Annotated in this window: 93 protein-coding genes and 3 pseudogenes (2 of these 96 running past the window's edge); 39 read left to right on the forward strand and 57 right to left on the reverse strand. The window is 64.8% G+C overall.

The genetic code is table 11. The features are described 5' to 3' along the window. From L0976_RS16155 to L0976_RS16175, 5 genes are all read right to left on the reverse strand, one after another. Positions 1–1,153, reverse strand: partial view of a GMC family oxidoreductase gene (locus tag L0976_RS16155; protein WP_234188300.1) — the 5' portion only. Its footprint begins 521 nt before the window's first position; 1,153 of the gene's 1,674 nt are visible here — the first part of the coding sequence; its start codon is at positions 1,151–1,153; the stop codon falls past the left edge of the window. Between the two features lie 30 nt (positions 1,154–1,183). Further along, a complete protein-coding gene (locus tag L0976_RS16160; RefSeq protein ID WP_234188301.1) occupies positions 1,184–2,155 on the reverse strand; it encodes an ABC transporter permease in 972 nt (323 codons plus the stop codon). 1 nt (position 2,156) lies between these two features. Further along, positions 2,157–3,107 carry an ABC transporter permease gene (locus L0976_RS16165; RefSeq protein ID WP_234188302.1) on the reverse strand — a complete coding sequence of 317 codons (951 nt, stop codon included), beginning with the start codon at positions 3,105–3,107 and terminating at the stop codon, positions 2,157–2,159. After that, positions 3,104–4,639: a sugar ABC transporter ATP-binding protein gene (locus L0976_RS16170; protein ID WP_234188303.1), complete on the reverse strand. Its 1,536-nt coding sequence runs from the start codon at positions 4,637–4,639 to the stop codon at positions 3,104–3,106. Before L0976_RS16170 ends, L0976_RS16165 begins: the two co-directional genes overlap by 4 nt. A gap of 72 nt (positions 4,640–4,711) precedes the next feature. Next, entirely contained in the window at positions 4,712–5,923 is a 1,212-nt protein-coding gene (locus L0976_RS16175) for a substrate-binding domain-containing protein (RefSeq protein WP_203316357.1), read from the reverse strand. 320 nt (positions 5,924–6,243) lie between these two features. Between L0976_RS16175 and L0976_RS16180 the strand changes: the two genes are divergently transcribed. The 5 genes and pseudogenes from L0976_RS16180 (at position 6,244) to L0976_RS16200 (ending at position 11,724) form a co-directional block, all read left to right on the forward strand. Next, the gene (locus L0976_RS16180) at positions 6,244–7,008 is read left to right on the forward strand and encodes a hypothetical protein (RefSeq protein ID WP_234188304.1); all 765 of its coding nucleotides are present in this window, start codon (positions 6,244–6,246) and stop codon (positions 7,006–7,008) included. A 3-nt stretch (positions 7,009–7,011) separates the two neighbouring features. Next, complete coding sequence (locus tag L0976_RS16185; protein ID WP_234188305.1) at positions 7,012–7,977, forward strand: electron transfer flavoprotein subunit alpha/FixB family protein; 966 nt, start codon at positions 7,012–7,014, stop codon at positions 7,975–7,977. A gap of 1 nt (position 7,978) precedes the next feature. Further along, positions 7,979–9,922 (forward strand): (Fe-S)-binding protein, encoded by a 1,944-nt coding sequence (locus L0976_RS16190; RefSeq protein WP_234188306.1) that lies wholly within the window; start codon positions 7,979–7,981, stop codon positions 9,920–9,922. 32 nt (positions 9,923–9,954) lie between these two features. Then, positions 9,955–10,932, forward strand: a pseudogene (locus tag L0976_RS16195) (NAD(P)-dependent oxidoreductase). Between the two features lie 3 nt (positions 10,933–10,935). Then, entirely contained in the window at positions 10,936–11,724 is a 789-nt protein-coding gene (locus tag L0976_RS16200) for an N-acyl homoserine lactonase family protein (RefSeq protein ID WP_234188307.1), read from the forward strand. A 138-nt stretch (positions 11,725–11,862) separates the two neighbouring features. On the opposite strand, the gene L0976_RS16205 is transcribed toward L0976_RS16200, so the two are convergent. The 6 genes from L0976_RS16205 to L0976_RS16230 all read right to left on the reverse strand — a co-directional run bounded on the left by L0976_RS16205 (position 11,863) and on the right by L0976_RS16230 (position 18,572). Further along, positions 11,863–12,633, reverse strand: coding sequence for an amino acid ABC transporter ATP-binding protein (locus L0976_RS16205; RefSeq protein ID WP_203319830.1), 771 nt, complete (start codon positions 12,631–12,633; stop codon positions 11,863–11,865). Between the two features lie 41 nt (positions 12,634–12,674). After that, the gene (locus tag L0976_RS16210) at positions 12,675–13,562 is read right to left on the reverse strand and encodes an amino acid ABC transporter permease (RefSeq protein ID WP_234188308.1); all 888 of its coding nucleotides are present in this window, start codon (positions 13,560–13,562) and stop codon (positions 12,675–12,677) included. Positions 13,563–13,586: 24 nt separating this feature from the next. Continuing rightward, positions 13,587–14,843 (reverse strand): aspartate aminotransferase family protein, encoded by a 1,257-nt coding sequence (locus tag L0976_RS16215; protein ID WP_234188309.1) that lies wholly within the window; start codon positions 14,841–14,843, stop codon positions 13,587–13,589. A gap of 70 nt (positions 14,844–14,913) precedes the next feature. Next, entirely contained in the window at positions 14,914–15,774 is an 861-nt protein-coding gene (locus L0976_RS16220) for an ABC transporter substrate-binding protein (protein WP_234188310.1), read from the reverse strand. Between the two features lie 170 nt (positions 15,775–15,944). Continuing rightward, a complete protein-coding gene (locus L0976_RS16225) occupies positions 15,945–17,411 on the reverse strand; it encodes an aldehyde dehydrogenase (protein WP_234188311.1) in 1,467 nt (488 codons plus the stop codon). A 9-nt stretch (positions 17,412–17,420) separates the two neighbouring features. Continuing rightward, positions 17,421–18,572 (reverse strand): FAD-binding oxidoreductase, encoded by a 1,152-nt coding sequence (locus tag L0976_RS16230; RefSeq protein ID WP_234188312.1) that lies wholly within the window; start codon positions 18,570–18,572, stop codon positions 17,421–17,423. 216 nt (positions 18,573–18,788) lie between these two features. Between L0976_RS16230 and L0976_RS16235 the strand changes: the two genes are divergently transcribed. The 4 genes from L0976_RS16235 to L0976_RS16250 are packed head-to-tail and all read left to right on the forward strand — an operon-like array spanning position 18,789 to position 24,555. Beyond that, positions 18,789–20,873: a hydantoinase/oxoprolinase family protein gene (locus tag L0976_RS16235; RefSeq protein ID WP_234188313.1), complete on the forward strand. Its 2,085-nt coding sequence runs from the start codon at positions 18,789–18,791 to the stop codon at positions 20,871–20,873. A 6-nt stretch (positions 20,874–20,879) separates the two neighbouring features. Then, positions 20,880–22,871 carry a hydantoinase B/oxoprolinase family protein gene (locus L0976_RS16240; protein ID WP_234188314.1) on the forward strand — a complete coding sequence of 664 codons (1,992 nt, stop codon included), beginning with the start codon at positions 20,880–20,882 and terminating at the stop codon, positions 22,869–22,871. Then, positions 22,868–23,194 carry a (2Fe-2S)-binding protein gene (locus L0976_RS16245; protein WP_234188315.1) on the forward strand — a complete coding sequence of 109 codons (327 nt, stop codon included), beginning with the start codon at positions 22,868–22,870 and terminating at the stop codon, positions 23,192–23,194. The genes L0976_RS16240 and L0976_RS16245 overlap by 4 nt, the downstream gene beginning before the upstream one ends. Continuing rightward, positions 23,182–24,555, forward strand: coding sequence for an FAD/NAD(P)-binding oxidoreductase (locus L0976_RS16250; protein ID WP_234188316.1), 1,374 nt, complete (start codon positions 23,182–23,184; stop codon positions 24,553–24,555). Before L0976_RS16245 ends, L0976_RS16250 begins: the two co-directional genes overlap by 13 nt. A 27-nt stretch (positions 24,556–24,582) precedes the next feature. Here L0976_RS16250 and L0976_RS16255 read toward each other — a convergent pair whose 3' ends face one another. The 3 genes from L0976_RS16255 to L0976_RS16265 form a co-directional block, all read right to left on the reverse strand. Continuing rightward, positions 24,583–25,488 carry a LysR family transcriptional regulator gene (locus tag L0976_RS16255; protein ID WP_234188317.1) on the reverse strand — a complete coding sequence of 302 codons (906 nt, stop codon included), beginning with the start codon at positions 25,486–25,488 and terminating at the stop codon, positions 24,583–24,585. A 364-nt stretch (positions 25,489–25,852) separates the two neighbouring features. Further along, complete coding sequence (locus tag L0976_RS16260) at positions 25,853–27,283, reverse strand: gamma-aminobutyraldehyde dehydrogenase (protein WP_234188318.1); 1,431 nt, start codon at positions 27,281–27,283, stop codon at positions 25,853–25,855. 68 nt (positions 27,284–27,351) lie between these two features. Then, on the reverse strand, positions 27,352–28,806 hold the full coding sequence (locus tag L0976_RS16265) for an APC family permease (RefSeq protein ID WP_234188319.1): 1,455 nt from the start codon (positions 28,804–28,806) through the stop codon (positions 27,352–27,354). 324 nt (positions 28,807–29,130) lie between these two features. Here L0976_RS16265 and L0976_RS16270 point away from each other — a divergent pair, with 324 nt between their 5' ends. From L0976_RS16270 to L0976_RS16290, 5 genes are all read left to right on the forward strand, one after another. Beyond that, the gene (locus L0976_RS16270) at positions 29,131–30,270 is read left to right on the forward strand and encodes a hypothetical protein (protein WP_234188320.1); all 1,140 of its coding nucleotides are present in this window, start codon (positions 29,131–29,133) and stop codon (positions 30,268–30,270) included. Then, complete coding sequence (locus L0976_RS16275) at positions 30,267–31,673, forward strand: sigma 54-interacting transcriptional regulator (protein WP_234188321.1); 1,407 nt, start codon at positions 30,267–30,269, stop codon at positions 31,671–31,673. The genes L0976_RS16270 and L0976_RS16275 overlap by 4 nt, the downstream gene beginning before the upstream one ends. Positions 31,674–31,897: 224 nt before the next feature. After that, positions 31,898–34,102, forward strand: a complete 2,205-nt coding sequence (locus tag L0976_RS16280) for an FAD-dependent oxidoreductase (RefSeq protein WP_203316376.1) — start codon at positions 31,898–31,900, stop codon at positions 34,100–34,102. 55 nt (positions 34,103–34,157) lie between these two features. Next, a complete protein-coding gene (locus L0976_RS16285; RefSeq protein ID WP_234188322.1) occupies positions 34,158–37,232 on the forward strand; it encodes a heterodisulfide reductase-related iron-sulfur binding cluster in 3,075 nt (1,024 codons plus the stop codon). 1 nt (position 37,233) lies between these two features. After that, positions 37,234–38,196, forward strand: coding sequence for an electron transfer flavoprotein subunit alpha/FixB family protein (locus L0976_RS16290; RefSeq protein ID WP_234188323.1), 963 nt, complete (start codon positions 37,234–37,236; stop codon positions 38,194–38,196). 200 nt (positions 38,197–38,396) lie between these two features. Here the strand turns inward: L0976_RS16290 and L0976_RS16295 are convergent, their stop codons facing one another. After that, entirely contained in the window at positions 38,397–38,930 is a 534-nt protein-coding gene (locus tag L0976_RS16295) for a MucR family transcriptional regulator (RefSeq protein ID WP_304951721.1), read from the reverse strand. Positions 38,931–39,093: 163 nt separating this feature from the next. On the opposite strand from L0976_RS16295, the pseudogene L0976_RS16300 reads away from it, so the two are divergent. Beyond that, positions 39,094–40,652, forward strand: a pseudogene (locus L0976_RS16300) (ISL3 family transposase). Between the two features lie 149 nt (positions 40,653–40,801). On the opposite strand, the gene L0976_RS16305 reads toward L0976_RS16300, so the two are convergent. Together L0976_RS16305 and L0976_RS16310 are read right to left on the reverse strand one after the other, a co-directional pair. Next, positions 40,802–41,068, reverse strand: a complete 267-nt coding sequence (locus tag L0976_RS16305; protein WP_234188324.1) for a hypothetical protein — start codon at positions 41,066–41,068, stop codon at positions 40,802–40,804. Next, positions 41,052–42,053: an AraC family transcriptional regulator gene (locus L0976_RS16310; protein WP_203316381.1), complete on the reverse strand. Its 1,002-nt coding sequence runs from the start codon at positions 42,051–42,053 to the stop codon at positions 41,052–41,054. Before L0976_RS16310 ends, L0976_RS16305 begins: the two co-directional genes overlap by 17 nt. Before the next feature lie 106 nt (positions 42,054–42,159). Between L0976_RS16310 and L0976_RS16315 the strand changes: the two genes are divergently transcribed. Genes L0976_RS16315 through L0976_RS16325 form a run of 3 tightly spaced genes read left to right on the forward strand, consistent with a single transcriptional unit; the run spans position 42,160 to position 46,574 of the window. Further along, positions 42,160–43,416 carry an MFS transporter gene (locus tag L0976_RS16315; protein ID WP_234188325.1) on the forward strand — a complete coding sequence of 419 codons (1,257 nt, stop codon included), beginning with the start codon at positions 42,160–42,162 and terminating at the stop codon, positions 43,414–43,416. Further along, a complete protein-coding gene (locus L0976_RS16320; protein WP_234188326.1) occupies positions 43,413–45,410 on the forward strand; it encodes a TonB-dependent receptor in 1,998 nt (665 codons plus the stop codon). Before L0976_RS16315 ends, L0976_RS16320 begins: the two co-directional genes overlap by 4 nt. Positions 45,411–45,419: 9 nt before the next feature. Continuing rightward, on the forward strand, positions 45,420–46,574 hold the full coding sequence (locus tag L0976_RS16325; RefSeq protein ID WP_234188327.1) for an FAD-dependent monooxygenase: 1,155 nt from the start codon (positions 45,420–45,422) through the stop codon (positions 46,572–46,574). A gap of 103 nt (positions 46,575–46,677) precedes the next feature. On the opposite strand, the gene L0976_RS16330 is transcribed toward L0976_RS16325, so the two are convergent. The 5 genes from L0976_RS16330 to L0976_RS16350 all read right to left on the reverse strand — a co-directional run bounded on the left by L0976_RS16330 (position 46,678) and on the right by L0976_RS16350 (position 55,199). Then, entirely contained in the window at positions 46,678–48,405 is a 1,728-nt protein-coding gene (locus L0976_RS16330; RefSeq protein WP_234188328.1) for an ABC transporter ATP-binding protein, read from the reverse strand. Continuing rightward, positions 48,405–50,195, reverse strand: coding sequence for an ABC transporter ATP-binding protein (locus L0976_RS16335; protein WP_234188329.1), 1,791 nt, complete (start codon positions 50,193–50,195; stop codon positions 48,405–48,407). The genes L0976_RS16330 and L0976_RS16335 overlap by 1 nt, the downstream gene beginning before the upstream one ends. A gap of 7 nt (positions 50,196–50,202) precedes the next feature. Further along, positions 50,203–52,377, reverse strand: coding sequence for a TonB-dependent receptor (locus L0976_RS16340; protein WP_234188330.1), 2,175 nt, complete (start codon positions 52,375–52,377; stop codon positions 50,203–50,205). Between the two features lie 118 nt (positions 52,378–52,495). Beyond that, positions 52,496–53,353 carry an AraC family transcriptional regulator gene (locus L0976_RS16345; RefSeq protein WP_234188331.1) on the reverse strand — a complete coding sequence of 286 codons (858 nt, stop codon included), beginning with the start codon at positions 53,351–53,353 and terminating at the stop codon, positions 52,496–52,498. Between the two features lie 514 nt (positions 53,354–53,867). After that, entirely contained in the window at positions 53,868–55,199 is a 1,332-nt protein-coding gene (locus L0976_RS16350; RefSeq protein ID WP_234188332.1) for an NAD(P)/FAD-dependent oxidoreductase, read from the reverse strand. Positions 55,200–55,334: 135 nt separating this feature from the next. On the opposite strand from L0976_RS16350, the gene L0976_RS16355 reads away from it, so the two are divergent. The 5 genes from L0976_RS16355 to L0976_RS16375 are packed head-to-tail and all read left to right on the forward strand — an operon-like array spanning position 55,335 to position 59,075. Next, positions 55,335–55,973: a sigma-70 family RNA polymerase sigma factor gene (locus L0976_RS16355; RefSeq protein ID WP_234188333.1), complete on the forward strand. Its 639-nt coding sequence runs from the start codon at positions 55,335–55,337 to the stop codon at positions 55,971–55,973. Continuing rightward, on the forward strand, positions 55,970–56,626 hold the full coding sequence (locus tag L0976_RS16360) for a ChrR family anti-sigma-E factor (protein ID WP_234188334.1): 657 nt from the start codon (positions 55,970–55,972) through the stop codon (positions 56,624–56,626). The genes L0976_RS16355 and L0976_RS16360 overlap by 4 nt, the downstream gene beginning before the upstream one ends. Positions 56,627–56,629: 3 nt before the next feature. Continuing rightward, positions 56,630–57,445, forward strand: coding sequence for a DUF1295 domain-containing protein (locus tag L0976_RS16365; RefSeq protein ID WP_234188335.1), 816 nt, complete (start codon positions 56,630–56,632; stop codon positions 57,443–57,445). Next, the gene (locus L0976_RS16370; RefSeq protein ID WP_234188336.1) at positions 57,442–58,479 is read left to right on the forward strand and encodes a cyclopropane-fatty-acyl-phospholipid synthase family protein; all 1,038 of its coding nucleotides are present in this window, start codon (positions 57,442–57,444) and stop codon (positions 58,477–58,479) included. The genes L0976_RS16365 and L0976_RS16370 overlap by 4 nt, the downstream gene beginning before the upstream one ends. After that, entirely contained in the window at positions 58,476–59,075 is a 600-nt protein-coding gene (locus L0976_RS16375) for a hypothetical protein (protein WP_234188337.1), read from the forward strand. The genes L0976_RS16370 and L0976_RS16375 overlap by 4 nt, the downstream gene beginning before the upstream one ends. Here the strand turns inward: L0976_RS16375 and L0976_RS16380 are convergent. Continuing rightward, positions 59,040–59,441: a DUF2177 family protein gene (locus L0976_RS16380; protein WP_234188338.1), complete on the reverse strand. Its 402-nt coding sequence runs from the start codon at positions 59,439–59,441 to the stop codon at positions 59,040–59,042. The two genes, L0976_RS16375 and L0976_RS16380, sit on opposite strands and share 36 nt — an antisense overlap. A 120-nt stretch (positions 59,442–59,561) precedes the next feature. Here L0976_RS16380 and L0976_RS16385 point away from each other — a divergent pair, with 120 nt between their 5' ends. The 3 genes from L0976_RS16385 to L0976_RS16395 all read left to right on the forward strand — a co-directional run bounded on the left by L0976_RS16385 (position 59,562) and on the right by L0976_RS16395 (position 62,168). Then, positions 59,562–59,942, forward strand: coding sequence for a DUF2147 domain-containing protein (locus L0976_RS16385; RefSeq protein WP_234188339.1), 381 nt, complete (start codon positions 59,562–59,564; stop codon positions 59,940–59,942). Positions 59,943–59,962: 20 nt separating this feature from the next. Further along, positions 59,963–60,787, forward strand: coding sequence for a DUF1365 domain-containing protein (locus L0976_RS16390; RefSeq protein WP_234188340.1), 825 nt, complete (start codon positions 59,963–59,965; stop codon positions 60,785–60,787). Positions 60,788–60,917: 130 nt separating this feature from the next. Continuing rightward, complete coding sequence (locus L0976_RS16395) at positions 60,918–62,168, forward strand: cyclopropane-fatty-acyl-phospholipid synthase family protein (protein WP_234188341.1); 1,251 nt, start codon at positions 60,918–60,920, stop codon at positions 62,166–62,168. A gap of 489 nt (positions 62,169–62,657) precedes the next feature. Here the strand turns inward: L0976_RS16395 and L0976_RS16400 are convergent, their stop codons facing one another. From L0976_RS16400 to L0976_RS16410, 3 genes are read right to left on the reverse strand one after another with little or no spacing between them, the layout of a single operon-like run. Next, positions 62,658–63,194: a gamma carbonic anhydrase family protein gene (locus L0976_RS16400; protein WP_234188342.1), complete on the reverse strand. Its 537-nt coding sequence runs from the start codon at positions 63,192–63,194 to the stop codon at positions 62,658–62,660. 15 nt (positions 63,195–63,209) lie between these two features. Beyond that, the gene (locus tag L0976_RS16405; protein WP_234188343.1) at positions 63,210–64,289 is read right to left on the reverse strand and encodes a Gfo/Idh/MocA family protein; all 1,080 of its coding nucleotides are present in this window, start codon (positions 64,287–64,289) and stop codon (positions 63,210–63,212) included. 5 nt (positions 64,290–64,294) lie between these two features. After that, positions 64,295–65,185 carry a 3-keto-5-aminohexanoate cleavage protein gene (locus tag L0976_RS16410; protein WP_234188344.1) on the reverse strand — a complete coding sequence of 297 codons (891 nt, stop codon included), beginning with the start codon at positions 65,183–65,185 and terminating at the stop codon, positions 64,295–64,297. 138 nt (positions 65,186–65,323) lie between these two features. On the opposite strand from L0976_RS16410, the gene L0976_RS16415 reads away from it, so the two are divergent. Then, complete coding sequence (locus tag L0976_RS16415) at positions 65,324–66,061, forward strand: GntR family transcriptional regulator (protein ID WP_203316399.1); 738 nt, start codon at positions 65,324–65,326, stop codon at positions 66,059–66,061. A gap of 30 nt (positions 66,062–66,091) precedes the next feature. Here L0976_RS16415 and L0976_RS16420 read toward each other — a convergent pair whose 3' ends face one another. The 8 genes from L0976_RS16420 to L0976_RS16455 form a co-directional block, all read right to left on the reverse strand. Next, positions 66,092–66,904 (reverse strand): ABC transporter permease, encoded by an 813-nt coding sequence (locus tag L0976_RS16420; protein WP_233290630.1) that lies wholly within the window; start codon positions 66,902–66,904, stop codon positions 66,092–66,094. After that, the gene (locus tag L0976_RS16425; RefSeq protein ID WP_234188345.1) at positions 66,901–68,100 is read right to left on the reverse strand and encodes an ABC transporter permease; all 1,200 of its coding nucleotides are present in this window, start codon (positions 68,098–68,100) and stop codon (positions 66,901–66,903) included. Before L0976_RS16425 ends, L0976_RS16420 begins: the two co-directional genes overlap by 4 nt. Before the next feature lie 92 nt (positions 68,101–68,192). Further along, entirely contained in the window at positions 68,193–69,230 is a 1,038-nt protein-coding gene (locus L0976_RS16430) for an ABC transporter substrate-binding protein (RefSeq protein WP_234188346.1), read from the reverse strand. A 132-nt stretch (positions 69,231–69,362) separates the two neighbouring features. Next, complete coding sequence (locus tag L0976_RS16435) at positions 69,363–70,508, reverse strand: ABC transporter ATP-binding protein (protein WP_234188347.1); 1,146 nt, start codon at positions 70,506–70,508, stop codon at positions 69,363–69,365. Then, positions 70,505–71,275 carry an SDR family oxidoreductase gene (locus tag L0976_RS16440; protein WP_234188348.1) on the reverse strand — a complete coding sequence of 257 codons (771 nt, stop codon included), beginning with the start codon at positions 71,273–71,275 and terminating at the stop codon, positions 70,505–70,507. Before L0976_RS16440 ends, L0976_RS16435 begins: the two co-directional genes overlap by 4 nt. Positions 71,276–71,368: 93 nt before the next feature. Next, a complete protein-coding gene (locus L0976_RS16445) occupies positions 71,369–72,586 on the reverse strand; it encodes an FAD-dependent monooxygenase (protein ID WP_234188349.1) in 1,218 nt (405 codons plus the stop codon). A 49-nt stretch (positions 72,587–72,635) separates the two neighbouring features. Beyond that, positions 72,636–73,094 carry a MarR family winged helix-turn-helix transcriptional regulator gene (locus L0976_RS16450; protein WP_234188350.1) on the reverse strand — a complete coding sequence of 153 codons (459 nt, stop codon included), beginning with the start codon at positions 73,092–73,094 and terminating at the stop codon, positions 72,636–72,638. Between the two features lie 341 nt (positions 73,095–73,435). Further along, entirely contained in the window at positions 73,436–73,825 is a 390-nt protein-coding gene (locus tag L0976_RS16455; RefSeq protein WP_234188351.1) for a helix-turn-helix domain-containing protein, read from the reverse strand. 310 nt (positions 73,826–74,135) lie between these two features. On the opposite strand from L0976_RS16455, the pseudogene L0976_RS16460 reads away from it, so the two are divergent. After that, positions 74,136–74,324 (forward strand): annotated as a pseudogene (locus tag L0976_RS16460) (transposase); the annotation flags it as partial. A 374-nt stretch (positions 74,325–74,698) separates the two neighbouring features. Here the strand turns inward: L0976_RS16460 and L0976_RS16465 are convergent. Then, positions 74,699–75,328, reverse strand: a complete 630-nt coding sequence (locus tag L0976_RS16465; RefSeq protein WP_234188352.1) for a TetR/AcrR family transcriptional regulator — start codon at positions 75,326–75,328, stop codon at positions 74,699–74,701. A gap of 134 nt (positions 75,329–75,462) precedes the next feature. On the opposite strand from L0976_RS16465, the gene L0976_RS16470 reads away from it, so the two are divergent. Then, positions 75,463–76,983 (forward strand): MFS transporter, encoded by a 1,521-nt coding sequence (locus L0976_RS16470; RefSeq protein ID WP_234188353.1) that lies wholly within the window; start codon positions 75,463–75,465, stop codon positions 76,981–76,983. 119 nt (positions 76,984–77,102) lie between these two features. On the opposite strand, the gene L0976_RS16475 is transcribed toward L0976_RS16470, so the two are convergent. From L0976_RS16475 to L0976_RS16525, 11 genes are all read right to left on the reverse strand, one after another. Further along, positions 77,103–78,755, reverse strand: coding sequence for an OFA family MFS transporter (locus L0976_RS16475; RefSeq protein ID WP_234188354.1), 1,653 nt, complete (start codon positions 78,753–78,755; stop codon positions 77,103–77,105). Between the two features lie 220 nt (positions 78,756–78,975). Beyond that, positions 78,976–80,985, reverse strand: coding sequence for a cache domain-containing protein (locus tag L0976_RS16480; protein ID WP_234188355.1), 2,010 nt, complete (start codon positions 80,983–80,985; stop codon positions 78,976–78,978). Further along, positions 80,978–82,369: a sigma-54 dependent transcriptional regulator gene (locus L0976_RS16485; protein WP_234188356.1), complete on the reverse strand. Its 1,392-nt coding sequence runs from the start codon at positions 82,367–82,369 to the stop codon at positions 80,978–80,980. Before L0976_RS16485 ends, L0976_RS16480 begins: the two co-directional genes overlap by 8 nt. Before the next feature lie 245 nt (positions 82,370–82,614). Further along, the gene (gene betB, locus L0976_RS16490; RefSeq protein WP_234188357.1) at positions 82,615–84,078 is read right to left on the reverse strand and encodes a betaine-aldehyde dehydrogenase; all 1,464 of its coding nucleotides are present in this window, start codon (positions 84,076–84,078) and stop codon (positions 82,615–82,617) included. 1 nt (position 84,079) lies between these two features. Continuing rightward, complete coding sequence (locus tag L0976_RS16495) at positions 84,080–85,273, reverse strand: alpha-hydroxy acid oxidase (protein WP_234188358.1); 1,194 nt, start codon at positions 85,271–85,273, stop codon at positions 84,080–84,082. Positions 85,274–85,333: 60 nt separating this feature from the next. Next, positions 85,334–86,707: an FAD-binding oxidoreductase gene (locus L0976_RS16500; protein ID WP_234188359.1), complete on the reverse strand. Its 1,374-nt coding sequence runs from the start codon at positions 86,705–86,707 to the stop codon at positions 85,334–85,336. 4 nt (positions 86,708–86,711) lie between these two features. Further along, entirely contained in the window at positions 86,712–87,491 is a 780-nt protein-coding gene (locus L0976_RS16505; RefSeq protein ID WP_234188360.1) for an HpcH/HpaI aldolase/citrate lyase family protein, read from the reverse strand. 18 nt (positions 87,492–87,509) lie between these two features. Then, positions 87,510–88,340, reverse strand: coding sequence for an ABC transporter permease (locus L0976_RS16510; RefSeq protein ID WP_234188361.1), 831 nt, complete (start codon positions 88,338–88,340; stop codon positions 87,510–87,512). Further along, a complete protein-coding gene (locus tag L0976_RS16515) occupies positions 88,333–89,052 on the reverse strand; it encodes an ABC transporter permease (RefSeq protein ID WP_234188362.1) in 720 nt (239 codons plus the stop codon). The genes L0976_RS16510 and L0976_RS16515 overlap by 8 nt, the downstream gene beginning before the upstream one ends. Before the next feature lie 66 nt (positions 89,053–89,118). Beyond that, positions 89,119–89,895, reverse strand: coding sequence for a transporter substrate-binding domain-containing protein (locus L0976_RS16520; RefSeq protein WP_203316435.1), 777 nt, complete (start codon positions 89,893–89,895; stop codon positions 89,119–89,121). A gap of 24 nt (positions 89,896–89,919) precedes the next feature. Then, positions 89,920–90,681 carry an ABC transporter ATP-binding protein gene (locus tag L0976_RS16525; RefSeq protein WP_304945033.1) on the reverse strand — a complete coding sequence of 254 codons (762 nt, stop codon included), beginning with the start codon at positions 90,679–90,681 and terminating at the stop codon, positions 89,920–89,922. Between the two features lie 122 nt (positions 90,682–90,803). Here L0976_RS16525 and L0976_RS16530 point away from each other — a divergent pair, with 122 nt between their 5' ends. Next, positions 90,804–91,733: a LysR substrate-binding domain-containing protein gene (locus L0976_RS16530; protein ID WP_203316436.1), complete on the forward strand. Its 930-nt coding sequence runs from the start codon at positions 90,804–90,806 to the stop codon at positions 91,731–91,733. A gap of 15 nt (positions 91,734–91,748) precedes the next feature. Here L0976_RS16530 and L0976_RS16535 read toward each other — a convergent pair whose 3' ends face one another. The 6 genes from L0976_RS16535 to L0976_RS16560 all read right to left on the reverse strand — a co-directional run bounded on the left by L0976_RS16535 (position 91,749) and on the right by L0976_RS16560 (position 99,973). Further along, a complete protein-coding gene (locus L0976_RS16535; RefSeq protein ID WP_234188363.1) occupies positions 91,749–93,179 on the reverse strand; it encodes an aldehyde dehydrogenase family protein in 1,431 nt (476 codons plus the stop codon). Positions 93,180–93,201: 22 nt separating this feature from the next. Then, complete coding sequence (locus tag L0976_RS16540; protein WP_234188364.1) at positions 93,202–94,161, reverse strand: ornithine cyclodeaminase family protein; 960 nt, start codon at positions 94,159–94,161, stop codon at positions 93,202–93,204. Further along, the gene (locus L0976_RS16545) at positions 94,152–95,687 is read right to left on the reverse strand and encodes an FAD-dependent oxidoreductase (RefSeq protein WP_234188365.1); all 1,536 of its coding nucleotides are present in this window, start codon (positions 95,685–95,687) and stop codon (positions 94,152–94,154) included. The genes L0976_RS16540 and L0976_RS16545 overlap by 10 nt, the downstream gene beginning before the upstream one ends. A 17-nt stretch (positions 95,688–95,704) precedes the next feature. Next, positions 95,705–97,765, reverse strand: a complete 2,061-nt coding sequence (locus L0976_RS16550; protein WP_234188366.1) for an NADH:flavin oxidoreductase — start codon at positions 97,763–97,765, stop codon at positions 95,705–95,707. Between the two features lie 68 nt (positions 97,766–97,833). After that, complete coding sequence (locus tag L0976_RS16555; protein WP_234188367.1) at positions 97,834–99,234, reverse strand: aminotransferase; 1,401 nt, start codon at positions 99,232–99,234, stop codon at positions 97,834–97,836. Positions 99,235–99,325: 91 nt separating this feature from the next. Beyond that, positions 99,326–99,973 carry a TetR family transcriptional regulator C-terminal domain-containing protein gene (locus L0976_RS16560; RefSeq protein WP_234188368.1) on the reverse strand — a complete coding sequence of 216 codons (648 nt, stop codon included), beginning with the start codon at positions 99,971–99,973 and terminating at the stop codon, positions 99,326–99,328. Positions 99,974–100,251: 278 nt separating this feature from the next. On the opposite strand from L0976_RS16560, the gene L0976_RS16565 reads away from it, so the two are divergent. The 8 genes from L0976_RS16565 to L0976_RS16600 all read left to right on the forward strand — a co-directional run bounded on the left by L0976_RS16565 (position 100,252) and on the right by L0976_RS16600 (position 108,246). Further along, a complete protein-coding gene (locus L0976_RS16565) occupies positions 100,252–101,841 on the forward strand; it encodes an ABC transporter substrate-binding protein (protein WP_234188369.1) in 1,590 nt (529 codons plus the stop codon). 96 nt (positions 101,842–101,937) lie between these two features. After that, entirely contained in the window at positions 101,938–102,909 is a 972-nt protein-coding gene (locus L0976_RS16570) for an ABC transporter permease (RefSeq protein WP_255696025.1), read from the forward strand. An 8-nt stretch (positions 102,910–102,917) separates the two neighbouring features. Next, the gene (locus L0976_RS16575) at positions 102,918–103,811 is read left to right on the forward strand and encodes an ABC transporter permease (protein ID WP_234188371.1); all 894 of its coding nucleotides are present in this window, start codon (positions 102,918–102,920) and stop codon (positions 103,809–103,811) included. Next, positions 103,801–105,444 carry an ABC transporter ATP-binding protein gene (locus L0976_RS16580; RefSeq protein WP_234188372.1) on the forward strand — a complete coding sequence of 548 codons (1,644 nt, stop codon included), beginning with the start codon at positions 103,801–103,803 and terminating at the stop codon, positions 105,442–105,444. Before L0976_RS16575 ends, L0976_RS16580 begins: the two co-directional genes overlap by 11 nt. 59 nt (positions 105,445–105,503) lie before the next feature. Further along, complete coding sequence (locus tag L0976_RS16585; RefSeq protein WP_370643695.1) at positions 105,504–106,289, forward strand: transporter substrate-binding domain-containing protein; 786 nt, start codon at positions 105,504–105,506, stop codon at positions 106,287–106,289. A gap of 553 nt (positions 106,290–106,842) precedes the next feature. Further along, positions 106,843–107,514 (forward strand): GntR family transcriptional regulator, encoded by a 672-nt coding sequence (locus L0976_RS16590; RefSeq protein WP_234188374.1) that lies wholly within the window; start codon positions 106,843–106,845, stop codon positions 107,512–107,514. 13 nt (positions 107,515–107,527) lie between these two features. Next, positions 107,528–107,950, forward strand: a complete 423-nt coding sequence (locus L0976_RS16595) for an ABC transporter substrate-binding protein (protein ID WP_234188375.1) — start codon at positions 107,528–107,530, stop codon at positions 107,948–107,950. Beyond that, entirely contained in the window at positions 107,929–108,246 is a 318-nt protein-coding gene (locus L0976_RS16600; protein WP_203316449.1) for an IclR family transcriptional regulator C-terminal domain-containing protein, read from the forward strand. Before L0976_RS16595 ends, L0976_RS16600 begins: the two co-directional genes overlap by 22 nt. Before the next feature lie 224 nt (positions 108,247–108,470). On the opposite strand, the gene L0976_RS16605 is transcribed toward L0976_RS16600, so the two are convergent. The 5 genes from L0976_RS16605 to L0976_RS16625 form a co-directional block, all read right to left on the reverse strand. Then, positions 108,471–109,277: an SDR family oxidoreductase gene (locus L0976_RS16605; protein ID WP_234188376.1), complete on the reverse strand. Its 807-nt coding sequence runs from the start codon at positions 109,275–109,277 to the stop codon at positions 108,471–108,473. 57 nt (positions 109,278–109,334) lie between these two features. Further along, on the reverse strand, positions 109,335–110,468 hold the full coding sequence (locus L0976_RS16610) for a Gfo/Idh/MocA family protein (RefSeq protein WP_370643701.1): 1,134 nt from the start codon (positions 110,466–110,468) through the stop codon (positions 109,335–109,337). 53 nt (positions 110,469–110,521) lie between these two features. Further along, positions 110,522–111,574, reverse strand: a complete 1,053-nt coding sequence (locus L0976_RS16615; protein ID WP_234188378.1) for a sugar phosphate isomerase/epimerase — start codon at positions 111,572–111,574, stop codon at positions 110,522–110,524. A gap of 45 nt (positions 111,575–111,619) precedes the next feature. Next, the gene (gene iolD, locus L0976_RS16620; RefSeq protein WP_234188379.1) at positions 111,620–113,461 is read right to left on the reverse strand and encodes a 3D-(3,5/4)-trihydroxycyclohexane-1,2-dione acylhydrolase (decyclizing); all 1,842 of its coding nucleotides are present in this window, start codon (positions 113,459–113,461) and stop codon (positions 111,620–111,622) included. Positions 113,462–113,552: 91 nt separating this feature from the next. Beyond that, positions 113,553–114,746 carry a Gfo/Idh/MocA family protein gene (locus tag L0976_RS16625; protein WP_234188380.1) on the reverse strand — a complete coding sequence of 398 codons (1,194 nt, stop codon included), beginning with the start codon at positions 114,744–114,746 and terminating at the stop codon, positions 113,553–113,555. Between the two features lie 108 nt (positions 114,747–114,854). Here L0976_RS16625 and iolG point away from each other — a divergent pair, with 108 nt between their 5' ends. Beyond that, a protein-coding gene (iolG, locus tag L0976_RS16630; RefSeq protein ID WP_234188381.1) for an inositol 2-dehydrogenase crosses the window boundary here: on the forward strand, positions 114,855–115,343 show its start. 513 nt of this gene lie beyond the right edge of the window; only the first 489 of its 1,002 coding nucleotides appear in the window; the start codon lies at positions 114,855–114,857; its stop codon lies off the right edge, out of view.

Here is a 115,343-nt window from a genome sequence, read left to right on the forward strand (position 1 = left end):
AGACCTTCGAGCCGATGGCGCCGGACACACCGACAGGCCCGCCCGACGGCATGCAGTTCCACTTGGAGCCGCGCACGAAACCCCGGCTCTCGTCGGTCTCGTAGAATTCGAGCGAATAGACCTGCTGGCCGAAAGGACCGCGCCAGGAATCGAGTGGATCCTCGTAGGAGGCAAGAACGCTCGCGAAGGGGTGCATCATGAGGCGCTTGCCGACGAGGCCGGAAGAATTGGCAAGACCGTCCGGATTGCGGCTGCCGCCGGACATCAGCAGCAGGCGCGGCGTGCCGACGCCGTTTGCGCACACGATGACCACCTTGGCGCGCTGCCGGCGATCCCGGCCATTGGCATCGACATAGACGACGCCGGTGGCAAGCCCCTGGTCGTTGGTCTCGATCTCCTTGACGCGCGCGCGGGTCACGAGACGCGCGCCGGCCTTGAGGGCGAGCGGCCAGTGCGAGCGGTCCGTCGTCGACTTCGCCCCCTCGGGACAGCCGGTCAGGCAGGTGCCGCGCCGAACGCAGGCGTTGAGCTCGCCGAATTTCTCGGACGGGATGGCGTTGCTGCCCGGCCACCAGTGCCAGCCCATATTCTCCATGCCGAGCGCGCCCCGGCGGCCGACGGAGCCCATCGGCAGGGCGGCGAAGGGATAGGCCGGGCGCGGCGGGAAGGCGGGATCGCCGGCAAGCCCGGACACGCCGACCTCCCGCTCGATCTCCAGCTGGTAGGGCAGAAGGTCCTCGTAGCTGAACGGCCAGTCCTCCGCGACGCCGTCCATCGAGCGCACCCGGAAATCCGACGGCAGGAAATGCATCCACTGCGCGCCGTAGAGCGTGGCGCTGCCGCCGACCCCGGCGAACATCAGCGGGTTGATGTCCGTCGTGGACGTGTCGACAGGATAGTCGTTCGGATTGTCGCGGACATTGGGATTGGGATGCCAGAGCTTGGTGCTGACCAGCTCATGCTCGGGCCGGGCGCCGGTATAGTCGTTGTATTCCGGCCAGTCGCCCTGCTCCAGCACGACGACGGAAACGCCGGCGCGCGCCAGGTGCAAGGCCGCCACGGAGCCGGACGGGCCGGCCCCGACGATGACGACATCCACCTCCTCGTCGCGCCGCGGACGCGCGCCCCTGTCGGCAAGGTTCTCGATTGCCATATGTTCCTCCATTCCCGGCGCCTTGGCGCCTCAAACTAGCCGCGTGCGATAGAAGGCCGCCGCGCCGATGATGATGATGCCCTTGATGATGAGCTGCATTTCGATCGGAAACCCGAGCAGCAGCACGAGATTGTTGATGACGACGAGGACGGCGACACCCAGTAGCGCCCCCAGGATGGTGCCGCGCCCGCCCGACAGCGCGACGCCCCCCATGACCGCCGCGACGATGGAATCGAGCTCGTAGCCCTGGCCGACCCAGTTGGACACGGTGCCGACATAGCCGAGCAGGAACAGCCCGCCGATGCCCGCGCAGACGGAACAGATGACGTAGCAGGCGATGGTGACCCGGTCGGGCGCGATGCCGTTGAGGAACGCCGCCTTCGGATTGCTGCCGACCATGAAGATCTCGCGCCCGAGCCGCGAGCGGTGCAGCACGATGGACAGCACCACCGCCATGACGGCAAGCGTCGTCAGGTTGACCGGAATGCCCCAGATGCGGCCGGACGCCAGGAACGACATGCCCGGCGGCAGCGTGCTGATCGGCGCGCCGCCGGTATAGGCGAAGCGCACGCCCTGCAGGATGATCATCATCGCCAGCGTCGCCAGGAACGGGCTGACATTCCGTTTCGCGACCAGCCAGCCGTTGACGAAGCCGACAAGGGCCGAGAGGACGATGGCGGCGAGGAAGATCACCGGGATCGCGTCGTTGCTCGTCGCCTTGAAGGCCGTGGCGAGCACGGCAACGGTCGCCATCAGCGAGGCGACGGACAGGTCCAGCCCGCGCACCATGATGACGAAGGCCTGGCCGACGACCACCATGCCGAGCGGCGCGGCGATGGTCAGGACGTTGACGAGGTTGGCGGGCCGCAGGAATGTCGGCGACAGCAGCGCGGCGGCGACGAGCAGCACGCCGAGGAAGATGGCGAGCCCGAACCGCTCGAACAGCGCGGCCATCGAGAAGCTCCTTCTGGATTTCGGCAAGGTGGCTTCTAGGGGCGCCATGTCACTTCCTCCGCACGGTATGGAAACCGACTGCAACGATGATGATCACGCCCTGGATGATCCACTGGTAGTAGGACGAGACACCGACGAAGTTCAGCAGGCTGTTGAGCATCGTCACGAGAAGCACCCCGAGGAAGGTGCCGAACACGCCGCCGCGCCCGCCGGCAAGGATGGTCCCGCCGACCACGACGGGCGTGATCGACTGCAATGTCAGCGCGGCGCCGATGCGCGGATCGCCAACACCGGTGCGGGCCGTGAGGAAGAGCCCCGCAATGCCGGCGCAAAGGCCGGAAAGCGCATAGGCCATGACCGTGATGCGCCCGACGGCCAGGCCGTTGAGCCGTGCCGCTTCCGCATCGCCTCCGACGAAATAGATGTTCCGCCCGGCGCGCGTGCGCTGAAGCCAGAGCCCGGCAATGGCGAAGACGACGACGAGGACGATGGCACTGACGGGAATGCCGCCGACATTTCGGTAGGCGATGTCTTCGAGGGCACGCGGGATCGAACCGCCGGGTTCCTTGCGGTACATCAGCGTTCCGCCGAAGATCACCGACGACATGCCGAGCGTCACGATCAGCGGATGGACGCGCAGGACCACCGTCAGGATGCCGTTCACCGCACCGACGGCCGCGGCGGCGGCGAGCGCCAGCGGAACGGCCAGCCAGACCAGGTCCGGCCGCCAGTCGAGGAAATTGGCGAGAAAGACGGTGACGGCGCTGACCAGCGAGCCTATGGCAAGGTCAATGCCGCCCATCAGCACGACGAAGGTCTGCCCGAGGCTGACGAGGCCCAGCACGATCAGTTGCTGGAGCACGTTCGTGACGTTGCGCCAGGTGAGGAACCGGTCCGACAGCACGCCGCCCGCCACGAGAATGAGCAGGATGAGCCCGCCGACGATGAGATAGGACATCATCAGGCGGTTGCGCCGCAGGTCCATCAACAGGGCGCTCATGCCACCTCTCCCAGCCGTGCCGCGGCATTGCGCCGGTCGACGGTCTTCACGGCGAGCGCCATGATCGCCTCTTCGGAGAGCGCCTCGCCCGGCACCTCGCCGACGACATGGCCCTGCGCCATGACGACCACGCGGTCCGACAGGCCGACCACCTCAGGCAGTTCGGAACTGATCATCAGGACGCCGACCCCCGAATCCGCCAGCTTGCGGATGAGCCGGTAGATCTCGACCTTCGCGCCGATATCGACGCCGCGCGTCGGCTCGTCGAGGATCAGCAACCGGTCCGAGATGCGGGACCAGCGGCTGAACAGCACCTTCTGCTGGTTGCCGCCCGACAGGCTCCCGACCTTGACTTCGGGCGATGGCGTCGCGACGGCGAAATCGGCGATCTGGCGTCTGGCGATCTCCCGCTCGCGCGAGCGGTCGACCAGTCCGCGACGCGTGACGCGGCCAAGGTCCGGCGCCACGATGTTGCTTGAAATGGGCAGGTTGAGAAAAAGGCCTTCGTCCTTGCGGTTCTCCGTCAGGAAGCCGACGCCGCGATCGATGGCAGCCCGCGGGCGATGGTCCCCGAGCGGCTTGCCGTCCAGCTCGATCGTGCCGCTGTCGATGCCGCGCATGCCGAACACGGCCTCGGCGACCTCCGTGCGGCCCGAGCCCACCATGCCCGCGACGCCGACGATTTCGCCGGGCCGGACGTCGAGCGAGACGTCGCGCACGCGCGGCCCCGCCGCCAGGCCGCGAATGGAAAGCACCGTGTCGCCGGAAGGCGCGACCGTCCGGCGGGCGGGATAGATCTGCTCGAGCTGGCGGCCGACCATGCCGGTGATCATCTCGGTGCGCGTCATCGCGCCGACGGGCCTGGAATCGACCACCTGACCGTCCTTGAGGATGGTGACGTGGTCGGCGATCTCGAAGATCTCCTCGAGCCGGTGCGAGATATAGACGATCCCGACGCCCTGGCCGCGCAGACGGCGCATGTTGGCGAAGAGCAGATCGACCTCCTTGCCGGAGATGACCGCCGTCGGCTCGTCGAGGATGAGCAGCTTCAGGTCGCCGACCAGGGCCTTGGCGATCTCGACCATCTGCTGGTCGGCGAGCGGAAGCTCGTCGATATGGGCCCGCGTCGGAATATCGACACCGAGCTGCGCCAGGATTTCGGCGGCACGCGCGTGGCGGGCCTTGTCGGAGATGAAACCGAGGACGCCGCGCGGCTGCGCATCGACGAGGATGTTCTCCGCCACGCAGAGCTCCGGGAAGAGGGCGAGTTCCTGATGGATGATATGGATGCCGGCTTCGCGGGCTTGCCGCGGGTTCTTCCAGGCGACGGTCCTGCCGAGATAGGTGATCGTGCCCGCGTCCGGCCGCACGGCACCGCCGATGACCCGCGTGAGCGTTGATTTGCCCGCGCCGTTTTCCCCGAGAAGCGCGTGGACCTCGCCGGGGCGAACCGTGAAGTCCACCCGGTCGAGCGGCTTGACGCCCGGATATGACTTCTCGATCTGACGCAGCTCGATAACCGTTGATGACATGTCCCGCACTCGATCCCGCTCCTGTGAAAAGCCGGCGCGCATTCCTGCGCGCCGGAAAACGCCTGGGAGGGCTTATTTCGGATAGTCGGGATTGAACGTGCTCGGATTGTACCCGTCCGGCAGGCCGTGGCTCGGCGACAGGTCACCCGGATCGTCCATGCTGACATGGTCGAGGATATGCCGGTCGCCCCTGACGGAAACGGTATCGCCGTCCGGCGACGTCACGACCTGGAAGCTCACCTCCACCTTGTCCGGAACCGGGATGCCCTTGAGCACGTCGAGCGCGGTCTCGATGCCGGTGATGCCCATCGACGTCGGATAGTCGATGCCGCACATCTTGATGTCGTGCTGGTTGGCGAGCTGGTACATGCGCGCCACGTCGCCGCCGGTCATCGGCGGAATCTCGCCCGCCTTGTAGCCGGCATCGAGATAGGCCTCGATCGCGCCGTAGCCCTGCAGAGCGCTGTCGGCGAGCACGCCGTCGATGTCCTTGCCGTATTTCTGGATGAGCGCGGCCATCACCGATTTGCCGGTCGCCGGGTTCCAGTCGCAATACTGCTTTTCCAGCACCTTGATATCGGGGAACTTGGAGAAGACCTCCTCGTTCGCCTTGATGCGGATTTCCGCGACGCTGGAGCCCGCAATGCCCGGCAGCATGACGATGTTGCCCTTGCCGCCGAGCGTCTCACAGAGCCACTGCGCCTCCAGGCGGCCGAGCGCCCAGTCGGATGCCGTCACATAGGTGATGTAGTTCTCGGGCGTCTTGACCTTCCGGTCCACCATAACGACCGGGATTCCCTGTTCGGTCGCACGACCGACGACGGAATCGAGCGCATCCTCCGTCGCCGCGGCAATCAGCAGCAGGTCCACGCCCTGGCTGATGAGGTCCTGGATGTCCGCGATCTGCTTGGACGGATCGTCATTGGCGTCCGTCACGAGAAGACGGGAAATGTCGTCGCGGTGCTCGCCTGCCGCCCACAGCACGCCATGCTGGAAGGCGACGCGCCAGGCATTGGAGATCGAGGCGTTGGAAAAGCCGATGACATAGGGACCGTCCTTCTTCCACTTGGACGTGTCGATCATGGTGTTGGGGTTCGGGTTCCACATCCAGGTGCGCGGCGCACCGTAGTAGCCGGCCTTCTTGCCCGTCGTGGTTTCGGCGGCGGCGCGCGTCGCGCTAGCAAGCTGCATACCCGGCAGGGCCGCCATGGCCGCGGCACCGGGCACGCCCCGCAGAAACGACTTTCGGGAAATCTTCGTGTCGAGAATATTCTTCAAGGACATTGGCTCCTCCTCCTGAACCCCTGATTATTCTTTCATGCCTTGCCGGAAATCCCATATTGTCAAACACAACTCGAATATAACTCCGGCTGAATTCCTCCATCTGCCGATTATCCAGATTTATATAGTGCATTTTGCAATGCACAAAGATCAGGTGGATGCTTTCGGCGTGACATAACTATGTTTTGCCGCAGCCTTCGGGTCAATTGTCTGGGATGTAATAGCTGATATTACCCATTTAAACTTGGGCGAACGGCAAAAATCAATCTATCGTCTTCAGCGTGTGAGGGGGCTCAGCAGGGCATCTCGCCGGAGGAGGATCTGTGAACATACTTGTTATCTTGCGCATGGTGCCGGATGCGGCCGGTGAATTGCTGCTGACCGGCGACGGGCTCGGTATCGATCGCGAATGGCTTGATTTCCAGCTCAACGACTTCGACGACCACGCCCTCGAAGACGCGATCCTCCTGAAGGAAGCCACCGGCGCGAAGGTCACGGTTATCGCCATCGGCGAAGGCACGAACCGCATCCTCCAGATGGCGGCCGCCCGCGGGGCGGACGAGGTGATCGCGCTGCCTTGCGAGGAGGACGAACTCCTCTCCTCGCGCGACCTTGCGGCGACGGTCGTCGATCTCGCGCGCGCCAGGTCGGCGGACCTCGTGGTCTGCGGCGTGCAGTCGAGCGAGGATCTGTTCGGCCAACTCGCCCCCTATGTCGGCGCCATGCTGGACTGGCCGCATATTTCCGGCACCAACCGCATCGAGGCAAGCGGCGGCGGGCTCCATGTCACCCAGGAGCGGGGGGCTGGCGTCTCCGTGACCTACGAAGTCGTGCTGCCGGCCGTGCTCGGCGTCCAGACGGCGACGAAGGCGCCGCGCTATGTCTCCGGCAGCAAGCTGCGGGAAGCCTCGAAGACACCGATCGGCAGGGGCGAGCGGCAGGCGTCGTCCTTCACCTTGTCGGCCTCCATCGAGGGCCTGCGCATCCCCGAAGAGACCGGTTCGGCGCAGCAGCTCGGCGATGACGCCGAGACTGTCGCCGAGCGCATCGTCGCAATCCTCGAAAGCAACGGCATCGGGAGACGCTGAACCATGAAGATCTATGCCTGCACCGAGGGCCGATCCGGCCAGGTCGATGCCGTTTCTCTCGAAATGATCGCGGCGGCCCACAGCCTGGCAAGGGATGGCGACGACGTGATCGCCTTCTTCGCCGGAAGCGCCACCGCAGACGCCGCCGGCAAGGTCGGTGCGGCCGACCGCCTCGTCGCCGCGATCGCCCCCGAGGGCGATATCGTCGTGGCCGGCACCTATGCGCGCCAACTTTGCGACGTTATCGCGGCCGAGGGCGCCGGCATCGTCGTTGTGCCCTATTCCGCCAACGGGCTCGACGTCGCCTCGTCCGTCGCCGCCCGGCTCGACTGGCCGCTCGTCAGCTATGTCGAGAAGATCGCGCGCGACGGCCAATCGCTCTCCGTTGTCGCGCAGTTGTACGGCGGCAAGGTGCTGGCCGACTGCAGCGTCCCGCTTCCGGCGGTGCTGATGGTCAATCCCGGCGCCTTCGCCGAGGCGACGGCCACACCGCTTTCGCCGGACCGCATCGACACAATCGACATCGCGGAACTCGTCGCCGCAAGCCGGGTACGACCGATTTCCATCGACCTGCCGGATTTCAGCGATGTCGATCTCAAGGCCGCCGAACGGATCGTCTGCGTCGGCCGCGGCATCGGCGACGAGGCCAGCATCGACCTTGCCCGCGACCTCGCGGCGCTGCTCGGCGCGGAGATCGCCGGCAGTCGGCCCGTCGTGGACAATGGCTGGCTGCCCAAGCTGCGCCAGGTCGGCAAATCGGGCCAGAAGGTCAAGCCGAAGCTCTACATGGCGCTCGGCGTCTCCGGCGCCCCGGAACATCTCGAAGGCATGGGGCAGTCGGACATGATCATCGCGGTCAACACGGATCCGAAGGCGCCGATCTTCAATGTCGCCCATTACGGGGCGACCTGCGACCTGTTCGAGCTCATGTCGAGCCTTTCCGAACGGCTGCACCCGTCGGACACCTGAAATGTCGGCCACGTACACCCTCTGGGCCGTGACGCTCGCGGCGGCGCTATTGACCGCATGGCGGTGCAGGCATTACGTCCGCGCGCTCGCCGCCGCACCGGCCGCCGCCCGGTTCGACAGGCCGGTCGAACGGCTGAAGGGTGTCGCGGTCGCGGTCGGCCTGCACCGGCGGCTCCTGCGCCGGCCCCTCTCCGGCGTCCTGCACGCCCTTATCCTCGTGTGCTTCTTCGTTCTGTTCACCGTCACCGTGGAGGCCTTCGGCTCCCGGCTCTTCCCGGGCTTCTCGCTGGCGCCGGTCGGCGGCGAGACATGGATCGCGCTGCTTCAGGACTGGGCCGCCGTCGTCATGCTCGTCGGCGTGGGGCTTGCGATGTACCAGCGCTACGTGCTGAAGCCCGCACGCTTCGAGGGATCGAGCGGACGTGATGCGGCCGTCATCTACGGCCTCATCCTCGCCATCGTCGGTTCGCTCCTGCTGGAATCCGCTTTCCGCATCCTCGCCGGCGGCGCGGCGGGCTGGCGGCCGGTGAGCGTGGCGCTCGCGGCGCTGCTCTCCCCGGCCGCCCCTGTCTCAGAGGCGGCGGAAACCGTGTTCTACTGGGTCCACGTCGCGGCGATCCTCGGCTTCCTCGTCTACATTCCCGGCTCGAAGCACCGGCACATGTTCCTCGCCGCACCGAACGTGTATTTCCGCAGCCTCGATCCGCGCGGGACGGTCCCTGCGGTGCCGGAGGCACGCAGCACGACGGGCGTCAGCGATCTTGCCGCCTTCGACTGGAAGCAGCAGCTCGACCTCCTCACCTGCACCGAGTGCGGCCGCTGCCAGGCCGTCTGTCCCGCCTATGCCGCCGGCCTGCCGCTCAGCCCCAAGATGCTGATCACCGACATGCGCGACGCGCTGGTGGCCGGACCTGCGGCCGGCCCGCTCGTCGGCGGCGTCATCAGCGAGGAGACGCTGTGGGCCTGCACGACCTGCCGGGCCTGCATGGAGGAATGCCCCGTCGAGATCGAGCACCTGCCGAAGATCATCGACATGCGCCGCCATCTCGTCGACGAGGGTAATGTCAGCGGCGGACTGCAGGATACGCTGTCGAATATCGGCCGTGTCGGCAACTCGATGGGCAAACCCTCGAAGATGCGCGCCCGCTGGACGCGCGAGCTCGGCTTTCCCGTCAAGGACGCGCGCAGCGAGCCGGTCGACATCCTGTGGTTCGTCGGCGACTATGCCTCCTATGATCCGCGCGTGCAGGAGATAACCCGCAAGGTCGCAGAATTGCTGACGGTCGCCGGCGTCGATTTCGGCATCCTGTTCGACGCCGAGCGCAACAGCGGCAACGACGTCCGCCGCGCCGGAGAGGAAGGCCTCTTCGAAACCCTGGCGCAGTCCAACATCGACGCCATCAATGGATGCAGCTTCAGCCGCATCATGACGAGCGATCCGCACAGCCTCAACGCGCTGAAGAACGACTACCGGCATTTCGGCACGGGCTTCGAGGTGCTGCACCACACGGCATTCCTTGCCGAACTGCTGAACGACGGCCGGCTGAAGCTCGCGCCGCCGGCCGCCGGCGGCCGCGTGACCTATCACGACCCCTGCTATCTCGGGCGCTACAACGGCGGCTTCGACGCCCCGCGCGATCTCATCGCCGCCGCCGGATACAGCCTGCACGAAATGCCGCGATGTCGCGAAAAATCCTTCTGCTGCGGCGCCGGCGGCGGACGCATCTGGCAGGGCGACGACGGCGTCACGGAACGCCCCAGCGAAAACCGTATCCGCGAGGCACTGGGCCTCGGCGACGTGGAACTCTTCGTCGTCGCCTGCCCGAAGGACAAGGTCATGTACACGGCCGCGATCGACGCCCTCGGCGCTTCGGATCGGCTGAAGGTCATGGATGTCGCCGAACTGCTCATTCCGGCCGAAGCGCCCGCGGGCGTCCGGCCATAAGAACGACCGGCCCGCCAGGGCCGGCCTGCAACATGCGGCGGGTGCCGCGGTTAAAAACGGGGCGGCGCCCCGCATTTGGGAGCAAGCACATGTCTTATTCTAGAATCGGATTTGTCGGTATCGGCAAGATGGGCGCGCCGATGGCGGGCCGCCTGATCGCGGCCGGATACGACGTCACCGTCCATGACCTCGACGCGCGGGCGATGGCCGAACTGGTCGCCGCGGGGGCAAAGGCCGCAACGAGCGCACGGGAGGTGGCCGATGCCGCCGACGTCGTCTTCGCCAGCCTGCCGAGCCCGCAGATCCTGGAAGCCGTCGCCCTCGGCGACAACGGCATCGCCGCCGGAAGCACCGTCAAGGTCTTCATCGACATCTCCACCACCGGCCCGCGCACCGCCGCGAAGATCGCCGACGGATTGAAGCCGCGCGGCATCGCCATGATCGACGCGCCGGTCAGCGGCGGCCTGAAGGGCGCGCGCAACGGCACGCTCGCGGTCATGACATCAGGCCCCGCGGCCGTCTTCGAGACCGTCCGCCCGATCCTCGAGAATTTCGGCAAGCTGTTCTTCATGGGCGAGGTGCAGGGCGCGGCCCAGACGATGAAGCTCGCCAACAATCTCCTGGCCGCCGCCGCGCTGGCCGTTTCCTCCGAGGCGGTCGTCATGGGCGTCAAGGCGGGCCTCGACCCTAAGGTGATGCTCGACGTCATCAACGCCAGCAGCGGCCGCAACAGTGCGACGGAGGACAAGTTCCCGAAATCCGTGCTCCCGCGTACCTTCGATTTCGGCTTTGCCACCGGCCTGTCGTTCAAGGACGTGCGCCTGTGCCTGGAGGAGGCCGAGGCCATGGGCGTTCCGATGGTGGTCGGCAGCGCCGTCCGCCAGATGCTGAGCGTGACCAACTAGCTCTATGGACCGGACTCCGACTTCACCTCGATGGTGCGGGTCGTCGAAGGCTGGGCACATGTCGAGGTCGGTTCACGCCGCGATCCCGTCGCGGAGGCGAGCTGATCCATGAAGGACCCGCACCAGTACAAGGTCTATGCCATCCGCTACGGGCATTTCGAGCGGCGCTCGCCGGAGAACTTTCTCGGCGGCGACACCCACGACGTACCGATGCCGCTCGACTATTTCGTCTGGGCGATCGTCGGTCAGGAGCGCACCTTCATCGTCGATACGGGTTTCGACAAGCCGACGGGCGACAGGCGCGGCCGCTCGGTCGTGCGCCCGGTCGACGAGGGGCTGGCAATGCTCGGCATCGATCATGCGACGGTCTCCGACGTCATCATATCGCACATGCACTACGATCATTGCGGAAACCACCACCTCTTCCCGAACGCGACCTTCCATCTCCAGGACGCGGAGATGGAGTTCGCCACGGGACGCTGCATGTGCCACCACGCGATGCGCCATCCCTTCGAGGCGGAAGACGTGACGAAAATGGTCCGCCGCGTCTTCGACGGCAAGGTCTGCTTCCACGATCCGGAATCCGAGGTCGCGCCGGGCATCACCCTTCACAAGGTCGGCGGCCATTCCCGCGGCCTTCAGGTCGTACGCGTCGAGACGGAAAACGGCGCGCTGGTCCTGGCGTCCGATGCGGCGCATTTCTATGCGAACATGGAGAAGGAAAAGCCGTTCCCCGTTTTCGACCGCCTGAGCGACGTGATCATGGGCGTCGAGCGCATGAGGAGGCTCGCAAGCGCTCCCCGGCTCATCGTCCCCGGGCATGACCCCCTGATCCTGCAGCGGTTTGCCGGCGACAAGGAGAGACCCGGGATCGTCGATCTGACCCGGCCTCTGTGAAGCAGGCCGTGCAACCGGGCTTCGTGATCTGACTTTTCGCCCTCGACCCGGGGGGCTCCGGCATCAAGCCCGCCGACCTGGCGCGCCATGCGCGGACGCCGGCAGGCCGCGGTTCTCACCGCAGGCGGCACCCCTCCGTCATGCCCTTTCCCGATTGCGATTGACGCGGGCGATGAAGGCGCGTGTGCGCTCCTGCAGCGGATTGGAAAGCACCACGTCGGGCGCGCCGGCCTCGACGATCTGGCCGCGGTCCATGAAGACCACGGTATCGGCGACGTCGCGCGCGAATTCCATTTCATGGGTCACGACGACCATTGTCTGGCCCTCGCTTGCAAGTGAGATCATGACCTCGAGCACCTCGTCGACGAGCTCCGGGTCGAGTGCGGACGTCGGCTCGTCGAAAAGCAGAAGGCGCGGACGGACGGCGAGTGCGCGGGCAATCGCCACGCGCTGCTTCTGCCCGCCGGAGAGCTGCTGCGGATAGGCTCCTTCCTTGCCGGAAAGGCCGACGCGTTCGAGCAGTTCGCGCGCATGGGCCTCGGCCTTCGCGCGCGGCTCCTTCTTCACATGGATCGGCGCTTCCGTGATGTTCTCCAGGACGGACATGTGCGGAAAGAGATTGAAATGCTGGAAAACCATCGCGGTATCGGCGCGCGTGGCCGAGGCCTGGCGGTCGTGCAGCTCATACAGCCTGCCGTTATGCTCGCGGTAGCCGACCAGTTGCCCGTTCACGTAGATGCGGCCCTTCTGGACCTTTTCCAGATAGTTGATGCACCGGATCAGCGTGCTCTTGCCCGCGCCCGACGGGCCGATCAGGCAGCAGACCTTTCCGGGATCGACGACGAGGTTTATGCCGCTCAGCACCTCCAGGGTGCCGTAACGCTTGTGGACGTTCTCGATGCGGACCATCGGCTCGGTGCCGGAGACCGCTTTGCCTGGATCGAGTGCTGTCACGTCGTCTCCTTTCTTCTGGCGCGCAGGAGGCCGAACAGCGCATCCGGCTGGTTGGAGCGGTGGCCACGACCGTAGTGCTTCTCGATCAGCCTCTGGATGGAGGTCAGGATCGTCGCCGCCGCGAGATACCAGATCGATGCGACGATCAGCAGCGGAATGGTCTGCAGCGTCCGGCCATAGATGCCCTGCACGGAATAGAGCAGGTCCGAGATCGACAGCACGCTGACCAGCGAGGTCGCCTTCAGCATGCCGATGACCTCGTTCCCGGTCGGCGGAACGATGACGCGCAGCGCCTGGGGAATGATGATACGGCGCAGCGTGTGGGCGGGCGACATTCCAAGCGATTGTGCCGCCTCGCGCTGCCCCGGATCGACCGAAATAAGACCGCCGCGCACGATTTCCGCCATATAGGCCCCTTCGTTGAGCCCGAGGCCCAGCAGCGCGGCGGCCAGCGGCGTGATGATGTCGTTCGTCGGAATGCTGAGAATCGACCCGAAGAACGGCAGGCCGATGTCGATGGTGGGGTAGAGCGCGGCGAGATTGTACCAGAAGATCAACTGGACCAGCAGCGGAACGCCCCGGAAGAGCCAGATGTAGAGCGCGGCCACGGTCGCCAGCACCGGGTTCGCGGACTGGCGCATCAAGGCGGCGATGATCCCGAGCACGATGCCGATCGTCATCGCGGCGGCCGTCAGGCCGATGGTCCAGGCAAACCCTTTCAGGATCGTCGCGGCCGTCATGTATTTCAGCACGACAGGCCACTGATAACCCGGGTTCTGCAGCATGGAGGCGACGATGAAGCCTGCGATGGCGATGCAGATCAGCGCCGCGATCCAGCGGCCGGGATACCGGGCCGGGACAATGTCATCCTGATGGTCTGTCATTCGCTTCTGCGGCCTTTCGATCGTTCAGTTCAACACGTCGGCGAGACATTCGTCCCATATCCGGATGGCCCGGTCGATCTCGCCCTCGGTAATGACGAGCGGCGGGATCATTCGGATGATGTGGCCATACGGGCCACAGGTCAGAAGGATCATGTTCCGCTTGAGCGCGGCGGCCCGGACCGCCTGGGCCAGTTCGGGCGCGGGCGCGCGGTCTCGTCCGGAGAACTCCGTCGCCTGCATCAGGCCTAGGCCGCGGACTTCGCCGATCGCCTGGTAACGCTGGCCCGCGGCTTCCAGCCCCGTCCGCAGACGGCGCCCCATCTCGGCGGCACGCGTGACGAGACCCTCCTCCTCGATGACGTCGAGCGTGGCGATCGCCGCGGCACAGGCGACGACATTCGCGGAATAGGTTCCGCCCTGCGAGCCCGGCAGGGCGGACGCCATGATCTCGCTGCGCGCGGCGATGCCCGACAGCGGCAGGCCGCTTGCGATCCCCTTGGCGAAGACGAGGATGTCCGGCTCCAGGCCGAAATGCTCGCAGGCCCAGAACGTGCCGGTGCGGGCCACGCCGCACTGCACCTCGTCCGCGATGAGCACGATGCCGTGGCGGCTGGCGCGCTCCCTGAGACCGGAGAAGAATGCCGTCGATCCGGGCATGTAGCCGGCCTCGCCCTGGACGGGTTCGACGAGAATGGCCGCCGTATCCTCCGGCGAGGTCACAGTCGCGAGGATATGGTCGAGCTCGCTGAGGCAGAAGGCGTCCGCCGTCTCCTGATCCCAGCCGTACCGGTAGGGATGCGGGAACGGCGCGATGACGACGCCGGGCGGAAGCGCGCCAGAGCGGGCCGAGCGGAACCGTGCGCCCGATGTCGTCAGCGCGGCCGAACCGAGCGTGCGGCCGTGGAATCCGTTCTGGAAGACGATGACATTCTGCCGGTTCGTATGGTTGCGCGCGAGACGGACGGCTGATTCAACGGCTTCCGCGCCGGAATTGGCGAAGAAGAAGGCGTCCAGGCCCCGCGGCATCGTCCTGCCGAGCCTGTCCATGAGGGGTTGGAGCTTGTCATGGCGGAAGATGCCGTACTGGCCGTGCATCATCTGGCCGAGCTGCGCCTGCGCCGCGGCGACCACCCTGGGATGGCAGTGTCCCGTCGCGGTGACGCCGATGCCGGACGTCATGTCGAGATAGGCATCCCCGTTCCGGTCGAAAACCTCGCACCCCTTCGCGCGTGACACCTCGAGCGGCGTGGCCTGCTGAAGAGCCGGGGAAAGATGAAACATGGGACGATCCTCGATGCTGGACGAAAGATGGTGTCCCGGCGAAACGCCGGGACGGGCTGTATGGATGACGTCAGGAGGCCTGGTTTTTCAGCGGCTTGTCGATCCCGCCGTCGACGATGCCCCACTTCTCGAGGATTTCCTTGTATTTTCCGCTTTCCATGAGGACGGCCATCGCGTCGAAAAGCGGCTGGTAGAGCGGCGAGTTCTTCGGCACGGCGATGCCGTAGTAGGGCCGGTCGTTATAGACCGTGAAGCCGACATTGCTGAGCTGCCCGCCGAGCTGCTGCGCCGAGTAGCCATTGGTCGCGCCGTCGCCCGAAACGGAATCGACGCGGCCGGAAGTCAGCGCCAGAACGGCATCGTTCTGCGTCGGGTAGGCGCTGACCTGGATTGCCGGCTTGCCCATGTCGACGCAGGCCTTGCTGCTCTCTTCGGCCTGGCTTTCCGATGCCGTGCCCTTCAGCGCGCCGACCTTCGTGCCGCAGATGTCTTCCAGCTTTTCCGGAGCCTTGCCGCCTGCCTTGATGAGGAAGGACGTGCCGCCGCGGTAGTAGTCGATGAAATCGACCGTTTCCTGGCGCTTGGCGTAGTCGCCGATCGACGAGACGCCGATGTCGTAGCGCTTCGACTGCAGGCCCGGCATGATGTTCGAGAACTCGGTGGCATTGTTGACGATCTTCACGCCCAGGATCGTCCCGAGCGCGGCGGAGATTTCGATGTCCGCCCCGACCAGCGCGTTGTTCTCGTCGAGGAATTCGAACGGCGGGTAGTCCGTCGCCGTCGCGGCATTGATGACGCCGGCCTGCTTGAAATTGTCCGGAAGTGCTTCGTGGATCTTGTCCGAACGGGTGAGGTCGGCTGCAAGCACAAAGCCTGCCGATACGAGAAGAAGCGCTGCGCTGAGCGACGTGACCCTGATTTTCCTGGTCATTTTGTTCCCCTTGTGTGGTGTGCCGAGAAATTCGGCATGGGTAATTTGTGACGTGTACTGTGCCGGGCGGGCCAATAGTAATTTGGTGCAAACCTATAGCTTGGACTTATGACCTGCGGACGCTGCCGGAAATGCGAGGCCCGCCATGGCGTTTCCGGCACTGCGATCTTCTATTGGAGAGCGATGAGAACGCTCTTGCTTTTCCGGTTGGCGAGGTAGGCATCGCGGCCGAGATCCTTGCCGAACCCCGACTTCTTGTAGCCTCCGGTCGGCAGAATATGGTCGCGCGAGCGATTGTAGCGGTTGATCCAGACGGTGCCGGCCTGCAGCGACCGGCTCAGCCGCAGCGCCCGCGACAGGTCCTTCGTATAGAGGCCCGCCGCAAGGCCATATTGCGGATGATCGGCGAGGGCCACCGCCTCTTCCTCCGTGTCGAAGGTCTGCATCGTCAGCACGGGGCCGAAGATTTCCTCGACGATCGCCGGTGACGAGGAACCGATGCTGGAGAGCAGGGTCGGCGCATAGAAATAGCCGGCTTGCTCCAGCCTGCCGCCGCCGAGCATGCACTCGCCGCCGCCGGCAATGGCTGCCTTGACGATACGGTCGATCCGCTCGATCTGTCGCTGCGAGATTATGGGGGAGTACTTCGATGCCGCGTCCCATGTGGGGCCGGGCATCACCGCCCGCATATGCGAGGCGATCGCATCGCCGAGGCGCTCCGCGATCGTCCGTTCCACGATCAGGCGCGAGCCGGCGACGCAGGCCTGCCCGGCATTGCTGAGAATGCCGTTGGCGATCGCGGATGCGGCCCCTTCGAGATCGGCGTCGGCAAACACGATCTGCGGGCTCTTTCCGCCAAGCTCCAGCGTCATCGGCTTGACGCCGGTTCGGGCGATATTGGCCATGATCGCCGATCCGGCTGCGGTGGATCCCGTGAAGCTCACTTTCGCGATGTCGGGATGCGCGGTGATGGCGTTGCCCGTCGTCTCGCCGTCCCCGAGCACGATGTTGAGGAGGCCGTCGGGCAGGCCGGCCCGTGTGGCGAGTTCCGCCATGTAGAGCGTGGAGAACGGCGTCATTTCCGACGGCTTCAGCACGACGGCATTGCCGGCCGCCAGAGCCGGGCCGATCTTCCACCCCGCCATGTTGATCGGAAAATTCCAGGGCGTGATGGCACCGACGACGCCATAGGGTTCCGTGAGGATCATGCCGAAGCTGGCATCGTCGGTCGGCACGACCGTACCGTCTTCCTTGTCGGCGAACTCCGCGAAGAAACGGATCTGCTCCGCGGTGATCGCAATGTCCCCCTGCCCGAGCTGCCCCACCGGGCGCGTCGAATAGGCCGCTTCCAGCATGGCCAGCGTCCCGGCCTCCGCCTCGATCAGGTCGGCCCAGCGCTGCAGGACCTTCGATCGCTCGCGCGGCCGGATGCCGCCCCAGTTGGAGGTCTTGAGCGCCGCCTTCGCCGTCTGGACGGCCCTGTCGACCATGCCGGCATCCGCGACCGGACAGGCGGCGGCCACCTTGCCGTCGGAGGGCCGCGTGACGTCGATGACCCCGTCGGCGGGCGCATAGGCGCCTCCGATATAATGCCCGATTGTCGGCGACACGTCGTCCGGATTGAAACTCTTGCTCATCACCCTGTCCTATCGTTCCATTCCCTGCGCGCCATCGCAAGCCCCATCCCGGCGGCCGGCAAATCGTCCGACCCTGAACTCGTCCAGCGACAGATCGGTCCTGCCGGTATCGATCATCTCCGCCATGACGTCTCCCACGCCCGGCCCGAGCTGGAAACCGTGGCCGCAGAATCCGAAGGCATGGAAAAGTCCCGGCGTCGTGGCCGATCGGCCCATGACCGGAAGCCCGTCGCCGATATAGCCTTCGCAGCCCGACCAGGTGCGGATGACGCAGACGTTTTCAAGCGCCGGCAGGATCGGAAGCAGGGAGCGCAACTGCCCGGGCAATCGGGCGGGATCGGCCCTGGCGTAGCCCGTCTCGATGCAGGCCTCTGTGCGCCCCGCGCCCCCGCCGAAGACGATGTTGCCGCGCTCCACCTGCCGGAGGTAGCCTCCGCCATGGTCATGGGCCCAGACACCGACGACGGGGACGACGCGATAGGGCAACGGCTCGGTCACGCCCATCTGCGGGCCCCTGGCGACGATGGGCACGCTTTCGCCGAACTGCTCGGCGATCCGCGCGCCCCAGGCGCCGGCCGCGTTCAGCAGGACCTGCGCTGAGTAACGCCCCTTCGACGTGACGACCTCGAAGCCCGAGCCGGTCCTGTTTATCGCGCCGACGCCGACCTCTTCGACGATCTTAGCTCCGAGGCGGCATGCCGCATCGGCGAAGGCCGGAGCAATGAGACGTGGATTGGCGCTGCCGTCCCGCGGGGAGAAGGATGCAGCGACCGCGTCCGTTCCAAGGCCCGGAAACCGCCTCCTGAAGTCCCTCGGCTCCAGTTCTTCCAGATCGAGCCCCCACGGCCTGGCGGCTTTTGCAAACGCGCGCATCTCGTCGACGGCCTTCTGCGTGAAGGCGAAACGGAGGTGGCCCGTCGCACGAAACTCGACGTCGCGGCCGAGCAGCTTGGCCGCCTGTCCCCACAATTGCAGGGAACGGGCGGCGAGCGGAAGCTGGGGCAGGTAGCGGCCGCTGCGCCGGATGTTGCCGAAGGAGGCGACGGTCGCGCCCGTGCCGACACGGTTGCGCTCGATCAGCGTGACCCGGACCCCGCGCCGGGCGAGGAAAAAGGTCGACGCGGCTCCCATCAGCCCGCCGCCCAGAACGATTGCATCCATCCTACATATCCAGTCCTGCGCTCTGTCGCTCGCACAGCCTCCCCGATTTCGAAGGCGGGTGTCAAAGTCGGGTTTCGTCCACCCCCATAAGTCCGACCTATGGAAAAGCGGCGGCGCGGGGACATAAGCGAACCTTATGGGGGACGGGTTTTTCGCTCTTGGACGTTGCAACCGCACTCGTGCCAGCCTTGCCGCAATCGAATGAAAGGATGCGACATGGCATGTGCGGCGGCGCTTGAGGAGCAGGGGCGCGAACGGCAGGACTGGAAGATCGGCGTCGATATAGGTGGCACGTTCATCGACTTCTGCGCGCTGGAAACGATCACCGGGCGCGTTGCCTCGCTCAAGGTCCTGACGACGCCGGACGATCCGGGCGCCGAGCTGATGACGGGGCTCTCCCTCCTCGCCGAGCGCGAGGGGCTCGATCCAGCATTGGTAAGCCGGTTCGTGCACGGCACCACCGTCGGCATCAACACGGTGATCCAGCGGCGCGGCGCATCGCTCGCCCTCATGACGAATGCCGGCTTCGAGGACGTCCTGGAGCTCGCGCGGCTGCGCATGCCCGACGTCTACTCGCTCTTCTGCTCCCGCCCCGACCATCTGATCGCGCGCGACATGATCTTCGGCATCCCGGCCCGCATGAGGGCGGACGGAAGCGAGGCATTGGCGCCCGATCTTGCGGCCGTCGCCCGCGCCGCCGCGAATGCCAGGGCCAAGGGCGCGGCCGGGATCATCGTCTCCTTCCTCCACTCCTGGCGCAACGGCGCGCAGGAGGCGGCCGTGCGGGCGGAGATCGAGAGAGCGGCGCCCGAACTCTTCGTCTTCACCTCCTCGGAGGTCTGGCCGGTCATCCGCGAATACGAACGGACCACGACGGCCATCCTGAACGGTTATGTCCATCCGCGGGTTGCCGGATACCTGACCGCCCTCGAGGACCGGCTGGCCTCGCGCGGCATGAAGGCGCCGGCGCTGCTGACCCGATCGAACGGCGGCGTCATGAACGCGGCCGAGGGCAAGCGTTCCTGTGTCCATATGCTGCTGTCGGGAACCGCTTCAGGCGTGATCGGCGCTGCCTGGCTTGCCCGCCGCGCCGGTGAAAAACATGTCCTGACGCTCGATATCGGCGGCACGTCCGCCGACTTCGCGCTCATCATCGACGGCGAGCCGCAGTTCGGCACGGGCGAGCTGATCGGCGAGTTCCCGCTGCACATCCCTTCGGTGGCGGTCAGTTCCATGGGGATCGGCGGCGGCTCGATCGCCAGCATCGATTCCCATGGCGTGCTGCGCGTCGGCCCCGAATCGGCAGGCTCCTCGCCGGGACCCGCCTGCTACGGAAGGGGCGGCACGGACGCGACCGTCACCGACGCCATGGCTGTCTGCGGCTGGCTCGGCCACAGCCAGATGGCCTACGGGCAGCTACAGATCGACGTCTCGCTCGCCCGTGCCGCGATCGCAAGGCTCGCCGAGCGGATCGGCAGGACGCCCGAACAGGCGGCCCAGAACATCCTCGACGTGGCCATCTCCGAAATGTTCGTCGAAGTGGAAAAGCTCGCCTCCCGGGCCGGCGTCGATCTTCGCGAATTCACCCTGATGCCCTTCGGCGGCGGCGGCCCGATGCTCGGCGCCTTCCTTGCCCGTGAATTCCGGATGGCGAAGGTGATCGGCCCGCCGCGGCCGGGGGTCGTCTCCGCGCTCGGCGGCCTCGTGGCGGACCTGCGCGGCGACTTCATCCGCACCGTCTTTACCGAGCTGACGCCCGCGGCCCTGCCCTCGCTGCAAAGCGCCCTCGATTCGCTGACGACCGAGGGTGGCGGCTGGCTCGCCGAGCAGGGGCATGGGGGACCTGCCACGCTCAACCTGTCCGCCGACATGCGCTATGTCGGCCAGAGCTTCGAGATCGAGGTTCCCCTCCTGGCCAAATGGCTTTCCGAAACGGATCTCGAAGCGATCGAGCAGGCTTTCCATGCCATGCATGCAAGGTTGTACGATTTTCACGATCCGGACGGCGAGATCGAGATCGTCAACCTGCGCCTTGCCGCGATCGGCGAAGGGCCTGCCGTGGAGCTCGCGGTCGAGGCCTCTGAAGAGGGGGCGAGGATGCGGCCTGAACGCTACATACCCGTCTTCATCGGAACCGCCACCGAGGAGATCGGGCTCTACCGGCGCGACCTGCTGCGCCCGGGCGGGCGCTTTTCAGGACCTGCCATCGTGGCCCAGGAAGACACGACCTTCGCGATACCGCCAGGCACGGAAGTGGCGGTCGACCGGCACCTCAATCTGCAACTGACTTTTCCGGAGTGACAGTCCATGTTCGATCCCGTGAACCTTCAGGTGTTCGCCAACCACACCCGTGCGGCCGCCGAGAACATGGCCTATACCCTGCAGAGGACGGCGCATTCGGCCTTCGTCAAGGAGACGGAGGATTTCACGGTCATGCTGGTCAACCGTCGGGGCGATACGTTCGGGGTGCCGATGGGGCTGGGGGCGACCTGGTATCCGGGCCTCACCTATACCCGGGCCATCGAGATGATCGATGGCTACAAGCCGGGTGACGTCGCCTTCACGAACGATCCCTATTCCTGCTTCGTCGCGACGCATGCCCCCGACACCCATCTCTGGAAGCCCGTTTTTTACGACGGCGAGATCATCGCCTGGACGGCCGGGCACATCCACAACACGGACATGGGGGGCGCCGTGCCGGCATCGCTGTCGCGGGCCCTCACCGAGATCCATCAGGAAGGCATCCGCTTCCCGCCGATGAAGCTCGTCAACGAAGGCGTCTTCGACGAGGCCATCCTCAAGGTCATCACGACCAATGTCCGCAAGCCCGACCTGAACATCGGCGACATGAAGGCGCTCGTCGGCGCGCTGAACACCGGCGAGCGCAAGATCCTCGCCATGGTGGAGAAGTTCGGCAAGGGCGCCTTCCTCGCCGGAACCGAGATGCTGCTGGACCATGCGGAGGCCCAGGCCCGCACCCTGCTTCGCGCCATGCCGGACGGCACATGGGAATTCGTGGACTATGCCGACGAGGACTCCGTCGAGGCCAATCCATGCCGGCTGAAGCTGACGCTGACGATCCGGGGCGACGAGGCGATCCTCGATTTCACCGGCTCCGACCCGCAGCTCGGCTCGTCGCTCAACGTGCCGTCCGGCGGCGATCCCCGCCACACGATGCTGCTCGTCGGCGTCTACTATGTGCTCTACACGCTCAACCCCCGGATTCTCCTCAACACCGGCCTGACACGGCCGTTCACCTGCATCACGCCGAAAGGCAGCGTCCTCAACCCGGTCTCGCCCGCCGCCGTCGGCATGCGCTCGCTGACCTGCGCACGCCTGCGCTCCGTTGTCTTCGGCGCTTTCTGCCAGGCCGTGCCCGACAGGCTGCCGGCGGCCCCGGCCGGCAACAATTGCATCGTCAACGTCATGACGACGGACGAGCGGACGGGACGCACGGTCATCGCCGCCGTCAATCCGGTGGTCGGCGGCGGCGGCGGGATGCCGCATCGCGACGGCACCAATGGTTCCGGCGCCGATGCCGCGTATCTCAAGAACACGCCGATCGAGATCACCGAGACCGAAGTGCCGATCGAGTTCGTCAAATACGGCCTTGCCAGGGATAGCGGCGGGGCGGGGCGCTGGCGCGGCGGCCTTGCGACGGAAATGGCGTTCCGCGTCTTCACTCCCGACAGCCGCATCACCGCGCGCAATCGCGATCGCAGCTTCTTCCGCCCCTGGGGCTTCCTCGGCGGCCGTGCCGCCGGGCTCTCCGACATGGTCCTCAATCCCGGGCGTGACGACTATCGCCGGCTCGGCAATATCGATACGGCGACCCTGCAGCCGGGCGACGTGCTCGAGATCCGCTCCGCCGGAGGCGGAGGCCGCGGCGATCCGCTGGAGCGCGAAGTCTGGCGCGTCGCCCGGGACGTGGCGCGCGGTTACGTCTCGCCGGCGGCCGCCGCGAACGACTATGGCGTCGTGATCCGCGATGGCGCGGCCGACGACGCCGCGACAGAGGTGCTGAGGGCGAAGATGCGGAAGCCGGCCACCGGACAGTTCCACTACGGCCCGGAGCGAGAGGGCTACGAGGCACAGTGGACCCGCGCCGCCTACGACCTGCTCACCGATATTCTTGCAGGCCTTCCCATCCACTGGCGCTTCTTCGCCAAGACGGAGATCTTCCGTCGCATGGAGGGGCGCTCCGGGCCCGAGGGCGTGGCGGCGGCCTTCGACGATGTCAGGACGCGCTTCAGGGAAATGCCGGAAACGAAGGCCACGGCGAAGGGGGCCGCGGAGTGACGCAGGCGCGGCGACATGGCCAGGGTGTCGGCAGGCTCGTCCGCCTGTCGGAGCTCGAAAGACCGCATGTCGGCTTCCGCCTCGACGGAACCGACTGCGAGGCTCTTGCCGGCGATACCGTGCTGACCGCGGTCCTCTCCGTCAGGACGAGCGTCAGGCGGTCGGAGTTCGGGCCGGAGAACCGGGCGGGCTTCTGCCTCATGGGTGCCTGCCAGGACTGCTGGATCTGGCAGGAAGACGGCACGCGGCTGCGCGCTTGCTCCACCCATCTGGTCGAAGGCATGCGGCTCACGACGACGGAGCCGGAAGGATGGTTGCGGTGAGGCCGAATGCCGTGCGCGTCGTGATCGTCGGTGCCGGCCCCGCCGGCATCCGCGCGGCGCAGACGCTGGTTGCAGCCGGAGTGAAGCCGGTGGTGATCGACGAGGGCGCCCGGGCGGGCGGCCAGAGCTATCGCCGCCCCCCGCCGGCATTCAAGCGCCGGGCCGAAGCTCTCTACGGCTCCGAAGCAAGCAAAGCGGTCGACCTTCATGCGGTTTTCGACGGCATGGTCGCGTCCGGCACTATCGATTATCTCCCGGCGACATCCGTGCTCTCCCACGCCGAAAACGTGCTTCACGCGCTGACACCGGCAGGACGCCGCGAAATTGGCTATGACCGGCTGATCATCGCGACCGGCGCCACGGATCGCGTGGCGCCCGTGCCCGGCTGGCAGGCGCCCGGCGTCTACAGCCTCGGTGCCGCGCAGATCGCACTGAAGGCGCAGGGCGTCGCGCTCGGCAGGTCGATCGTGCTCGCAGGATCCGGCCCGCTTCTGACGCTCGTCGCCTACCAGCTTCTCGAAGCCGGCGCGGGCGTCGTCGCCGTCCTCGATACGTCCGGCCTGCGAAACCAGCTTGCCGGCCTGTTCGGGATGCTGAGCCGGCCGCGGCTCGTCCTGCGCGGCCTGGCGATGCGCGCACGGCTCGGGAAGCTTTACCATGCCGGGGTGACCATCACCGGCATCGACACCGACAGCACCGGGCCGGTCGCCATCCGATGGTGCGACGCGGGCGGCAAGGCCCGCGAAACGGCCTGCGACATGGTTGCCCTCGGATGGCACCTGCGGGCCGAGACGCAACTGGCCGCCCTTGCGGGCTGCCGGTTCGATTACGATGCCGACTGGTTGCAATGGCTGCCGCGCGCCGACCGCATGGGCCGTGCGGGCGGCAACCTCTACCTTGCCGGCGACGGCCTGCGCATCCTGGGCGCTGACGGGGCGGAGATCGCCGGCCGTCTTGCGGCATGCGCCTGCCTTTCGGATATGGACTTGCCCGCCCCGGACAGCGCTGGCGATCTTCGCCGGCTTGCCCGCTGCGAACGCTTCGCGCGGGCAATGGCCCGGGCCTTTCCCTGGCCCGCGCAGATGGTCCGGCAGCTTCCGGACGAAACGGTCGTCTGCCGGTGTGAGGGGGTGACTGCTGCCGGGCTCCGGGAGGGCGCCGCACTGGGCGGGACTGAGGTCAACCGGGTGAAATCGCTCGCCCGGGTGGGCATGGGCCGCTGCCAGGGGCGGTTCTGCCAACTCGCGGCTGCGGAAATCATCGCCGCCGACGCGGCGATCGATCCCGCCGAGGCAGGGCGCCTGCGGGACCAGGCGCCCGTTCGCCCCCTGCCGATCGGGGCGTGGATACGGGACGCGTGAAACGGCTGCCGATCGCGGCGGCTGCCTTCAGGATTCGCGTCCCTTTGCACGCAACACGGCGGCGCAGGCCTCCCGGAGATTGTCCCGCATATCGCTGTGACTGCCCGTCAGTGGGCGATCCTTGCTCGTCAGCAGCGCGATCGGCACGGTGGTGCGCTGCTTCAAGGGCCGGCGCACGAGGCCGGGGAACTGCTCCCATGGCAGCAGCCCGTCGACGATCGCGACGCCGAAGCCGTCCCGGACGAAGGGAAGAGCGGTGATGGATATGTCGATCTCGATCACCGGATTGAACATCTGCTTTTCGGTAGCGGCAGCGCTCAGCAGAAGGCGCCCGGGAAGCGTGCTGGCCCGATAGGAGATCAGCGTCTCGTCCTGAAGCTCGGCAAAGCCGATCTCCTCCCTCTCCGCCAGCCGATGGTTCTCCGGCATGATGCAGACCAGCTCGGCATGGCCGAGCGTCTCCACCTCGATGCCCGGCCGCGCCATGTTGTTCATGACCACGCCGAGCGGCGCGTCGCCGTTCTGGATCATGTCGACGATGTTGATGAGGGGGGCGATGAGAGAGCGCACCACGACATCGGGATGGGTGGCGCGAAACGCCAGCAGGGCTTTCGGAACGACCGACATGGCCGGCGGCGCGGAGGCCGCGACCCGGATCAGGCCCGTCCGCCCGAACCGCATGTCCGTCGTGCGCCGCCGCAATGCGCCGAGCTCGGCGAAGATACGCTCGCATTCTGGATAGAGCTCCTCGGCCTCCCGGGTCGGCACGAGTTTTCCGCGCACGCGGTTGAACAGCTTGAAGCCGAGTTGGTCTTCCGCATGGAGCAGGATCTGGCTGAGCGCGGGCTGCGAGATGTTCAGCATCGAGGCCGCTCCCGTCACGGTGCCGCATCGCATGAGCATACAGAAGACTTCAAGCTGCCGAGCCTGCATGGGTTTTTCACTCTTGTTGAACGCGGCCTTGCCGCCATCGCCTCTGGAGATCATGCGCAAAGGACCGTGTGTGATCAATTGCCAAAAAGCCCGAGACCGATGAAGGCTGTGCCGCTGCATCGACGAAGTGAACCGGCAGGCCGCCGCAAGGATCGAAATATGCGACGACGACGGCCTTACGCGCCAATGCCCGAATCTCCGGTATCGGCGGGACGGAAGGTTCCTCGTGCGTACCCATGGTGCGCACGGCCCGCAGCAGGCGCGTAGCCGCTTGAATCGTAAGGCAAGCTGTGGGGACAGCCGGCGAACCGAGTCCGGCCTGCCGCCCGACATGGCAAGGCAGGCCGGATCTTTTTCCTGCCTGTCAGTCGGCGAACGAGATCATCACATGCCGGGGCACCGTGTAATCCTCCAGCGCATAGATCGACATGTCCTTGCCATATCCGGACTGCTTCATGCCTCCGTGCGGCATCTCGCTGCAAAGCATGAAATGCGTGTTGATCCATGTGCAGCCGTACCGAAGCCGTGCGGCAAGGCGCATGGCCTTGCCGATATCCTTCGTCCAGATCGACGAGGCAAGGCCATAGTCGCTGTCGTTCGCCCATTGCATCGCCTGCTCGGCATCGGAAAAGCGCGTCACGGTAACCACCGGACCGAAAACCTCGCGACGCACGATCTCGTCGTCCTGCAATGCGCCGGCGACGACGGTCGGCCGGAAGAAGAAGCCGCGTTCGCCCGCAACGCCGCCGCCGGTCACGATCTCGATATGCCTTTGTTCGGCCGCGCGCGTCACGAAGCTCTCCACCCGGTCACGCTGCCGTCTCGAGATCAGGGGACCGAGTTCGTTCTCCGTGTCGTCGGGCCTGTCAAAAGCCAGCGTGGAAACGGCGCCGGCAAGATCGGCTACGAGCTTCTCGTAGATACCGTCCTGCGCATAGATACGGCAGGCAGCGGTACAGTCCTGTCCGGCATTGTAATAGCCGAACGTCCGGACCCCACGGACGACGGCGTCCATATCGGCATCGTTGAAGACAACGACCGGCGCTTTGCCGCCAAGTTCGAGATGGGTCCGCTTCACGGTGCCAGCCGCTGCGCTGAGCACCTTCTTTCCGGTCGCGACATCCCCCGTGATCGAAACCATGTCGACCCCGGGATGATGTATGATCGCATTGCCGATCGTCTCGCCGCGGCCGAACACGATGTTGACGACACCCTCCGGCAGGATGGCCGAGAGAAGATGCGCCATCTTGAGGGCCGTCAGCGGCGTCAGTTCAGAAGGCTTGAAGACGACGGTGTTGCCGCCGGCAAGCGCAGGAGCAAGCTTCCACGTCATCATCATCAGCGGATAATTCCATGGCGCGATGGAGCCCACGATGCCGAGAGCATCGCGGCGGATCATGGAGGTGTGGTTCGGCAGATACTCCGCCGCCACGGGAGCCTGCATGGACCGGACGGCGCCGGCGAAGAAGCGCCAGCAATCGACGATCGCCGGCATTTCATCGTTGCGGACGGCGTTGATGGGCTTGCCGCAATTGAGCGCTTCCAGTGAGGCAAAGGCCTCCGCCTCCTTCTCGATGGCGTCGGCGATCTTGAGAAGGCAGGACGAACGTTCCGCCGGCGTCGTCGCCGACCATGCGGGAAAGACCCGTGCGGCCGCCGCCACCGCCTTCTCCACCTGCGCTGTACCGGCCTCGGCGAGGCGCGTGATGACCGCGCCTGTTTTCGGGTTGACGATTTCCTGTTCGGCGCCTTCTCCATCGAGAAAGTCACCGCCGATGAGCATCTGGCTATCCATTGCATAACTCCTGGGAATTATCGGCCTTGGGGCGGGCGCCTCCCGCGCCCGCCACCCCGGTCCGCTTCTTACTCGCCGGCGACGGCCGGGCCTCCGGCAGCGCGCCGCATGAACGGCAGAACGAACAGCCCGGCCGCCACGACGACCGCACTGGTCAGCAGCACGGCATAGTTCTCGTACCAGTTGGCATCGGGCATGCGTGGCCATGCGAGGTTTATGATCGCCGAAACCCCATAGGCGAAGGAGAGCAGCGTGACGGGAACGCCCCATCCCCGAAGGTTGAACGGACCCGATGGCTTCCAGCCGCGCAGCCGCGCCGATATCGCCGCAAACACCACCATCTGGAAGGCAATGTAGATCCCGACGGCCGCGAAGCTGACCACCACGGCAACGGCGTTGCTGAGGAAATAGCCGCCCACGGTGATGATTGCCGGAACGATCCCGCAGATCACCAGGGCGACATTCGGGACATGCGTGGACGACAGCCTTGCCAGCGCCCTGGAGGCGGGCAGCATGCCGTCCCGGGCGAAGGAGAACATGAGGCGGCTGGCGGCGGCCTGCAAGCTCAGCACGCAGGACAGGAACGACACCAGGACGACAAGCAGCACGACCCGCGCACCGGTTTCGCCGAAATTGGTGGTCAGCACCGTCCAGACCGGATCGGTATCCTGCCCGGCGATCACGGCGCCGATGTCCTTGACGGCCAGGATCAGGGCAAGACAGACGAACATGGCCGCGGCACCCCCGACATAGATCGTCAGGCGCATGGCGCGCGGGATTGCCCGGCTGGGGTTCGGAACCTCCTCGGCGACGTCCCCGCACGCCTCGAAGCCGTAGTATTGGAATATCCCCGCGAGCCCCGCCGCCAGGAACGCGGGCAGATAGCTGCCCTCGCCCGTGACGGAAAAGGTATCGAACAGCACGGAGAAGGGCTGTTCGCGGCCGAATGCCAGCAACCACGCGCCAACGATCAGCGCCCCGCCGAGTTCACACAGGAAACCCATCATCGCGACGCGGGCGAGCACCTTCGTGCCGGCGAGGTTGAAGAGTGTCGAGACCGCGATGATCAGGATCGCCGTCACGGTATTGACGAAGGGCGAGGGTTCGAAACCCGCCAGTGCGGCAAGATAGGGACCGGCGCCCATGGCGACGGCTGCGACGGTGGTGGCGAGCGCCCAGAGGTATACCCAACCTGTCATCCATCCCCAGCGGTCGCCGATCAGGCGGCGTGCCCAGGGATAGACGCCTCCCGCTATCGGATATTGCGAAACGATCTCCGCAAAGACCAGACAGACGAGGAACTGGCCGATGCCGACGAGGAGATAGCTCCAGAACATCGGCGCGCCGCCCGTCGCCAGTGCGAAGGCGAAGAGAGTGTAGACGCCGACGACCGGCGACAGGTAGGTGAAGCCGAGGGCGAAGTTTCCCCACAACGACATCTTTCGATCGAACGAGGCCGTATAGCCCAGTGCTTCCAACTGGGCGTCATCCGCCCGGTCGTTCATTTGTTTGGCTGCGGTCATATGCTCCTCCATTATGTATCCGCATGATCGTGAACTCACGGCACCGTCCGCACCGGATCGCCCTCCGCCGATCCAGGGAAGATGGTGTCGAGATCCTGCAAGCAGGGCATGCTGTCCAGCATGGACGGATCCACATGCAGTGGCCGTCGTCTTCCCTCATCCCCGTCACGTCCTCCAAAAAGCATGAACCGTGCCACTCTCAAAAACGTCTATGTTTCAAACCGTTAGAAAAGGGGCCGCTTCGGCCCGGTGAAGGCATGTTGCGTTGTTGCAGCGTTTCTGGTGAGATTGTGCAGCAGTTGGATAGCGCTGGGGGGACGCTAAATGAACATGCGGAAGGCGGCGGTCGGGCCCTACGGCTTCGCCGAAACTCTTCTTTGCGATCGTCTCGATTCCCGTGCCGTGCTCATTTCGGTCAGCCCTGCTGAAGCCGGGCTTCTGGGCCATTCCGACGGCGTGCTGACCGGGCTCGCAGCCGACCGGCTCTACGACGCGGCCTCGCTGCGCCGCTTGCTGGCAATGCTCTCCGAAGAGGGGTCGGGCGGTCCCTCTGCCTTTCCGGTGACGATGCTGCGCGCCGACGGCGTGCGAATCGAGCTGATGGCCATCGCCGTCAGGGGCGGCACGCAGGAGCAGCCGGTTCTGGACGTGTTCAAGGCGCCAGGCCTCGACACGGAGACCGCCTTCAGGGGGCTGGTGGAGAGCAACGAGATTCTCTGGTCGATCATCCAGAAAGCCCGGGAGGCAATCTGGTGCATCCGTTTCGACCGGCCGGTCAACGTCAAGCTGGGCGTCGACGAGATCGTCGACCAGATCTTCGAGCATCCGGCTGTCTGGTGCATGTGCAACACCGCCATGGCGCGCGCTTACGGCCTGCGCGATGAAAGAAGCCTCAACGACCACGATGTCCGGTTCCATTGGCCTCGCAACACCGTGAACGAGGCTTTCATCCGTGAGGTGATCGCCAACGGTTTCCAGGTCGAAGGCGCGATTTCGGAGGATATCCGGCACGACGGCACGCCGGTCCTGATGGAAAACGACGTGCGTGCCGATATCGCGGACGGGAAACTGCACCGCCTCTGGGGCACGCTGCGCGAGGTCAAGTCGGGCGGCTTCGGCGCCCAGGCCGAACGTGCCGACTACGCGGCGCTCGCCTTCGAGCTGCTGCCGATGCCGGCCTGTCTTATCCGTTCCGACGGAACGGTGATCACGGAAAACATCGCCTGGCGGCTCGCCTTCGGGCCGCTCGCCCACGTCGCGGCGCGCATGGCCTTCCGGTCCGCCGGAACCGGCGAGCCCCGGGAGATCGTGCTGCCACTTCCGCTTGCGTCCGGTCATACGCAGCATCACCTCGTCGCCTGCCGCTGGCAGTCCGTCACCGAACAGGGAGCCTTTGCCGCCGGCACCGCCTACCTCACCGTCACCGCCCGGCAGTTGGAAACCGAGACCGGAGCCGGGACATGAAGCGCAGCAAGATCGCCCCGTTTCGCCTCGATCCCAACCCGAACAGCATCGATCCCGACGCGTTGCTCAAGCTTTGCAGCGAGGACGGGTTCCAGCAATTCATCGATGTCCTGGACAGGGCCGTGATCGTCCTGGACGAGGAACACCGTATCCTTGCGCTCAACAAGGCCGCCGAAGCGACGACCGGCATCCACCGATCCGTTGCCTGCGGCGTTTCGGTGGAGGTCATGTCGGCCAGGAGCCGGGTCGACCTGAAGCCGCTGGCGAGCGGACATACCATCGGCCATCGCAGCCTCATGCTGCGATTGCGCGACGAGTCCGGCGAGGTTCCGGCATCGCTTCATGTTCTGGCCAGGGCCGGTATGCCCTGCATCAGCCTTGCGCTGCTCCATCTGCCCGCAACGGGCACCGCCCGGCCGAAGACGGCCGAGACGCGGCCGCTCCTGCGCAGCGATACGCTGCCGCTCTACCAGAGCCGGCTCGAGCCGCTGATCGAGCTTGGCGTGCGCGCCTTCCAGGCGCGTCGCCGCATCTTGCTTCTCGGCGAAACGGGTGTCGGCAAGACAACGCTGGTCATGCAGATGCACCGGCAGGCCATCGGCGTCGACCGTCCTTTCGTTCACGTCAACTGTTCCAGTATCAGCGAGACGCTGTTCGAGGCGGAGATGTTCGGCTATGAGCGCGGCGCCTTCACCGGGGCACTTGCAAGCGGCAAGCCCGGCTTCATCGAGGCCGCCAGCGGCGGCACCCTGTTTCTCGATGAGATTGGCGACATGCCGCGCTCCCAGCAGGCCAAGCTGTTGAAGTTCCTGGAGGATGGTTGCATCCAGCCTGTCGGGGGCGTCCGGCAGAAGGCGGTCGACGTGTTCGTCGTCTGCGCGACCAATCGCGATCTGGCCGAGGATGTCCGCGAACGGTGCTTTCGCGAGGATCTCTACTATCGCATCGCGATGATTCCCCTCACGGTTCCGCCTCTTCGGGAATATCGGGAAGAGTTGCCGGGGCTCATCGACACGATGGTCGCGAACCTCAACCTCACGCGCCGGTGTCGGCTGGTCCTGTCGCAGGACTGTCGCCGGCTGATGGTCGAACACAGTTACCCCGGCAACATGCGGGAACTGATCGGCATCATCGGCCGCCTTGACCTGCTGGCGGACGAGGTCGCCGGCGTCGAGCACCTCCCGCCGCAAATGGTGTCGGGCTTGCGGGGCGAGCCGCTTCAGGCCCCACCCTCGCTCGATGATGACGAGGATGCTGTCGTCGGGCAGCCTTTGAAGACGCGGGTGAAGGCCTATGAACGCCGCCTCATCGAGAACGCGCTCAGGGCCGCGCCTTCCAAGCGCCAGGCCGCCCGGGCGCTGGGCATCGATATAGCCTCGCTCCTGCGCAAGCTGCAGGAATAGCCTCCACCGATCTTTCCGGCATAGTCTCTTCTCGCCACCCGGCGATGCCAAAAAGCATCACGGCGCTGCGAATGTGAAGCAAATCCCGATCCAAGCAGACTCCGAAAGCAACTGGAATGAAATCAAGCCATTGAAAATATATCAATAAATAAAATTGGCACGCGCTTTGCAAAGTTTCCGGCGAACGACAGCAAAGAGTTCCCCTAACGGAGGAGGTTTGGGAAATGGCGCGTGACCAGAAATACGATATCCTGTTCGACAAGGTGAAGATCGGCCCGAAAGTGTCGCCGAACCGGTTCTTCCAGACGTCGCACTGTGCCGGGGTCGGCTCGGAGCGGCCCGGGACGCAGGCCCTGTTCCGCGGCACCAAGGCCGAAGGCGGCTGGGGTGTCGTCTTCACCGAATTCTGTTCGATCCACCCGGAATCCGACGAATTCCCCTACACCTCCGCCCGCCTGTGGGACGAAGGCGACGTCCGCAACCTCGGCGCCATGTGCGACGAGATCCACAAGCACGGCTGTCTTTCCGGGGTGCAGCTCTGGTACGGCGGCATCCATTCGCCGCGGCTCGAATCGCGCGAAGTCCCCCGGTCGGCCTCCTGCCTGCCGTCCAACCTGCTCCCGGCACGCACCATCTATGCCGCCGAATGCGACGAGGACGACATCAAGGCGATCATCAACATGTACGTGCTGGCGGCCAGGCGGGCGCAGGACGCCGGCTTCGACCTGCTCGAGGTCACCGGCGGCGACAGCACGGTCCCGATCCAGTTCCTCGAGCGCCGCTACAACAAGCGCACGGACAAGTACGGCGGTTCGCTGGAAAACCGCGCCCGCCTCTATATCGAGATCATGACCGCGCTCAAGAAGGCCTGCGGCGACACCAGCGCCATCACCACCCGCTTCGAGCTCGATACCCTGCAGGGCCCACACGGCCTGCAGGCCAAGGACGAGGGCATCCGCTTCGTCGAACTGATGCACAGGGAAGGCGTGTGCGATCTCTGGGCGGTGAAGATCGGCGACTACGAGGAATGGGGCGAGGATGCCGGCACCTCGCGCTTCCGCAAGTCGGGCTGGATGCTGCCCTTCGTCCGGGAAACCAAGGGCGTCGTCGGCGACACGCCGGTCGTCGTCAACGGCCGCTACACCAGCCCCGACGACATGGTCGCCGTCATCCGCGGCGGCATCGCCGACATCATCGGCGCCGCCCGCCCGTCGATCGCCGATCCCTTCCTGCCGAAGAAGATCGAAGAGGGGCGGCCCGAAGACATCCGCGAGTGCATCGGCTGCAACCAGTGCGTCTCCAAGTTCAACCAGTCCGGCCTGCTCAACTGTACCCAGAATGCCACCGCCATGGAGGAATACCGCCGCGGCTGGCATCCGGAACGCTTCACCAGGACGAACGACAGCTGTTCCGTGCTGGTGGTCGGCGGCGGCCCGGCCGGCATGGAATGCGCCCGCGTGCTCGGCGAGCGCGGCTACGACGTGCACCTGCGCGAGGCGGAGGCCGAGCTCGGCGGGCACCTGCGCAACGTCATCCGCTATCCGCGCATGAACGAATGGGGCCGTGTCACCACATATCGCCAGATCCAGCTTGCCAAGATGAAGAATGTCGAGGTGCATCTCGGTGTCGGCAAGATGACGGCAGACGACGTGCTGGCCTACGGCGCCGACAAGGTGGTGATCGCCACCGGCTCGCACTGGGCGACCGACGGCCTCGGCGCCGAAGGCCACGGCACGCTGCCCGGCTGCGACGCCTCGCTACCGACCTGTCTCACCCCCGAGCAGATCATGGCCGGCAAGCCGATCCCCGGCGAACGTGTGGTGGTGCTCGACGGCGACGGCCATTTCACCGGCGTCAGCATGGCGGAATTCGCCGCCGATCTCGGCAAGAAGGTGACGCTCGTCACCAATATGTCGGACCCGGCCGAATACAGCCAGTTCACCATGGAAGTGCAGAACAACAAGCGCATGATGCACGAGAAGGGCATCGCCATCCTGCGCAACCATTGGGTCGAATCCTACGAGGACGGCAAGCTCACGCTGTTCTACCTCTACCGCCACGGCTGGGCCCTCACCGACCCTGAAAACGGCAGGATGCCGCGCCGCGAAGGCACCGACGTCACCTTGCTGGATGCGGACGCCGTCATCCTCGTCACCTCCCGCGTGCCGGACCAGGGGCTCTTCGCCGAACTGAAGCAGCGGCGCGGCGAATGGGAGGCGAACGGACTGCAGGCCGTCTACAGGGTCGGCGACTGCCATGCACCAAGGCAAATTTCCGACGCCGTGTTCGATGGCCACCGCCTGGCGCGCGAATTCGACAGCGAACACCCGCAATACCCGCTGCCGTGGATCCGCGAACGGCAGCTCTGGGGTTCGGAGACCGTGCCCGCCCTCGGCGACCGCCGCCCGGTCGTCGAGCCTGCCGTCTGACCGGCAGGGCGGCGCCCCGCGATTGTGGCGCCGCCCCCCCTTCGGAGCCCGCACCATGCAAACGCGCGAACTGTTCTCGCAATTCTCCCCGTTCGCCTTCGGGATATTCTACCTGATCGCGATCGCCGCCATCGCAGCCTTCGTCGCCGGACTGGCGCGGCACATGCTGCGCTATCGTCGCGGCCGGCCGGCGGGCGTGCCCGTCGACTGGCGGGGCGGCCTGCGGCGGATGCTCGACGACGTCGTCACGCACCGCACGCTGAGCCGCCGCGATCCTTATGCGGGAACCGCGCACAAGCTGATCTTCTTCAGCTTCGCCACGCTGTTCATCGGCACCTCGACCATCACGCTCGAATACGACATCGTGAAGCCACTCACCGGCCTGACCTTCTGGAAGGGCTGGTTCTACCTCGGCTTCAGCCTGGTGATGGACATCGCCGGGCTGATGCTGATCGCCGGCCTTGTGATGATGATCGCGCGCCGCGCCTGGTTCGGCCTTGCGAAACTCGATTACGTGCGCCGCTACCGCGGTGACACCGCGCCGCTGCCACGGGCGACGGCCTGGAAGATCGAGGACTGGATATTCCTGGTCACGCTGCTCCTGATCGCGCTCTCCGGCTTCTTGCAGGAGGCTGTCCGCCTGATCGTCGAAAGACCGCCGCTTTCCGATCTTTCGCCAGCCGGCGCCGCGCTCGGCAGGCTGCTCTCCGGCCTCGGACTCGATGCGGCGGGCGCCGCGGCGGTGCGCCGGGCCAACTGGTGGGTCCACGGCGTGCTGGCGCTTGCCTTCATTGCCGGCGTCACCTGGACAAAGGGCAAGCACATGGTCGCCGCCTTCGGCTCGCTCGCCGTGCGCGACAGCCGCAGCGTCGCCCGCCTTCCCGACGTCGCCGAGGGCGAGCCGGTCGGCGTCACGCGCATGGACGATTTTTCCTGGCGCGATCTCCTGCATTTCGATGCCTGCACCAAATGCGGCCGCTGCCACGATGCATGCCCGGCGCGGGGCAGCAACTACCCGCTGAGCCCGCGCGACGTCATCCTCGACCTGCGCCTGCTGGCGCAGGCGGGCGGCGGCGGCGCCGATCCGCATCAGGTGATCCCGCCGGAAACGCTCTGGGCCTGCCTTGGCTGCGGCGCATGTGCCGAAATCTGTCCCGTCGGCATCGAGCAGCCCGTCAAGATCCTGAAGATGCGCCGCGCGCTCGTCGACAGGGGTGAGATGGACCCGACGCTGCGCGGCGTTCTGGAGACGGTCGCCAATGTCGGCAACAGCTTCGGCGAGCCCGCCCGCAAACGCGGCGCGTGGACGCGCGAGCTCTCGTTTCCCGTCAAGGATGCGCGCAAGGAACCGGTCGAGGCGCTGTGGTTCGTCGGCGACTTCGCCTCGTTCGATCCGCGCTCGCAGACGATCTCGCGCCTCGTCGCACGGCTGTTCAACGCGGGCGGCCTCGATTTCGGTATCCTGTTCGACAGCGAGCGCACGGCCGGCAACGACATTCGCCGCGTGGGCGAGGAAGGACTGTTCGAGGCACTGTTATCCCACAACGGCGCGCAGATGGCGCAGTCGTCCTTCGACTGGATCGTCACCACCGATCCGCATTCGCTGAATACGCTGCGCAACGAATATGGCGGGGCCGTCAGGGACCGCAAGGTGCTGCACTATACCAACGTGCTCGCCGACTGGCTGGAAAGCGGGCGCCTGAAGGTGACGAAACCGCTCGGCAAGCGCGTGACCTATCACGACCCCTGCCATCTCGGACGGCTCAACAAGGAATACGACGCACCGCGACGGGTGCTGCGCGCCATCGGCTGCGAGCTCGTGGAAATGCCGCGCTCGCGCGACAATTCCTTCTGTTGCGGCGCAGGCGGCGGGCGGATTTGGACACCCGATCCGCCGGGCGTGGAAAAACCGTCGCACGGCCGTATGCACGAGGCGGCCGCGCTCGAAAATATCGACATATTCGTAACCTGCTGCCCGAAGGATCTGACGATGTTTGAAGATGCACGAAAGGCAAGCGGCCACGAGGACGACTTCCTGGTCGCCGACATCGCCGAACTGGTGGCCGAGGCGGTCGAGTTGCGGGCGATCCCCGCAAGCCACCTGCCGGAGCTGGTGAACCGCATCGCCGAAAGCCTGGCCGAGAAGGTGACCGCGCGCGTCGTGCCGGAGCTCATCCAGGCGCTTGCCGGCCACTCGGGCCGGCTGTTGGCGGCCCCGCCCGCCCTTCCGGCCGAAGGCTTCACCACCCCGGCCCCGCACCCTCGGACGGCGGACGCCGAGCCGAGCGTTGCCGGCGGATGGTCGGTCGTGCCCGTCGCGCCGGCATTGATTGCCGACTACGATCGCCCGGCCAGGACCGGGGTCCGCGTCCTCGTTGCCGTCAAGCATGTCGGCAAGCTCGGCGACGAGTTCCGCTTCCGCCCCGATGGCCTCGACGTCATGCCCGAGGATCTCGACCATCAGTTGAACGAGTTCGACGAGACCGCGATCGAGGCGGCGCTGCAGCTTGTCGAAGGCTTGGGCGCAGGAGAGGTGGTCGCCGTGACCATCGGCCCGGAAGAAGCCGAACCGTCGCTGCGCAAGGCGCTTGCCAAGGGGGCGCATCGCGGCGTCCGCGTCTGGAGCGAGGCCGCCTCCCCGGCCGATCCGATCGCGGTCGCCGCCTTGCTCGCCGGGGTAGCGTTGCAGGAAGCCGCCGATCTCGTTCTTACCGGCGTCCAGTCGAGCGACTTCGCCAACGGTGCGACCGCCGCCGCACTCGGCGGCGTCCTCGGCTGGTCGCATGCCGCGGTGGTGGTGGAGATGCAATGGGATGGCAGGGGTCGCCTCGACATCACCCGTGAACTGGAGGGCGGCGTTCGCCACCGCCAGAGCCTGCCGGCGCCGGCGGTGCTGTCGATCCAGTCGGGCGCCAACGTGCCGCGTTACGCCACCATGCGCATGATCAAGGAAGCGCGGTCGAAGCCCGTGGCGGAGGCCGCCGTGGAGGCGATCGGCGCGGAGGCGACCGGCCGCCGGGTCGCCGCGATGGATCGGCCGCCGGCCGGCCAGGCGTCAATGCTGGAAGGGTCCGCGGCCGAGGTCGCCGCACGCATCGCGGCCATCGTCCGCGAGAGGAAGGGAGGGTGAAATGGGTGGAATTCTGGTCCTCGCCGAGCATCTGCGCGGCAATCTGAGCCCGCAGACCGGCGAGGTGATCGGCCTGGCGCGCGAGTTGAAGGCGACGGTCGGCGGACCGCTCGTGGTGGCGGTGATTGCGGACGATCCCGTGCGCTACCATGCGGACCTGGCGCTCGACGGGGTCGACGAGGTGCTGGCGGTGGAGGCCGGCGCGCATTTCGACCCGGCCGTCTACGAGGAGGCGGCCCATCGCCTGGCGCTGGCGGAAAAGCCAAGGCTCGTCATGCTCGGCCACAGCGTGAACGGTATGGGCTTCGGCCCGGCGCTCGCCGTCAGGCTTGGCGGCAGTTTCGTCAGCGACGCCTTCGGAATCGAGGCCGACGGCGGACGGCTTCTGGCGCTGCGCGGCGGCTACGGCAACAAGGTGGTGACGAAGATCGACATCACCGATCCCTGCGTGACGACGCTGATGCTGCGCGGCGGCAGCGGCAAGCCGCCGCCGTCCGGCAGCGCGCTGCTGCGCATCGTGCCGCTCGACCTCCAGCCGGCGGCCGCACATACGGCGGAGCACAAAGGCTATGTCGATCCGCCTCCCGCGGACGTCGACATCACCAGGGCCGAGTTCATCCTCTCGGTCGGCCGCGGCATCCAGGACGAGAAGAACATCGAGCGCTTTCGCGCGCTGGCCGAACGCCTGGGAGCGGCCTTCGGCTGCTCGCGGCCGATCGCCGATTCCGGCTGGCTGCCAAAGGCGCATCAGGTGGGCCTTTCCGGCAAGGTGGCACAGAATTGCAAGCTTTACGTCGCGCTCGGCATTTCCGGTGCCGTGCAGCACCTGCACGGCATGAAGCATGTGGAGACCATCATCGCCATCAACACCGACCGGAATGCGCCGATCTACACCGTCGCGACCTATGGAGCGGCAATCGATGTATTCGAATTCGCCGATGCTCTGGAAAGGGAGTTTAACTAGGCCCGGTGGAAAGACGAAGCCGATGCATGTCCCGTTGGTATTCGACAGAAGCGACATGGAACGTCCCGGCTTGCGATCCCGCTGCCGACATGCGCGCACCCGGCGCGGGAAAGCCATCTGGACAACGAAGCCGGCTGTCGCCCCGAGCTTTCACCCGTCCTCTTTCGCTAAGCGATATACGCTCCGCAAGCACCGAAAGATCAAAGTGTCCGCGCATCGCGAGCCCTTGCAAAGGCAACTCCAGTTTGAGCGGCGCGCGGGTCACGGCCTCTTCCGGCCCTTTGCCATGCGTCCAAGTCCGATGCGCCTGGCAAGGCGCGAAGCTGCAACGAGTAGTTCGGCGCCACCATGGGATAGTTGGAAGGCAATCCCCATTTCCGGCGATATTCGTCCGGCGTCAGGTTGAAGCTCGTCTTGATATGGCGCCGTAGAGACTTGAAGGACTTGCCGTCTTCCAGGCAGATAATGGCATCCGCAGTGACCGACGAGCGGATCGGCACGGCGGGCGTTGGAGGCATGGATACGCCATCCCCGCCCGCTTTCCCGCCCTTGGCGATCCTCGAAAGCTCCCTGTAGGTGCTTTCGATGAGACCAGGCAACTCACTTCGCATAACGACGTGGCACGAGACATAGGCAGTGACGATCTCCGCCGTCCTACAGAGGCAGAAATCATGGCCCTCCTCCTCGCCCGTCGGTGTGCTCTCTTCTTTCGATGCCGTTTCCGCTCCGCTCATCGAACGTCTCCTATCTGGCAAGTGCCCCAGGCCGCGCAGCAGTCAACGGCACCATATGGTCGGCGGATGAGCACACGCGCACCCCGGCCGCTAAGTCGCTGAAGATGAACGTACATCTCCGGAGGCAGGCCGGGACACAGGTCCCGGCCTTGTGAACGAGCGACTGTCGTGCCGAGCGTTCCGTCATCGGTTTCAGCGTGCAAGCCTCGCGCCGGACGGCTTCGTAGCGAAGTCAGTCAAGATTGTCGGTGAGATCGTCCATATTCTCTTGAGATCGCGCTCACCGATGGGGGCTTGCCCGGACTGCGGGCGGCAGAGCCGACGCGTCCAAAGCCGATATTTGCGCCGGCCTGCCGGCCTGCTAATTGGTGGCCGCCGAGTGGAACTGACGATCGTAGCGCGCCGCTTTTGGTGCGACGCTGTCCCATCTTCTGCGAACGGTTCGAGGACTGCGTTCTAGCTCGTTGCGCTCGGCGCACCCAGCAGCTCGATACGATCGTGCATCATCTTGGTCTGGCGCTCGGCGGCCGACCTGCTGCAGCCTTCGCAAACCGTCTCATGGTGCCAGTTAGCAATGATACGCTATTGCGCGTGGTTCGTCGTCGCATCGTTGAACCTAAAGATGAGCTGTCCATCGTCGGCATCGATGACTTTGCCTTTCGGCGCAGCCAAACCTATGGAACGATCGTTTGTGACCTGGAGCGCAGGCGACCCGTCACCCTTCTGCCGTATCGAGCTCTGGATACCTCTCTAGCCTGGCTCGCTGCACACTCTCCGATATCGAAGGTCGCCCGCGACCGTGGCGGTGGGTATGGCGAAGCAATCGCAAAGGCGCCGCCCGACACCGATCGGGTAGCTGATGGCTGGCACCTCATGGAGAGCTCGAACCGAGCGTTTCTGGATGCTGTCGGCAAGTCCATGCGTCAGATCAGGCAGGCGGTCGGCAGCAATGTCATCGACCCCGAGCTTCTAACCTACGCCGAAAAGCTCCAATACGAAGGATACCTCCGTCGGCAGGAAACGAATGAGGCGATCCCGGAGCTGTCAAAGAAGGGGACCTCCATTCGCCAAATTGTTCGGCAAACCGGTCACAGCCGAATGCTCGTTCGCGATGTTCTGCGGGGCCAGCGCTTCGACGTCTTCCTTACGCGACCCAATTCATTGGATAGCCGGCTGCCTTGGCTCAATGGCCGGTGGGAAGAAGGCGCTCGCAACGCCCTAGCGCTCTGCCACGAGATACCAACAAAAGGTTTTGCTGGACAAAGCGGTGTCGTCTCACAGTGGGCTCAAAGTCGACGGTTGGCAGAGAGAGCGAACCAGAGCGGGCTTGCACCAACGCCGTCGGCGCGGGTCATTGCCCGCCTGATGACGGCGGCGCGTGATGATCTGGCGAAAACCGAAGCGATTTTGGTGGCAGCGATCGAAGTGGACGTCCCGGAACTCGTGGTCGCCCGTACAGCTATTGGAGACTTCCAGTCCATGATCCGTGCGAAGGCCGCAGCCAAGCTTGATGAATGGCTCCAGGTGGCAAAGATCAGCCTGGTTGGGTCGTTTGCGGGCGGTGTCGAGAAGGACATTGCCGCGGTTCGGAACGCAATCGTTTCGCCATGGTCAAATGGGCAGACCGAGGGGCAGATCACGCGGCTGAAACTGATCAAACACCAGATGTATGGACGCGCAAAACTCGATCTGCCGCAGGCTCGATTGATCGGCGCGATCTAGCCATTCTACTTCAGCAAAAGTTCGTCAGAGGCAATTCTCAATGGAAATATCAGGCCACGTGGAGTGACCCCCTCGGGCTGGACCGCAGGAAACGAAAAACTGATACGCTCTGTGGGCCTCAATGGGAGAAGGCTCATGAAGTCCCGAGGTCATATCGACGGCATTCGACGCCGTTCAAGTTGCAGCTTTGCCAAGATATCCGAAACGGCGTTATCGGGCGGCGCGACGCACAGCGCACGTATGGCGTTTCGGACAACCTCATCCAATTGTGGCTGACGCAGTTTGATCGCGGCGAACTGAACGATGAGGAGGCTGAGGCCAGCGTCATCGCCGAGTACGAGGCCCACATTGCGGCGCTCGAACGCAAGGTCGGCCAGCTCACGATGGAGCTGGACCTGGTTAAAAAAACTCCTCATCAGCCGATCGCAATGCCAGAACGCGTGAAGGCTGCATGCCGAAGCGACGCAGGAACAACTGGGAGAAATGGCTTGGATTGCTGTAACCGACGGCATTCGCAGCCTGCGTTACGTTCATCTCGCCGCTCTCGATAACACGACGGGCTTCCAGCAGTCGCTGCTCTTTAAGGAAAGCATAGACGGCAAAGCCATAGAGGCTCTTGAAGCCGCATTTCAGCCGCTTCTGCGTCAGCCCCACCTCGCCGGCGAGATCGTCCAGCGTCCACGGACGTGCTAGCTCCGCGATCAGCAGGTCGCGGGCGCGCTGAAGCGGACGGCGGTCGCGCGGCGGGACAGTCTGCGCTGGCGGGGTGCGGCGCATCGCGGCGATGGACGCATTGATGATGTCGAGGGCGCGCGCCTCGAAGGCGAGATCGTCGCTGTCCACCATGGCACTGTCAAACAGCGCGCGTGCAACGGCCAGAAGATCCGGCGGCACCGGCAGCACGCCGACCCAGGTGCCATTGCCGGACGCCATGTGCAGCGCATGATGCTCGTCAAGATTGGCGAGGAGATCACCTGCGCCAAGCTTCTGCCAGAGCCCGATATCGACCCGGATGTCCATCCCCTTGAAGCGGGTGCCGACCGGCACATCGTAAAGCCCGACGGAACCCTGCGGCGCCGCCATCATATAGATGCGGCCCGGCCGGTAGGGGATCGATGACAGCCGCTGCTCGGCGTCGCTGCCCAAAAGCCATCCCTGACCCGAAGCTTCGAACAGAAAGTCGATGGCAACACAGGGCTCCGTCGCGAAGCGGCCGACAAAATCGGCACCGATCACCATGTCGAACACCGAAATGGTGAGGCCCGGTCGCACGCCGAGGATCTTGTAGGCGCCCTCGGTCGATGTCGCGGAGAAACTCGAGTCGGCCGGGCTCGGGCCAAGCACGACCACATCGTCCTGATCGGACTGCGCCAGAGCGCGCTGTTCCACACGGAGATTCATCTGCTCACCAAATAATAGACCCGATCGCAATATCCCTGAACCTGATTACAATAGTCAAGTTTTATACATCAGCCTAGTGAGGTCGCGAATTGCATTGCGAGGGGTCATGTCGACTGCTTTTACGAATTTTGCCGGACGCTCGGCAAGCTGGGCCGTGCTCGGCCTGCTGGCCGGGCTCTATGCCGCCCAGTCCGTCACGGGCTCCATGGTGCAGACGGCCCTGCCCGTCGTGCTGCGCGATGCCAGCATGCCGCTCGACCAGATCGGCTATCTTGCCGTGCTCTTCCTGCCCTGGGCGCTGAAATTCCTCTGGGCGCCGCTGATCGACCGGTTCCTCAGCGAACGCAGCTGGATCCTGCTCTGCCAGTCCGGCATCATCCTTTGCTTCCTCGCCGCCACTGCCCTTCCGCCGCAAACCCATATGGCAGCACTCGCCGCTGTACTGCTTGTCATGGGCGTTTTCGCCGCCACGCAGGATATCGCCACGGACTCCCTCGCCGTCCGGGCTTCCGACGCAGAAACGCGTGGGCTTGCCAGCGGTGCCTCGACGGCCGGCGCCTATCTCGGCTTCCTGATCGGCGGCGGGCTCTGGCTCGTCGTCTACCAGCATGCAGGATGGACGGTTTCCATGGCTGCGATGGCCGGTTTCGTCTGCCTGCTCACCATTCCGGTTTTCCTTTGCAGCAACCTCGCCGGTCCGCGCATGCGGGCCGCGTCCACCGCACAGGCGGTCGGCTTCAGGAAAACGATCCGAAATCGTGCCCTGATGTATGGCCTCGCCTTCCTCGTCGTCTACCAGATTGGCCTTCGCATGGGCTCGGCGCTGACCGGCCCCTATCTGGTCGACAAGGGCATCGCACTGGATACGATCGGCCTGCTGCGCGGCGCCGGCGGCGCTGTCGCAGGCTTCATCGCCTCCTCGCTCGGTGCACTCCTTGTACAGGCGGCAGGGAGTACACGGTCGATCGTCATCGCCGCGATCCTCAATGCCCTGCTGCTTCTCGCCCTTGCCGCTACAGAATTTACCGGCGTGGCCACGCCGACGCTCGCGCTCGGCATCCTCCTGGTGCAGGTCGGTGCTGCCGCCTTCTCCTTCGTCGCACTCTACGCGGCCATGATGAACTGGTGCAACCCCGAGCAGACGGCGACGGACTTTGCAGCACTCCAGAGCATCGATGCGATCCTCGCCATTGGGGCTTCCTCCGTGGCCGGCGTGCTCGGCAATGCCTTCGGCTATGGCTGGCTGTTTGCCGCCTCGGCCCTCTTCATCCTCGCCGCCATCGTCCTCGCGCCCCGCACACTCGGCGCCTCCGCGAAGGCGTCACAGAATTTTGCACTTCCAGAAAAGGTATCGGAACCATGATGCGTCACCGCTTGCCCGGCGTTTTCCTCCTCGCCCTTGCCGCCAGCCTCTCCCCGCAGATCTCCGCGGCGCAAGACACCGCCGAGACCTCGACGCTCGAACCGATCATCATCACCGCAACGAAGCGCAGCGAGGACTATTTCCTGCTGCCGTCCGCGACGGACATTGCCAATGCCGACGAGTTACTGACGCGCGATATCGATACGGTGGCCGATCTAGACCGTATCTTCCCCGACGTGAACATCCGTTCGCGCTCCAGCCGCACCTATGCCAACTTCACCATTCGTGGCCAGGCCTCGCTCGATTTCTATAATCCGAGCACGCAGGTCTATGTCGATGGCCTGCCGCAGGACAGCTTCAACCTGACCCGCTCCCTGCCGGGCGAACTCGAAAGCGTCGAGTTGCTCTATGGTCCGCAGGGATCGCTCTATGGCCGCGGTGCAATCGGCGGCGTCATCAATATCGTCACCCGCAAACCCGATAGCGAGGCACGCATCGGCTTTGATGCCGACCTCACGGATCAGGGCGCCGGCGGCACTTTCCATGCCAGCACGCCGATTATCGACGACGTTCTCTATGGTGACGCGAACTTTTCCTTCCTGAACGGAAACGATACCTACACAACAATGACCGGCGAAGATGTCGGCGGCACGCGGGACGTCAACGGCCAGGTCCGCCTGCGTTATGCGCCGACGGACAGCCCCTGGGACGTGACCGTCTCGGCGGGCCGAGGCCATGTGTCCTCGACGGAGGAGTACTTCGTCCTGGAATCGATGCTGAAAGATCGCATCGCCTACCCCGCACCGTCGCAATATGATCTCGACACCTGGAACTTCGGTATAAACGCCGCTTACGATCTCGGGTTCGCCACGGTTACGGCTTTGACGGGCTACCAGAAAAGCGATCTCGACCGCACGGTCTTCGGCACCTACACGCCGGAACGGCAGTGGACGTTGAGCCAGGAACTGCGCATCGCCTCCAATCCAGACCAGGGCAGCCCGATCGACTATGTGGCCGGCCTCTACTACCAGCATCTCGATTTTACGCGGAGCGTGCCGGTTGCGAGCCAGACGTCGCAGCAAAAGATCGATTCCTATGCGCTGTTTGGCGATCTGACCTGGCATCCCACCGACCGGCTCGACATCTCGCCCGGTCTGCGCCTGGATTATGAACATGCGGCGGCCGAAGCGGCCGGCGGCGTGAATTTCAACGACGACAACAGCTTTACCGCCCTTTCGCCGAAGCTGGGCGTCAGCTATGGCTTGAGCGACGAATGGCGCGCCTATGGCCTTCTCAGCACCGGCTTCAAGGCGGGCGGCTTCACGCGCAATGTCACCTCCACCAACAACGCCTTCACCTACGACCCCCAGCACACCTACAACGGCGAAGTGGGGCTGAAGTATCGCGACGAAGCCGGCACGCTGGAGGCGCAGCTCTCCGCCTACTACAACATCACCAAAGACTATCAGATGTTTGTCGATGTGCAGCCGTGGCAATACCTGCAGAATGTCGGCGAGGTCATGTCCAAGGGCATCGACCTGAAGGTACGCGCTAAGCCCACCGAAGAACTCGGCATCACCGTGGGCCTTGCCTACAACCACACGCGCTTTACCGACTACAAGAACCCGGCAACACCCGGCACCGACCTGACCGGCAACACTGTGCCCTATGCTCCTGAGTTCACGGCAAACCTCATGTTGGACTATCGCGTCGAGATGTCCAACGGTCGCGGAGCGCTCGTTCCCTATGTCGGTCTCACCTATGTCGGCAAGCACTATTTCGACGAGACCAACACGATCGGGCAGAAGGGCTATGCGCTGGCGGATGTCGGCGTGAAGTGGGAAATCGACGAAAAGGTCACGGCCGAAGCCTTCGTCACGAATGTCTTCGACAAGACCTACACGACCTATGGCTTCCAGTATCCCGGCCTCGGCAATCTCTACCAGCTCGGTCAGGGTCGCACGATCGGCGGCCGCATCAACATGACGTTCTGAGGAGGCCCCATGCGTATCCTCATTGTCGGCGGCGGGCCTGCGGGCCTGACCTTTGCCGCCTGCCTGCTGCGCCATGGCATCGAGCCCGTCATTGTGGAAAAGGCCCCGCGCGGCCGCACTGGCGGTTATTCCATCGGCCTCCATGTCAACGGCTGGCGCGTCGCGGAGAAGCTTGGTCTTGTCGAGGCGTTTCGCGCGAAGGCCATGCCGCTCGGTCCCGCACACCACCTGGACAAACGCGGACGCAAGCTCTTCTCCTACGACTACCGCGTGCTGGCGAAGGCGGCGGAGGGCCGCCTCCTCGCCGTCATGCGCAACGACTTCCAGGAGATCCTGAATGATGCGGTCGAGGGGCAATGCCCTGTCCACTACGAGACCACGGTTACGGCGCTCGAAGATGACGGCACCGGTGTAACCGCCACATTCTCCAACGGTAATCGCGACCGCTTCGACCTCGTCATCGGCGCAGACGGCTATCGCAGCGCCGTCCGCGCCCTGGCCTTCGGCCCGCACAAGGATTTTCTCCGACCGCTCGGCTACCGCGCCAGCGCCTGGCGTGTGCCGCTGGCCAAGCCACTCGGTGCGAGCTTCGTCGGCATGATGGATATCGACCACCAGGGCGGTCTCTACGCTGTCGGCGACGGCACGGCGGCCACCTTGTTCTGCTGGCGGGACGAGCGGACGGATCGCCTCGATCCAGAGGCACGCCGCGCCATTCTCCAAAAGGAATTCGGCGATTGGCCCGAACCTGTCGCCTCCGCCCTCACCTCCGCAATCGACTGGGACGACGCCTTTTTCGACACGGTCTCACAAATCGAGGTCCCGAAATGGTCGAAGGGTCGTATAGCGCTGCTGGGCGATTCCGCCTGGTGTCTGACCTTTCTGGCGGGACAGGGAACGTCGACGGCTATGGCCGGCGCGTACATTCTCGCATCGGAACTCGCGAGAAAAAGCCTTCCGGAAGCGCTCGATAGCTACGAGGCGCGCATGCGGCCGCTGGTAACGAGGATGCAGGCGGTCTCGCGCAAGATCGGTGGCCACTACATTCCGCAGAGCACCTTCGGCATGCGTATGCAGTCGTGGATCCTGCCGATCATGCTGTCGCCGCTCCTTATCCGGTTCACGTCGAGCCGGCTGGCGGCACCCCCGGTGGAACTTGACTGAGCCCTCCGCCACCTCAGTCACAAGCACGCTGGCACGAGACGTGGAGCGATAACCACCTTCGAGCGCTTGCTGAAAGCGCATATCAAAACAGCAGGGCTGAAAATCAGCCCTGCGCTATCTTCCAGCGGCGCATTTCGGCCGAACGCATCCACAGCCGCTGGTAGGTCCGCGACGAGGCCAGCAGGGCTTCGTGGCTGCCGCTGGCCTCAATCCTTCCGCCGTCGAGAAGCACGATCCGATCCGCCGCAACGATCGAAGGAAGATCGTGGGCGATGACGAAAAGACTACGGCCGACGGCAAGGGCTGATATGGCGCGCTGGATCGCCTCTTCGTTTTCCGGATCGAGCGCTGACGTCGCCTCGTCTAGAATGACGATCGGCGCGTCCTTCAGGATCGCCCGGGCGATGCAGATCCGCTGGCGCTCGCCGCCGGAAAGCCGGGCACCGAGCGCACCAACGCGGGTCCGGTAACCGAGCTCGAAGCCCATGATCGCGTCGTGTATCGCAGCAGCTCTGGCGGCGGCCTCCACCTCTACATCGGTAGCAAACGGCCTGCCGACGCGGATATTGTCCGCAATGGTTTCATCAAACAGCAGGGCCTCCTGGAAGACCGGGGCGATCACTGCGGCGAGCGCCCGGCTGTCCATATCGCGGATATCCTGACCGCCGATCAGGATTCTGCCGCGATCCGGCTCCCAGAATCGCATGAGGAGTTGCATGCAAGTGGTCTTTCCGCTGCCATTGGCACCGATGAAAGCCGTCATGTCTCCCTGCGTCGCCGTGAACGAGATGTCCGCCAGAGCGGGCGCCGTTCGTCCCCGATGCGTGAAGGTGATATTTTCATAGCGTACGTCGAAGGTCCCGGGGCGAACCTCCCGGCCTACCGGAGGTAGCGGAACGGCGAGAAGCGCACCGACATTCTCGCGGCCGATCCGCGCAAGCTCCATCATGGCCGAAAGACTGGCAAAGTTTCGCGCCGGAACTGTCGCACAGACCACCAGAAGCGCCGAGATTGCGAGCCGGACAGCGTCAACGCCCGATGCATCGCCGAAGGTAAGAACCGCCAGGAAAATCGCAAACGCTGCCGCGAGGTCGATCACCATGCGAAACAGCACGGCAAGCGGTGTGACCTTGCGCACGCCGCGCCATGCGCCATCCCGCAGGCGCTCGACGGCGCGGCCGAAAACGCCGCTGGCATCCGCGCCATCGGCAAAAGCCCGCAGCACGGTAACCCCTTCGGCCTGCTCCTGCAGCACCAGCGACACCTCCGCCAGGCTGCGCGCCCGGCGTTCCAGCCCCACGGCAAGCCTGCGCCGGGCAAGGAGAAGAAGCGCCAAGCCCACTGCCATGCCGAGGACGGCCGACAATCCGGTAATCGGCCATACGACAACTGCGCCAGCGAGACAAATGGCAAGTGCAGCGGCGTTGGCGGCGATTTCCGGGCGCGTATGGGACGCATGGTTTTCCAGCCAGAGAACGTCCTCGGAGACGGCCTGCATGACCTTTGCGCCGCCGACGGCACGAAATGCACCGAGTGGCATGCGCACAAGGTGGCCCAGAATGGTGCGCCTCATGCCCACCCCGCCGTCATAGGCAAGCGCATAAAGCCGGCGTGAGGCGGGCCACAGCAAAAGGCGGCGCAGAAGGGCAATTCCGAGAAGAGCGACGATGCACCAAAAGGCCGCAGGGGCTGGATCTGCGTCGATCGCCTGCCACAGGAAAAATGCCGCGACGACCGGCTGGGCACCGAGCAGAATGCCATCGGCCACACGGCCGACCAGCCCTGCATCACCCACGGAACCGAAATCAGGAAGGCTGTCGTGCACGCCCATCAAACAGCTCCAGGCATTCGAAGAGTGAAGGATCGAGCGGCGGCATGCGAGCGCCATTGCCGCGCATAGGCCCCGTCCAAGGCCATAAGGGTATCGTGCGAGCCGCATTCGGTGATCCGCCCGCCCTCCAGATAGACGATACGATCGAAGTGGCGCACGGAAGACAGGCGGTGGGCGATGGCGATCACCGTCCGACCCGTAGCCAGCGCATTCAGGGCCTGCTGGATCTCGTATTGCCCGTCAGGGTCCAGATAGGCTGCCGCCTCGTCGAGAACGAGGATGGGCGCATTCTTGAGAAAAGCGCGGGCAATCGCGATCCGCTGCCTCTGTCCTCCGGACAAGCCCTCTGCCCGATGCAACACCGTGTCATAGCCAGCCGGCAGCGCGCGGATGAAGTCGTCCGCCCGGGAAAGGCGCGCGGCCTCGGCAATCTCCGCGTCGCTTGCCCCAGGACGCCCGATCGCTATGTTGGCGCGGATCGTTTGGGAGAACAGGAAGTTTTCCTGAAATACCGCGGTGAACCTCTCGGCAAGATCGGCTTGCGGAAAAGAGCGGATATCGCGTCCGCCAAGCGTGATACGCCCGGTATCGGGATCGAAGAAACGCAGAAGAAGCCGGGCGAGTGTCGACTTGCCGGAGCCGCTCGGCCCGACAAAGGCGATCTTCTGGCCGGCCTCGATGTCGAGATCGACGTCTTCGAGCATGAAACCCGTGCCATAGGAAAACCCAACCTTATCGAAACGAATACTCTCGCCCCCGGCAGCCGCGCTTTCGAGCAACGGCAGGTCCGGCAATCGGAGCAAGGCGTCGACGCGGACAAGCGATGCCTCCTGAATCCGGAGGCGCCCCATCGCGCCGAAGAGACGAGCGCCGATGGAGGACAGGAAGAAAGCCCCCAGCAGAAAGAATACCAGAACGGCGATGCCATCCGGCAACGCATAGAGCCAGAGCCCCAGCGGGGCGACGAGCAGGAGGCTGGACGTCGTGGCTAGGAAAAACCAGTTCGTCCCTGATGCAGCAAAGGCAAGCCACCGACCCACGGCATCTCCCAGTTCCTCAAATGCGCCCTCCGCCCGGCGCAAATTCTCAGGCGCTATGCCATAGGCCTTGATGACGGGCACCATGCTGACAGCTTCCTGCAGGGCTGTGTCCACCCCCGCCTGCGCGGCGACGAAGCGTGCCGACAGACCACCGTCACTGCGCAGAATGAATGAGAAGATGAGGAAGCCGGCAAGGACCGGCAAGGAAACGGCCAGCGCCAGACGCCAGTCAACAGCCAGCATGGCGAGGAGGATGAAGAGCGGCGCCACGAGGGCGGTAACCAGATCAGGGATCAGATGAGCGATGCCGTCCTCGATGCGCTCGACATCCTCCATAAGCGTGCGGCGAAGCTCGGCTGCATCAACGCGCTGGATGGCGCCAAGGGGCGCGGACCATAGCTTCCGGCCGATGGCAAGCCTCGTTTCCGCCTGGATATCGATCGCCGCGCGATGCGCAAGAAGGTTGGAGGCCGTTTGCAGAATGCAGGACAGGAATACCGAGCCCAAAAGGCCGGCGGACCAGAACAGCGCCCCACTCCGATCCACGGCGACCAGTGCGCCCACGGCGAGCGCGACCAGCGCCGCACCACCCGTTTCCAGGGCCGTGGAGATGGTCGCGAGCGCCATGATGATCCCCATTCGGCCACGCCGCCCCTGTGTGAGCGACCAGAGCCGACCGGCAGCGCCCTTTCCCGCCGCGTCGATCTCCTGTCCTGCCGCGCCCGGCACGCCTGCCTCAGTCCCGCTCATCGGACGCTCAGAACTTGACCTTGAAGCTGCCGCCGAAAGTCAGCGGATCGCCAGGAGAGACTAGCTTTCCGGTGCCGAGATCGGTGGCGACGATACGATAGTCGACATCGCCGATATTCTTGGCGAAGACATAGGCCGCATAACGGTCGTTCTCTAGCCCGGCATAGGCGTCCACGAGGCCGTAGCCCTTCTGGCTGATCGTGTTCTGGACATCGAAATAATAGCTGGAACGATAGCGATAGTTCACGCCGACCTTGCCGACGAGGTCGTCCCATCCGGTATCCCATTGATAGGTGACACCCGCTGCGGCGGTGAAGCGCGAAACGAACTGCTGCTGGTTGCCGCTGACATCAACCGTGCCGGAACCGTTGAGCGCCCGCGCGTTGCGATAGTCCTTGTAGGTCGCATCCGCATATCCGGCTCCAGCCGTAAGCGTCCAGTGATCGTCGAGATCGTAGGCGACCGACAGTTCGCCACCCCGGGATTCGCTGCGTGGAGCATTGGAAATCGGCGTTGCACCGGTCAGCGCATTAAAGCCTTGAACCTGTTGGTCGCGCCAATCGATGTAGAATATGGACGCCTCCACCTTAAGCCGGTCGTCGAGCGCTGCCGACTTCAGGCCGAGCTCGTAGCTGACGATGCGCTCGGAATCGTAGGCCCCCTCGTCTCCGAGACCGACGAAGCCCGAGTTGAAGCCGCCCGACTTGTAGCCGCTGGAAATGCCGCCATAGAGATCCAGCCCATCCATCGGCTCGAACTGCAGGCCAATGCGCGGCGTGACATAGGCTTCGGACAGCTTCGCGCTGTATCCCGGCGCAAAGGCCCCCGTCAGGCCGAGAAGCTGCGCCGTGGCATTGGCGTTGAAGTCATAATCGAAGGTCTTTCGATCATGGCCAACACGCAGGCCGCCAAACAGTTTCCACTGGTCGTTCAGGGCATAGGTGCCGTCCGCGAAGGCGGAGAGCGAAACCGTATCCGTATCGCCGCGGGTCGAAAGCGTCGCCTCGCCACCCGTGAAGGTGCTGTTGGCACCATAGACACGCGAGGCCTGGGAAAATTCGCCGTAGAGACCGGCGACCCAGTTCAAGCGTTCGTTGTCCTCGGAGACGTAGCGCACCTCCTGCGACCACTGGCGATAGCGGCCATCGAACGGGTTGTCCGCGCGGTAACGGAAATCCGTGAAGCCCATGGACTGGAAAAGCGCGTCATAGGCGGCGAAATAACCGAGCGGGAAGCCATTGCCGCCTACCTCCACAGCGCTTTTCTGGAAGCCGGTGATCGAGACGATCTTGTCACCATTGTCGAGCCGATAGGTCATCTGGCCCGAAGCGGTGGCGAGGTCGCTATCGATGCGGGTCGGGTCATCGACAGCGACACCGCGTCTGCCCTTCAGGAAATCCGCCTCCGGCATGCCGAACATCTCGCCGTCCAGCACCTGGCGTTCGATATCGACGATGCCGAGAAATTCCAGATTGTCGGTGATGCCCCCGGCGATGCTCAGGCGGCCATGCACGTCCTTGCCGCCGCCGAGATCGCTGCCATCCACCGTCGAATGAAGGAAGCCGTCCGTCTTGGAGGTCGAGAGAGCACCGCGCACCGCCCAGCCATTGTCACCGATCGGCGTGTTGAAGATGCCCGTCGTTCCAAGCGTGCCGAACCGGCCAAAGTCCACGCCGATTTCGCCGCCGGTATGATCCGGATCGGGAAGGTTGGAGATGATGTTGACGGAGCCGGCAATGTTGTTGCGGCCATAGAGCGTTCCCTGAGGACCACGCAGGATTTCGATGCGATCGACATCGAGCAGCGTGCCGCTATGGGCCTGCGCATTGCCGATACCCACGCCGTCAACATAGATGCCGACGGACGGGTCGCTCTCGATGAGGGCGGAACCGACACCGCGGATGGCCGTGAAGGAGGTGTAGAGCTTCGCCGTGACCGCCCCTGTCTGGGCATTCGGCTCGGCGGCGATTGCATCCTCGCGGCGCTTCGTCTTGCGCAGCGAGAGCGTTTCGCCCGTCTTCACCGCGATGCTGGCCGGCACGTCCTTGCTTTCGGCCTTGCGTTTTTGCGCTGTCACGATGATCGGCTCCAGGGCCGTTGCCTGGGTGGCCTCCTGAGCAAGAGCAAGAACAGGCAGGCTGACGCCAGCCAGAAGCGCGGCAAGGCCGATGGCGGTCTTCATTGATTAATCCTCGAACCCGATTTGGCGCGGATTATCATCATGGCGGGCGGGAGGGTCGAGGCGATCGGCTTATGCGTTTCGACAAAAAGCTTACGATTTTTATCCAGTTTAAAATCGTTCAAGATTTCAATCGGCTAGGCGGGTAGCTGAAATGCTTCGTAAAGGCGGCGGTGAAGTTCGCCGGGTGTTGGTAGCCGGCCTTGTAGGCCGCTTCGGCAATGCTCAATCCATCACGCAGGATGGCATTGCGACCGATCAGGAGTCTCCGTTCGAGAAGATATTCCCGCGCACTGGCGCCAAAGGCGCGCTGGAAATCCTGCTTGAGCTTGCTCTGGCTGATGGCGAAGCGGGTGGCGAGCGCGGCAAGGGAATCGATTGCCGCGGCATTGGCGTCGATATGCCGCCGGATTTCCAGCATGCGCTCCAGCGATTTCGCCGTGAGGCCAGCCGTCACGGCAACGTCGGACGGGCGGAATGCCTCGGCAAGGAAGCCGAGCAGGCTCATTGCGCTGGCATCGAGATGCACGTTGACGAAGGCGCCGACGGCGGATGGATTGAGCACCGACCACGCGATCTGCCGAAGCCGCGCGTCCAGCGGATGCCGACGGATCATGACGGGCTGGCGCATGGCACGCTGCATGGCCTCGAAGGTCGGATCATCCTTCATGGAAGAAAGGTTATGCTCTGCCCAGGTGGGGGTCAGGAGCAACTCCACGACGCGCACGGGCTGGTCGGGGTGGATGGTCATGCTAGTCGACTGGCTCTCGCCGGTGGAGGTGATCCATACCTCGTCCGGGCAGAAACCGCCCTCGATGCCCTCGGTCGTGTTGGTCGCATAGCCTTCGAGCACGACCGACAGGCAGATCGCGGGAAAGGTCCGGCTCTGGTAGGCAAGCGGCTGCTCCAGCGAGAGATCGGTAACGCCGAGGAACATGCCGGGGCCGACTTCGCGCCAGCGTCGCGAATCGACCTGCATTTCCGCCGGCTCCGCGATTGTCGCGGCAGCGGAAGGCTCGCCTCCGCACGAAGCGATTTCTGCCACGGCTCACCCTCCCTCGCCAAATCACAGCCCAAGTCGACGACCATTAACATGACTTAAATAGTCATGTTAATGGTCGTCGACGTAACCGGCTGAGAACCGTGTGACAAGTGGGAATGTGAGCAAACAAGACGATCGTGAAAACAGGCCAAATCGCGTCCACGGCCTGGCTGGTCGGTACGTCGCGATATCAGCATCCCTTTCTGTCAATGCAGAGGAAACCGAGCAGAATGCCGTGGCGCGGCTTTTCGAGAAGTGACATCGGCGAGATCGGCAGCAGCGTCGTGCTAGCCCGGCAGGCTCCTTCGGCGATCTCGATCTTGGCAAGATCATGGGCTCGGCAAGCAGAAATTCGAACCGGGCGACAGGAAGAAATCTCTTTGCAGGATCATAGCATTCAGCTTCCGAGACTACGTTTGCGGTCGAAAAAATACCTTGAAAGCGCAGACGATCAGGCGCTTTGCAAGTTTCGGAATATTCGATCGGATTCTCCTTGGACGGACCATGGCCGCATAACTCCGCCAAGGCTTTCGCCAACGGCCAGGCCCGCCTGAATCGCATCCTCGTGGAAACCGGATCCGAAATAGGACCCGCAGAACCAGGTATTGGCTTCCCCCTGCAGCGACCATAGCTGCCTTTGCGCAGCAAGCGTCGCGGCGTTGAAGAGAGGATGCTGGTAAATTCCGCGCCAGATCACCTTGTCCTCGGCGGGGGCGTGTAACGGGCTAAGCGTGACGAAGCACGGACGAGGATCTGAAATCCCCTGCAACCGGTTCATCCAGTAGGTGACACAGGGCTTGCGCATTACCGCGCGGTCACGTCCGGATTGGGCGAGGTAATTCCAACTTGCCCAGACACGCCTGCGGCTCGGCATCAAGGTTTCATCGCGGTGGAGGACCGTCTCATTGTCGCCATAGGCGAACGCACTCAACAGCTCGGCCTCGCGTGGGGAGCGGTCGGCAAGCATCGCCAGCGCCTGGTCGGCATGAGCGCCGATCACGGCGTGATCGAACCATTCGGCCTCGGCGCCGCCCACAGAAATCTCAACCGCGCCGTTGACGCGGCGAATGGCCCTGACCGGCGCGTTGGTCCGAATCCTGTCGCGGAATGGCGCCGTAAGACGCTCGATATAGGCACGGCTGCCGCCATCGACCGTTCGCCAGATCGGCCGGCGTACGAATTTCAACAAGCCGTGGTTCTCGCAGAAGCGCACGAAGGAAAGCGCCGGATAGTTGCCGATCTCAAGTGCCGGTGTCGACCAGATCGCAGCCGCCATCGGATAGAGGTGATCTTCTCGAAATGCCTGCCCGAAGCCGGCGCTGTCGAGATAGTCGTCGAGGCTTACCGAAGGATCGAGTTCGCGCACGCCGCTTGGTGCCTGGCGGTAGAAGCGCACGAGGTCGCGCAGCATCGACCAGAAGCGCGGGCTCGCCAGATTGCTGCGCTGGGCGAAAAGACCGACAAGGTTCGTGCCCGCATATTCCAGCTGCCCGCCGTCCATCGACACGGCAAAGGACATCTCCGACGCCTTGGTCGGCACATCGAGATGTGCAAATAGAGCCGTGAGATTGGGATAGGTCATTTCATTGTAGACGATGAAGCCCGTATCGACCGGAGCGCCGCCGGCATCCACCGTGTGAGAGTGGCCACCGATGCGGTTGTCCGCCTCGAAAACGGTCACATCGTGGCGCTGCGACAGCAGCCACGCCGCAGACAGACCGGCGATGCCCGTACCGACAACCGCGATTTTGAGTGGCCGACCCGATTGAGGAAAATGGCGCATGACGATCCTTTTGCGGCTTTCGAACTCTGGACAACTATCTGTATCCTCTACGAGCGCGGGAATCTGACGGATCACTGCGAAGGACCGATTTCTTGGAGTGTGATCCGCTTACGAAACTGCCGCGTAGAAGGACGCATGAATGAAGTTTTCAGCCCGATACAGATTGATCGCAAACCAGATGTGCCGACAGGACGGCGGCTTGCCGTGGTGAGTTCAAGGGACACACAAAGCCCCCCCTCGCCCGGTGCACTTGTTGAAATGATGCTGAAGGTCGCGCAAGGTCGGGATCGTCAGGCTTTCGCCCTTCTGTTCCGCTACTTCGGGCCGAAGCTGAAGACCTTCTTCCTGCGCTGGACGATGTCGTCCGCAGCCGCGGAGGATCTCGTTCAGGAGACGATGCTGACCGTCTGGCGCAAGGCATCATATTTTGATGCGGAACGCGCGGGGGTCGCGACCTGGATCTTTACGGTCGCGCGCAACATTCGCATTGACCATCTGCGACGGCAGAGGGATCCGTCGGCCCTGCCCCCGGATCCTGAAAACGCGGCGGATACGGTCGAGGACGGAATACTCGGCGCCGAGCGCGATGCGCGGGTACGCGACGCACTGACCGCGCTCTCGCCCGAACAACAGACGATCATCCGCCTCTCGTATTTCGTTGAGAAATCGCAGACTGAAATCGCCGATGAATTGGGTATCCCGCTCGGCACCGTGAAATCTAGAACACGCCTCGCCATGAACCGGCTTCGCGGGCTGCTGGAAGACAAATCATGACCACCACACATCACGCAACCGACGAGACCTTGATGCGCTATGCCGCCGGCACGCTTGCCGCCGCGCCCGCCATCGTCGTCAAGGCGCATCTGGCAAGCTGCCCGGCCTGTCGCGTCCGCATCGGCGAATATGAAGCGCTGGGCGGAGCGCTCCTGGAGGAAACGGAACCGACACAGATGTCGGCAACCGCACTGAACGACGTACTCGCCATGCTCGATGACGAGGATGCCGCCCCCACCCTCCTCGCACCGCCGCCGCTGGCACCGGCGGAGATTGAAGGCATTCGCCTGCCGGACGCCTTGCGCGGCTGCGAAATCGGACGCTGGCGCTGGATCGGGCCTGGCATGAAGATGAGCCGGGTCGGCGTGCCGCAGGATCCGGACGCCAATCTCATCCTTCTCAAGGTCGGCCCTGGCCGCGCGCTCCCCGACCACGGGCATGTCGGCACCGAGTTCACCTACATCGTGTCGGGATCGTTTTCCGACCGGTTTGGAACGTTCCGTCCAGGCGATCTTGCTGAAATGAACGAGGACGTCGAGCACCAGCCGATCGTCGATAAAGACGGCGAGTGCATCTGCCTCGCCGCCCTGGAAGGCAAGATGCGCTTCAAGAACGTCATCGGCCGCATGCTTCAGCCGATCTTCGGGATCTGAACCATGTCGGCGGCGGCGCTCTTCCTTCTTCTGGCCGCCGCTGTCTCGCTGGGCATGACAGCCGTCTGGTTCGCGGTCATGAAGGGGGCAGAATCCGGCTGGGTCGATACCGTATGGTCCTTTCTCGCGGGCTTGGCCGGCCTCGCCGCAGCACTTGTTCCGGTTTCAGGCTGGGAGGGCGATTGGCAGCGGCGCCTTCTCCTGGCAGCGGTGGCCGCGCTCTGGTCTTGTCGTCTTGGCCTCCATATTCTGCGGCGCACGCTGAAGGGCGGTGAGGATCCTCGCTACGCGAAACTCAAGGAGGAATGGGGCGAACGCTGGCGCTGGCGTCTCTTTCTGTTTCTGCAGATCCAGGCCGCCGCCGCGCTTCTCCTCACCACGACGATCTTCGCCGCGGCACGCAACCCCGCCACGGGCTGGCAATGGAGCGATATTGCCGGCATTGCGATCATGCTCATCGCCGTCGTCGGGGAGGGCATCGCCGATGCTCAGCTGGCGCGGTTTCGCGGTGACGACGTCAACAGGGACAAAGTTTGCGATATCGGGCTCTGGGGCCTGTCGCGTCATCCCAACTATTTCTTCCAGTGGCTCGGATGGGTTGGTTATGCAGTCGTGGCTATCGGCCCTGCCGGCGGTTGGGGCTGGGGTTGGCTGGGGCTTGCAGGCCCCGCCCTGATGTATTGGCTGCTGGTGCATGTTTCAGGGATTCCGCCGCTTGAAGCGCACATGATGCGTTCGCGCGGCGCCGCCTTCACCGCTTATACCAGGCGCGTCAACGCCTTCTGGCCGGGCGCGCAAAAACGGGAGCAGACGACATGAACCTTGCCGTGACCGCCATCACCGCCGCCGAGCGGCTGCCCTTACCCGATCATGCCCTGCGCTTCGGTATCAGCCGGCTCGTCGGCCGCACGCGCCGGCTACTGGCGGAGGGGACCGGTCCGACGGACCGGGACTTTGCGCGCTCCATGAGCGACTGGCCCATCGCCGTGCACACCGCGGACACCAATGCCCAGCATTACGAAATTCCCGCGGCATTCTTCTCGCTGGTGCTCGGCCCGCGCCGCAAATATTCATCCTGCCTTTATGCCTCGCCCGCCACGACACTCGCGGAGGCGGAAATCGCGGCCCTGGAAGAGACATGCCTTCACGCGGACCTCGCCGACGGGCAGGACATCCTCGAGCTCGGCTGCGGATGGGGTTCCCTCTCGCTTTTCATGGCAGAGCGCTTTCCGTCCGGTCGCATCGTCTCCGTTTCGAATTCCTCGTCGCAGCGGATCTATATCGAGGCGGAGGCCAAGCGCCGCGGTCTTCGCAATCTGAGCGTGATCACCGCCGACATGAACACTTTCTCACCGGTCGGCACCTTCAACCGCATCGTGTCGGTGGAAATGTTCGAGCACATGTCCAACTGGCGCTCCCTGCTCAAGCATGCACGCGGCTGGATCCGCGACGACGGCCGGCTTTTCCTGCACGTCTTTTCGCATCGCAAGGCGGCCTACCGCTTCGACCATACCGACAAGGCGGACTGGATTGCGCAGCACTTCTTCACGGGCGGTGTCATGCCCAGCCACGGACTGGTTCGCGAATTCGACGACAGTTTCATTGTCGAGCGGGACTGGCGTTGGAACGGCAAGCACTACGAGCGCACCGCGCGGGACTGGCTCGACAATTTCGACCGAAACCGCGAGGCGGTCCGCTCCATCTTCGAGGCGACCTACGGCAAGGACGCATCCATCTGGATGCGGCGCTGGCGGATGTTCTTCCTCGCCACGGCCGGGCTCTTCGGCCATGCCGATGGGGAAGAATGGGGTGTGAGCCACTACCGCCTCAGCCCTGCCGGCATGGGCCAGTGATCTTCCTCCTCAAACGCCTCGCCGCGATGGTGCGGGCCTATGCGCACCACCCCGACCCGCGTGTCGCTGCAGTGAACGTGATTTCCTTGCTGGTCGCGTCGAACCAGCCCTTTTACCCGCTCTATGTCTGGTGGCTGGTGAGCGCCGAGATCACCGCCGCCTGGTTCACGTTTCTGTCAACGCCGTTCTTTCTAGCCGTGCCGGCCGTGGCGCGCCGGAATGATGTGGCAGGGCGGGCTCTGCTGCCGCTGGCGGGGATCGGCAATACCGTGCTTTCGGCATGGCTCTTCGGCACGGCCTCGGCGGTTGAAATCTTCCTTGTTCCATGCGGGGTCATCGCGCTTCTGCTGTTTCGTCCGCGGGAGCGCGTCGTCGCCCTCGCGCTTGCGATGCTGGCCTTCGGCGTTTTCCTTTTATTGCACAATGCCTATGGTCTGCCGCTCGCGCGGTATGACGCAGCGCAATACGCCGCCCTGGCGCGGCTCAACCTCGTGAGCGCAGGCATGCTTACTGCCTTCGTCGCCATCCTGTTCTCAGGGGTTCTGGCGCAGGCTGAACGGTCAGCCGATGCGGCTCGCCACGAGAAATCCGGCTGATGCGCCTGTCGCGGTAACGAAGGACCCCCAGGGAATATCGGCGAGCGTGACGGAAAGAGGCCAGTCCCTGAGCGTCGCCTGGTTGGTGAGGTCATAGGTCGCGTAAGCCACCAGACCGAGGATCGCACCATTCAGCGCAGCCTTGCCGAGCCCGCCCCCGTCGAGCGCGGGCATCACGGCGAAAAACACGATGCCGGCAACATAGATGAGATAGAAGACAATGGCCGGCGCCAGATGAAACTGCGGCGCCAGCTTGTCGCCCAGGAGCGGCCGATACAGCATATCCGCCATAGTGGAGAGCCAGATGGCATCGACAATCAGAAAGGCGATGCCGGTCGCCAGATAGGCGATGACGATAGGTTTCATACCGATGTCTCCCAGGACGTTTCTCGACATTTCTACGCCTTTGTCGCTCCGACGGATCACTTCGGGTGAACCGATCCGCCCGCGCGTGCGTATTCAACGAAAAGCAACGAGGATGGACCGATGAGGATAGCCGTTCTGACTGCATTTTCCGCCCTGATGCTGACTGCCGCGGCGTCCCACGCGCAGCAGTCAGCCGATCCGAGCGGCATCTGGCTGCGCGACGACGGGAACGCGCGTGTGCGCATTGCGCCATGCGGCAGCAATATATGCGCCACCAATCTCTGGATCCGGGATACCAGCAAGGGCGAAGAGGCCGGCGACCGCCTGATCATGTCGCTTCAGCCCAAATCGCCGGATACATTAACCGGCACCGCCTTTGATGCAAAACGCGAACGCACCTATTCGATCACGGTGCAGGTTTCCGACAATTCGCTTCTAACGCGTGGCTGTATTCTCGGCGGCGTGCTTTGCAAGAACGTGCGCTGGCAGCCGGTACGATGATGAACGGAAAGAAGCAGCGCATGAAGCAGATCCGGGTCACCAGCATGGCCGACAACGGCCCGCCGCCCTCTGCGGCCGGCACGCTTTATCGCGGAAAGGTGATGCATCAGAGGCTCCATCCTTTCGGCCATCGTTTTAGCTATAGCGTCTTTTCCCTCCTGGTGGATGTCGACCAGCTCGTCGCTCTTGCCGGGCTGACCCGTATGCTTGCCGTGAACCGCGCGGGAATCCTGTCGTTCCACAAGCGAGATCACGTCGAAGAGGACGGCGAGACGCTGCGACAGTTCGCCGACCGTCTGCTGGCGCGCTCCGGTCTCGAAAAGCCGGCGGCGCGTATCCTGCTGCTCGCCTACCCGCGCATGTTCGGTTATGTCTTCAACCCGCTCTCGACCTATTTCGCCTATGACGATGAAGACCGGCTGGTTGCCATCATCTATGCGGTTAGGAATACCTTCGGTGAGCGGCACAGCTATGTTGCGCCGGTCCGTGAGGGCGACATGAGCGACGCCGGCATTCGGCAGACGCGGACGAAGGTCTTTCATGTTTCCCCATTCATGGACATGGGGCTGCGCTACCACTTCCACATCCTCCCGCCCGGCAGGACTGTCCGGCTGCGAATTCATGAGACCGCAGGAAAAGAGCCGGTCTTGGCCGCCACGTTCAATGGGGACGCGGCGGCGCTGACGGACGGCATGCTGGCGCGCTGCCTGATTCGGTTCCCCTTCATGACGATGAAGGTGATGGCCGGCATCCATTGGGAAGCCTTCAAGCTTTGGCTGAAAGGCGCACGCTTCCGCACCAGCCCCCCACCGCCGGAGAAGGCAAGTTACACAGACACCGCGTGAGCCGGCTTTAAACGCACGGCGTCACAGGCATTGCCGCCGTCTGCCCTTCAGCCTCTTGGAATTTCAGGAAGACATCGTGGTCGCGTTAGCAAGAATTTTCAGACGTGGTCTGAACAGGAACAGGGCGAGGATGGGATTTCTCGCGCGTGGAATGGGCGCCATTGTCGCCTCGATCGATATCGGGAAAATCACGGTCGTCCTGCCCTCCGGCGAACGGGTTGAGCATATCGGCACACGTCCGGGGCCGTCGGTGGCAATCAGTATCCACAAATGGCGGGCCATCCGGCGGCTCGCGACAGGCGGTGATCTCGGCTTTGCTGAAGCCTATATCGACGGCGACTGGTCGACCCCGAATCTGGAAGCCTGCCTGGAACTGGCCGCACGCAACCTCGACCTCCTCGATGGGAGAATTTCAGGACACTTAGCGGCCAGGCTGCTGCATCGGTTTCGCCATGCGTTGCGCGCGAACAACAAGGCCGGTAGCCGGAAGAACATCGCCTACCACTACGACCTCGGCAATGCCTTCTACAGGGAGTGGCTCGACACGAGCATGACCTATTCCTCCGCGCTCTACACGGAACCGACCCTCAGCCTGGAGGAGGCCCAACGGGCAAAGATAGAGCGGGTCAAACAGCTCCTGTCGATCGCGGGTGGCGAGCGAGTTCTGGAGATCGGTTGCGGTTGGGGAGCACTCGCCGCAAGTCTCGGCCATGCGGGCGCCATGGTGGATGGCGTCACGCTATCCGCCGCGCAACTGGACTATGCGGCGCAGTGCATCCACGCCAACGGCCTGCAGGAAGCGGTCCGTCTGCAGTTGAAGGACTACAGGGATATCACGGGAACCTATGATCGGATCGTTTCCATCGAGATGCTGGAAGCGGTTGGCGAGGCCTATTGGCCGCTGTTTTTCAGTGCGCTGCAGCAAAGGCTTCGCGCGGGCGGACACGCCGTCCTTCAGGTCATCACGATCGACGAGAGCCGTTTTGCCGCATATCGAGGCGCGGCGGATTTCATTCAGCGGCATGTCTTCCCCGGCGGCATGCTTCCGACCAAGGGTATAATTCAGGAGCAGGCTGCGCGCGCGGGACTTCAGTTGGTGCAATGCGAATATTTCGGCCCGGATTATGCGCGCACGCTCCTCGAATGGCGGAAGCGATTCCGCGCCGCGTGGCCCAGGATCAGCGCATTGGGCTACTCCGAACAGTTCCACCGTTTGTGGGACTATTATCTTTGTTACTGCGCGGCCGGCTTCCAGGCCGGAACCATAGATGTCGGCCTCTATGTACTGGAACGGCCCGCTGACCCGGCCGGCGCGAGGCAGGAAGCCCGCCGTCCGATCCCACGCTTCCATGCAAGTGACGTCGAAAAAGAAAGCGAATAGTTTCTGCAGAAATCGAACACAGCCATCCGCCCGCCAAGTGGTCCGCCCCATCGGGCGATCCAGTTTGAAGGGCCAAATCGGTTTCCCGCTGCCACCCCCGGCGATGAAGGCTGCGCCACCGCCGCCAGTCAACACGTTGCCGGCCGTGCTGCCGATCAAGGTGTCTCCATAGGCGCCGCCAATCACGTTCTCGATGTTATAGAGTGTATCGCCTTCTGCCTCGGCTCCGGCTCCATAGTGGCCGCTGAGACTGATTGTCGCTTTGCCCGTCGAATCGGAATAATCAGCGATATCCGTTCCTGAACTTCCTTCCAGACAGTCGGCGCCGGAGCCGCCCGAAAGCCAGCCGTTTCCAAGCCCCTTGACGAGATGCGCATCCGAGCAAGACCCGTCCATCATCTCGGCGAAACGGTCGCCTGGTCGAGGCGCTTTCGGCCGTGTTGACGAATTCACGACGAACGGGAAACGCGGCCATAAGATTTTATAATTTCATGCCGGCAGGGACACATAAGTTTGAGCAAGGCGTCGATAGTGAAGAGCGCTCTCAAGAAGACTTTGAACTGCATGTTCGTCTAGATCGCGGATGAGGCGCGCTGGGCTTCCAACCCAGAGCGTTCGGGGCGGCATTTGCTTCCCTACGGCAACAAGCGATCCCGCGCCGACGATCGCGGACGCGCCAACAGTGGCGCCGTCGAGGATGATAGCGCCCATTCCTATCAAAGCACCATCTTCGATCCTGCATCCGTGCACTATCGCACGGTGTCCAACAGTCACATTATCGCCAACGACTGTTTTTCTGCCCTCATCGCCGTGGATGATGACCCCGTCCTGGACGTTGGAGCTCTTGCCGATGCGAATGGGGCAGACATCGCCACGCAGCACCGCGCCATACCAGACACTGGAGCCCTCCGCGATTTCCACGTCGCCTACGATCACGGCATTGTCCGCCACAAAAACCGACGGGTGTATCTTCGGCGTGCGCCCTGCAAATGCTCGACATGCGCCAGGGTTATTGCTCGCAACCATCACAACTCCTTTTGATCAGCTGGTCTTGGCCGCCGATATGTCATCGGCATACACGGAGGCGACGACACGGAGCGCCTCCAGCCCCTCTCGGGCGCCGACGGTTGGCTCCCGATCCCCGGATATGGAGTCCATGCAGTCTTCAAGCTGTGATGCGAAGTGCCCAAAAGCAGCCCTGCCTTCGAGCTCGATGCGCCGCTGCCCGTCTCGGTCCTTGAGATAGAGGGCATTCGCATAGTGAAAGACCCGCATGGATCCTTCCGTGCCATAGATCGATATCGAGCCTGGTTCGGCTTCCCACTCTCCCGACTGCGAGAGCGTGCCATCGACAAGCCATCCCTGTCCGCCGCTGAACAGGCCCTCGTTCGGCAATGTGGTGGAGAACGTGGCGCCGTTATAGAGCAGCTGCCCGATCGCGCCGTTCGGAAACGACATGATCATGTATTCCGTCTGCGCCGCCGCTCCGGCTATTTGTCCGGAACCGACAACACGCTGCGGCGGCGCGCCGGCCAGCCAGGAAAACACGTCGATCAGGTGGACGCCGTGATCGACGAGGCCCATCCCGTGGCCGCCGAGCCCGCCCACGGGATAGTGGACAGGCCCGAGTTCCTTGTAGGCAGCCGCCCCACCGCCTCCGACGATTTGCTCGCTCATCAATATCAGGCGGCCGATCGCACCGGCGCGGATCAGTTCAAAGGCCGTTCGAACTGCGGGCAGGTAGCGATAGCAGGAGCCGTAGAAGAGCTTCACGCCGGCAAGCCGGCATGCATCCGCCATCGCATGCCCATCAGCGAGCGAAAGCGCGAGCGGTTTCTCGCAGAGCACATGAATCCCGGCCTGCGCGGCCGCCTCGACGATCTCGCGATGCGTGGACGCCGGCGTAAGGACAAGTGCGAGGTCAAGACCTCCGTCCGAAAGCAAAGCACGATAGTCGGTATAGGCGTTCGCCGACAGGCGAAGCGCCGTCGATCGGGCGACGTCTTCCCGCAAGTCGCATACGGATACCACACGAACATGCTGCAGCGCGCGATATGCGCTGAGATGCGCGTCCGCCACGCCCCCCAGGCCAATGACCCCGATGCGAAAATTCTGTCCCATGGCGGTCATCCCTTGCGTAGTCCGAGCATCGCACGCGCTTCGTCTGGCGTTGCGACCTCGAGGCCCAGGCACTCGATGATCGTCCGGGCTCGCGCAACCAGCTCGCCATTGGTTGCGAAGACCCCACGCGAGAGATAAAGGTTGTCTTCAAGCCCTACACGCACATTGCCGCCGAGCAGCGCCGCCTGCGCCACCATCGGCATCTGCATGCGCGCTATTCCGAACGCCGCCCACAGCGCCTTCGGCGGGAGCAGGCCGCGCATATAGATCAGCGTCTCCGCCGTCGACGGCAGGCCCCACTTCGTTCCCGTCACGATCTGGTACATGGGAGGCTCATCGAACAAGCCTTCAGCAAGCATCTGGTTTGCCAGGAGGATATCGCCAGGTGCGAAAACCTCGATCTCGGGCTTCACGCCGAGCTGCTGGAATGCCTTCGCCATTTTCCGCAACGTGGACTGGCTGTTGAGGTAGATGTACTCCTTGTCCCCGTCCATCTGGTTTTGCGTGCTCACGTCGATCGAGCACATCTCGGGGCGAATCATCGCGATATGGCGCACCCGCTCTTCGGCGGAAGCCACGTCGGAACCCGGCCCTGCCCGGCTTTCATCTTGCGGATCCGGGCAGTAAAGGCCGCCGCCGCCGCATGTGACGTTCATGACGGCTTTGACACCGTTGTCACGCACGCGCGTGGCCATGTCCAGGAAGAGGTCCGGATCCCTGCTGCCCTCTCCCGTGACGGGGTTGCGGATATGGAGATGAACCGCGGACGCGCCAGCCTGCTCGGCCTCCAGCGCAGCGTCGGCGATCTGCTGCGGGGTAATGGGGAAGCGCGCGTGGGCGGGATTGAACTTGTTCTCACCCACGACAGCACAGGTAAGAATGACCTTCCTTGACATTGGCTGCAGCCTTTCCAGTGATTCACGTCAAAACAGGAGTGCTAATTTTGCGATCGCAGATATCTCGCATGTGGACAGAGGCCTGTCAATCTGCCATCTCACAATTAACGCATGGGGGCTGACATGAAGGAGCATGGGATGACGGCCAAACGCACTCGCCAATCGGGAGCCGGACGACGAAAGGCCACCCCTCCTCCCTTGCCGACGATCGCCGCGATCGACGGGATCTCCATCGAGCGGCAGGTCTACCAGGCTCTGCGCGTGGCGTTGATGGGGGGATCAGTGCGCCCGGGCGAGGGCTTGACCTCTCGCTCGCTTTCCGAAGCGCTTGGCGTCAGCCCGACACCTGTGCGCGAGGCGCTGAAGCGTCTCGACGCCGACGGCGCTCTTGTCAGCCGGAGCAAAAGCGCGTTTTTCGTCTATGATCCCGATCGGGTCGATTTCACCGAGATTTTTGAAATCCGCCTGATGCTCGAATCCCATGCGATCCGACGCGCCTCGTTGCAGGCGACGCCCGAACAGCTTGCACCAGCGGTGGCCGTCAATGACGAGTATCAGAAGATCCTGCTCTCCGACGAACCGTCCAGCCCGCACTCGCTACAGGTCAACTTCCGCTTTCATTTCGAACTGTACAAGCTTTCCGGCTCGGCGAAACTGGTGGAAATGATCGAGACGCTTTGGCTGCGCGTCGGCCCCACATTGCAGCGCTACATGCCGCCGCCTGAGGATCGCAGCATATCGGTCTTCCACAACCAAATGCTCGATGCGGTGGCCAGGCGCGACCCGGACATGGCCGAAGACGCATTGCGCAAGGACCTGACGACCGCCTACGAGGCCATCATCCCGCTTCTCCGTGACAGGGCCCCCGCCCGCTGATTTACGGCGGACGAGGCACTGCCTTGCAATCTAGGCCGTCCGCAAGCGCGCACCGCGCATTCTCAGATAGCCCGCAAGCAGGATCAGAAGCACGGCCAGCAGGACGATCATGGTCGCCGCGACAGCCACGACGGGCGTGATACTCTCGCGCAGTCCTGAAAACAGAAAACGCGGCAGAGTCCTGTGTTCGGGACTGCCCAGGAAGAGCGACAGGATCGATTCATCGAAGGAGGTCGCGAAGGCCAGCAGTGCGCCGCTTGCCACGCCCGGAGCGATCAACGGCAAGGTTACGTGGAAAAACGCCTGCAGGGGCGTCGCTCCAAGATTGAGCGCGGCACGCGTCAGGTTGGCATTGTACCCTCTGAGGGTAGCCAGGACGATCAGGATGACAAGCGGCATCGAAATCACGGTGTGCCCAAGGACAAGCGCCCAGATACTGCTCGCCAACCCCACGCGCGAGGCGAGAAAGAACAATGCAATCGCGAGTATCACGACGGGCACGATTAGCGGTGCGACGAGAAGGGCCAGCAGCGCCTTTCCGATCCAGCTTTTCGAGCGCCAGAAGCCGACCGCGGCGAGTGTGCCAAGCACCGTCGCCATCACCATGGTCGCCGACGCCACCAGCAGGCTGCTCCTGAGTGCATCCAGCCAGACAGGACTGCTCAGAAACTCCCGGTACCACCGCATCGACAGGCCTGGCAGCGGGTAGATGAAGAAGTCGCCACTGCTGAAGGAGAGCGGGATGACCAGCAGGATCGGCATCAGCAAGAAGACGATTAAAAGCAGCAGCACCGAGTTCAGTGCCACATTGCTCGCAAGTCCACGAATCCTGCGTTTTCTCACTGCACACTCCTTGTACGTCCGATCAAGAAGTAGACGGCGGCGAAAAGAGCCGATGTTACGAGCAGAAGCCATGCCCCCAGCGCAGCGGCCAGACCCCAGTTGACGCTCATGTTGGTAAAGAAGGCGATGAAATAGCTTACCATCTGATGCTCGGGCCCTCCAAGCAATTCCGGAGTTATAAAGAAGCCGAGTGCCGCAGTCGCGACCAGAACCACCCCGACGCTGACGCCCGGAAAGGTCTGGGGAACGTAGACTGACCAGAACGCCTGCATCGGCGACGCCCCCAGCGAGCGCGCAGCCCGCACGTAGGAAGGCGGGATGGCGCGCATCACGCTGGCGATAGGCAGGATCATCATCGGCAACAGGAGGTGCACCATCGCAATGATGACCGCAAACCAGGTCCGTATCAGCTGGATCGGCTGGTCCGTCAGGCCGACGCCCATCAGAGCGGCATTCAACACGCCGTTCCTCTGCAGGATGATGATCCAGGCGAGCGTCCTCACGAGCAAGGACGTCCAGAGCGAGACCAGCACGACCAGCAGGACGACACGGCCCAGAACATTGGAAAGCCTTACCAGCGCGAATGCAGATGCATATCCGAGGACAAGGCAGATGCCCGCCACGGCGACACTTGCAACAAGCGTTCTCGCAAAGACGCGCTGATAGACCGCCCTGTTGGCCTCGACCATGCCAATGGAACTGTCGGCTTTTCGTTCGAGGTCGACGGCAGCCAACACGAACAGCGGCGTCCATCGCGATGATTCCCGCCGCAGCAGAAACCAGATCTCCTTGTCCGCCCAGCGCTCGTCCAACCCGATCAGTTTTGCGCGCGCGTCCGCACCGGCCGCCTCCTGCAGGCTGGAAGCCGTTTTCTGTATCAAGGAACGGTAGCCGGGACGATGATAGTTCAGGGTCCTTGCAAGGATCGCCAGTGCGGGCGTGCCGCGCAGGGCCGAGATGTCGTTGGCAAGTGCCTGCACGACGCCATCGGGCGGAAATTCATCGTTCTGCCACCCCGGCATCGCCGCCACCGTACGCGGCAGATTGTCGACGATGTCGGAATTATCGACCGCCCGATAGCCGAAGAACAGGAGCGGCAAAACGAACGCACTCGCAAGAAGAAGAAGTGCGGGCGCGGTGAGGATGAGCGCCTTGATCTCTCGGATCCATTCGACCCGCCTCAACTGACGCTTCAAGTCCTCGCTTCTTGCAGGCTGATCCCGCAGAGTGCCTGCGGGATCCAAGTGTAACCCGCTCGTCGCGGATTGTGAGGTATTGCCTCGTTCCATCACTCACTTGCCCAAGAGTTGAAACGTTCGGTCAGCGAGTCGAGATTGTCGCGCCACACCGCGACATTCGGAGGAATACCGAATTTGACGCGCTCGGCGGTGTTCGGCATGTATGTCAGGTATTGCGGCTCCAGCAGCGTGAACGCCTTGCTGTTTGCAGAAGCGTAGTCGATGTGGCGCATGAATTCCGCCTGGTGCTCCGGCGCGGTCGCCCATGCGATGAAATTCATCGCCGCCGCCGCATTGGGAGAATCCTTGAGGATCACCCACTGATTGTTGCCGATCAGGTAGTCCGCATTCCAGACGAATTCGAGTTCCTGGCCCTGCGTCTTGTTCGCAGCGCCGATGCGGCCGTTGTAGGCGACGGCGATATCGAATTCTTCGGAGAGGAAGCCCTGAATGAGCTCGGTTCCCGAGGACCACCAGACGATATGATCCTTGATGGAGTCCAGCATCGCGAAGGCCTTGTCCTGCCCCTCCTTGGTTGCCAGCGTCGTATAGACGTCCTCTTTCGGAACGCCGGCGCCCAGCAGCGCAATCTCCAACGTGATCGTCGCGGATTTGCGCAGTCCCCGCTTTCCGGGAAACTTCCCGGTGTCGAAGAAGTCCGCCCATGTCTGCGGACCGTTGGGAAGCTTGGCCTTGTTGTAGGCAAGGCCGGTTCCCGATGTCAGGGAAACGATGCCGCAATCGTTGTACGTGTTCGGCAGAAGATCGGCGATGGGAAGACGGGATAGATCGAGCTTCTCATAAAGCCCCTCCTCGCAGCCGGTGACGGCTTCCGCATCTTCCATTTCGGCGATGTCCCACTGATACATGCCGGCCTCCACCTGTGCCCGCGCTTTCGCGATCTCTCCGTTGAACGTATCCTCGACGATCTTGGTACCGGTCTCCTTCTCGTAGGGGGCCCAGTAGGCGATACGGTTCGCATCGCTCACCACACCGCCCCAGCTGGCAATTCGCACAACGTCCGCCCACGCTGGTCCCGATGTGAGCAATGCCGCCAACATCAATGGCAAAATCGGTTTGCACGCCATTCCCATTCTCCTCAAACAACGGACATTGTTCCCCTTGCCGCTTCCGTGGCCCGTCGCACGTACGGCTTGACGCCCGCCGAGAGCGGATCGCCTTTTTTCTGTAAGCCTATGTTTTCAAGCTGCCGAAAAGAGCTAGGACCTGACCCCGTCCGAACGTTCCGGTGGCAACGCGCGCACCGCATCGCGATCGATGACGAGCGGTATTTTTTCGCCCGGTTCCAACCGGACAGGATGCGTGAAGGTGGAAATCTTCACCTGCAACGATTCACCGCTCTCGGTCACGCAGCGCAGGCGCGTCTGGTCGCCCAAGTAGAAGATCTCCTCGATCACCCCGTCGAATGCGGTACTGCCATCGCCCCCTCCGACCCTGATCGCTTCCGGACGGATGGCCAGCAGCACATCGTCCCCCGGCTGGAACGCGCGAACCGGCCTTGCATCGAGCGATTGGCCCGAGGCGAGATGCACGCAGCATGAAGAGATGCCGGACGCCTGGACTTTGGCCTGGAGAAGGTTGTTGTCGCCGATGAAACCAGCGACAAACGCGGTGTCGGGCCTTTCGTAAAGGTCACGCGGAGCGCCGAGTTGCTCTATACGCCCCTTGTGAAACAAGGCGATCCTGTCGGAGAGCGTCAGTGCCTCACCCTGATCGTGAGTGACATAGACGATGGTCAGGCCCAGATCGCTGTGCAGACGCTTCAGCTCGACCTGAAGCTGCTCGCGCAGTTGGCGGTCGAGAGCGCCCAGCGGCTCATCCATGAGAACAAGACGAGGCTCGAAGATGAGTGCCCGCGCGACGGCAACCCGCTGTCGCTGGCCACCCGAGAGCGCGGCCGGGCTCCGTTTGCCAAGGCCCGAGAGATTGACCATCTCCAGGGCTCGGTCGACCCGCAACCTGATCTGTCCGGCGTCGACACGGCGCAGCTTCAACGGATAGGCCAGGTTCTGCGCCACCGTCATGTGCGGGAAGAGCGCGTAATCCTGAAAGACCATGCCGATGTCGCGTCGATGGGGCGGCACATTCGCAAGAGAGTGCCCGGAAAGGAGGATTTCCCCTGCCGTGGGCTCTTCAAACCCGGCGAGCATCATCAAGGTGGTCGTTTTGCCCGATCCGGATGGACCGAGAAGACTGAGAAACTCCCCTTCCCGAACAGAGAGGTCGAGGCGATCGACCACCGGAACGACGCCGTCATAGGTCTTGCTGACGCCCTCGAAAGACACGAGTGTGCGATCCGTGAGCTTTCGATCGACAGAAAGAGGATGATGTACCGGATACGTCATCGCTCATACTCCGCGTTGCCGCACACGCCGATATGCTGGCCGGAAACATGACGTGCCCTGTCGGAGCAAAGGAAGATCATCATGTCGGCGATTTCCTCGGGCTGGATCTGGGTGCGCATCGAGATGAAGCTCAGGCCTTCCGCCTTCAGCTCCTGCGGATCCACGCCAAGGGCCGCCGCCTTGCGATTGAACACCGCATTGCCGCGCTCGTTGTCTATCCAACCCGGCAATATGGAATTCACTCGGATGTTGGATGGACCCAATTCGCGGGCAAGGGTTTCCGTCATGCCGAGAACGCCCACCTTGGAAACCGTGTAAGGCAAACGCATGGGCAGAGCGGTGCGAGCGCTCGTCGATGACACATTCAGTATGGTGCCGCCGCCCGCCTGCTTCAGCAGCGGAATGGCGAGCCGGACGCAGTAGAAGAAACCAGACAGATTGACCGCGATCGTTCTGTCCCAGTCCTCCGTCGTAACGTCCTCGGCGAGCGCCGTGGGGCCGGCGATCCCAACGTTGTTGATGAGAACATCCAGCCCGCCGAGCCTTGCGAGCGCATCGTCGAAAAGGCGCGCGACGTCATCCACGTTCCCGCAGTCGCAGATGCTGCCCGATATCCCGGCGTCAGGCGATACGACCGATGCCACTGCAGCGGAATTGATATCGCATATGTGCACGCGCGCTCCGGCCGACGAGAACTTTTGCGACAAAACCACACCTGCGCCTCCCGCGGCACCAGTGATCACTACTCTTTTCCCCTGAAGTTCCATGTCGACCTCTATTCTGTGATCTCAGAATAGAGGTGTGCGACCTGTTGTCAATGGGCATGTCGCAAATATTGATGCACTGACGTGAACCGCCTGCTATGCGCCCTCCTGGTCGAATGACGCCGAAAGAGCTGCATAGCGGTCCAGATCCGGGGACGTCGGTTCGCGAGCGAAGCTCTTCGTGGCTATGTCGCGGATCAGAGGCTGGCTGGCAATGTTGAGCACCCCATGCAGCAGGTGGATGCCGAGCCTGCTATGGGGGTTCATCATCCGGGGACCGATCTTCGGCACAGCTTGAGCCTCCGCAACCATCGGCCTCATCGCCGCTTCATAGGCAGCCAGCGCCGAAGATACATCATCGGCGCGCTGCAACTCGCCCGCCAGCACATAGGCGCCCACGACGGCCAGCGTCGTGCCGATGCCGGCCAGAGGCGTGGCGCACCAGGCCGCATCGCCCGTGAGTACGACATGTCCCTTCGACCAGCGTTTCATCCGGACCTGCCGCAAGACGTCAAAGTAGAAGTCGTCGGTCGCCTCCATTCCCGAAAGGACGCGGGATGCCTGCCAGCCGGCGTCGGCAAACCGATCGCGCATATAAGCTTTTTGACGATCCGGATCCCAATCCTGCTCCCCGTTCGCTGGCTGCTGTATCGTGAGATTGGCGCGCGTCGTGCCGTGCGTGTCCGGACGCAGGGAGATGCTGCGGCCCTCCGTCGCATTGTACCAGCGCCACATCTGGTCATCGTCAGCGACACGGGGAATGGTGAAATAGGCGATCATGAGGTCCATCCAGCGCGGATCGTTCTCGCCTTCGAACACAAGCTCGCGGGTATGCGACCCCACGCCCTCCGCAACGATCACCAGGTCGTAGGTTGCCGTGCGTCCGCTGGCGAACGTGACCGTGGCGCCGTCATCGGCGTCATCCACCTGCTGGATGGTATCGCCAAAGCGGAAGTCCACATGCTCGCGCGCCGCATCGTAAAGCAAGCGGGCAAGGTCGCCGCGGAGTATTTCCATTTCGGCGGTCGGTCCGTCGCCTTCCAGGTCATCGGTGACGAACTGCGCGGCGACCTCGCCGTCGCTGTCGATCCAGGCGGTTCCCTTCTCCCCGGTGCCCCGATCGAGTGCGGTCTGTTCAAGTCCCATTCGGCGGAGCACTTCACGGCCTACCCCGCGCACATCGACGTTCTGGCCACCATCGCGGAACTCGGGTGCACGCTCCACCACCGTCACCTCATAGCCGAAGCGCCCGAGCCACCAGGCTGTGGTTGTGCCCGCAATGCTGGCGCCGGAGATGAGAATACGATGGTGCATGAGCGCGGCCTCCTTTCGCTCATAAACATCATACGTGATATATTGTTCCCTACTCCCTCTCGAAATTTGCGACGAGGCGTTGCAGCAACAGCACCAGATGGGCGGCGTCTTCGGCTGAAAAGCCGTCAAGCCCCCTTTGATTGGCCTCGACCAGAGCCTCCCCTCCGATTCGTGCCGCCTCACGACCTTGATCAGTCAGGTCGACCAACGCCGCGCGCCGATCCGCCATCGAGGCCGTGCGTTTGATCAGTCCCATTGCGTCCAGCTTGTCGAGCAGCGCCGCCATTGCCGGCTGCTTGACCGCCGAGGAGCGAACGAGGTCGCGCTGGAGCATCGCCCCCTTCCACGACAGCAGCAGGAGCGGCCCCAGCAGCGCCAGCGTCAGGCCATGCGGCCGCAAGGCGACGTCCATCCCGCGGTTGAACAGACGCGCCGCATGATTGACCAGGTAACCCGGCGCGATCGCCGCTTCCGGATGGGTGTCGACCTTTTTGGGTTTGATATCCATGGGGCCGATTTTAACGCCCGAAGCTCACAACATCCAGGCCGGATCGACATCTAGGACTGCCGGCCCGAATGCCGGCGGCTCTGCCAAGCAGCTCGGTTGTGCGTTGCCATTTCAATATCCTTCGATGTCGCTGGCCGTTCTTCCGCCCTGACGGTCAGCGGATATTTGGCAAGACGGTTGATCACAAGACGCATTAATGGCGATGCGCTGTCGCACAGGGGGCGCACTTTCCTCGATGACATCGTCGCGGGTGCACAGGCCGGTAAGAGAAACAGGCGCGCATCGCACGCCTTAGCTCCAGGCCCTTCCAGAAACACGGCGCTTCTCTCGCTACCTGGCCTTCATCTTCCTCGGCCCGTAGATGTATCGGGGTGGGTATCGTCGTACCGCTCCCTGTGGGCGTAAATCGTGCCGAGGTGCGCGACGGACCATTCCGCCAGTTGCCGAACCGGCTCCGCCAGAGAGCGGCCAAGATCAGTCAAAGCGTACTCGACCTGTGGAGGAGTCCTGTCATGAACCTTGCGAGAAACCATCCCGTCACGTTCAAGGCTTTTAAGGGTGCGCGTCAGCATCTGCTGCGAGATACCGTCGATATGCCGTTTCAGTTCGTTGAAACGGCGAGGATGCTCGCGAAGGGCGACCACAACTTGAACGCTCCACTTGTCACCTACTCTGCTGAGTATTTCGCTTACGCCGCAACAGCTGCGGGCAGTTCTCGTTTCGGTGGGCATATCGATGGGACCTGCTCCTAAAAAATATCTTCTTGTCGATGCTTATACGGTTCCATATGTAGGTCGAGTCAGCGCTGTTGACCGGATTTCCTGCGGCTTTCGATCCTCGGAAACTCCATCCCACCCGGCCGACCTTCAAACTGCCAGGTCGCCTGCAATCCGGCCTCGAGCGAATGATTTTGGTCCCGTCTGAACCGGGTTGCAAACTCATAAGGCGTCAAGCCGTCGAGGCTGGGATAGGGACATGATCAAATAATTGTCTTTATTGGCTGATTCTCTGCTTTTTGAGTTTTAGAGGCAGAGGTTCATGATGAGCGATCTTTTCTGGCTTTCGGACGCGGCATGGTCAGCCATTGAGCCGCATCTGCCGAAGAACCAGCCGGGGGCTCGACGCGTCGATGATCGGCGCGTCATTTCCGGCATTCTCCATGTGTTGAAAGCAGGCTGCCGCTGGCGCGACGTTCCGATCGAATACGGCCCTGCCAAAACCATCTACAACATCTGCGGGAAAGCCACGACGATGGCTTCCTCGGGCGGTTTCAGCACCCGTGTTCTTGGGAGACTTTGGCCCCATCGGTTCGGCGGCCGTCGTGGTCCGCTCGTGCCATCCGGCCACCGTCCTCGGATTCAGCGGGCGGCAAGGAACCGAGTGTTTTCTTGCAAGGCCTGGATTTCGGCTCAAAGTCGCGGCTTCGTGCAGGCGCTGCCAAGGCACCTCCTCTGACGAACAAGGATGAACACACCCCGGACGGGGAAGGCCCCTGGTGAAGGCGCCAATCATATAGGGGGAGAGCCTTTTCGGACGGCCGCCCCCCGATCTGGCCAGCCGGCATGCCGCCGCGCCGCTCTCCAAAGGACGGCTTGTTTTCAGCCTCAGCCCTTCAGAATCCGGCCGAACAATTGGCGAAGCAGGCGGCAGAGGGGCGCGGGGTCGCGCCGACCGGCGGCGATCGCGTCGTCGACCACCCCGTGCATGCCATCGAACAGCACGATGGCGGCGGCGCGGGCATCGGGCAGCGACCAGGCTCCCGCTTGCATTCCGTCAGACAGGATCCCGGCGAGCTGATCGATCACCGCGTCCTTCTCGTCGGAACGCCGGCGGTCATGCCGGAAGTCGTGGAACACGACGTCGTGGAGCTCGAAGTTGCCGAGATAGGCCCCGACGGCGCCGGAGAGCCATGCCTCGAACCGCGCGTGATGGTCGCCGGGAGGACAAGCCTCCACCGCTGCACCGACCTGGTCGAGGAACCTCCGGGTGAACCGCTCGCGCAGCGCCAGCACCGCATCCGTCTTGGTCGCGAAGTAATGATAGAAGGTCCCCTTGCCCACGCCCGCCGCGGCGGTGATGTCGTCGACCGTCGTCGTCTCCACGCCGCGGGCGATGAAGAGCGCGGCTGCCGCGTTCATCAGCGCGTCGATGCGCACCTCGGCAGGCAGGACACGGCGCGTTCGGCCTGCGCGGGGTGCGCTGGATCTGGCGGTGGACCGGATCGACGCGGCCATGCTGTTCCTCCTTCCTCAATCGACTGACGGTCGGTATCGCATTTTCCGGCGTGAACCGCAACGCGGCAAGCGTATTGACCGACCGTCGGTCGATAGTGTAGGCATGCCCTCGTCAAGCTGAACGGTTGCATCCCATGTCTCCTTCCCGCAGAACCAGGGCCGTCGTCGCCGTCTATCTCGGCACCTTCATGGCCACGCTCGCAATCAGCATCGTCACCGTTGCTCTCCCGGCCATCCAGGCGGGCCTTCATATCGACTTTGCCGGGCTGCAATGGGTGGTCGGCTCCTATGCGCTCTGCCTGTCGGCCTGCATGCTTTCGACGGGGCCGCTCGGCGACCGCTACGGGCGCAAGCGAGCCTGGCTCGCCGGCGTCGGCCTGTTCGTGCTGGGTTCGGCGGTAAGCGCGCTCGCCACCTCGCTTGCGGTGCTGATCGTCGGTTGTGCCGTTCAGGGCATTGCCGGCGCCCTTGTCATTCCGGGCGCGCTGTCCATTCTCACCCAGGCCTTTCCGGACCCTGCCGCACGCTCCCATGTCATCGGCGGCTGGTCCTCCTTCAGCGGGGTGTCCCTGATCCTCGGGCCGATGATCGGCGGCGTGCTGGTCGATCATTTCGGCTGGCCCAGCATCTTTCTCGTCAATCTGCCTGTCGGCCTGCTGGCGCTCGGCTTGGGCCTTGCCGGGATCGACGAAAGCGCCGACCCCGATCATGCGGCGCTGGACCCGGCCGGGCAGATACTCTCCATCGCCCTCCTCGGCAGCCTCACCTATGGGCTGATCGGCGCCGGCCGGAACGGATGGGCGGCGGCGGACGTGCTGGCGGCCTTCGGGATCGCGCTTGCGAGCGCTATCCTGTTCATCGCCGTCGAGCGCCGTGTCGAGAGGCCGGTGCTGCCGGTCGACCTCTTCCGCGACAGGGGCTTCGCGCTCGTCAACCTCGCCTCCTTCGTGCTCGGCTTCTGCGGCTATTCGAGCCTGTTCCTGTTCTCGCTCTTCCTGCAGCAGGCCCAGGGGTGGTCCGCTTCCGAGGCCGGCGGACGCATGGCGCCGGTCTTCGCCGCCATGGCGATCGTCGCCGCGCAGTTCGGTCGCCTGGCGAAGCGGTACGGGCAGACGCGCCTCATGGTCGCCGGCTACCTCCTGCTCGGCATCTCCATGCTGGCGATGACGGTCTTTTCCCCGGACACGGCCTATTGGATGATCGCTCCCGCCTTCACCCTTCTCGGGATCGGCATGGGGCTCGCCGTGCCCGCAACCGGCGCGGCGGCAATGCAGGCGGCGCCGCGGCAGCGGACAGGTGCGGCCTCGGCGACGATGAACGCGCTGCGCCAGAGCGGCATGACGATCGGCATCGCGCTGCTGGGTGCGGTCATGGTGGCCGGGGCCTCGGGCGACATGGCCCTGCGCCTTGCCGCCGCCGGCATGGACGACGCGCTCGCCCTCGCGGACAGCGCCGTCCGCAGCCACGCCCTGCCCGAAGGTCTTGTCATGGATCCCGCAGCCTTCAAGGCGCTGCTCGAGGCCGGCTTCGCGCACGGTTTCGCCCTCGCGGCCGGCATCGCGGGCCTCTGCGGCGTGGCCATGGCGCTGGCACTGGCCATGATGCCGCGCACCGGGACTGTCGGCCCGGCCGCTGCCGCGCCCGACGAAAACTGAGGCGCGAGGTCGAAATATCCGAAAATGGACCGGCTCATTGGATGAGCCTCGGACGCAACCGGCGTCCGAGGCTCGAAAGTGGAGGCATCGAGTGGCTCCAGGAGGAGCAGTCGAGGCCCTTAGAACAGTGCAGCCGTGCTCTTCAGCGTCACCCAGATGCCCCAGAGCAGCGGCAGGCCCACGGCAGCCCAGGCGAGGACCGCCTTGCCGTCGAGGCTGCCCTTGCCGATGCCGAAGGAGCCGGTGGGGCCGGCATTGGCCGCCGCGGTCTTCGCCTGCAGGGAGGCGACCTCCTCGTCCGACATGAACCACTTCTCCGAAAGCGGCCGCACCAGCACATTGGCGACGAGGCCGAGCGCCAGCATGCCGGCGAGGATGTACATCGTGCCGCTGTAGAGCTCCGGTCCCGGCGCCACGCCGGCGGCGATCTGCGCCTCCCGGATATAGTTGACCACGACCGGCCCGACGATGCCGGCGGTCGCCCAGGCCGTCAGCAGGCGCCCGTGGATCGCGCCCACGAACTGCGTGCCGAAGATGTCCGCAAGATAGGCCGGGACGGTGGCGAAGCCGCCGCCATACATGGACAGGATGATGCCGAAGGACAAGACGAAGAGCGCCTTGCTGCCCATGTCGGCGAGCGTCGGCGCGGCCATGTAGAGCACGATGCCGAGGATGAAGAACGTGTAATAGGTGTTCTTGCGGCCGATCTTGTCGGAGAGCGAGGCCCAGAAGAAGCGTCCGCCGATGTTGAACAGCGAGATGAGGCCGGTGAAGCCTGCCGCAATGGCCGCGATCGCCGCCTTCTGCTCCGTGTCGAGCTGGCTGAAGGTAAGGTCCGGCTGACCGATGAGGCGTCCGCCGAAGATTTCCTGCAGCATGGGCGAGGCCATGCCGATCACGCCGATGCCGGCCGATACGTTGAGGCAGAGCACCAGCCAGATCAGCCAGAACTGCGCGGTCTTGTGCGCGTCGCGCAGATGCACATGCCGGTTGGTGATCATCGTCGACTTGGAGACCGGCGGCGTCCAGCCCTCCGGCCGCCAGCCGGCGGGCGGGATGCGGTAGCCGAAGGCGCCACCCATCATGAAGCAGAAATAAATCGCCGCCATCACGAGGAAGGTCTGCCAGACGCCGACCGACGTGTCGGTCTTGAAGACGTTCATCAAGAGGTTGGCGAGCGGGGCACCGATCATCGCGCCGCCGCCGAAGCCCATGATCGCCATGCCGGTCGCCATGCCGCGCCGGTCCGGGAACCACTTGATCAGCGTGGAGACTGGCGAGATATAGCCGAGGCCAAGGCCGATGCCGCCGATGACGCCCGCGCCGAGCCACATCAGCCACAACTGGTGCGTCATGACGCCGATCGCCGCCACGACGATACCGCCGCACCAGCAGCAGGCAGAGACGAAGCCGGCCTTGCGCGGGCCGACGCGCTCCAGCCAGCCGCCCCAGATGGCCGCCGAACAGCCGAGCAGCACGAAGAACAGCGTGTAGATCCAGCCGAGATCGGCGACGCGCCAGTTGCAGCTCGTGGTGAAGAGCGCGGACACGAGGTTGAGATCGGCGCAGGCCGGATCGGCAGCACCGGAAATGGCCCTGGAGAGCGGCAGCCAGAACACGCTGAAGCCGTAGGCCATGCCGATGCACAGATGGATGGCGAGCGCGGCCGGCGGAACGAGCCAGCGGTTGAAGCCGGGCTTGGCGATGATGCGCTCCCGGTCGAGGATGCTGCCGGAATAGCCGCCGGCATAGGTCTCGGTCGATACGGTCATGTGTCTCCTCCGCGGCGCACCCCTCTGATGCGCGGTATGGTATTTGCGGGAACGAACGCGGAACCTTCCGCATCTGCGTGCGGACGAATGCCGGCAATCCTCCCGCCGGGTCCATTGCAAGGCGCGTGCCAGGGCCTGCGGCTTTACAAATCAATAAGTTGCGAGTGACGACGGGAAGAAAAGCCGGACATTTTGTCCGGCCGACAGACAAAATGTCCGGCTATTCCGCTTCCGGCAGCCAGACCGTGAAGGTGGCGCCCTCGCCAGGGCGGCTGGCGCAGGCGATGGCCCCGCCCTGCCGCCGCACCAGCGTCTGGCTGATGGAGAGGCCGAGGCCCGTGCCGTCCTGCCGCTTGGTGGTGAAGAACGGGTCGAACACCTTCGCCGCCACGGCGGGATCCATGCCTATGCCGGTGTCGCTGACGACGATCTCGACGCCGGGCCGCCCGTCGCGGTCGCTGTCGCGCGTCGTCATGGCGAGCCTGCCGCCGTCCGGCATGGCGTGGATGGCGTTCACCACGAGGTTGACGACCACCTGCTGGAGCTCCGTGCGGTTCATCAGCACCAGCCGTCCGGCCGTGTCCGTGAGCGTCACCTCGATGGCCGCCCGGGCGAGAAGATGCTGGACGAGCGGCAGGCAATCGGCCACCGCCGCGCCCGGCGCGTGCCGGTCGACGAAGCCGGCGAATTCCTCCGGCTTGGCGAATTGCAGGAGCTTCGTCACGATCTGACTGATGCGCTGGATCTGCTCGTCGAGAAGCTGGAACTCGACCTTGGCGAGCTCCGCCCTGTCACCCACCACGGCGCGCACGACCTCCAGGTTGCCCTGCATGACGGCGATGGGATTGTTGATCTCGTGGGCGACGCCTGCCGTGATCTCGCCGATTGCCGCCAGTTTCTCCGACATGATGAGCTGCTTCGTCGTCGCCTCGAGCTGCCGGTTGGCGAGCTGCAGCTCCCGGGTGCGCTCGTCGACGCGAGCGTTCAACTCCTCGTTCCAGCGCCGCAACTGCCGGTCGCTCCGTTCGAGCTGGTCGAGGAGATCGTCGAGATGCACGGCGACGCGGCCGATCTCGTCCCGGCTGCCGACCGCGCCGGTGCGGGCGCCAAGATCGCCGCTCTCCACCTTGGCGATGGTCGCATCGACGCGCTCCAGCGGCTCGAAGATGCCACGCGCCCAGCGCAGGAAGATCGGCACGCTCGCCGCCGTGATCGCGAGGAACGCGGCGACGATGGTCAGCACCGTCTGGTGCTTGGCCGCGGTGAAGGGCGCCTCCAGGAACCCGACATAGAGCATGCCGACCCGCTTGCCGCGGCTGTCCTCGATAGGCTCGTAGGCGGAGATGTACCAGTCGTTGACCACGAAGGCGCTGTCGAGCCAGGTCTGCCCCTCGCCGAGCACGGCCGAGCGGACGGCCGCCGACACGCGCGTGCCGAGTGCCCGGCGCCCCTCGAAGAGGCGTACATTCGTGCTGATGCGCACGTCGTCGAGAAACAGCGTCGCCGTGCCCTGGCTGCCCTCCGGCAGGCTCGCCTCGCGGTAGACGAGATCGTTGATCGTATCGATGAAAACGAGGTTCTGGTTGAGCAGGATGCCGCCGACAAGCACGGCCTCGCGCCCATCTCCAAGGTTCACCGGGCTGGCGCTCTGCACGACCATGCCGCGCGTCTCCTCGGTTCGCTCGGTCGGAACGGCGTTCGGCGTCGGGACGAGCGGCACGCGCGCGCGCGCGGCAAGGTCGAGGGAGAGTGTCTGCAGGTCGGCATTGTCGAAAATGTCGATGCCCGTCGAGGGCCGGCCCGCAAGCGCATCGCGGATGACGGGCCAGTCGGTGCGAAGCGCGCCTGCGGTCTGTCCCGTGACGGACGCCATGAGCCGGCCCTCCCTGTCGATCACATAGAGGAAATCGAGCTCCAGCCGCGCCCGCGCCTCGTCGAGGAGGGCGTCGAGCGCGGCCCCGTCGCCGGCGGCCTCCCGGAAGCGTACCGAGCCGCCGAGCGCGGTGACATGCTCGCCGGTATTGTCGAGGATATGGGCAAGATACTGATGTGCGATGGTGAGGTCGCCGTTGACCTTCGAGATCAGCGCCGCATCGAACTTCGCGTTCCAGCGATAGACCGTGACGCCGAGCAGCAGCGGCAGGATGACCAGCATGGGCAGGAGCGCGATGGCCAGCAGCCGGTAGCGGACGGACCGCGCCGGGCGGATGCTATGCCCGCGGTCAGCCATCCCAGGCGGCCAGTTTCCGGTCGATGGTCTTGCGCGAAATGCCGAGCCGGCGCGCCGCCGCGTCGCGCTGCCCGTTGCAGGCGGCGAGCACGGAAAGGATATGCCGGCGCTCGACATCCGCCAGCGAGCCATCCTCGCCTTGCGCCGGTGCCACCTCGCCCGGCCCGAAGCCCTCGGGAAAATGGCCGAGGATCAGCGTGCGCTCAATGAGGTTGCGCAATTCGCGCACATTGCCCGGCCAGTCGTAGGCCGCAAGCGCCCGCCGCGCCGCCGCGTCGATGGGCACGGCCGGCATGGCGAGCTGCGCGGAAAGCTTCTTCATGAAGAGCGCGGCGAGTTCCACAGCATCGCCGTCGCGCTCCTTCAGCGGCGGCAGATGGATCCGCATCACGTTGATGCGGAAGAAGAGATCGGCGCGGAAGCGCCCGGCCTGCACCTCCTTCTCCAGTTCCGCATTGGTGGCGAAGACGAAACGCAGGTCCACCGGCACCTCGCGTTCGGAGCCCACCGGCCGGACCTTGCGATCCTCCAGTACGCGCAGCAGCTTGCTTTGCGTGGCCGGCGGCATCTCGCTGATCTCGTCGAGGAACAGCGTGCCGCCCTGCGCATGCAGGAACAGGCCCTCGCGCGCCCGCTCGGCGCCCGTAAAGGCCCCCTTCAGGTGGCCGAACAGCTCGCTTTCGATCATGTCGGGCGGGATCGCGCCGCAATTGACGGGAACGAAGGGTTTTTCCGCCCGGTCGGAGAGCGCATGCAGCGAGCGCGCCGCCACCTCCTTGCCGGTCCCGGACTGGCCGGTCAGCAGCACGGAGGTCGGCAGCGGCGCGACCCGCGCGATCGTCTCGCGCACCCCGGCGATGGCGGCCGATTCCCCGATCAGCCGGTCGCGCAGCAGGATATGGTCGGACGTCGTCTTCAGCTCGTAGCGCAGCACGTAGTTCTCGCGCTGCAGGCGGATGCGGTCGAGACAGCGCGCCACGGCATTGAGCAGTTGGTTCGAGCGGAAGGGCTTCAGGATGAAATCGACCGCGCCGGCCCGCAGCGCCTGGATCGCCGTTTCGAGGTCGGCATAGGCGGTCATCAGGATCGCATCGGAGAAGAAGCCGATGGCGCGCTGCTCGGCCAGCCATTCCACGCCGTTCTTGCGCGGCATGATGTTGTCGAGGATGACGACGTCGAAATGGTGCTCGTCGAGCTTCCTCGACGCCTCCTGCGTATCGACCGCCAGTTCCAGCCGCTTGCAGCGCGGCCCGAGCGTGCGCATCAGGAAGTTGCGCATTCCAGGCTCGTCGTCGACGACGAGAATGGACGCCTGCGCCAGCCAGGGGCCGAATTCCGGATCGGCGGACGTGTCGCGCAATGCGCGCACGGCTTCATTCGGCACCTGCGATCCTCCCGACAGTCCAGCACCAGATGCGGTCACAATAGGAAACCGCTCACAAGAGCACAAGGCGCCCCAGGGTGTTGCAAGGGATGATGGCGCTCACGCTCCAACGCTATCTTCCGCAACGCGTTGAACCGATGCGAGCCCCCGACCGCAGGTTTGCCGTTGATAGCGGGAAGGCACCTGGTGAAAGCATCCGACCGGCACGGGCATCGGATTGGCAGCCGCGGGACAAGAAAAGCCCGTCAATACGGCGCCTCGACCTTGCCCATGGACACATAGACCGTCTTCAGCTCCGAATAGTGCTCCAGCGCGGCAAGCGAGTTCTCCCGCCCGAAGCCGGATTGCTTGGAACCGCCGAAGGGGATTTCCACGGGGCAGAGGTTGTAGGTGTTGATCCAGAGCGTGCCGGCTTCGAGCTGGTCGACGACGCGGTGCGCGCGGGTGATGTCCGACGTGAAGACGCCGCCGGAGAGGCCGAACTCCGTGGCGTTGCCGCGTTCGATCACCTCGTCCTCATGGTCGAAGTCGAGCACGCACATGACCGGTCCGAAGATCTCTTCGCGTGCGATGGTCATGCCGTCGATGACGTCGGCAAAGACGGTCGGCTGGATGTAGTAGCCGTCGCCCGACACGTCGTTCGGGATGCCGCCGCCGGTGACGAGCGTCGCGCCCTCGGCCTTGCCCTTTTCGATATAGTCGAGAACCTTGTCGCGCTGCGCCTTCGAGACCATCGGCCCGAGCTGCGTCGCCTCGTCCATCGGATCGCCGATGACGATCTTCTCCGTCCGCTCCTTGAGGCGCGACAGGAACTTCTCCTTGATGCCCTTCTGCACGAAGACGCGCGTGCCGTTGGAGCAGACCTGCCCCGTGGAATAGAAGTTGCCGAGCATCGCCCCGCCGATGGCGCTTTCGAGGTCGGCGTCGTCGAAGACGATGAGAGGCGACTTGCCGCCGAGTTCCATGGTGACGTGCTTGAGGTCGGCGGCCGCCGCGCCCGCCACCTTTTTACCGGTCGGCACCGAGCCGGTCAGCGAGACCTTGGCGACATCGGGGTGGTTGACGAGCAGCGGCCCGGTCGCGCGATCCCCTTGGATGACGTTGTAGAGCCCCTTCGGCAGCCCGGCCTCGATGAGGATTTCCGCAATCTTCAGCGCGCCGAGCGGCGTGTTCTCCGAGGGCTTGAACACCATGGCATTGCCGCAGGCGAGCGCCGGCGCGCCCTTCCAGCAGGCGATCTGCTGTGGATAGTTCCACGCGCCGATGCCCACGCACACGCCGAGCGGCACGCGCTTGGTGAAGGCGAAGTCCTGCCCGAGCGGGATGTAATCGCCGTTGAGCCCCGCCGCCGCGATGCCGCCAAAGAATTCGAAGGCATCCGCCCCCGAGGTCGGGTCGGCGACGATGGTCTCCTGGATCGGCTTGCCGGTATCGAGCGTCTCCAGCTCGGAGAGCTCCCGGTTCCGCTCGCGCATGATCTCGGCGGCGCGTTTCAGGATGCGGCCGCGCGCCGTCGGGCTCATCGCGGCCCATTCCTTCTGCGCGCGTTTCGCCGAGGCGACGGCCTTTTCCACGATGGCGGGCGTCGCCGCATGCAGCTTCGCGATCACCTCGCCGGTGGCGGGATAAACGCTCTCGAAGGGCGTGCCGGCAACGTCTTCCACATAGTCGCCATCGATGAAGTGCGAGGCTTTCGGTTGGGCTCTCATGTCATTCTCCCCGCGGATAGCGTCTGGTCTGTTCAAGGCCGTCGATCATGAAGGTTTCGAGCCCGGGTCCATCAAGGTCGAGGCATCCGAGCTGCCGCATCAGGCCTGCAAGCTCGTCGTTGAAGATCTCCAACGCCCGGTCGACGCCGCCCTGGCCGAGGGCCGCGGCGCCATAGAGGAAGGGCCGGCCGGAAAAGACATAGTCCACGCCGAGGCACAGGAGCGCGAGGATGTCCGATCCCCGGCGCACGCCACCGTCGAACATCACCGGAAAATCCGCCCCCACGGCCTCGCGGATCGCCGGCAGGCAATCGATGGAGCGCACCGCGCGATCGAATTGCCGCCCGCCGTGATTGGAGACGATGATCGCGTCCACGCCCACCTCCCGCGCAAGGCGCGCATCGTCGGGATGCATGATGCCCTTGACGACGAGCGCGCCCGGCCAGAGCTGGCGGAACCGCCTGAGATGATCCCAGGTCTGCGGCGCATAACCATGCTCAATGGAGAATTTTGCCACATCGAGCCCCGAGGCCCCCTTGGGGAGATAGGGAGCCCAGTTTTCCATGACGGGCAGGCCGCCGGTGCGAAGGTAGCGCAGCGTCCAGGCCGGATGAAGCAAGCCGTCGAGAACGGTCCGCGCGGAAAATTTCGGCGGGATGTCGATGCCGTTGCGGATGTCGCGCTCGCGCCTGGCCGCCACGGGAATGTCCACCGTGATCACCAGCGCACCGCAGCCGCAGGCCCGGGCGCGGCGGATCATGTCGGCGTTGATGGCATCGTCGGCGGTCGTATAGAGCTGGTACCAGAGGTTTCCGCCGGCGATCTCCGCGGCCGCCTCCATCGAGGCGACGCTGACGCCGGACATGATGTAGGGCACGTCATGCCGCTTCGCCGTCCGCGCGAAGAAAAGCTCCGCCTGCGGCCGGAACAACCCCGCATAGCCCATCGGCGCAATGCCCAGCGGCCCGCCGAAATCGCGGCCGAGCAGGCGCTTGGAGATCGAGCAGGCGCTCACATCGCGCAGATAGCGCGGCAGGAAGCGGAAGCGCTGGAAGGCGTCCCTGTTCTCGCGCAGGCCCAGCTCGTCGCCCGCTCCGCCGGCAATCCAGTCGTAGAGCATCTTCGGAAGGTAGCGCCTGGCCGAGCGCTCCAGGTCGCCAGTATTCACGATCTTGTCGGGCGGCAGCTTGAACATCGTCTTCCACGGGCGGGTTCGAAATCGGGAGCGTCCAGCCTTCGAGGCCTCATCGGCACGTCAGATGACCTTGCCGGGATTGAGGATCCCCTTCGGGTCGAGCGCCTGCTTCAGCGCCCTCATGGTGGCGATCTCCGCCGCCGTCCGGGAATGGTGCAGATAATCGCGCTTGGCAAGGCCGATGCCGTGCTCGGCGGAAATCGACCCGCCGTAGCCGGAAATCAACTCGTAGACGAGCCTGCGGACCTCGCCCTTGCCCTCTGGCGTGGCAAGGCCCGTCGTGACATGCAGGTTGCCGTCGCCGAGATGGCCGAGAACGTGAAGGCCGAGATTGCCCGGCACCTCCTCGTTCAGGCGGCGTTCGACCTCGCTCACGAAAGCTTCCATGCTTGCGACCGGAAGGGACACGTCGAAATCGATCATGGTCTTGAAAAGCTGCATCTCGGCCTCGAAATCCTCGCGGATCCTCCACAGCTCCTGCCGCTGGCGCGAGGAGGCTGCGATGACCGCGTCGGCGACCAGCCCGTCCTCGATGGCCCGGCCGACGACCGTCTCGAAGAGCGCCGCATCCGCTTCCGCCTCGAAACCCTCGGATTCGCACAGGATGTAGAACGGATAGCGGCCCTCGATAGGCGAACGGCCGTTCAAAACCGCATCGACGTTGAAATGGAAGAATTCGGCCCACATGATCTCGAAGGAGGAGAGCGTGCCATTGAGGTCCCGGCGCATCAGGCCGAGGGTCTCGGCCACGGCCTCGAAGGTCTCGAAGGCGAGCAGCGCGGTGTTGACCGATTGCGGCGCGGGATGCAGCCTGAGCACGGCCCGCGTGATGACGCCGAGCGTGCCCTCCGAGCCGATGAACAGGTGCTTGAGGTCGTAGCCGGTATTGTCCTTCACAAACGAAGAGAGATGGCTCAGCACCGTCCCGTCGGCCAGCACGCATTCGAGGCCGAGCACCTGGTCGCGCGCGACCCCGTAGCGAAGGGCCTGGAAGCCGCCGGCATTGGTGGAGAGCGCCCCGCCCAGCGTCGCGCTGCCCCGCGCGCCGAAATCGAGGCCGAAGCGCAGGCCGTCCGTGGCGCAGCGCTGCTGGATGGTCTCGATGATCGCGCCGGCGCCGACCTCGACGGTCATCCCCTGCCGGTCCGGCGCGGCGATGTCGTTGAGGCGCTCGAGCGAGACGAGCAGCGTCTCGCCGGTCGATTGCGTCGCGCCGACGAGGTTGGTGCGCCCGCCCTCGGCGATGACCGGCTGGTCTTCCTGGTGGCAGAGCGCAAGCATGGCGGAGAGCTCCTGCACGTCCTTCGGCTTTGCCAGCCCCAGCGCCGCGGTCGGCGTGTGGACCCAGAAATCCTGCGGCCGGCCCGAAAGCGCCGCGCCGTCCACGACGTGGCGCTCGCCCACGATCCGCCTTACATCGTCGAGATCGACCATTTTTCTACCTTTCCGCGATGGCGGCCAACTCACCGACAAGGCTGCGTCCGGATGCCTGGATGAAGCCCATGTCGGAGCCGACCGTGAAAAGCGAATAGCCCATATCGATCAGATCGGGAATGAGGGACGTGTTCGGCGCATCGATGGCGGCGCGCTTTCCGGCCTCTCTCGCGGCCTCCGCGACGCGCGCCAGCACACCGCGCAGTTCGCCGTCGAAGCGGCCGATCGGCAGCCCGAGGGAGCTTGCAAGGTCGGCGGGCCCGACGAACAGGACGTCGAATCCCTCCACGGCGAGGATCTCCTCGACATTGGCGAGCCCCTGCCCGCTTTCGAGCTGCAGGATCAGCGTCGTCGCGTCGTTGGCGTCGGCGAGATAGGCCCCGAAGTCGTCATAGTAGCCCGAGGCGCGCCAGGGGCCGATGCCGCGCGTGCCCGCCGGGGCATACCGGCAATGGGAAACGACGGCGCGGGCTTCCTCCGCACTCTCGATCATCGGCACCATGATGCCGGAGACGCCCGCATCGAGCGCCGCCTTGATGTCGTCCGGCGATTTCCAGCGCGTGCGGAAGATGGTCGGCGCGCCGTGCAGTTCGGCCGCCGGCAGCAGGCTTGCGAGCGCGTTCACGTCGATCGGCGAATGCTCGCCGTCGAGGAGCAGGAAATCGAACCGCGTCCGCGCCGTCAGTTCGATGACGATGGGATGGGGAATTCCAACCCAGGTGCCGAAGACCGGCTTTTCGGCGGAAAGCTGCGCTTTCAGGCGCTTGGCCATGGGAAGTGACATGATGCGTGCTCTTTGCATTCAGGATTTGCGGAAGGCGGTGTTGTCCCCGCTCCTGCCCGACAGGCGGGCGAAGACCTTGGTGATAACAACGGCAAGGACGATGTAGATCGCGGAGATGAGGAGGAGGGGTTCATAGGTCAGGTAGGTCTGCTGGCGCACCTGCGCGGCGACCGAATAGACGTCGATCACCGTGATCGTCGCGACCAGCGGGGTCGCCTTGAGCTGGAGGATCGTCTCGCCGGCGAGCGTCGGCATTGCCCGCCGGAAGGCCTGCGGCAGCCAGATGCGGCGGAAGGTCAGGAAGCCGGACATTCCATAGGCCCGCGCCGCGTCGAGCTGGCCCTTGGGCACGCCCTTGAACGCGCCGCGGAAGACCTCGCCCTCATAGGCCGCGTAGGACAGCGTCAGCCCGAGGAACGCATAGGGCCAGGCCTGCCGGAGGATCGGCCACAGCGCCGAGTCGCGGATCCAGGGGAACTGCGGGAACAGCGAGCCGAGGCCGTAATAGAGCAGCCAGAGCTGGAGCAGCAGCGGCGTTCCCCGGATGACGGTGCAGAACGCACGCGCCGGCAGCGCGAGCCATTTCGGGCCGACGACCTGCACCAGGCCGATGGGGATCGCCAGCAGCATGCCGAGCGAGGCGGTGACGACCACCAGCAGCACCGTCATGAAGAGCCCGCGGATGAGGAGCGGGTAATAATCGCCGAGCCAGTCCCAGCGCATGCGCAGGGCGGCATAGGCGGCAAGGACGATCGCCGCGACGATGGGCGTCAGCGTACCAGCATCCAGACGCAGGCGGCCGAAACCGGCCTTGCCGCCATGGGCCATATCATCCGACCGGCTAGACATGCGCCACGCCCTTCGTCGCCCAGGCTTCTAGCCGACGGGAGAGGAGATTGGAGAGCATCGTCGCAAGCAGGTACATGCAGCCGGCGGCGATGAAGAAGGTGAAATAGGCCTTCGTGGTGCCCGCCGCCTGGCGGGTGACCTGGGTGAGCTCGCCGAAGCCGAGCACGGCGAGCAGCGCCGTGTCCTTCATCGCGATCAGCCAGAGATTGGAAAGCCCCGGCAGGGCGAAGGGCAGCATGGCCGGCAGCGTGATGCGGCGGAGCGTCAGCCAGGACGACATGCCATAGGCATGCGCCGCCTCGATCTGGCCGTAGGGGATGGACAGGATCGCGCCGCGGATCACCTCGGTCGAATAGGCGCCTTGGACGACGCCCAGCACGATGATGCCTGCGATCGCCCCGTTGAAGTCGATCTTCGCCTGGCCGAGCGCGGTGAGCACGCCGTTGATGAGGTCGGCGCCGGCGAAGTAGACGATGAGGATCAGCACCAGCTCGGGCACGGACCGGACGATCGTCGTATAGAGGTCGAGGGCCTGCCGCGTCACCGCGCCGCCGGCAAGCTTGCCGAGCGCGCCCGCAATGCCGATGACGAGGCCAAGGGCGAAGGCGCCGAGCGCGATGGTCAGGGAGCGCGCCAGCCCGACGAGCATGGCGCTGCCCCATCCCCCCGCCGTCAGCAGCTCGACGCTTGCCGCGGCGGGAGACCAGATCATGTCGAACAGGTCGTTAATCGTCGTTCTCCAGCATCGATCCGTGGAAAGGCGAATTCGGCCGCAGCCTCATTCGCCGCCGTAGATGTCGAAGTCGAAGTACTTCTTGGTGATGGCGTCATAGGTGCCGTTCTTGCGGATCGCGGCGATGGCCTCGTTGATCTTCGCCTTGAACTCCGGCTCGTCCTTGCGCATGCCGACGCCGTAGCCCTCGCCGAGGGTCGCCGGATCACGCTTGAGGACACCCTTGGATTCGCAGCATTCGCCGGACGACGACTTGAGGAACTCGTTCATGGCGACCACGCCGTCGATCACCACGTCGATGCGGCCGGCGGCAAGGTCCTGGTAGGCCTCGTCCTGGGTGTTGTAGCCGCGGATTTCCGAGGCATTCGCGGCGAAGTTCTTCTCCGCATAGGCCTGCTGGCCGGTCGAGACCTGCACGCCGATGACCTTGCCGTCCATGCTCTCCGGCGTCGTGTCGATGGCGGCGGACTTGGCCGCGACGACGACGGTCGGCACCTCGTAGTACTTGTCGGAGAAGTCGATGACCTTGCGGCGCTCGTCGTTGATGCGCATGGAGTTCATGATCATGTCGATCTTGCCGCCGAGCAGCGCGGGGATGATCCCCTCCCAGGCGACGGGCACGCGCTCGCAGTCGAGCTTGGCCTCGGCGCAGACGGCGTCGATGATCTCGACTTCCCAGCCCGTCCAGTTGCCGTTCGCATCCGCCACCCAGAACGGCGGATAGGGCTCCGGCGCAAAGCCGACGCGGGTCTTTTCAGCATGGGCCGTCCCGGCCATCGCAAGCACCGCGCCGGCGACCAGCCCCAGTATGGATTTCTTCATTTCATTCCCCTTTTTGTTGGAAGACTAGTTGAAATTGCCCAGGAACCGCGCAAGGCGCTCGGACCTGGGATTGCCGAAGACCTCGGCCGGCGCCCCCGCCTCCTCGACACGGCCGCCGTGGAGGAAGAGGACCTCGGAGGAGACTTCGCGGGCGAAGGACATCTCGTGCGTGACGAGGATCATCGTCCTGCCCTCCTCGGCGAGCGCGCGGATGACCTTCAGCACCTCGCCGACGAGTTCGGGGTCCAGCGCCGAGGTCGGCTCGTCGAACAGCATGGCGAGCGGCTGCACCGCCAGCGCCCTTGCGATGGCCCCGCGCTGCTGCTGGCCGCCGGACAGGAAGGCCGGGTAGGCATCGCGCTTGTCGTAGAGGCCGACGCGCTCCAGCAGCCGCAGACCCTCGTCGACCGCCTGCTTGCGCTCGACGCCGAGCACGTGGACGGGTGCCTCGATGACGTTCTCGATGAGCGTCATGTGGCTCCACAGGTTGAAGCTCTGGAAGACCATCGCCAGCCGGGCGCGGATGCGGCGCATCTGCGCCTTCGACGCCGGCTCCATGTTGCCGTGGCCGTCGGGCTTGAAGGCGATCGCCTCGCCGTCGACGCGGATCCTGCCGCCGGTCGGATGCTCCAGGCAGTTGAGACAGCGAAGGAGGGTCGACTTGCCCGAGCCGCTGCCGCCGATCAGCGAGATCACGTCGCCCTTGTTGGCGGTGAGGCTGACGTCGCGCAGGACTTCGAGATTGCCGAATGACTTGCGAATCCCTTCCGCGTGAAGCATCTCCATCCTCGGCCGCCCTCCCGATCAGCGCGCTATCCTGCAAACAGGATTTGACTGTCGAAGATTGCTAGTGCAAAGAAGCCGGGCTGTGACTAGCAAAAAAACTCACATTTGATTGAATTCAGCTCATGCGAGACATGCGTCGCTTCATCCCCTCGGGGAACCTGCTCTATGTGTTCGACGCCGCCGCGCGGCTCGAGAGCTTCACGAAGGCCTCCGAGGAACTGAACGTCACGCCGGCGGCGATCAGCCATGCGATACGCCAGCTCGAGACCGGGCTCGGCGCCTCGCTGTTCCACCGCAAGCACCGGCAGTTGCAGCTCACCGACGACGGGGAAAAGCTCTACCGCTCGGTGGAAGGCGGGCTGGACCAGATCGAGCGCACGGCGGTGGAGATCCATTCGACGGCGGCCTCCGACATCAAGGTCTACGCCTCGATCACCGTCGGCACCTACTGGCTCCTGCCGCGCATCTCCACCTATCCGGGCAACGATGCGCGCATCGAGATGCAGCTCTACAATTCCGACAAGAAGCTCGAACTGCCGGCCGACGGCGTCTCCATGGCGATCACCAACGGGCGGGTGGACTGGCCGGGCTACGAGGTCCTGCCCTTCACGCGCGAGACGATGTTCCCGGTATGCAGCCCCGCCTATCTGGAAAAGCACGGGCCGGTATCATCGCTCGACGCGCTGCCCGCACACAATCTCCTCCACCTCGACAGCCACTATCACGAGGGCGCGACGTGGCGGGAGTTCCTGGCGCATTACGGCGTGGACTATGCCGTGCCGGGGGGCGTCTCGACATTCAACAACTATATCCTCGTCGTACACGCCGTCCTGTCCGGCGCGGGGATCGGCCTCGGCTGGCAGCATTCCGTCGGCGACCTGGTCACCGCCGGCGCCCTGGTCCGCCCGCTGGACGAAACCCAGACGACCAGCAACGATTTCCTGCTGGTTTACAGAAAAGGGCGCCCTCTCACGCCGAGAGCCGCCGCCGTACGCGACTGGCTCCTGAGCCTTGGTTCGCTTGAACCATTGCATCGTGATTTGAAGGACTGAACCCGTCTGGCGCCGCTAGCCGCTTATCGCCTTCACCTCCATGAAGTCCTCAAGACCCCACTTGCCTCCTTCGCGGCCATTGCCCGACTGCTTGAATCCGCCGAAGGGGCTTCCCGGAGCGCGGCTCTTGCCGTTTATCTGGATCATCCCCGCCCGGATACGCCGCGCCACCCGCTGGGCCCTTTCCGCACTACCCGTCTGGATATAACCGGATAGTCCATAGGGTGTATCGTTGGCAATTCTGATGGCTTCCTCTTCCGTGTCGAAGGGGATCATGACCAGCACCGGCCCGAAGATCTCCTCCTGCGCGATCGTCATGGCGTTGTGGACGCCCGCGAAAACCGTGGGGCGGACAAAGTAACCGCGATCAAAACCATCGGGCCGGCCGGGGCCGCCGGCTACAACGACAGCACCCTCGGCGATTCCGGTTTCGATAAGCTGCTGCACCTTGCTGAATTGCAGATCCGAGACCAGCGGTCCGATGTGGTCGCCATCCTCGGCGGGATCGCCGACACTATAACCAGCCGCGATCCCGGCCGCGAGCCTCACCGCCTCGTCATAGACCGGGCGCTCCACGAGCATGCGCGTCGGCGCGTTGCAGGACTGGCCGGTGTTCTGGAAGCAATGGGCAAGGCCGCGGCCGATGGCGTCCTCGAGGTCGGCATCGGCGAAGACGAGGTTGGGGGACTTGCCGCCGAGCTCCAGCGAGACCCGCTTGATGTTCCCCGCCGCCGCCCGCGACACGGCCATGCCGGCGCGCGTCGAGCCGGTGAACGACATCATGTCCACGCCGGGATGGGCGGAAAGCGCCTCGCCGACGACATGGCCCTCGCCGTTCACGAGGTTGAAGACGCCGGCCGGCAGCCCCGCCTCGTCGACGATCTGCGCGAACAGCATGGCCGACATCGGGGCGATCTCCGACGGCTTCAGGATGACGGTGCAGCCGGCGGCGATCGCCGGGATCACCTTCAGGGCGATCTGGTTCATCGGCCAGTTCCAGGGCGTGATCAGCCCGCAGACGCCGATGGGCTCGTAGACGATCCTTTCCTGCGGGTTCGCCTCGTCGAGCGGATGCTCGAAGGCGAAGGACCGCAGCGTCCTGACGAATGCCTCCATGTGGAAGAGGCCGGCGGCCGCCTGCGCGTCCTGCGCCAGCCGGATCGGGGCGCCCATCTCCTTCGAGATGGTCTCGGCCATTTCCTCGCTGCGCGCCCGGTAGATCGAGACGATCCTCTCGATCGCGGAAAGGCGCTCCTCCCGCGTCGTGCGGCTCCAGGTCTCGAAAGCCCTGCGGGCCGCCGCGACCGCCTTGTCGATATCGGCGGCGGAGCCGGCCGAGATCGTGGCATAGGCTTCCTCCGTCGCGGGGTTGATCACCGGCAGCGGCCTTGCCGCCTCGGGTGCGACCCATTTGCCGTCGATGTAGAAATCCGTCCTGTCGATCATGGCCTTGGTCCTTCGTGTGGCATCAATATTCGGGTTCCGACCGCACCCTGCGCAGGAGTTCCTGCGCGGTGAAGAGGTCGAGATGGGCGCCGCCCGCATTCTTGAACAGCGTGATCTCGCCGGCGGACCGCCTCCCCTCGCCCGAGCCGCGGCATAGGTCGAACAGGTCCGCCCGGATGCTCGCCCAGGTCATCAGGCCCTTTTCGACCGGCTGGAGGAAGTCGCCGCAATCGCGGCAGAGATCGCGCGTATCGGCAAAGAGCGCGGCGCGGCGAATGACGTCGTCGTCGGATTCGCGCATGTCGGGCCGCCAGCCGCCGATGAGGTCGACATGGCATCCCTCCTTCAGGAGCGCGCCCTTGACGAGCGGCGTCGTCGCCATGGTGGCGCTCGAGACGATGTCGGCCAGCGGCAGGACGGCGTCGGGATCGTCCACGGCCTCTATCCGCACGCCGTCCATGTGCATGCCGGCCGCGACCTGCCGGGCCTTGTCGGCGGTGCGGTTCCAGATCCAGACATGCCGGATCGCCGGTCGCACGCTGACGATGGCTTCTACGACATGGGGAGCGAGCGCGCCCGCGCCGAAGACGAGCAGCGTGGCGGCGTCCGGCCTTGCGAGGAGATCCACCCCGAGGGCGGAATCGGCGGCGGTCTTGCGCAGCGTCAGCGCGGTTCCGTCGGCGACCAGGGCCGGCGCGCCGGTCACGCCGTCGAAGGCGACATAGAGGCCCTGGTTGGCGGGATGCGGCGGCGTCGCCTGCGGATTGCCGGGGAAGATGCTGACGAGCTTCGCCCCCAGCATTTCCTCCCGGCTCCAGGCCGGCAGCAGGATAAGCCCGCGGCCGCCGTCCGGCGCACCGGGTTCGCCCATATAGAGCTCGCCGACCTCGGGCATGGCGCCGCCATGGGCCTTGCGAAGCGCCGCGACGAGCGACGGATAATCGAGAAGGCGATGAACGTCGTGACCGTCGACTAGGCGCATGGTTCCCCCACTCCGAAATCTTGCGCGACCTGCGCGCGGTAGCGCCGGACCTGCGCGCCGACCTCTGCGGGCGACCAGCCCATGACGTCGCTGACGCCTTCGGCCACCGCCTCGGCAACGTCGAGCCCCATGCCCTCCGACCAGCCGATGGGAAAGCGGCGGAACATCAGGTCGTCGAGATTGACGACCTGTTCGTGCACGGCGGAAAACCGCAGGTGATCCAGCGGGATCGCCTCTCCGTCTGTGGAGATGCCGTCGCCGGCCGCCTGCGGAAACTGCCGGGCGGCATGGGAGATCGCCCGCGCGGGACCGCTCGGCGCCATCCGGCCGGAGAGCGCCTTCGCGATGCTCGCGCCGGCATGGCGGTGCGTCATGATGAGCCCGCCGGTATAGACGAAATAACCGGGCGCGCCGTGCTGCGCCATGTCGTGCAGCAGCACCGCCTCGCAGCCGTCCGGATGGCCGGCGCGGGCCGTGCGCGGGCGCACCCCGGCCCAGCTGTAGAGCACGTCCTTGCGGCTCAGCGCGATGTCCGGGAAGACCGAGTTGAAATCGTCGAGGAGCCCCCGGATGGTTGCCTCGTCGGCCCTGAAGCCAGCGGTTTCGGGCTCGTGCGGCTCGTCGCGCGGGCCGAAATAGTGGAGGTCCCGCCAGGGAATGACATAGAAGGGATCGCCGTTCGGCAATGCCGTCTCGATGGCGATGCCGCGGAATTCCGGCGGCAGGCGGACCACGACATTCGTTCCCTTGAGGCCCTGGTTGATTTTCGGCACCGGCAGGCCAGACGCCGCGGCGATGCCATCGACCCAGGCCCCGGCGGCATTGACGACGGCGCGCGCCTCCAGCGTCTCGCGGGCCTGCGTGCGCCTGTCCAGAAGCTCCAGCCGCCAGCGGCCGTCCGGCTGGCGGCGAACGGACGTGACTTCGGTATAGTTGCGGGTGACGGCGCCGAGGTCGCGGGCATTCAGCACGGTATCGACGCATATGCGCTCGGGCCAGTCGAACTGGTATTCGGTGAAACGGATGACGCCGGAAAGGTCCTTCCGGTCGCGCAGATGCGAAAGCGCCGGCATCGCCGCGATCTCCCGCGCCGACATCGGCTTGAAATCGAGCGGCACCCCGCCGGGATCGAGCGCGCGCAGCAGGGCGAAGCCGAGCCGAGCCTTCCAGAGCGGAATGCCCTCGCGCTGGTAGAGCGGCATGTAGAAGCCGATCGCCCTCGCCCGCGCGGGCGTTTCCCTGACGAAGCCGGAGCGGTCGCGCATCGCGCGCCGCGCCAGCTCCATATGCTCGATGGCCATGCGGGGGTTTCGCAGGAAATTCCAGATCGACCGCCCCGGCGAGAAATAGGTCAGCCCGCAATGCTGGAGCCGGCTGGAACGGCTCGACGTTCCCCCGGCGAAATCCGCGCGTTCGAGCAGGACCGTGGAGAAGCCCGCGGCGGCGAGATGGTTTACGGCGCTCGCCCCGGTGATGCCGCCGCCGATCACCGCGACGTCGAACGGCACGGTTTGCGGCCCGCCCATCACAGCACCATGCCCCATCATAGCACCATGCAGAGACGCATCGCGTCGTAGATCGAGGCATGGACGTTCCGGCTGGCGACGGCGTCGCCGATCCGGTGCAGTTCGAAGGTGCCGGCGCCGCCCAGCCGCGGCTGCGGCGTGCCGGCGAGCAACGCTTCGAGGTCCGTCACGCCTTCGTTGACCGATCGATCCTTGAGGTCGTGGAACACCTCGTCGAGCGGCATGGTGCCCCGCTCGACGACCACCTGCGAGGCGGTCATGTCGAGAAGGTCGCCCGTCAGTTCGTGGCGGAAGGTAGCGGTCAGCGCATTGGCGCCGTCGCGGCTCACCCTGACGAGGTGATGATCCATCGTCGCGGTGATGCCGCTCTCGTGGAACTGCTTGCGATAGATGGCGCGCGTCGAATATTCAACCTCCTGCGCCAGGCTGTCGTCGATGGTCACGAGATGCACGTTGCAGCCCTGTTCCTTCAGGTGCAGCGTCGTGGAAATGCCCTCGTGCCGGCCGGTGCCGTCATAGACGATGATGTCGCCCGAGCGCTCGGTCGTCGCGCTGAGGACGTCCCAGACGGTCTGGCAATGCTCCGCGCCGTCGAGCCAGTCGACATCCGGCAGGCCGCCCGTCGCGACGATGACGACGTCCGGGTTTTCGGCGAGCACGTCGTCCGCGGTCGCATAGGTGTCGCAGCGCATCTCCACGCCGAGCCGGGCGAGTTCGGCGGTCCGCCAGTCGATGATGCCGATGAGGTCGCGGCGCTGGCGGGCGCGGCAGGCGAGGAGCAGTTGCCCGCCCGGCTGGCTTCCGGCCTCGAACAGCAGGACCTCATGGCCGCGCTCGGCCGAGACGCGCGCCGCCTCCAGCCCCGCCGGCCCGCCGCCGACGACCACAACCCGGCGCTTTCGCACGGCGGGAGCCATGATCTGCGGCATCGTGGTCTCCCGCCCGGAGGCGGGATTGTGGATGCAGTTCACCTTCTTGTGCATGCAATAGGATGCGCCGACACAGGGCCGTATCCGGTCCTCCTCGCCGCGCATGATCTTGTTGACGATCTGGGGATCGGCCATGTGCGCGCGGGTCATCGCCACCATGTCGAGCAGGCCGTCGCGGATCGCGTGGCGCGCGGTGGCGATATCCGTGATGCGCGCGGCGTGGAAAACCGGCAGCTTCGTATGCCGGCGGAAGGCGCCGACCCGCGACAGGAACGGCGCCAGCGGCTGGGACATGCCCGGCATGTTGTGTTCGGCGAGCGCGATGACGGTATCCATCCGGCCGAAGATGCAGTTGAAGACGTCCACCAGCCCCTCGCGCTCGAAGATCGCCGCGATCTCCAGACAGTCCTCGAAGCCAAGGCCGTCCTCGCTCGCCTCGTCGATGACGAAGCGCATGCTGACGATCATCTCGTCGCCGAGCCGGCGCCGGATCTCCTCGTGGACCATGAGGCCGAAGCGCACGCGGTTCTCCACCGAGCCGCCGAAGCGGTCGGAGCGGAAATTGGTGCGCGGGGAAAAGAACTGGCCGATGAGGTGGCCGCCCGTCAGCGTCTCGACGCCGTCGAGGCCGCCCTCGCGGCATCGCTCGGCGGCCGCGCCATAGGCCTTGACGATCCGCCGGATGTCGTGCTCGTCCATCTCGCGCGAGAATGCGCGGTGCTGCGTTTCGCGCGAGCGGGAGGGGGCGAGCGCCGGCAGCCAGTTGAGGGTGGTGGCATCCGCCCGGCGGCCGAGATGCGAGATCTGGCACATCAGCGCGGCGCCATGCGCATGGATGCGCTGCGAGAACGCCTGCAGGTGGGGGATCACCGCGTCCGTCGCGAGGTTGAGCTGGCCGCCATTGCCCCAGCTCGAATCCACGTCCACCATCGAGGAGCCGCCGAAGCTGGTCAGCGCAAGCCCGCCCTTGGCCTTTTCCTCATGGTAGCGCTGGTAGCGCTCCATCGGCATTCCGCCATCGTCGAGGAAGGACGCGTGGCTGGTGCTCATGATGCGGTTGCGCAGGGTGAGCCCCTTGATGCGCAGCGGCTGGAGCAGCGGGTCCTTGCTGGCGGCTGCGGCTGCGGGCGAGGCGTGGGTTGCGGCCATCGGAATATCCCCGAGAAGGAACGAGGGCGCCGGGCGGGCGCCCGGCGCGACTGCATGCGGCGGGCGCCCTACCAGCGCCCTTCCGCCTTGAGCTCGTCCTGCACGCGGACGATGCTGCCGCGCAGGATGGCCATCATGTCGTCGATCTGCTCGCGCGTGATGACCAGGGCCGGCGACAGGACGCACATGCTGCCGATGGGCCGGACGATGAGGCCGCCTTCGTAGCAGTAGCGGTCGACGCGCAGCGCCACCTCCTTGTCGAAGTCCGTCGCCTCCTCGGCATCGGGGTCCGTGACGCATTCGACGCAGGCGACGAGGCCCGTGCCGCGGGCATCGCCGATCAGGGGAAGCTCGCCGAGCTTGCGGATCTCTTCCTGGAAATAGGGCGCGATCTCGCGGACATGGGCGAGAAGGCCCTTCTCCTCGATGATGTCGATATTGGCCAGCGCCGCCGCGCAGCTCACCGGATGGCCGCTATAGGTATAGCCGTTGGTGTAGAAGCTGCCCCTGGCGTTCTCGCCGCTGACGCGGGCGAGCACCGCGTCGGAGATGACGAAGCCGCCGAGCGGGACATAGCCCGAGGTGACGCCCTTCGCGAAGGTGATGATATCGGGCACGATGTCGAACACCTCCTCGGAGGCGAACCAGTGGCCGCAGCGGCCGAAGCCCGTCACCACCTCGTCCGAGATGTAGAGGATGTCGTGCCTACGGCAGATCTCGAGGATGCGGCGGTGGTAGCCCTTCGGCGGGATGAGGATGCCGCCGGAGGCCAGCAGCGGTTCGGCAAGGAACGCGCCGACATTTTCCGGGCCGAGCGTCTCGACCCGCTCCTCGAATTCCGCCACCAGCATGTCGAGGAAGGCCTCCTCGCTCATGCCGCGCGGACGGCGGAAGACGTTGGGCGCGGAGATGAAGGAGACGTTGTCGAGCGCCAGGTCGAAATTCGGCCGGTTGCCGGCCCGGCCGGAGCAGGCCGCCGTCAGGTGCGTACTGCCGTGATAGCCGTCGATGCGGCAGATGATGGCCTTCTTGTCCGGGCGGCCGAGCACGTTGTTGTAGAACTGCATGAAGCGCAGGGCCGAATCCACCGCCGACGAGCCGCCGGTGGTGAAGAACACATGGTCGAGATCGCCCGGCGCGAAGGCGGCAATCCGCCGCGCGAGCTCCGATGCCGGGCCGTTGATCGAATACCAGGGGGAATTGTAGCAGATGCGCAGGGCCTGGGCGGCGATGGCGTCGGCGATCGGCTGGCTGTTGTAGCCGACCTGCGTGCACCACATGCCGCCGGGGCCGTCGATCAGCGTGCGGCCGTGGCTGTCGCGGATATAGATGCCGTCGGCCGAGGTGAAGAGCGGCCGGCCGCCGGAGGTGCCCAGCTTCGACATCTCCTCGGCGGGACTGATCAGATGACGATGCGCCGCATCTTCGAGTTCGGCGACGTTCCACTGCGATCCGGTCTCGGCATACATGATGTTTTCCTATTCGATAGTTCGGGCCGGCATGATGGTGCGCGGCCGCTGGCTTCGTCTTTGCTTGTCGTCGTGCCCCGGCGCGGCGCGCCTAGGCCGGAACGGCCCGCCCGGCCTCGGCGAAGTCGGACGGGAAGAACGCGGAAAGGAAGGTGAGGCAGACCTGGCGCGAGCGCTCGCGCATCTGCGGGCTATTCTCGCCGGTCACGTGGCTGAAGATCCAGCAGCCGTCCGTAATGGCATAGAGCCCCCGGGCGATCGCCATGGCATCGACCGTGACCGCGCGCTCGGCGGCAAGCTCGGTGACCAGGGTCACCATCGTGTCGAGCGAGCGGTATTTCAGCTCGCTGCACCGCTTCTTGTAGGCGGGAACGCGGGGCGCCTCCGCCCAGAACGCCATCCAGACGGCAAGGTGCTTGGTCTTGGCGACGCGCGGATCGAAATCCACGTCGATGAGGAGCCGCAGCCTTTCGGCCGGCGAGGCCGCCGCGGAGGCCATCGCGTCGAGCCAGATCTTCTCGTAGTTGCTGGCCAGCAGATCCAGCACGGCAAGCAGCAGGCGCTCCTTCGTCTTGAAGTGAAACGCGATCACCCCGTAGCTGCATCCGGCCTCGTCGGCGATGTCGTTGACCGTGATGCCCGAGAGCCCCCGGCGCGCCACGACACTGAGCGCCGCATCCAGAAGCTGCTGGCGCCGCACCGAACTTTGACTTGATATCTCTTTTATTTTTTTCGCCATGTATTTTTTCTTAATGACCTAACTGACTGTCGTCAAATGGTTTTTTGAATCATAAAATTGATTGATCGATCAAAATCTTATTGACCAATCAATCTAGTGCAATAATAGTGGCCCCGGATGGAGCGGTCAGCCGGCGTTTCCTTCGCAAGGGAGTGCGGAGATTGGCGGCATCGGAAGCTCCCCCGGCCCCGGCCGAAAATAACGGCGCCCGATGCCTCGCATCGAGGTCGTCCGCCGCATTGCCGCATCAGGCTTATCGTCAGAAAAAGGGGAACGAGATGCAGGACAAGAAAGACTTTCCGCAGCAGGCCGGCTTTCCGTCGGCCACGCGCCGTCAATTCATCGGCGGGGTCGGCGCCCTGGTCCTCGGCGCATCGTTGCTGCCGGTGGGCATGCGCGCCGCCCATGCCGCGCCGAAGCAGGGCGGATCGGTGCGCTTTGCCATCAACGACGGCGCGCAGACGGACTCGCTCGATCCGGCCACCTGGCAGAGCTCGTTCACGCAGGTCGTCTTCGGCGGCACGCTTTGCAACGCGCTGACCGAGCTTGCCGCCGACGGAACGGCGACGCCCGACCTCGCGGAGAGCTTCTCGGCATCCGACAACCTCAAGGTCTGGACCTTCAAGCTGCGGCAGAACCTGCAGTTCCACGACGGCAAGCCGGTCACGGCGAACGACGTGATCGAGTCCTTCCGCCATCACATGGGGCCGTCGTCGAGCTCGGCGGCGAAGGCGCTGGTCGAGGGGATCGCCGACATCAAGGACGGCGGCGACGACACGATCGTCTTCACCCTCACCGGCGGGAATGCGGATTTCCCCTACCTCGTCTCCGACTGCCACCTCGTCGTGCTGCCGGCCAAGGACGGCGGCGGGCTGGACTGGGCGCGCGGCGTCGCGACCGGTCCCTACATCATCGAGGATTCCCAGCCGGGCGTCAGCGTCCGGATGAAGCGCAACCCGAACTACCACAAGCCCGGCCAGCCCTATTTCGACACCGTCGAATTCGTCAACATCATCGATGTCGCGGCGCGCACCAACGCCCTCCTGACGGGCGAGATCGACTACATGGTCGATGCCGACATCAAGACGCTGAAGCTTCTGGAGCGCAACGCGGAGATCGAGATATCGAAGGTCAGCGGCCTCAGGCACTTCAGCTTCAGCATGAACACCTCGGTCGCCCCCTTCGACAATCCCGACGTGCGGATGGCGATCAAATACGCGATCGACCGCGAGGACATCGTCAACAAGGCCTTCCTCGGCAATGCCAAGGTGGCGAACGACAATCCCGTCGCCCCGCAGATCGCCTTCGCCGTCAATCCGGAGCCGGTGCACAGCTACGATATCGAGAAGGCCAAGGAGCATCTGGCGAAGGCCGGCCTGACCAGCCTCACGCTCGACCTCTCCGTCGCCGAGACGGCGTTCCCCAACGCCATCGACGCCGCCCTCCTCTTCAAGGAGCATGCGGCCAAGGCCGGCATCGAGATCAACGTCATCCGCGAGGCCGACGACGGCTACTGGGACAATGTCTGGCAGCACAAGCCCTTCGTGGGCGTGGACTGGCTGGGCAAGCCGACCTGCGATTCCCTCTTCACGACCACCTATGCCAGCAACGCGCCGTGGAACGACACGGCCTGGAAGAACGCGCGCTTCGACGAGCTTCTGGTGCTCGGACGGGCCGAGCCGGACACGGCCAAGCGCCAGGCGATCTATGCCGAGATGCAGCAATTGCTGCACGACGACGGCGGCGCGCTCGTCATCGCCTATGCGCTGTTCATCGACGCCATGTCGAAGAAGATCGGCCACGGGCCGATCGGCAACATGCTGCAATGCGACAACTTCCGGATGGCCGAAAGGTGGTGGCTGGCCTGAGGCCGTCCGGCATGCCCTGACCATCGTCGGTCGCCGCCCCTTCGGGGGCGGTGACGCGCAGCTTCACCGGAAGGTCGTCCATTGCATCCAGGCATCCTGTCAAACCCGCTGTTTCGAACGATCCTCGCCCGCCTGGGCTCGGGTTTCGTGACCCTGTTCGTCGTGTCGCTCATCATTTTCGCCGCCATCGCCGTCCTGCCCGGCGATTTCGCGAAGACGACGCTCGGGCGCGCGGCGACACCGGAAACGGTCGCGAACTTCCAGAAGGCGCTGGGGCTCGACCAGCCGGCCATCCAGCGCTACGCGACCTGGATCGGCGGGGCGCTCACCGGCGATCTCGGCCTGTCGTTCTCCTCGGGAAGCGGAACGCCGCGCACCGTGACGGGCATTATCGGCCCGCGCCTGGAAAACACCCTGTTCCTTGCCGGCATCACCGCGCTCTTCGCCGTGCCCATCGCGCTGACGCTCGGCATCGTCGCGGCCATCCGGCGCAACAGCTGGCTGGACAAGGCGCTCAACGCGGCGACGCTCGCCAGCATCTCCTTTCCGGAATTCTTCGTCGCCTATGTCCTGATGCTGCTTCTGGCCGTCAAGATCCCCGTCTTCTACTCGCTCGCCCGCATCACGCCCGACATGGGCGCAGCCGAGATATTCCAGCGCATCGCGCTGCCGGTCCTCACGCTCAGCTTCGGCATCATCGCCCACATGATGCGCATGACGCGGGCCGCCATCATCGGCCTGCTCGCCCATCCCTATATCGAGATGGCGAAGCTCAAGGGCGTTCCGCCGTGGCGCATCGTCCTGCGGCACGCGCTGCCCAACGCCTGGGCGCCGATCGCGGCGGTCGTGGCGTTCAACCTCGCCTATCTCATCGTCGGCGTCGTCGTGGTCGAGGTCGTCTTCGTCTATCCCGGCATCGGCCAGGCGATGGTCGACGCCGTGCGCACGCGCGACATCCCTGTGGTGCAGGGCTGCGCCCTGATCTTCGCGGCCTCCTACATCCTGCTCAATCTCCTGGCCGACATCATCGCGATCGCGACCAATCCCCGGCTGGCGCATCCGCGATGAGGGATCCGATGCAGACAAGCCAAACGTCCCCGCCCGTACGTATCGTCCGCTACCGGCGCTCCCGCATGGAATGGCTGCGCGCCGGGCTGAAGAAGGCATCCTGGACCACCTGGCTCGGCCTTGCCGTCATCCTGCTCTATGCCGTCCTTGCGATCTTCGCACCGCTGCTCGCGCCCTATGGCGAGGCGGACGTCGTGTCGAACGAGCCGTTTTCGGCCTGGAGCCTGGCGTTTCCGCTCGGCACCGACCAGCTCGGCCGCGACGTGCTGAGCCGCCTCATCTACGGCGCGCGCAACTCCGTCGGCATCGCCTTCGTCACCACCGCCATCGCCTTCCTGCTCGGCGGGACGCTCGGCATCCTGTCCGCCATATCGCCGGCCTGGCTCGATCATCTCCTGTCGGGCCTTGCCGATACGCTGATGGCCATTCCGCAGCTCATCTTCGCGCTCATCCTGCTGGCGCTGTTCGGCTCGTCCATCCCGAGCATCATCCTGATCATCGCCGTCCTGAACGCCACGCAGATCTTCCGCCTCGCGCGCTCCTCGGCCCGCAACGTCGCGGCCATGGAGTTCATCGAGGTCGCCAGCCTTCGCGGCGAGGGGACGGCCTGGGTCATCGTCCGCGAGATCCTGCCGAACATCCTTCCCATGCTGATCGCCGAATTCGGGCTTCGCTTCTGCTTCGTCTTCCTCACCATCTCGGCGCTTTCCTTCCTCGGCCTCGGCATCCAGCCGCCCTCGGCCGACTGGGGCACGATGGTCCGGGAAAGCGCGACCTTCATCAGCTACGGCGACATCACGCCGCTCCTGCCGGCCGCGGCCATCGCCCTCCTGACGATCAGCATCAATTTCGTCGTCGACTGGTTCCTCGACATTGCAAGCGGACTGCGCAATGACCAATAACCCCGCCACCGACGGCCGCCGCAGCGGCGAGACCCTGCTGGATATCCGCAACCTCACCATAGAGGCGGAGCGCGACGGGGCATGGCAGCCGATCGTCCGCGACATCAGCCTCACCCTCAAGCGCGGCGAGGTTCTCGGCATCATCGGGGAATCGGGCGCCGGGAAATCGACGCTCGGGCTCTCCGCCCTCGGCTTCGCGCGCGCCGGCTGCCGCTTTTCTGCCGGCAGCGTCGTCTTCGACGGGCGCGACCTCCTCAAGGAGAGCGAGGAATACCGCCGGCAGCTTCGCGGCAACCGGATCGCCTATGTGGCGCAAAGCGCGGCCGCCTCCTTCAACCCGGCGCACAGGCTGATCGACCAGACGATCGAATGCGCGATGCGGGAGGGTCTGACCCCGCGCGCCGCCGCCATCGGCAATGCGAAGGACCTTTATGCGCAGATGCAGCTTCCGGACCCGGACAGCATCGGCGCGCGCTTCCCGCACCAGGTTTCCGGCGGCCAGCTGCAGCGCGCGATGACCGCCATGGCGATGACCTGTCGGCCGGACCTCATCGTCTTCGACGAGCCGACGACGGCGCTCGACGTGACGACGCAGGTGGAGGTCCTCGCCTCGATCCGCCGGATCGTCGAGGAGCACCACACGGCCGCCCTCTACATCACCCACGACCTTGCCGTCGTGGCGCAGATGGCGCACCGGATCATGGTGCTGCGCCATGGCGAACTGGTGGAAGAGGCGGATACGCAAACCATGCTCTCGGCGCCGAAGCAGCCCTATACGCGCTCGCTCTGGGCCGTGCGCGCCATGGAAAAGCAGGCGGAGCCGCCCGCCGCGCCGATGCTCGAGATCTCCGGCATCGAGGCCCATTACGGCACGTTCAAGGTACTCGACGACATCTCCGTCACGCTGCCGGCCGGAAGAACCGTCGCGGTGGTCGGGGAATCGGGCTCGGGGAAATCGACGCTCGCCCGCGTCATCGCGGGCCTGCTCCAGCAGACCGCGGGCAGCGTGAGCCTGAACGGAACCGCGCTTGCGCCTTCCCTCAAGCAGCGCAGCCGCGACCAGTTGCGCCGCATCCAGATGATCTACCAGTCGGCCGATACCTCGCTCAATCCGCGGCAGACCGTGCTCGACCTGGTCGGCCGGCCGCTGGCGTTCCACCTCGGCCTGCGCGGGCGCGCCCGGGACCTTCGCGTCGCCGAGCTGCTCGACATGGTCGAATTGTCCGACCGCCATATCGTCAGCTTTCCCTCCGAGCTTTCGGGCGGGCAGAAGCAGCGCGTCTCCATCGCCCGGGCGATCGCGGCCGATCCCGACGTGTTCATCTGCGACGAGATCACCTCGGCGCTCGACCAGCTCGTGCAGGAGCAGATCCTCAAGCTGATCCTCAAGCTCCAGAAGGAGATGAACAAGTCCTACCTCTTCATCACCCACGACATCGCCACCGTGAACGCCATCGCGGACCATGTCGTGGTGATGCACCGGGGCCGGATCGTGCAGCAGGGGCCGAAGGCCTCGGTCATGTCCGCTCCCGATCATCCCTATACGCGCCAGCTCCTCTCCGCGGTGCCGCAGATGGATGCGGGATGGCTCGACGCCGCCATCGCCGGCAGCCGGGCGGCGAGCGGCCGCTAGCGGCGGCACGGGCAGGAACGAGGCGTGCCTCGAAAGAAATCCACAGTGAAAAAAGGGGAATGAAAATGAAGACACTCACTGCCGCCCTCGTTTCCGCCGCGCTGGCCATCGGCCTCCAGGCCGCCGGGCCGGCCGCCGCGCAGGATTCCGACTGGAAGGAGATCCACATCGCGACGGAAGGCGCCTATCCGCCCTTCAACTTCGTCGATGCCGCCGGCAAGCTCCAGGGCCTCGACGTCGACATCGCCAATGCGCTCTGCGCCGAGATGAAGGCGACATGCACCATCGTCGCGCAGGACTGGGACGGCATCATCCCCGGGCTGAAGGCGAGGAAGTTCGACGCCATCGTCGCCTCCATGTCGATCACGGAGGAGCGGCTGAAGGAAATCGACTTCTCCAGGAAATACTACAGCTCCAAGCTCTCCGTCATGACCAAGGCCGACAGCGGGATAGAGGACATCAGGCCGGAAAGCTTCGAGGGCAAGACGGTCGGCGCCCAGTCCTCCACGCCGCAGGCCGAGCAGGCCGAAGCGCTGTTCGGCAAGCATGGCGCCACGGTGAAGCTCTACCCGTCGCAGGACGAGGCCGACATGGACCTCGTGAACGGCCGGCTGGACGGGATCGTCGCCGACAAGTTCTACCTCGCCGCCTGGATGAAAACCAACGGCAACGGCTGCTGCAAGCTCGTCGGCGACCTTGCCGAGGGCCAGACCGAGATCGGCGTCGGCCTGCGCAAGGAGGACAAGGCGCTGAAGCAGAAATTCGACGCCGCGATGGACGCCATCGTCGCAAACGGCACCTACAAGACCATCGTCGCGAAATATTTCGACTTCGACATCTACTGAGGCGATCTCGATCGACCCGGACGCCCCAAGGTATCGTGGACGGGTTTCCGCCGGTGACACCTTGGGGTTTCCTGACCTGACCTTCGTCACATGCAGGGAGTGCCGACCGATTTGGAGGGCGGACAAGCACGAAGAAGACGATTGGACGGTTGCGCTTCCCGGTTGGACAGTCCGGGTCACGGGCGGCAGGGGCTGCGCATCTGGAGCGCGGTATCAAGGCCATGCTCCGTTCCGGGGAGGCGCCTTCATCCCGTTCCGAACCACTCCAGCCATCTCCAGGCTGGCGCGCGGCCGCGTTGAGTGAGGCGCCGAAACCGCCTGCATCCAGACGCGCCTGGCGCCATCCAGCAAAGCCCGCAACAGCACCTACCCGAACTCCATTCGATGCTGACGATCGCGATTGCTGTCTCGGTCGTTGGTGTTCCTGTGGCTAAAGAAAACGATGCCGGGCAGATGGGCCGCCGGTGTGCAGGCACTGCTCGATCGAAGCATCCTCTGACCGCATTGACAATTGTTGACAATCAGCAATGACGCCCGGCAGAAGGAGACGGCGATGGAACTCGAAAAACTCAGCCTGGTGGATCGTGCCGCCCAGCAACTCCGCGGGATGATCATCGGCGCCGCGCTGCCCCCTGGCTTGAGGCTCACCGAACAGGACCTGTCCGACAAGATGCAGGTTGCGCGCGGCACGATCCGGGCGGCCCTGTCCGCCATGACGGCCGAAAATCTTGTCGTACGGCGGCCTTACTCGGGTTGGGCGGTGCAGACGGTCGATGAAGCAATCCTTCGCGAGAACTATCAGGTTCGCGGGGCGCTCGAGGAGCTTTCGGTACGGCTTCTTGCCGAGCGGCTTGATGACGACGAACGGATGAAGCTGGTCGCTTCCTACGAGCGGCTTGCCGCCGCCGAGGCGGCCGGGGGCGCTGAGGAGCGCCTTCAGGCGGATCTGGGTTTCCATGCGGATATCGTGCGGGCCAGCGGCAACAGGCTGCTGCTCCATCAATACAACAGCATCTGCGGGCTGACCGAATGGCTTTACAGGTGGTCGGAAAAAAACTGGCCGAGACGCATCAACCTTCTGGAATGGCACAAGCCGATCTTCGAGGCGATCCTCGCCCGGGATGGAGACGCCGCGGCGAGAGCCATGCGCATCCACACACAGCGCAGTCTGCACGACGACATGCAGGACCTGCGGAACAATCTCTCCGGACAACACGAGCAATAGAAAGCGATCAACCATGTCGAATAGCCTATCGTCGCTTACCAGGCGCGGCTTCCTGGCAGGAAGCACCGCCGCCGGACTGCTGTTGCCCCTCGGTGTGAGCTGGGCTGCCGCCCCGCGAAAAGGTGGTGAACTTCGCATTTCGATGGCAGGGGGCAGTTCGGACAACTCGCTCGACCCACGCGCCTTTACCCAGCAGATGCAGCGGATCGTCGGCGTGGCGGTGTGCAATCAGCTCGTCGAAATTCTTCCGGACGGAACCCTCGTGCCCGAACTTGCCGAGAGCTGGGAGAGCACGGATGCGGTCCGATGGTCTCTCCGTATCCGCAAGGATGTCCTGTTCCACAACGGGAAATCGCTGGATGCCGAGGACGTCGTCTATTCCGTGAACTCGAAAACATCGACGAGAGCGACTACGTGCTGCGCGATGGCTCGGTGATGACGCCCGACGACTTCATGGCCTCGATCGAATCCGCGCGCGGCAGCGACGTCTTCGCCCTTCACGGCCAGGTCGACCCGCATCTCGCCTGCATTGCCTCGCCCGTCCTGAACGAGGAGGGGCGCTGCCTGGCGACCATGAGCCTCGTCGTTCCGCTGGTTGATTTCGAGGGCCGGTTCGATTTCTATGCGGATCATACGCGCCGCATGGCAAAGGCCGTGTCCGAACAGCTTTCGCTGATCCCTGCCGGACGGGAAGACATCCTCGGGCTTCTGCTGAAAGCACGGACCAACTGAGCCACGGTCCCTGCGCCTGTCAGAGATAAGCCAGCGGCTCATCGGCCCGCGAATCGCCGAGCCGGGCACCTGTCGCCACCTGTTGTTCCAGGCGACCCCTGGCGGCCGCTATCTCCAGCAGCACACCATCATTGCAGGCCTAGAGCGCCCGATGTCTGAAAGGGATTTGAACCGTCGTCCCCTAATTCCAGGGCGTGACTGTTCCGACCGCCGATAAAGGGCGATCAAAGAGCCGCGCTTGCATGCGGCAGGCTGTCATAGGCGCCCCAGACCGCCTGGTCGAAATTGATGATAGCGCCCGTCATCAGGCCTGATTCTTCCGATGCGAGAAATGCGACTGCCCGGGCAACCTCCTCAGGCTCGATCAGCCGGCCATTCGGTTGCGCGACCACCGCCTTGGCGAGCCAATCGGCGGGCTGGCCGTCCAGCTCCCGTTGCGTCCTGTCCTCGCCTTCGGACGCCATCCAGCCGATGTTGAGGCTGTTCACGCGGATACGGTTTCTAAGCGCTGCATAGGCCGTATTGCGCGTCAGCGTATCGAGCGCGCCCTTCGAGGCGCTATAAGCGGCGAGGAACGGCTGTCCGCCCATCGAGGACATGGTCGATATGTTGACGATGGTCCCGGCAATGCCGTCGCGCTTGAAAAGCTCGATTGCGCCTTGCATCAGGAAAAACGGCGCGCGGATGTTGACCGCGAACAACTGGTCGAAGAGTTCCGGGCTGGTGTTCAGGATGGTGCCGCGATTCGTCATTCCGGCCGCATTGACCAGGCTGTCGAGCCGGCCAAACGACGTGTCGGCCGCGGCGATGACAGCCTTGCAGTCGTCCACGTTCGACAGGTCGGCTTTGACAAAGACCGTTTCCGTACCCAAAGCCGCCAGCCGGGCCGCCTGCGCCTTGCCCTTCTCCTCGGAGCGCCCGCAGATGACGAGGCCCTTCGCGCCGCGTTGCGCAAGAAGCGTCGCGGTCGCGGCACCAAGGCCCTGGGTGCCGCCGGTCACGACGATGATCTTGTTTTCGAACTGTGCCATTTGCGGTTCCTCTCGCATGAGCGTTGTTCTCGCTGTGCTGTTTGTCCGGCGTGCGCGTCAGGCGAACTGCAGCGGCAACCATCCGCCATTGTGCTTTTCATGGCTGTCCACGACGGCATCGACGAAGGCCACGCCTTTCAGCCCGTCGTAGGAGGAGGGCATTCCCTCCCCGAGCGGCCCGGCCGGCGCGCCGCTCTGCCTCGACCGGATGACGGCCGCGAAGCCGGAATAGAGGTTCGTGAACGCTTCGATATAGCCTTCCGGGTGGCCCGGCGGTGTGCGGGTTCGCACGCGCGCACCGTCGGTGAGATCGTCGCGGCCTCGCTTGATCGTCTCCGGGGCGCCGAAGAGCCCCGTGAAGATCAGTTCGTTCGGCTGCTCCTGGTGCCAAACCAGGCTGCCCTTCTCGCCGAAGACCCGCAGCCGCAAGCCGTTCGACTGGCCGATCGCGACCTGGGAGGACCACAGAAGGCCACGCGCGCCGCCTTCGTAGCGGATCATCACATGGGCGTTGTCATCCAGCGCGCGGCCCTCGACGAATGTCGCAAGGTCCGCGGCGACGGCTTCCGCCTTCAATCCCGTCACGAAGCCGGCGAGGTGATAGGCGTGCGTGCCGATGTCGCCGATGGAACCGCCGCGTCCGTTCTTCTTCGGATCGGTGCGCCAGGCCGCCTGCTGGTTGCCCTGCAGTTCGATGCCCGTCGCCATCCACTCCAGCGGATACTCGACCTGCACGACGCGGATCTTGCCGAGGTCTCCGCGCGCAACCATGGCCCGCGCCTCGTGGATCATCGGATAGCCGCTATAGGTATAGGTCACCCCGAGGAAACGCCCGGTCGCCTGCGCCAGGTCGTGCAGCGTGATCGCGTCCTGCACGGTCGTCGTCATCGGCTTCTCGCAAATGACGTCGAACCCCGCTTCGAGAAACGCCTTGGCGATCGGGAAATGGGTGTGGTTCGGCGTGCAGATCGCCACCACGTCGATCCGGTCGTCGCGCAGGCGCTCTCCCGTCACCATGGCGAGATAGTCGCCATAGGAGCGGTCGCGGTCGATGAAATTCTTCGCGGCGAAGCCGTGGCCCCGTTCGGCATCGACGTCGAACGCGCCCGCCACGAGGTCATAGTGGTTGTCGAGACGGGCGGCGAAGCGGTGGATGCCGCCGATATAGGCGCCCTCGCCTCCGCCCACCATGCCGAGGCGAAGACGACGGTCGGGCAGGTTTCTGTTCGGCACGGCCATTGTCCTTAGATTCCGAGGATTTCACTGTTGACGGATCGGTCCGCGCCGGACTTCACGAAGTCATCGAAGGCGCGCTCCGAGACCTGAATGATATGGTCGCGTATGAAGCGCGCGCCCTCGGCCGCGCCGTCTTCCGAATTCTTCAGGCAGCATTCCCATTCGAGAACGGCCCATCCGTCGAAACCGTAGCCGGTCAGCTTCGAGAAGATGGCGCCGAAATCGACCTGCCCGTCTCCGGGCGAACGGAAGCGACCGGCGCGGCTGACCCACGGCTGATACCCGCCATAGGCGCCCGTCTTGCCGGTCGGCCGGAACTCCGCGTCCTTGACGTGGAAGGTCTTGATGCGCTGGTGGTAGTGGTCGATATAGGCGAGATAGTCGATCGACTGGAGAACCAGATGGCTCGGGTCGTACATGATGTTGCAGCGCGGATGGTTGTCGACGCGCTCCAGGAACATCTCGAACGTCAGACCGTCATGCAGGTCTTCCGTCGGATGAATTTCGTAGCAGACGTCGACCCCCTCGTGATCGAACGCATCGAGGATCGGCCGCCAGCGCCGCGCCAGCTCATCGAAGCCGTCTGAAATCAGCCCGTCCGGCCACTGCGGGTAAGGGTAGAGATAGGGCCACAGAAGCGTTCCGCTGAAGGTCGTATGGCGATCGACACCGAAACGGCGCGAGGCCTTGGCAGCGCACAGCAACTGGTTGACGGCCCATTCCTGCCGCGCCCCGGGATCACGGTGCACCTTGGCAGGCGCAAAGGAGTCGGCCGGCAGGTTGAACGACGGATGAAGGGCGACGAGCTGTCCCTGCAGATGGCTGGCGAGATCCGTCACGACGAGGCCGTGCTCGCCGAGCGTTCCCTTGATCTCCTCGACATAGTCCTGGCTTTCCGCCGCACGTTCGAGATCGATCACGCGGCGGTCCCAGGTGGGGATCTGCACGCCCTTGAACCCCTTGTCGGCGGCCCAGCCGGCCAGCCCCTCCAGCGAGTCGAAGGGTGCCTCATCGCCGGCAAATTGCGCGAGGAACACGCCGGGACCCTTGATGGTTCTCATGCTTGTCATCCTTCAGATGGATTGGTTGCCGTGGTCGTGCCGCGATCAGAAGCCGACGCGCTGTTTCCTGCGACCTTCCGCCTGGTTCCTGGCCGCGGCGTTAACCTCGGCCCGCGCGCTCACCTGCGGCACGCCGACATCCCACCAGGCGTCGCCCGGCGTCCAGGTGAAGGCGTCGGAGACGATGGTGATGACGGTGGTGCGGTCGTTCGCCTGCGCCCATTCGACGGCCTCGCCGAGGTCGGCAAGGCTTTCGACATGGCGCGTCAGCGCACCCATCGCCTCGGCATGCTTGGCGAAGTCGACGGCAAAGGGTTCCTTGACGCGGCAATCCCTGATCAGGTTGTTGAAGGAGGCGCCGCCCTTGCCGTTCTGCAGGCGGTTGATGACGGCATAGCCGCCGTTGTCGCAGACGATGAGGATCATCTTGTGGCCGGAAAGAACGGTCGAATAGATGTCCGAGTTCATCATCATGTAGGTGCCGTCGCCGATCATGACGATGGGCGTGCGGGTGGGATCGGCCATGGCCGCGCCCCAGCCGGCGGCGATCTCGTAGCCCATGCAGGAGAAGCCGAACTCGCAGTCGAAGGTGTTCGGCGCCTTGACGCGCCAGTTCTTCATCACCTCGCCCGGCAGGCCTCCGGCGGCGGTGATGAGAAGGTCACGCTCCTTCGCCCTGGAATTGACGATGCCGACGACCTGGGCATAGGTCGGCACCGGCGCGTTGGTCGGCTTCTGGTAGCCGTCGAGCGCCGCGTTCCACTTGGCGAATTCCTGCCGGCCCTTTTCCGTCCAGCCGGCGTCCGCCTTGTAGCCGCCGATGGCGGCCTCGAGCTCGGTCACCGTCTCCAGCGCATCGCCGACGACGGCGACGGCGCGGTGCTTGTTGGCATCCCAGCGGGCCGCGTTGATCGCGACGAAGCGGGCGTCGGGAGAAAAGGCCGTCCAGGACCCGGTGGTGAAATCCATGAGGCGCGTGCCGACCGCCAGTACCACGTCGGCCTCGCCGGCCAGCGCATTGGCCGAGGTCGAGCCGACGATGCCGATCGGGCCGACATGGGCCGGGTGGTCATGGGTGACGCTGCCCTTGCCGGCGATGGTCTCGCAGAGGGGAATGCCATGCTTTTCGGCAAACGCGGCGAGCGCCGCCTCGGCGCCGGAATAGCGCACGCCGCCACCGGAGATGATCAGCGGGCGCTTCGCCGCCTTCAGCACGCGCACGGCCTCGGCGAGGCTTTCGCGGTCCGGCCGCGGACGCGGGATCCTGTGCACGGTCGGCTCGAAGAACCGTTCGGGATAGTCCCAGGCAATCTCCTGTGCGTCCTGCGGCAGGGCAAGGAACGCCGGGCCGCAATCGGCCGGGTCCAGCATGACGGCGACGGCCTGCGGCAGCGAGGAGAGGATCTGTTCGGGATGGACGATACGGTCCCAGAAGCGCGTGACGGCCTTGAAGGCATCGTTGACGGTGATGGTCGGATCGCCGAAATGCTCGACCTGCTGCATCACCGGGTCGGGCCGGCGGCTGACGAAGCTGTCGCCGGCCAGGAGCAGGATGGGAAGGCGATTGGTATGCGCCACGCCCGCGGCCGTCACCATGTTCAGCGCACCCGGACCGATGGAACTGCACGCAACCATGATCTGGCGCCGGCGTGTCGCCTTCGCAAAGCCGATCGCGGCGAGCGCCATGGACTGCTCGTTCTGGCCGCGCCATGTCGGCAGCGTATCCTTGACGGCTTCCAGCGCCTCGGAAAGGCAGGTCACATTGCCATGGCCGAAAATTGCGAAGACGCCCGGGAAAAGCGGCTCGCGCCGGCCGTCGATTTCGGTAAACTGGTTGCAGAGATAGCGAACCAGGGCCTGCGCCATGGTGAGACGAACGGTACCCATTTAAAAACCTCCCTGAACCGGCATTGCCGCGCCGGCTCCAATTGCAGAACCATTATTTCATTTTTACAAATATTGCAATACTTGTTGCAATTCACGTCGGCAGCCGGCAATCGGTCCATTGCCCGCCCGACCGGCTCGATGCGAGCGCCGCCTCGATGAACTTGACGCCAAGCGCGCCGTCCATCGCCGTCGGATATTCCAGCAGTCCTGCAGGCAAGGCTCTGCCGAGACGCCGCGCCTCGACGGCAATCGCGAATTCCTCGTAGAGATTGCCCCAGGCATCGCTGAGTGCCTCGGGATGGCCGCGCGGCATATGCACGAAGCGGGCGGCGCTTGCGCCGATCCCCGCGCCCTCGCCGCGCGTCAGCAGGCGGGCCGGCTCGCCGAACCGGCGCAAATGCAGGGCCTCCGGCTCCTCCTGGTTCCATTCGAGGCTCGCCTTGTCGCCGAAGACGCGGATGCGCAGGCCGCAATGGGTGCCGGGCGCGACCTGCGAGACCATGATGGTACCGGGAACGTCGCCCTCGTAGCGCACATGCATGAAGGCCGTGTCTTCCAGCGCCTTCGGCGGACCCAGCGTGTGGAACTCCGCCCGCACCGCCGTGACGGGGCGGCCGCACACGAACGCACCGAGATGGTGGCAATGGGTGCCGATGTCTCCGGTGGTGAAGGTCGGGCCGACGATGGCAGGATCGAGGCGCCATTGCGCTCCAGCACCGGCGTCGCTCGGCGGGGTGAGCGCCCATTCCTGAAAATACTCGACATGCACCTGCCGCAACGCGCCAAGCGCGCCTTCGCGGATCATCTGGCGCGCCTGCCGCACCATGGCGGAGGCGGCATAGGCATAGGTCACGCCGAAGATGAGGCCCGTCTCCCGCTGGCGGCGCACGAGATCGAGCGCATCGGCGAGCGTCGTCGTCAACGGCTTGTCGCTGATGACGTCGATGCCGTTTTCCATGAAGGCGCAGGCGATGGCATGATGGGAGTTGTTGGGCGTGGTGATCGCCACGGCATCGATGCCATCCGGCCGCCCCGCCTCGCGCTCGGCCATCACCCGGTAGTCCGTGTAGATGCGGTCCTCGGCCAGCAGCCAGGCTCGCCCGGATTCCTGCGCCACCTGCGGCCGGGACGACAGCGCGCCTGCAACCACATCCCAGCGGTTGGAGAGCCGCGCACCGCGCGCATGTACCTTGCCGATGAAGCTGCCCTGCCCTCCGCCGACGATGCCGAGCCGCAAACGGCGCTCGGCCGGCGGAAACGCCTGGCCGCCGGAAACCTCTGCCATGATCCCCTCCCTCGAAATCCACGCCTGCCCGAAAACGAGCTTGCAGAATTAATATTGAAGGAATATCAAATCCGCAACGTTTTTTGCATAACCATCGGGAGGAAGTCGATGATCAGGATCGCGTTGCTCGGCTGCGGGCGTATCGGGAAGATGCATGCTGCCACGATTGTCCGTTCAAGCAAAGCGGAACTCGCAGCCGTGTACGATCCCGTTTCCGCGGCAGCCGAAGAGGTCGGCAGCCGGTTCGGATGTGTGGTCACGGCGAGTGCGGGGGAGGCCATCGCGCAGGCCGATGCCGTGCTGATCGCAACGTCCACGCCGACGCATGCAGACCTCATCGAGGCGTCGGCAAAGGCCGGCAAGGCGATTTTCTGCGAGAAACCCATCGACCTGTCGCTGGCCCGGGTCAAGGCCTGCCGTGCGGCGCTGGAAGGCTTCGACAAGCCGATCCAGATCGGCTTCAACCGTCGATACGATCCGGGGCACCGCGCGGCGCGCGATGCGGCCCGCTCCGGCGAGATCGGCGAGATCCGCCAGGTGATCATCACCTCGCGCGACCCGGGCCTTGCCTCCCGCGAATACCTCAAGGCATCGGGC

Source organism: Shinella sp. NM-101 (assembly GCF_021401195.1).
Lineage (GTDB): Bacteria > Pseudomonadota > Alphaproteobacteria > Rhizobiales > Rhizobiaceae > Shinella.

What these genes read in the sequence shown, in the direction of transcription:
- L0976_RS16330 (WP_234188328.1), bottom strand. Translation starts at nt 48,405, where the DNA reads ATGGGCGTGCACGACAGCCTTCCTGATTTCGGTTCCGTGGGTGATGCA.
- L0976_RS16250 (WP_234188316.1), top strand. Translation starts at nt 23,182, where the DNA reads ATGGTTGCGGTGAGGCCGAATGCCGTGCGCGTCGTGATCGTCGGTGCC.
- L0976_RS16565 (WP_234188369.1), top strand. Translation starts at nt 100,252, where the DNA reads ATGCAGGACAAGAAAGACTTTCCGCAGCAGGCCGGCTTTCCGTCGGCC.
- L0976_RS16165 (WP_234188302.1), bottom strand. Translation starts at nt 3,107, where the DNA reads ATGAGCGCCCTGTTGATGGACCTGCGGCGCAACCGCCTGATGATGTCC.
- L0976_RS16580 (WP_234188372.1), top strand. Translation starts at nt 103,801, where the DNA reads ATGACCAATAACCCCGCCACCGACGGCCGCCGCAGCGGCGAGACCCTG.
- L0976_RS16215 (WP_234188309.1), bottom strand. Translation starts at nt 14,843, where the DNA reads ATGTTTCATCTTTCCCCGGCTCTTCAGCAGGCCACGCCGCTCGAGGTG.
- L0976_RS16365 (WP_234188335.1), top strand. Translation starts at nt 56,630, where the DNA reads ATGTCGGCGGCGGCGCTCTTCCTTCTTCTGGCCGCCGCTGTCTCGCTG.
- L0976_RS16335 (WP_234188329.1), bottom strand. Translation starts at nt 50,195, where the DNA reads ATGAGCGGGACTGAGGCAGGCGTGCCGGGCGCGGCAGGACAGGAGATC.
- L0976_RS16525 (WP_304945033.1), bottom strand. Translation starts at nt 90,681, where the DNA reads ATGGAGATGCTTCACGCGGAAGGGATTCGCAAGTCATTCGGCAATCTC.
- L0976_RS16535 (WP_234188363.1), bottom strand. Translation starts at nt 93,179, where the DNA reads ATGATCGACAGGACGGATTTCTACATCGACGGCAAATGGGTCGCACCC.
- iolD (WP_234188379.1), bottom strand. Translation starts at nt 113,461, where the DNA reads ATGGGTACCGTTCGTCTCACCATGGCGCAGGCCCTGGTTCGCTATCTC.
- L0976_RS16585 (WP_370643695.1), top strand. Translation starts at nt 105,504, where the DNA reads ATGAAAATGAAGACACTCACTGCCGCCCTCGTTTCCGCCGCGCTGGCC.
- L0976_RS16275 (WP_234188321.1), top strand. Translation starts at nt 30,267, where the DNA reads ATGAAGCGCAGCAAGATCGCCCCGTTTCGCCTCGATCCCAACCCGAAC.
- L0976_RS16240 (WP_234188314.1), top strand. Translation starts at nt 20,880, where the DNA reads ATGTTCGATCCCGTGAACCTTCAGGTGTTCGCCAACCACACCCGTGCG.
- L0976_RS16590 (WP_234188374.1), top strand. Translation starts at nt 106,843, where the DNA reads ATGGAACTCGAAAAACTCAGCCTGGTGGATCGTGCCGCCCAGCAACTC.
- L0976_RS16265 (WP_234188319.1), bottom strand. Translation starts at nt 28,806, where the DNA reads ATGACCGCAGCCAAACAAATGAACGACCGGGCGGATGACGCCCAGTTG.
- L0976_RS16480 (WP_234188355.1), bottom strand. Translation starts at nt 80,985, where the DNA reads ATGGCTGACCGCGGGCATAGCATCCGCCCGGCGCGGTCCGTCCGCTAC.
- L0976_RS16475 (WP_234188354.1), bottom strand. Translation starts at nt 78,755, where the DNA reads ATGACCGTATCGACCGAGACCTATGCCGGCGGCTATTCCGGCAGCATC.
- L0976_RS16290 (WP_234188323.1), top strand. Translation starts at nt 37,234, where the DNA reads ATGGGTGGAATTCTGGTCCTCGCCGAGCATCTGCGCGGCAATCTGAGC.
- L0976_RS16190 (WP_234188306.1), top strand. Translation starts at nt 7,979, where the DNA reads ATGTCGGCCACGTACACCCTCTGGGCCGTGACGCTCGCGGCGGCGCTA.
- L0976_RS16415 (WP_203316399.1), top strand. Translation starts at nt 65,324, where the DNA reads ATGACGGCCAAACGCACTCGCCAATCGGGAGCCGGACGACGAAAGGCC.
- L0976_RS16400 (WP_234188342.1), bottom strand. Translation starts at nt 63,194, where the DNA reads ATGGTTGCGAGCAATAACCCTGGCGCATGTCGAGCATTTGCAGGGCGC.
- L0976_RS16295 (WP_304951721.1), bottom strand. Translation starts at nt 38,930, where the DNA reads ATGAGCGGAGCGGAAACGGCATCGAAAGAAGAGAGCACACCGACGGGC.
- L0976_RS16175 (WP_203316357.1), bottom strand. Translation starts at nt 5,923, where the DNA reads ATGTCCTTGAAGAATATTCTCGACACGAAGATTTCCCGAAAGTCGTTT.
- L0976_RS16410 (WP_234188344.1), bottom strand. Translation starts at nt 65,185, where the DNA reads ATGTCAAGGAAGGTCATTCTTACCTGTGCTGTCGTGGGTGAGAACAAG.
- L0976_RS16450 (WP_234188350.1), bottom strand. Translation starts at nt 73,094, where the DNA reads ATGGATATCAAACCCAAAAAGGTCGACACCCATCCGGAAGCGGCGATC.
- L0976_RS16220 (WP_234188310.1), bottom strand. Translation starts at nt 15,774, where the DNA reads ATGACCAGGAAAATCAGGGTCACGTCGCTCAGCGCAGCGCTTCTTCTC.
- L0976_RS16160 (WP_234188301.1), bottom strand. Translation starts at nt 2,155, where the DNA reads ATGGCGCCCCTAGAAGCCACCTTGCCGAAATCCAGAAGGAGCTTCTCG.
- L0976_RS16270 (WP_234188320.1), top strand. Translation starts at nt 29,131, where the DNA reads ATGAACATGCGGAAGGCGGCGGTCGGGCCCTACGGCTTCGCCGAAACT.
- L0976_RS16470 (WP_234188353.1), top strand. Translation starts at nt 75,463, where the DNA reads ATGTCTCCTTCCCGCAGAACCAGGGCCGTCGTCGCCGTCTATCTCGGC.
- L0976_RS16280 (WP_203316376.1), top strand. Translation starts at nt 31,898, where the DNA reads ATGGCGCGTGACCAGAAATACGATATCCTGTTCGACAAGGTGAAGATC.
- L0976_RS16515 (WP_234188362.1), bottom strand. Translation starts at nt 89,052, where the DNA reads ATGATCTGGTCTCCCGCCGCGGCAAGCGTCGAGCTGCTGACGGCGGGG.
- L0976_RS16380 (WP_234188338.1), bottom strand. Translation starts at nt 59,441, where the DNA reads ATGAAACCTATCGTCATCGCCTATCTGGCGACCGGCATCGCCTTTCTG.
- L0976_RS16455 (WP_234188351.1), bottom strand. Translation starts at nt 73,825, where the DNA reads ATGCCCACCGAAACGAGAACTGCCCGCAGCTGTTGCGGCGTAAGCGAA.
- L0976_RS16345 (WP_234188331.1), bottom strand. Translation starts at nt 53,353, where the DNA reads ATGCAGGTCGATTCGCGACGCTGGCGCGAAGTCGGCCCCGGCATGTTC.
- L0976_RS16285 (WP_234188322.1), top strand. Translation starts at nt 34,158, where the DNA reads ATGCAAACGCGCGAACTGTTCTCGCAATTCTCCCCGTTCGCCTTCGGG.
- L0976_RS16445 (WP_234188349.1), bottom strand. Translation starts at nt 72,586, where the DNA reads ATGCACCATCGTATTCTCATCTCCGGCGCCAGCATTGCGGGCACAACC.
- L0976_RS16500 (WP_234188359.1), bottom strand. Translation starts at nt 86,707, where the DNA reads ATGGTCGATCTCGACGATGTAAGGCGGATCGTGGGCGAGCGCCACGTC.
- L0976_RS16560 (WP_234188368.1), bottom strand. Translation starts at nt 99,973, where the DNA reads ATGGCGAAAAAAATAAAAGAGATATCAAGTCAAAGTTCGGTGCGGCGC.
- L0976_RS16370 (WP_234188336.1), top strand. Translation starts at nt 57,442, where the DNA reads ATGAACCTTGCCGTGACCGCCATCACCGCCGCCGAGCGGCTGCCCTTA.
- L0976_RS16605 (WP_234188376.1), bottom strand. Translation starts at nt 109,277, where the DNA reads ATGGCACAGTTCGAAAACAAGATCATCGTCGTGACCGGCGGCACCCAG.
- L0976_RS16555 (WP_234188367.1), bottom strand. Translation starts at nt 99,234, where the DNA reads ATGTATGCCGAGACCGGATCGCAGTGGAACGTCGCCGAACTCGAAGAT.
- L0976_RS16340 (WP_234188330.1), bottom strand. Translation starts at nt 52,377, where the DNA reads ATGAAGACCGCCATCGGCCTTGCCGCGCTTCTGGCTGGCGTCAGCCTG.
- L0976_RS16360 (WP_234188334.1), top strand. Translation starts at nt 55,970, where the DNA reads ATGACCACCACACATCACGCAACCGACGAGACCTTGATGCGCTATGCC.
- L0976_RS16210 (WP_234188308.1), bottom strand. Translation starts at nt 13,562, where the DNA reads ATGACAGACCATCAGGATGACATTGTCCCGGCCCGGTATCCCGGCCGC.
- L0976_RS16610 (WP_370643701.1), bottom strand. Translation starts at nt 110,468, where the DNA reads ATGGTGGGCGGAGGCGAGGGCGCCTATATCGGCGGCATCCACCGCTTC.
- L0976_RS16310 (WP_203316381.1), bottom strand. Translation starts at nt 42,053, where the DNA reads ATGAATCTCCGTGTGGAACAGCGCGCTCTGGCGCAGTCCGATCAGGAC.
- L0976_RS16405 (WP_234188343.1), bottom strand. Translation starts at nt 64,289, where the DNA reads ATGGGACAGAATTTTCGCATCGGGGTCATTGGCCTGGGGGGCGTGGCG.
- L0976_RS16200 (WP_234188307.1), top strand. Translation starts at nt 10,936, where the DNA reads ATGAAGGACCCGCACCAGTACAAGGTCTATGCCATCCGCTACGGGCAT.
- L0976_RS16510 (WP_234188361.1), bottom strand. Translation starts at nt 88,340, where the DNA reads ATGTCTAGCCGGTCGGATGATATGGCCCATGGCGGCAAGGCCGGTTTC.
- L0976_RS16545 (WP_234188365.1), bottom strand. Translation starts at nt 95,687, where the DNA reads ATGGGCGGGCCGCAAACCGTGCCGTTCGACGTCGCGGTGATCGGCGGC.
- L0976_RS16385 (WP_234188339.1), top strand. Translation starts at nt 59,562, where the DNA reads ATGAGGATAGCCGTTCTGACTGCATTTTCCGCCCTGATGCTGACTGCC.
- L0976_RS16305 (WP_234188324.1), bottom strand. Translation starts at nt 41,068, where the DNA reads ATGAGGAGTTTTTTTAACCAGGTCCAGCTCCATCGTGAGCTGGCCGAC.
- L0976_RS16615 (WP_234188378.1), bottom strand. Translation starts at nt 111,574, where the DNA reads ATGAGAACCATCAAGGGTCCCGGCGTGTTCCTCGCGCAATTTGCCGGC.
- L0976_RS16355 (WP_234188333.1), top strand. Translation starts at nt 55,335, where the DNA reads ATGAATGAAGTTTTCAGCCCGATACAGATTGATCGCAAACCAGATGTG.
- L0976_RS16435 (WP_234188347.1), bottom strand. Translation starts at nt 70,508, where the DNA reads ATGACGTATCCGGTACATCATCCTCTTTCTGTCGATCGAAAGCTCACG.
- betB (WP_234188357.1), bottom strand. Translation starts at nt 84,078, where the DNA reads ATGAGAGCCCAACCGAAAGCCTCGCACTTCATCGATGGCGACTATGTG.
- L0976_RS16230 (WP_234188312.1), bottom strand. Translation starts at nt 18,572, where the DNA reads ATGGATGCAATCGTTCTGGGCGGCGGGCTGATGGGAGCCGCGTCGACC.
- L0976_RS16170 (WP_234188303.1), bottom strand. Translation starts at nt 4,639, where the DNA reads ATGTCATCAACGGTTATCGAGCTGCGTCAGATCGAGAAGTCATATCCG.
- L0976_RS16495 (WP_234188358.1), bottom strand. Translation starts at nt 85,273, where the DNA reads ATGTTCAAGCTGCCGCCCGACAAGATCGTGAATACTGGCGACCTGGAG.
- L0976_RS16390 (WP_234188340.1), top strand. Translation starts at nt 59,963, where the DNA reads ATGAAGCAGATCCGGGTCACCAGCATGGCCGACAACGGCCCGCCGCCC.
- L0976_RS16325 (WP_234188327.1), top strand. Translation starts at nt 45,420, where the DNA reads ATGCGTATCCTCATTGTCGGCGGCGGGCCTGCGGGCCTGACCTTTGCC.
- L0976_RS16465 (WP_234188352.1), bottom strand. Translation starts at nt 75,328, where the DNA reads ATGGCCGCGTCGATCCGGTCCACCGCCAGATCCAGCGCACCCCGCGCA.
- L0976_RS16430 (WP_234188346.1), bottom strand. Translation starts at nt 69,230, where the DNA reads ATGGCGTGCAAACCGATTTTGCCATTGATGTTGGCGGCATTGCTCACA.
- L0976_RS16395 (WP_234188341.1), top strand. Translation starts at nt 60,918, where the DNA reads ATGGGATTTCTCGCGCGTGGAATGGGCGCCATTGTCGCCTCGATCGAT.
- L0976_RS16575 (WP_234188371.1), top strand. Translation starts at nt 102,918, where the DNA reads ATGCAGACAAGCCAAACGTCCCCGCCCGTACGTATCGTCCGCTACCGG.
- L0976_RS16235 (WP_234188313.1), top strand. Translation starts at nt 18,789, where the DNA reads ATGGCATGTGCGGCGGCGCTTGAGGAGCAGGGGCGCGAACGGCAGGAC.
- L0976_RS16550 (WP_234188366.1), bottom strand. Translation starts at nt 97,765, where the DNA reads ATGGCCGCAACCCACGCCTCGCCCGCAGCCGCAGCCGCCAGCAAGGAC.
- L0976_RS16625 (WP_234188380.1), bottom strand. Translation starts at nt 114,746, where the DNA reads ATGGCAGAGGTTTCCGGCGGCCAGGCGTTTCCGCCGGCCGAGCGCCGT.
- L0976_RS16255 (WP_234188317.1), bottom strand. Translation starts at nt 25,488, where the DNA reads ATGCAGGCTCGGCAGCTTGAAGTCTTCTGTATGCTCATGCGATGCGGC.
- L0976_RS16320 (WP_234188326.1), top strand. Translation starts at nt 43,413, where the DNA reads ATGATGCGTCACCGCTTGCCCGGCGTTTTCCTCCTCGCCCTTGCCGCC.
- L0976_RS16225 (WP_234188311.1), bottom strand. Translation starts at nt 17,411, where the DNA reads ATGAGCAAGAGTTTCAATCCGGACGACGTGTCGCCGACAATCGGGCAT.
- L0976_RS16315 (WP_234188325.1), top strand. Translation starts at nt 42,160, where the DNA reads ATGTCGACTGCTTTTACGAATTTTGCCGGACGCTCGGCAAGCTGGGCC.
- L0976_RS16595 (WP_234188375.1), top strand. Translation starts at nt 107,528, where the DNA reads ATGTCGAATAGCCTATCGTCGCTTACCAGGCGCGGCTTCCTGGCAGGA.
- L0976_RS16530 (WP_203316436.1), top strand. Translation starts at nt 90,804, where the DNA reads ATGCGAGACATGCGTCGCTTCATCCCCTCGGGGAACCTGCTCTATGTG.
- L0976_RS16505 (WP_234188360.1), bottom strand. Translation starts at nt 87,491, where the DNA reads ATGTCACTTCCCATGGCCAAGCGCCTGAAAGCGCAGCTTTCCGCCGAA.
- L0976_RS16540 (WP_234188364.1), bottom strand. Translation starts at nt 94,161, where the DNA reads ATGCGCCTAGTCGACGGTCACGACGTTCATCGCCTTCTCGATTATCCG.
- L0976_RS16185 (WP_234188305.1), top strand. Translation starts at nt 7,012, where the DNA reads ATGAAGATCTATGCCTGCACCGAGGGCCGATCCGGCCAGGTCGATGCC.
- L0976_RS16440 (WP_234188348.1), bottom strand. Translation starts at nt 71,275, where the DNA reads ATGGAACTTCAGGGGAAAAGAGTAGTGATCACTGGTGCCGCGGGAGGC.
- L0976_RS16350 (WP_234188332.1), bottom strand. Translation starts at nt 55,199, where the DNA reads ATGCGCCATTTTCCTCAATCGGGTCGGCCACTCAAAATCGCGGTTGTC.
- L0976_RS16260 (WP_234188318.1), bottom strand. Translation starts at nt 27,283, where the DNA reads ATGGATAGCCAGATGCTCATCGGCGGTGACTTTCTCGATGGAGAAGGC.
- L0976_RS16520 (WP_203316435.1), bottom strand. Translation starts at nt 89,895, where the DNA reads ATGAAGAAATCCATACTGGGGCTGGTCGCCGGCGCGGTGCTTGCGATG.
- L0976_RS16205 (WP_203319830.1), bottom strand. Translation starts at nt 12,633, where the DNA reads ATGGTCCGCATCGAGAACGTCCACAAGCGTTACGGCACCCTGGAGGTG.